Source organism: Flavobacterium hydrocarbonoxydans (assembly GCF_009789235.1).
GTDB lineage: Bacteria > Bacteroidota > Bacteroidia > Flavobacteriales > Flavobacteriaceae > Flavobacterium > Flavobacterium hydrocarbonoxydans.
In genome coordinates this window covers 173,014-254,388 of record NZ_WSTB01000008.1, presented here as the reverse complement: position 1 = coordinate 254,388, position 81,375 = coordinate 173,014, and the positions used below count along the sequence as shown (strand labels likewise).

Below are 81,375 nucleotides of genomic sequence, written 5' to 3'. Positions count from 1 at the left end.
TTGTGAACCCCAAATCTGACGTCTGGAACCCCGATGATGACGTCTGGAACCCCAATGTTGACGTCTGGAACCCCGAATTTGACGTCTCGAACCACAAAGATGGGGTCTGGAACCTCAAACATGGACCTCGGAACCCCATACATGGACCTCGGAACCCCAAACACGGACCTTTGAACCCCATAGATGGAGTCTGGAACCTCATAAACGGAGCTTGGAACGTCGTTCATGGAGTCTGGAACGTCAAACACGGACCTTTGGACCTCATACATGGAGTCTGGAACGTCAATTATGGAGGTTGGAACGGCAATAAGGAAGTTTTTGAATAGTATGATTGCGTTTTTTAAAACAAACGCTAATGTGTCGCCACAATTGTATCGTGAAACGGTAGGTTTCGGTAAGGGAGGAGCTTAGTTGTTATTCTTGGCTTCTATCCATTTCGCCATGTACTTCGTACTTTTTAGGGTGTGATGCTGCAACAGACTTCCCATAAAATTATGTAGCCGATGTGCTTCAGGATCTTTAATTAAGGAGTGTATCACGTCTAGTAGTTTGCCTGAAAAAGAATCTTTCTGGTAACAGTTCCGGATAATTTCAATTCCGTTTTGCTGGGCTTGTTTCCAGATTTTTTCGTCCTGATACAAGGCAATTGCCTTTTTGGAGAATTCCTGAACATCATCAGTAATAAATCCATTCCAATGCCAATCAGCGTGCATGGCTTCGGCTCCGGTTGTTGAGGTTACACTTGGCGTTCCGCATTGCATGGCTTCGAGTAATTTTCCTTTCAGGCCTGCGCCAAAGCGAATAGGTGCCAAAACTACCCTTGCATTCTTCACCACTTCAGTTGCGTCTGCGGCTCTTCCATTAATATAAAAACCATTTTTAGGCTGATGTAATTGCAATACTTTTTGCGAAGGATACGCACCATAGACGTCTAAAACTGCTTCAGGAAAATCTTTTCTGATTAAAGGCCAAATGGTTTCTTTTAAGTATTGAACCGTATTCCAATTAGGTTCATGAAGAAAATTTCCGATAAAAACAAAGTTGCTTCGTTCTTCAAATGAAGGTAGTTTTTCTAAGTCCTCTTCTGATATTTCATCCACAAGAAAAGGCAGGTAAAAAAGTAAAGCCGGATCGATTTTGAAAACCTCCTGTAGCAGATTCATCTCAAAACCAGAAATAATAAGTGACAAATCGCAACGTAAAATACTCGCGATTTCCCGTTTGGCTACTTCTTCTACTAACAAATCATGCAGTTGAAAAGTCCTGTTTTCTTTGAACGCTTTTTGACGTGCCGTTCGCAGACAATGCAAATCTTCGGTATCTAATAACCGAATGGCTCTTGGGCAATTTTCGGCAACACGCCAGCCAAATTGCTCCTCAATCATAAACCGATCAAATAAAACAACGTCCGGATCCAGGTCGATTATAAACGCATCAAAGCTGGAGCTGTTTAATGCTATAGCTGCTTTGGTTACACCATATTCGGCCAGATCAACCATGAAATCGCTATCCTGTGCAGGGCTTGCAAACGTTATGTCAAAACCATCTGCCTGTAAAAGCGAAATCAACTGCATCATACGGCCACCGGCAGCTGAGGATTGAGGCTCAGGCCAGACAAAACCAATTATTAAAAGCTTTTTGTGTGGATTCATTTCAGGGATTCAAAATATTATTTGCAGGTGCTACAAGTACTTATTTGCTATTTTATACTGCAAAATAAGACTATTTTGATGGCAATTGCATCATATAAACCCAATTTGGTGATAAAAAGACTAATTTTGCAGGGAACAAATTCTCAGGAAATCATGTTAGGATTAAAATTAGCTACCGACCCTCGTTGGGTAAACATAGTCGAATCGAATATCGAAGAAATTTTGACGGATCATGCGTGGTGCGAACAAAAAGCAGCTTCCAATGCGATTAGTCTCATTACGTATAATTCGGAATTAGAAGAATTGGTTACCGAGATGCTGGTCATTGCAAGAGAAGAGCTGGAGCATTTGCAAATGGTACATGATGTGATTAAAAAACGAGGACTCACATTAGGCCGCGAACGTAAGGACCATTATGTAAATGAGCTTTTTAAATTCATGAAAAAGGATGGCAGCCGTAAAGATGCGCTATGTGATCGTTTGCTGTTTTCGGCAATGATCGAAGCCAGGAGCTGTGAGCGTTTTAAAGTGCTTTCGGAGAATATTCAGGATCCGGAATTAGCTAAATTCTATCGTGATTTAATGATTTCAGAAGCAGGACATTATACTACTTTCCTGGGTTTTGCCCGCAAATATGCAGATAATGTTGATGTTGATAAGCGCTGGAAAGAATGGATCGAGTTTGAAGGTTCGATCATCACCAATTACGGAAAAAACGAAACCGTACACGGATAATAAAACCAAAGCCTGACAGGTTTTTATAAGCTGTCAGGCTGTTATTTTACGATCATAAACTCCGAGCGTCTGTTAAGTGCATTTTCAGCTTCGGTACAATGGTCTCCGCAAGCTACTTTAGGCTCTGATTCTCCAAGACCTTTTGAGGATACCCTTTCCGGATGTATTCCTTTAGAAATAATATACGCTACTGTGGCAGTTGCTCTTCTGTCGGATAATTTCAAATTGTATTCGGCATCAGCCTGGGAATCCGTATGCGATTTTACCAATATCTTCAGTTCCTGGTTTTGCGACATGATATAAACCAGCTTATCCAGTTCCGAAGCTGCCTGTTGGGTAATAATGCTTTTATTCAAATCAAAATATATCGGATTTAGCACAATTTCGGTTTCGGTTACTTTTACATCTAGTGGCGTTAAAGCTACTGATAAGGCGCTTTTGCTATTCGTAAGAGGAAGTGTCTGGGTGATAAATCCGTCTTTATAAATCTGAATATTATATGTTTTCTGGCATTCGCCGATGTATAAAATCTCGCCTTCATCATTAGAGAACAAGGTCGTTACTACAGCATCATTCTGATCTAAAATAACCACTTTGGCATTAGAGATCACTGTTCCAGCTTTAGCATCTTTTACAACAGTAGTAAGCTGTTCTTCACAAACCGGAAGCAAACTGAAAATATCATCTGATCCTAAACGGTTGCTGGAAACAAAGCCCAGTTTATTATCTTCATAAAAAGAAAAGGCAAAGTCATCCTTTTCAGAATTCACTGGTTTACCTACATTTACCGGAACTGCATTTGTATTTAAATTAGCAGAGAAAATATCATAACCACCAAAACCAATTAAGGTATTCGAAGCAAAATAAAGAATGCCGCTATCCGTAATAAAAGGGAAGTTTTCATCTCCTACAGTATTAATCTGAGTTCCTAAGTTTTCAGGATTACCAAAAGTACCATCAGCATTCAGATTCACTTTCCAGATATCAGCGCCTCCTACAGAACCCGGCATATCTGATGAAAAGTACAAGGTCTTTCCATCAGCAGCAATGGATGGATTTCCAACAGAATAACTTTTGCTGTTAATGGCTAATGGTGTTTTGTGACTCCATTTTCCATCTTCATGAGTGGCTTTGTACAAAATAACCTGACCTAGTTTTAATCGTTTGGTTTTGTCTTTATCGAATAGTTTTTCATTAAAACTTTCACTCGAAAAATAGAGGACGGTACCGTCTTTACTAATTGTCGCAGGTCCTTCATGATAAATAGTATTGAGTTCGGTGATGGCTGCTGGTTCAGAAAAAGTTCCGCCAGCCTGATATTCCGAAGTATATAAATCTAAATAAGGTTCGTTGTTCCAGCCGTATAGTTTACTTTTTTCGTTTCGAGCACTTGTAAAATAAAGTGTCTTGTCATGTAGAACAGCTCCAAAATCTGATCGGTTGGAGTTGATGGTTAATGGCGTTATTTCAAATTGTTTCTTGATCGAATTAAGTTTTGAAATATAATCAGGATGCTCTAAAAACAATTGGGTTCTGGGATCATTTGGCATCAAATCGGCAAAGGTTTTGAGTTGCCTATTGGCTTCTTCATACTTCCCGTTTTCTTTCAAGACCTGAGCATATTTATAATAGGTTTCCGCTTCCTGTTTAGATTTTATGGCTTCTGCATACCATTTTTCCGCCTCCACAGTATTTTCAGTATAACCATAAGATTCAGCCAGTTGTTTATATACATAACCATCTGCTTTGGACTGATCAGCCAGTTTTTGGTATTCTTTAATAGCAGCCACATATTCATGTCTGATAAAAAGTTTATCGGCAGTTTTGGTGTTTTTGTTTTGTGCCAAAAGTGTAAAATTCAATAACACAAAAAACAATAAAAGGCTATATTTTTTCATTTAACGGTCTTATTAAATTTAGAAAAATCTTGGAGAACGTGAAACCTGTTTCTTCGTAAACAAATCATACAGGATGATAATTTCATGCGATGATGGCGCAGTAACCTTTAAATCTGAAATGGTATGGTCGTAAGCATATCCAATTCGAAGTTCAGGTGTAACAGCAAAATTAATCATGGCTCCAAAACTATCTTCTAATCGGTAGGTAGCACCTAATTCTATTATTTCCCTATATAAAAAATTGGCTGACAGATCTAAAGAAGGCGATACATTAAATGCCGATTTAAGCATAAATGAAGGTTTAAATTTTAATTCGTAATTCAGATCAAAAACATAACCAGCAGTCAGGAAATAATGCGAAACATCTGAACCGTATTCTCTTCCGTTGAAATCCAGATGTGCAGACTGCATGATATTTGGAACCGAAAATGCCACATAATAATGATCTGTATAATAAAAAGCACCCGCACCAAAATTCAATGAAGCATCACTAATATCCTGTCCAAAAATACCTTCGCTCGGATCTGGCAATGTCGAAGCAATATCACGTAGTCCGACCCTATGAAAAGAAGCTCCGGCTTTTAATCCTAAAGCCAGTCTGGCCGTTTCGTTGATATGAAGCGTATAAGAGAAATCCCCGTACACATTTTGTTCTTCGACAGGCCCAATTTTATCTGAAATAAACGACAATCCGACACCTACATTTTTGCCTACAGGCGTACTTCCTGAAAAGGTAAGTGTTCGCGGTGCGTCCTGAATATTAACCCATTGTTTTCTGTACAGCATTCCCAATGACAGACTTTCTTTAGATCCGGCATAGGCTGGATTAATGATATTCATATTATACATATATTGTGTATAATGCGGATCCTGCTGCGCTGTGGCATCGGCGAAAGCCATAAGAATTAATAAAAGGATGAGATATATTTTGTTCATGCGAATGTGTATTTTGTTTGTTTCCTGAAGAGATACTGTTTTAAAATCAACTTCAAAAATTAATTATTGCCTCTAATCAGGTAAATCCAGCCAGTTTTGCTTTCACCGCTTTCCAACTGAATTACGTAATAATAAGTTGCTGTTGGCAGTGATTCTCCTTTATCAGATTGTCCTCTCCACTGATCGCTATAATTAGACTGGTGATAGACCTGAATTCCGTATCGGTCAAAGACTTCTAAATTTTTTACCCCCATATTTCTTAAATCAAAAAAGCTGTTGGCGGCATTTCCGTCAGGAGAGATTCCTTTTTGAATGTTACAAAAAGCAGATGTTACTACAATAGTATTAGTAGCGCTACAGCTTGCAGCATCCGGTGTTACAGTCAGTGAAAACTGCAATGGATATACGGCATTAGAATTATTAATTTCCGAAATATTTAAGGTATTCGAATTAGATCCTACTACAGTACCTGACTGATCTTTCCATTGGTAGGAAACCGTGTCCGGATCATAAGATCCAGCTAATGGATTCGCCGTTAGAATATAAGATGTTCCGTCGCAATCGCCTTTAATTTCAAACTGAATTTCTCCGGGTACAGCATTAATTGTAAAAGGATTTCCTGTTGAAACACATTCGGTACTTGTTTTAAAACGAACGCTTAAGGTATAATTGCCGGGAGCTAAATTGCTGAATTCCGGACTGTCCTGATAAGCTTGTCCGATACTGTATTCTACATCGCTTTGTGGCGTAATCGAGACACTACCCGTTGATACACTACAATTAGGCTGATTGATTTGTGCCAAAGTGGGAACGGCAGGCAATGACGGAATAGGCTGAATGATTACATCTGTACTTCCTAGTGTTTCGCAAGTGTTATCTGTAGCATTTCTGATAAATAAAGAATAAGTATTTGGAACTAAATTCGGAAAAACATTAGAAGTCTGATACGTAATACCGTCTAAACTGTATTCAACACTATTTTGAATGGCAATAGTTATCGTACCTGAAGGAACTAAACAGGTAGGCTGAATTACACTTTCAGCTGTTGGATTTAGCGGTAAAGGAGGAACAGTTTCTATTGTTTCAGGAAGTGCCGATGCTGTTAAGCAAGTTTGATCAATACTGTTTCGGATATACAAAGTATAATCTCCCGGATTTAATCCTGAAAAACTGTTTGATGCCTGAAAAGTAATACCGTCCAGACTATATTCAGCATCCGTTTGTGGCAGGATAACAATTGCTCCTGACGGAATAGCACAGCTAGGCTGTGTAATATTTTCAACTACCGGAATAAGTGGTGGTGTTGGAACAGGATTGATTGTAATGGAGGAGACTGAAATGCTTGAGCAGCTTGTGTCAGTAGTGTTTCTGACATATAAATTGTAGGCACCGGAAATTACATTTGAAAACGTATTAGAAGCCTGAAATGTGATTCCATCCAGACTATATTCTACTCCTGTTTGTGCTGTAATAACAATCGTTCCTGACGGAGCAGCGCATGTAGGCTGTGTAGTAGCGCTAGCAACCGGAATTGCGGGAGGAGCAGGAATGTTATTTATTGTAGCAGTTGCTGTTACCGTACTTTGACAAGACGAGTCCAGCATATTTCGAATATAGAGGGTGTAATTGCCAGGCGCTAATCCAGAGAAACTATTAGAGGTTTGGTAATTAATACCGTCAATGCTATATTCCATGTCGGTTTGGGCGACAACAGTAATTGTTCCTGAAGGAGTTCCGCAAGTTGGCTGTACAGTGTTTTCTATAACGGGAGAGGCGGGCGTAGTAGGCGCTGCTTTAATTTCAACTGTTGAAGCTGATGCAATATCGCAGGTGGTGTCAGCAATATTACGCACATAAAGAGAATAAAAACCGGCTGTTAATCCAGAAAAGATATTAGAAGCCTGATAGTTGATTCCGTCAATACTGTATTCTACATTGCTTTGAGCTACAATTCCGATGGTTGCTGTTGGATCCGTACAAGTGATGGGTATGATGCCAATTAATCGTGGAGAATCAGGTGTTGAAGGAATCGGATTTATGGTAACCGCTATTGTGGAGGCAGAGGCACAAGCCGTATCAACTGCATTCCGAATATATAAAGTATAATTACCAGGATCTAAAAAATTAAAAACATTTGAGGTTTGATAGGTAATACCATCTAAACTATATTCCATTCCACTTTGTGGGCTAATAGTAATAGTTCCTACTGTTATAGCACAGGTTGGTTGCGTTACAGACGCTGTTGAGGGCAGTACAGGAGTAGCCGGAATAGGATTTATAACAGCTTGTAAAGTTATGGTCGTGCAGCCGCCAGTGTTGGAAACAGTAAAAGTATACGTTGTATCAGGTGTCAGATTGGTAAATTCATACGAACTAGTATTGCCTGTAACAGTCGTTCCTATTGAAGGAGTGATGGTCCAGGCTCCAACAAGTCCTGAAATTAAAACACTTCCGGTTGGGTTAGTACAGCTTGGCTGTTTAATGGTTTCAACAACAGGGTTTCCAATATCATTATAATTGACGGTGATATCTGCAGTACTGGGCGGACAGGAACCGTTAGAAACAGACCAGGTAAAAACATAGGTTCCGGACTGGCTGACAGTTGCTGTAGCTGATCCGCTTGATGGAGTGCTAAAGGTAACAGTAGCTCCTGTAGGGCCTGATTTTAAAGACCAGTTGCCGGTACCAATTGCTGGAGTGTTTCCTCCTAACGGATCACTTGTTAAACTACAAGTTGCCTGATCAGGACCAGTACTCGCCGTAGAAGGTGGGGGACTAATATTCATAATCATATTAAAATCCGAATAACAAGGTATCAATGCAGACGAAGCAATGATAATAGGGTTTGGATCCTGCAAATTATAATCTACTGCAGCAGTGCCGTAATCTATGGTGTTCGTAAGTTCAGGACTTACAAACGAATTGGTAACGCTATAATCGGTTTCGCTGGTATCGTGCATGGTAAACCCAAAGAGTTTGATGTCTCCGGTAAAATATCCCAGAAGCATTTTTGGTACTACAATTTCAAATCCTCTGTTGTAATCTGTAATTCCGCTATTTAATGTATTTACAGCAAAGGATGCACTTGGCACTAAATGCATAGCGGTTCCTAACGGAAAACGGGTAGATTGCCCGGTTTTTAATTCGATTAAATCAGCTGAAAAAGTCGTTCCGCTGGCATCACTACTAACAGACAAACAATAGTCCGGTAAAAAATAAGAGTCAAAAGTGCTGGGATTGTTGTTAAAATAATTAAAGCCTCTTAGTACTGGACTATCAAGATCATCTCCGTAATTTGAAGCCGAAAATCCTCCGGTTTTTGTATCTAAAAATAACAATAAGCTTTTATTAGCCGTTAATTTTCCAGAAATTCCAAAAACTAAATCATTTTCTGCGGGACTAATTTTAATTGAATTGATATAAGCTCCGGCTGCATTGGCTGATAATATGGCACTTTCTTTATTGTCTTCTATATTAGCACCATAAGCAAGATCTGAAATGTTTCCGTTGAGAATAGTTTCATATCTGGTTCGAAGTCTTACCATTTGTCCATTGGTCAAAGTGCTGCTGGTAAAAACGCGATTTGATGACATGGCTTGCTGTACAACGCCATCTACTGAAAATTCAAATAAATTCCCTCCTCTTAGTGCGGTAAATGTTACTGGAGTTCCTTCGCAAATGGGTATTGCGGGATCATTTGCAGGAACCGATGTCATGGTAACATTGGGTGCTTTTCTGTAAACCGAAGCGACAACAGGAATTCGGATGCTTACATCTGTTCCTTGTTTGCTTTGTACATAGTACGTGGTGGTGGTGTTAATATTTGGTGAGAAAAAATTGCCAATATATACAGGAACTGTTGCGGTTTGACTACTGTACCATTCGATTGTTTGGCTCATAGTGCTGCCTACAGCAAACAGATTCACCTGGTTAATAGTAGTGCCAGTTGTACAAGTACTTCCGGGCGTTACTGTTGGGGGAGGCAGAACGATTGCAAATTTTGTTGTCTTTGCTGTTTTAGACGTTTTAACCGTTTTTTTGTTTTTTTTAATGGTATCCAGCAAAGTGTAATTTGCTGCTGAGCCATACGCATTCGGAGTTTTGATATATTTTGCAGAAGCAAATAAAGTACTTCCGCTTAGAAATTGAAATAATAAAAAAAGAAGTATTTTTTGTTTCATAAAATTGCATTTTTGATGATACAAATAGTCAGGAATCCGATATAAATCATCATTAGAATGTCTTTACAAAGGTAAGGTTTAATCCTTAGAATAGATTTAGAAATAAATTTCAAAAAACTGAAAGAAAAATGAACTGTCTAACAGAAATAAATCATCAAAAATAAGGATTTGGAATACTTAATTTTAGGCGTTTTTTAATTACTTTTGAATAGTCATATTTCAACAGAAATATACAACAATTTCTTTATATTATTTCTTTAAAAAAGTTGTGATTTTTCTACTATTAAATTCAGTTGTATTTTCCAAAACTTAATGCTTTTCATGATGTCAAAAAGTAAATTCAAATCCATTTTATTTAAAACAGCAAAATACATCGGAATCACTTTTGCAGTTGTATTGGCATTATTATTTCTTACCCCCATTGTTTTTTCAGATAAAATAAAAGAACAGATAAAAAAGACCGCGAACGAAAAACTGAATGCTGAACTCAATTACTCGGATGTTTCGGTTTCGTTTTTTCAGCATTTTCCTTCTCTGACGCTTACTCTAAATGATTTAAGTTTAAACGGATCGGCTCCTTATCAAAACGAAAAATTTATTACCGCCAAAGAAGTTTCTTTTGGAATAAATGTATCAAGTTTGATTTTTAGCGAAACCGTAAAAATCGATCAGATCTATTTATCAAATTCTTTTATTAATGTAAAAGTCAATCAAAAAGGAGAAGCAAATTACAATGTTTATAAATCTTCTGTACAACAGGAAAAAGTAAAAGACAGTTCGGATTCTGCTTTAAAACTAGAGAAAATAGAAATCATAAACAGTAAAATCGTTTATGATGATTTATCGGCTAAAGTTCATTTTGATGCTTTTGGTTTTAACTATTTAGGAAAGGGAGATTTGAACGAAGCAATATTCGATTTATATTCAAAAGCTAAAATAGAGAAACTGAATATCGTTTATGAAAACGAGCCGTATTTAATGAACAAAAAAGTAGATGCAGATTTAATTACCAAAGTAAATATCAATTCATTGTCGTTCTTTTTTCAGCAGAACAACTTAAAAATCAATGATCTTTTGGTCGATTTTATTGGAAAATTTGATATTTTGAAAGAAGGCTACAATATGGATTTTGTTATAAAATCAAACAACAGCGACCTGCATGATGTTTTTACCGCTTTCCCTCCAAAATATATTACCTGGCTTTCTAAAACCGAGATAAAAGGAAATACTAATCTGCAGTTTACCTTAAAAGGAAAATATATAGTTTCGCAAAATCTGGCTCCGGATCTTAATTTAGACCTCAAAATAAACAACGGATTTGTCAATTATAATAAAAGTGCTTTTCCGGTTTCAAACTTAAATTTAGATCTTACCACAAAAGTATTATCACTAAATCCTGAACTTTTGGTAGTGGATGCCCGAAATTTATCCTTGAATATCAATCAGGATTATTTGAAATCCAGTTTTTATATGGAGGGAATGACAACTCCTGAAATAAAAGCTGATTTTAAAGCCAAAATTAACCTTGAAAAACTAGATAAAGCACTCGGGATTCCAGATTTAGAATTAAAAGGTTTTTTGATTGGGGATGTAAAAGCAAACGGAAAGTTTGATCAGAAAAACAAGCTTTTACCTGTAATAAAAGGGCAGGTTGACTTAGAGAACGGTTATGTGAAAACTAAATATTACCCAAACGCCATTACAAACATTACGGTAAAATCGAAAATCGAAAATAAAAAAGGAACTTTTGACGACTTAAAAGTAAGTCTGAAACCCACGCAGTTTACCTTTGAAGGAAAACCAGTTTTCGTAACGGCTGATTTAAGCAATTTTGATGATTTGAATTATGATATTACGGCAAAAGGCGAATTGGATATCAGCAGGATTTATAAAGTTTTCTCCCAAAAAGGACTGGATTTAGATGGTTCTATAAAAGCCGATTTAGTTTTAAAAGGCAAGCAAAGCGATGCCGAAAAAGGCAATTACAGTAAGTTGTACAATAAAGGAACGCTGGAGCTTAGAAATATTGGTATAGCCTCAGAATATTTGCCTAAAAAATTCATCATCAAAGAAGGAATTTTCAAAATTAATCAGGACAAGATGTCGTTTAACAACTTTTTGGCGGCCTACGGACAATCTGATTTTAAAATGAATGGTTATTTGCAAAATGTATTTAATTATGTAACGACAAAGACAGGAGTTTTAAAAGGAGCTTTTAAAGTATCGGCAAAATATATTAATGTTGATGAATTCATGTCGAGTACACCGCCAAATACTACTGTGACCAAAACCGAAACTAAAGAAACGTCTTCGTCTGCCGCAAAAGAAAAAGGTGTAATTATTATCCCTACAAACCTGAATCTGCACTTAATGGCTACGGCACAAAAAGTAAATTTTGATAAATTATTGCTTCAGAATGCAACAGGTGATTTGAAGATGAATAAAGGTCTTTTAAGTATGAAAAATACTGGTTTCAACCTGATTGGCTGTACCGTGTCTATGAATGCAAATTATCAGGCTGTCACGCCTAAAAAAGCAAATTTTGATTATGGTATAAAAGCTACCGATTTTGATATTAAAAGGGCTTACAACGAAATTGAAGTGTTTAGAAAAATGGCCAGTGCGGCTGAAAAAGCACAGGGAATTGTTGCTTTGGACTATCAGCTGAAGGGAAGACTGAATGCCAACATGGATCCGGTTTATCCTTCGCTCGTAGGAGGAGGAACGCTTTCTGTAAAAGACGTAAAAGTGAGAGGATTAAAAATGTTTAATGCTGTAAGTAAGGAGACCAGTTCTGAGGCTATGAAAAATCCGGATCTTTCTAAAGTAGAAATCAAAAGCACGGTCAAAAATAACATCATGACGATAGAGCGTTTTAAATTTAAGTTTGCCGGTTTCAGACCCAGAATCGAAGGAACCACAAGTCTTGATGGAAAACTTAACCTGAAAATGCGTTTAGGATTACCTCCGTTAGGTATTTTCGGAATTCCGCTAACGGTTACCGGAACTCAGGATAAGCCTAAAGTAAAAGTGGGGCGCAAAACCGAAGGTTTAGAGGAAACCGAGGATACTGAGGAATAGAAGGGTTAAATCCCAAATTTTTAAAACTCCAAATTCCAATTGTCTTCAAAACTTGTCATTCCGTAGGAATCTCTAAATTATGTGTTTACCATGCTGGGATTCCTGCGGAATGACAAACTAATCTTATTTGGTTAACTTTTGTGATTTACTGCTTATGTTTACTATCGTTCGTGTCCAAATTCCAATTTCTGACGAAAGTAAACCACGCTACAACTGTATAGAAACTCATTTATCTTTGTCGAGCTACTCGCAGAGATTGCTTCGCCAGTTCGCTATCGCTCGTGTCCTCGTTCCGAAATGACAAACTAGCAGAAAACTTTCTTTTGAAAACGGATGCCCTAGCCCCGATAGAAGTGGAAATCCTTTTGTTTTTTTCTTTAAAAAACAAAAGATTGCAACGAATAGCGGGATTAGCTCCTAAAAAAGATTTGGTTTTATCATAGAAATCGGAGGACAAAAAATAAGCATAACCTTTTATGAACTAAACCACAAAACCTGAGTAAACTTAAATTCTCTTATATAACTTATATGGTTAAAAGCCATAAAAACAAAAAACCCGCTCTTTTCAGAACGGGTTTTGTAATAAGTAGTCTAATGATTATGCTTCGAATGGAAGGATAGATACATAAGATTTGTTATCTCTTTTCTTTTGGAACTTAACAACTCCAGCTACTCTTGCGTGTAGTGTGTGATCTTTACTGATGTAAACATTTTCACCTGGGTTATGTTTTGAACCTCTTTGTCTAACGATGATGTTCCCAGCAATAGCAGCTTGACCACCAAAAATCTTAACGCCTAAACGTTTTGATTCTGATTCTCTACCATTCTTCGAACTACCGACACCTTTCTTGTGAGCCATGACGTATGAGTTTAAATATTGTTATTATTCTTTAGTAGCTTCTTTTTTTGCTTTTGGAGCTGCTGCTTTTTTTGCTTTTGGAGCTGCTTCAACTTCAGTTGCCGGAGCATCTTCTGCTACAACCGCTTTTTTAGCTGCTGCTTTTTTAGCTCCACCTGCTGCAGTAATACCTTCAATTACAATTTGAGTAAGATATTGTCTGTGACCATTTCTCTTTTTGTAACCTTTTCTTCTTTTCTTTTTGAAAACGATTACTTTATCTCCTTTTAAGTGTTGTAACACTTTAGCTTCTACTGAAGCACCTTCTATAGCTGGGGCGCCTAAAGTTACGTTTCCGTTATCGTCTAATAAAAGAACTTTGTCAAAAGAAACTTTTGAACCTTCTTCGTTAGCCAAACGGTGAACATAAACCTTTAAGTCTTTGCTTACTTTAAATTGTTGCCCTGCTATCTCTACGATTGCATACATACCAAATTGATTTATTGATTTTTAAGGTTGCAAATATACAATTAATAATTTACTATGCAATCCCTTATTTCAAATTTATTTTTTTCTGCTTAAAGGCTCTTTTTCAAAGTGTTTTAAAGAGATTTTGGTTTTTATTAGCTGTATAATAGTGTTAAAATATTTGCTAAATACGTCATCTGTCTCAAATACTAATTAAAAAAAGGTATTTTTGATGTAACGATATTCAACTCTTGGATACCTATTTATTAAGGTAACTAAAATTATTAATCTTTTATGAAAAATTCTATAATGATATTAAGTGCTGCACTCATGCTCGGCGGAGTAGCTCATGCTCAAAAAGTAGCTTTCGAGGAATACAATTTAGATAACGGCCTGCATGTTATTTTGCATAACGATCCATCTGCTCCGGTTGTAATTACTTCTGTAATGTATCATGTGGGGGCAAAAGATGAGCGTCCGGACAGAACAGGATTTGCACATTTCTTCGAACATTTGTTATTTGAAGGTACTCAAAACATCAAACGTGGCGAATGGATGAAGATTGTTACGGCCAATGGAGGTGTAAACAATGCCAATACAAATGATGACCGGACTTATTATTACGAAGTTTTTCCTTCTAATAGTTTAGAGCTGGGTTTATGGATGGAATCGGAGCGATTGCTGCATCCTGTAATTAATAAAATTGGTGTTGATACACAAAATGAAGTAGTTAAGGAAGAAAAAAGAATGCGTTACGACAATCAGCCTTACGGAAATATTTTGCCTGAGGTTAAAAAAAACATGTTCAAAAACCATCCGTATCGCTGGACGACTATTGGTTCTATGAAAGATTTGGATGCCGCTACTCTTGAAGAATTTCAGGCATTCAATAAAAAATTCTATACGCCTAATAATGCCGTTTTAGTAGTTGCCGGTGATTTTGATAAAGCGAAAGCTAAAGAATGGATTCAGAAATATTTTGGAGTAATTCCGAAAGGAGAGGAAGTTAAAAAACAAACTTTTGTTGAAGAACCGATTAACCAAACAATAAAAGCAACTTACGAAGACCCGAATATCCAAATTCCGATGGTGGTGGCGACCTATAGAACGCCATCGATGAAAACACGTGATGCCAGGGTTTTAGATTTGATTTCGTCTTATTTAAGCGATGGAAAAAGTTCTAAATTGTATAAAAAAATCGTTGATGATAAAAAAATGGCGCTTCAGATTGGGGCGGTAGGTTTTAGTCAGGAAGACTACGGAATGTATATTTTGTACGGATTGCCAATGGAAAAATATACCACAGCTGATATCTTAAAAGAAATGGATGAAGAAATTGTAAAAATCCAAACCGATTTGATTTCTGAAAAAGATTACGAAAAGTTGCAAAATAAATTTGATAACAATTTTGTAAACGCAAATTCAAGCGTAGAAGGAATTGCCGAAAATTTAGCCTCGTATTATTTGCTTTACGGTGATGTAAACTTAATTAATACCGAGATTGACCTTTATCATTCTATTACAAGGGAAGAAATCAGGGAGGTGGCTAAAAAGTATCTGAATCCTAATCAGCGTTTAATTTTAGATTATGTTCCTTCAAAAAAAGTTCAAAACTAAGCGTACCGAATCATGAAAAAAATACATACAATTTTAATCCTTTTATTCGTAACTGGAATTATGCAAGCACAAGACCGTCCACAACCTAAACCAGGAAATGCTCCCGTAGTCAATATCAAAAAACCGCAAACATTTGTTTTGGCAAACGGCATGAAAGTTTTGGTAGTTGAAAATCATAAATTACCAAGAGTTAGTTTTACGCTTACTTTAGACAATCCTCCTTTTACCGAAGGAAACAAAAAAGGCGTTGATGAACTAACCAGCAGCCTGATTGGAAATGGTACTCAAAAAACAACCAAAGAAGCTTTTAACGAAGAAATTGATTTTTACGGAGCTAGTATCAACTTTACGTCTTCCGGAGCTTATGGAAGCTCGCTTTCAAAATATTCCGGACGTGTTTTAGAGCTTTTGGCCGAAGGTGCTTTACAGCCCAATTTTACACAAACTGAATTTGATAAAGAAAAAGCCAAACTCATTGAAGGTCTGAAAGCTGATGAAAAAAGTGTTCCTGCCATTGCCGGTCGTGTAGTTGATGTTCTGGCTTTTGGAAAAAATCATCCTTCTGGAGAATTTGTTTCTGAAGAAACTTTAAAAAACGTTAGCCTTGCTGATGTTGAGGCGAATTACAGAAGTCACTTTGTCCCGGAAAATGCCTATTTAGTCATCATTGGAGATATTAAATTTAAAGAAACTAAAGCAGCTGTAGAAAAACTTTTTAGTGGCTGGAAAAAACAAAGTACTCCTAAAAGCACGTATCCGGATCCTGTGAATGTTTCAAAACTTCAAATTGATTTTGTAGATGTTCCAAATGCGGTTCAGTCCGAAATTTCATTAGTAAATACAGTAAATTTAAAAATGAGTGACCCTGATTTTTTTCCTGCTGTAATTGCAAACCAAATTTTAGGAGGAGATTTTAATAGTTATTTAAATATGAATCTTCGTGAGCAGCACGCCTGGACGTATGGTGCAAGTTCTACTATCGGAAGTGGAAAATATGTAAACAAATTTAAAGCATCATCTGCCGTTAGAAATGCCGTGACGGATAGTGCTGTTGTAGAATTTGTAAAAGAAATTAAACGCATTAGAACCGAGAAAGTTTCGGAAGAAGTTTTGAAAAATGTAAAAGCCGGATATATAGGAAGGTTTGTCATGCAAGTCGAAAAACCACAAACCGTAGCTCGTTTTGCTCTGAATATTGAAACCGAAAAACTTCCAGCTGATTTTTACGAAAAATACATTCAGACCATAAACAATGTTACGGCAGATGATATCTATCGCGTAGCCAATAAATATTTCCTGCTGGATAATATGCGAATCGTAATCGCCGGAAAAGGTTCTGAGGTAATTTCTGCTTTAGAAAAAACACAAATTCCGATTTTCTATTTTGATAAATACGGTAATCCTATAGAAAAACCAGTTGCTAAAAAAGACATTCCTGCCAGCGTTACCGCTAAAAGTGTAATTGATAATTATATCAAAGCAATTGGAGGTGAAAAGGCTGTTTCGGCTGTTAAAACACTTTCGATGATAGGTTCTACAAATGTTCCTCAGGTACCATCGCCTTTGAGTTTTACATCAAAATTAGATTCTAAAGGAAAAATGATGGTTTCGCTTTCTATGGGAAGTATGGCTTTGATGAAACAAGTCGTGAACGAAAAAGGCGCTTATATCGAGCAGCAGGGCCAACGCAAAAATCTTGAAGGTAACGATCTTGCCGATATGAAAGCTAGCGCAACTCCTTTTGAAGAATTGCAATTAAGCAAAAGAACCGATTTGAAAGCGGATAGAATCGAAGCTATAAATGGCAGCGATGCTTATGTTATTAAAGAGGGTAAAACAACTTATTTCTATGATGTAAAATCAGGGCTAAAAGTTGCTGAAACAAAAGTAAGTGAGCAAGGCGGACAACCGATAACCCAAACAACAAACTTCAATGATTACAGAGAGGTAAAAGGCGTGAAAGTTCCTTTTAATATTGTACAAAATGTAGGTTTTGAATTGGATATTAAAATGTCTGACATTAAAATAAACGAAGGCGTTTCGGATGCTGATTTTCAGTAATACGAATCTTTAAGAATAAACAAAGGCTGTCATAATTGACAGCCTTTGTTGTTTAAAAAAAAGCAATAATTAAAACTAAAAAAGATTATAGTCCTACTGTATTCTCAACAGTAAGGCGCATTTCCTGAGCTGCAGCTACCATTTCTACCAATGCTTTTTTGGTTTCCTCCCAATGACGTGTTTTTAATCCACAATCAGGATTTACCCATAATTGGTCAACCGGAATTACTGCTGAAGCTTTTTCTAATAATTTCACCATTTCGTCGCTTGAAGGAACACGTGGCGAATGTATGTCATAAACTCCAGGGCCAATTTCGTTTGGATAATTAAAATCTGCGAAAGCATCTAACAGTTCCATTTGCGAACGCGAGCATTCAATTGTAATGACATCGGCATCCATATCAGCGATATTCTGAATGATATCATTAAATTCGCTGTAACACATGTGTGTGTGAATTTGCGTATCATCTTTTACACCTGAAGCCGAAATCCTAAAAGCTCGTACAGCCCAATCCAGATAAGCTGCCCATTCTTCTTTTCGCAACGGCAAACCTTCACGGATTGCCGGTTCATCAATCTGAATGATTTTGATTCCTGCTTTTTCCAGATCAACCACTTCGTCACGAATGGCCAATGCAATTTGCGTACAGGTTTCAGATCGGGGCTGATCATTACGCACAAATGACCATTGCAGAATCGTTACTGGACCTGTTAACATTCCTTTTACCCATTTAGAAGTAAGCGATTGAGCATATTTCGACCATTTTACAGTCATCGGAGTTGGTCTGGAAACATCACCGTAAATTACCGGAGGTTTTACACAACGACTGCCGTAGCTTTGTACCCATCCATTTTTGGTAAACGTAAAACCGGCCAGTTGTTCGCCAAAATATTCCACCATATCGTTACGCTCAAATTCGCCGTGAACCAGAACATCAATACCGGTTTCTTCCTGGAAACGAATCGTCGCTTCGGTTTCTTTTTCGATTAAATTATTATATTCTTCTACTGATAATTCTCCTTTTTTGAATTTGGCTCTCCAGCTTCTTACCTCTGCAGTTTGCGGGAAAGAACCAATGGTTGTGGTGGGGAATAAAGGAAGATTCAAAGCTTCAATCTGACTTTTTCTTCGGTTTGCAAAAGCACTTTTTCGTTGGTCATCAGTAGAAGTAATGCCTGAAACACGATTTTTTACATCATTATTATGAATCAGTTTTGATGTTTTACGGTTGTCATTGGCAATCGTATTTTGTTCAAATTCAGCAGCTGTTTTGATGTCAATTTCGCTGGATGCAAATTGTTTCAAAAGAACCACTTCATTTATTTTTTGTTTCGCAAAAGCCAGCCATTGTTTGATTTCCGGCGTCAGTGTTTCATCATTGCTCTCTAAATCCAAATCAACCGGACTGTGAATTAAAGAACAGGAAGGTGCTACTAAAATTCTGTTTTCTCCCAAAGCAGCAGTCGCTTTTTGGATTAGCGCCAATGAATTTCTGAAATCATTTTTCCAGATGTTTCTTCCATCTACAACTCCTAAAGAAAGATTAACAGTAGAGGATAATTGTGCTGATTCTAAAATATCATCCAATTGCGAAGGACAACGCACCAAATCGAGGTGTAAAGTATGAACTGGCAAAGCCAAAGCCGTTTCTAAATTCTCTCCGAAACAATCAAAATAATTGGCAAGAATGATTTTAATTTTTGGAAAACGGATGTTGATTTTGTTGTACACTTCCGTGAAAGTTTTCCTCTCTTTGTCGCTTAGGTTCAAAGCCAAAAACGGCTCGTCTAACTGAATATAGTCAGCGTTTTCGGCTTGTAATTTTTCGAAAATTTCAAAATAAACCGGAAGCAGTTTGTCGATAAGATCAATTCGGTGAAAACCTTCTTCTTTTTCTTTTCCTAAAAGCAAATAGGATATTGGCCCAATCAAAACGGGTTTTGTAGTAATTCCTAAAGTATTAGCTTCTTTAAATTCGGTAATTATTTTTTCTGAAAACAAAGCAAACTTTTGTTCTTTCGTAAACTCAGGAACGATGTAATGATAATTGGTATCAAACCATTTCGTCATTTCCATAGCAACAACATCCTGACCGTTTTTCTGAGCCCCTCTTGCCATTGCAAAATACAAATCTAGAGAAGAATTGGTTTTGGCAAATTCGTTATAACGTTCCGGAATGGCTCCTAAAGTCAAGGTTAAATCAAGAACCTGATCGTAAAAAGAAAAGTCATTAGACGGAATCAAATCTATTCCTGCCTCAGCTTGCAGTTGCCAATTATGACGTCGAATATCTTTTCCTGCCTGAATCAATTCTTCAGCTGAAATTTTCCCAGCCCAATACAATTCAGATGCTTTTTTTAATTCTCTGTTGCTTCCGATTCTTGGAAAGCCTAAGTTGTTTGTTTTCATATTTTATTCAGTATTTTTTACTGAACAAATTTATTTTATTAGATTTTAATACTTAAATTTGAACCATATTTAAGTAATTTAACTTTTAAATTAACCTTTTAAAAGTTTTTTGTACTGACAAAAGCTTTCAAAACGAATTTCAGCAGTAAAAAATACTATGGAAAATTTAGATAAAACCGATTTAGAGATTCTAAAACACCTTCAGGAGAACTCGAATATCAACACAAAAGACCTGGCAAGTAAATTATTTCTGACCGTTACGCCTGTTTATGAGCGCATCAAAAGACTGGAACGGGATGGTTATATTACTAAATATGTAGCGCTTTTAGATAAGAAAAAAATGAATCGCGGTATGACTGTTTTTTGCAATGTCCGACTAAAAGAGCACGCCAAAAATGTGGGAAGTAATTTTGTAAAAGATATTGTTGCCTTACCCGAAATCATAGAATGCTACAATATTGCTGGCGATTATGATTTTATGCTAAAAATTTTGGTTCGGGACATGGATAGTTATCAGGATTTTGTCATGAATAAATTATCCACCATTGAAAACATAGGGAACACGAATAGTATTTTTGTAATGGGCGAAATCAAACACAGCACGGCATTAGAGTTTTAATTAAAATATTTTGCCACAGATTACACAGATTATAATGATTTTTATATGCTCAATGTTTAAATTTTCGCCACGAATTCACGAATTTTTACAATTATTGCATTTAAAATAATTCGTGAATTCGTGGCGAATAAAACTTAAATCAAATTAATCTGTAACATTTTTATCCTAAAATAAAATGTATTTTTGATGCTTCTAAATCAAAAATCTAAATTCAACTCCCGATAGCTATCGGGACTACAATCTAAAATATCAAAATGAACTGGGAACAACTTCTATCACTTAAACGCCAAGGCGACACAAGTAAAAGATTACGTATTGAACAAGATGAAACGAGATTAGGTTTTGAGGTAGATTATGACCGAATTATTTTTTCGGCGGCTTTTAGAAGTTTGCAGGACAAAACACAGGTAATTCCGCTTTCGAAAACCGATTTTGTGCATACGAGATTGACGCACAGTTTAGAAGTTTCGGTAGTGGGACGTTCTCTTGGTCGTTTGGTTGGGAAAAAAATCATCGAAAAATATCCGTATTTAAAAGAAGTTCATGGGTATCACATGAATGATTTTGGTGCGATTGTCGCTGCGGCTTCATTGGCACATGACATCGGGAATCCTCCTTTTGGGCATTCTGGTGAAAAAGCCATTGGAGAATATTTTTCGATAGGAAAAGGACAACAATTCCGAAATCAGCTGACCGATAAGCAATGGCAGGATTTAATAGATTTTGAGGGAAATGCCAATGGATTTTCGGTGTTAACCGCTAGCCGTCCTGGTATCGAAGGCGGGCTTCGAATTTCTTACGCCACTTTGGGGGCTTTCATGAAATATCCTAAAGAAAGTTTGCCTAAAAAACCAACGCAGAATATCGCCGATAAAAAATATGGTTTTTTCCAGACCGATAAATTATTTTTTGAAGAAGTTGCCAAAGATATGGGTATGATTGCCAACAAATCTGGTGATGATATTGGTTTTGAGCGTCATCCGCTAGCCTATTTAGTAGAAGCTGCTGATGATATCTGCTATACGATTATCGATTTTGAAGACGGTATCAATCTGGGTTTAGTTTCTGAAGATTATGCTTTAGAATATTTAATCAAATTGGTTAAAGACAATATTGGTGTTTCGAAATACAAAACTTTAACGACCAAGGAAGACCGAATCAGTTATTTACGTGCTCTGGCCATTGGAACTTTAATCAATGATGCCGTCAGTGTTTTTATCGAAAATGAAGAAGCAATTATGGCCGGAAATTTCCCTTTTGCCTTAACAGACAAAAGCAAGTACAAAGCCCAAATGGACGATATCATCAATCTGAGCGTGAAAAAAATCTACCAAAGCCGAGAAGTGATTGAGAAAGAAATTGTGGGTTATGAAATTATTCAAACCTTATTGGATAAATTTATTACAGCTTTCAACAATAAATATGAAGGAAAAGCGTCTAATTACGACAAATTGATTTTGAAAATGCTGCCGGAAAAACATCATTTAGACAAAACCAATCTATACGAGCGTTTATTGCATATTTGTCATTACGTTTCGCTCTTAACAGACGGAAACGCATTAGAATTGTTCGAAACAATTAACGGTAGAAAAAAGAGTTAATTACTGAAAAGCATATACAACACCAACTCCAAGTACCTGTTTCAGCTGTAGTCTTGGGCCGTCATTAACCTGAGTGGTGGCTCCGGCAGCATCAACGACATCTTTCTTGGTTTTAATATCGTCGTCATAAACAAGATGTACGCCAATATTGGCTTTTACATACGCATTGACCACTAAATCCAGACGGGTGTCATAATCGACATCGACATTGCCAAATTTGTTTAAATAATCGGTATATAAACTCAGACGGTTTTCAAAAAAGATATTTTTAAAAATTTCGCTTTTGCTGTAACCGGTAATTAAAATACCAAACTCTGCTTTTACTTTTTCTCCATCCTCTACTAATATGGTATTGGCAGGATCATTAGGATCTGGTGCATAAACGGCTTTTTTAACACCAAACGCTCCCTGATTGGCTAAAGTCTGATCCAGTACTAAAGTTGTTTTGAGTGTGATAGGAGAGAAGTAAAACGTTCTGTTTTTTTTCTTATTAGAATTTTCAGCTCCTGCTCCCAGAAAGATATAAGCTGGTGCAAAAGGTCTTGATATAGCAATGTCTTTATTAGGATAATTGTATCCGTTCGTAAACTGGGTGTTGAAATTATATTTGGCTGAATAATACCAGTTTGAAGTGGTATCTTTTCTAAAACCATACGTCGAGTTCAGCAATACAGCATCGTCTGTTTTTCTAAGCTCTATACCGTCTTGTTTATTTAAACCGTACTTAACGATAAGCTCGTTGGCCCATTTATGATTTCCTTTTGCGTAAGTTCTGGCAAACTCTCCTTTAAAAAGTCCTGAAATGGAGCTGTTTCCCCCCGCACTCCAATTTAAAAAAGCAATCTCAGAAATATCAAACCCTAATTGATTTTTTTTCGACCAGTTTGAAGGCATCGGTGGCAATTGATTAGGATTTAATGTAGTTTGTATAATTTGGGCAAAATTACTTGTTGTACATAAAAGGAGTAATAATAAAAGGGTAGAGCGCAATAATTTCATTAGTCTGACTTTAATATTTTGGTTTTGCAAAATAAATCTTTTCAGTGGTTTGAAAAAAGATTTACCAAAGATTTAACGTCAATTTTGCACAATTGTTGCAGTTGCGCAACAGTTCCGTGCTCGATAAAAGTGTCGGGAACACCTAGTATGGTCACTTTGTTTGTAAAATTATTAACGGCAGCAAACTCTAAAACAGCGCTTCCAAAACCACCATTTATTACGCCATCTTCAATGGTAATGATGTGTTTGTAATCTGAAAAAATCTCCTTTAAAGTATGGGTGTCCAAAGGTTTTATGAATGGAAAATCATAATGGCCAACAGCATCACGATTTGCCAGTTCTGCAATAGCCTGTGTCACATTTTTTCCTATGGTTCCTGTTGATAAAACAGCAGTCTGGGTTCCTTTTTTCAAACATTTTGACTGGCCAATTTTAACAGTTTCATAATTTCCGAAATGCTCTGCCAGCCAGTTAGGTAAAACACCACGGCCACGCGGATATCGAATGGCAATTGGGTGATCAAGGCCTAATTGAGCCGTATATAAAATGTTTTGCAGTGCAATTTCGTTGAGGGGCGCATAGATAATCATATTCGGGATAGCACGTAAATAGGCAATATCAAAAACACCGTGATGAGTAGCGCCGTCTTCCCCGACTAAACCTGCACGATCCAGACAAAAAATAACCGGTAAGTTTTGCAAAGCCACATCATGAACCACCTGATCGTAAGCACGCTGCAAAAATGTCGAATAAATATTGCAATATACCAGCATTCCCTGAGTTGCCATTCCGGCAGCAAGCGTTACGGCGTGCTGTTCTGCAATTCCCACATCAAAAGCACGTTCCGGAATTTCGTCCATCATAAATTTTAAGGAACTTCCTGATGGCATTGCCGGTGTGATTCCGATGATTTTTTCGTTCTTTTTGGCTAAATCCAAAATAGTTAAACCAAATACATCCTGGTATTTTGGCGGTAAATTTTCATCCGATTTCAAATGAATTTCACCTGTCGAAGCGTCGAATTTTCCGGGAGCATGATACACTACCTGATTTTCTTCAGCTTGTTGTAGACCTTTTCCTTTAGTGGTTACAATGTGAAGGAATTTAGGGCCTTTTATCTTTTTTAAGCGATTTAATTCTTTGATTAATGTTGGAATATCATGCCCGTCAATCGGTCCCGAATAATCAAAATTCAATGATTTGATGATATTATTCTGCTTCGGGTTTTTTCCGTTTTTTACTGCTGTTAAATATTTTTTCAAAGCACCAACACTCGGGTCAATACCAATGGCGTTGTCGTTTAGAATTACCAAAATATTAGCATCCGTTACACCGGCGTGGTTCAGACCTTCAAAAGCCATTCCCGATGCAATTGAGGCATCGCCAATAACTGCTATATGTTGTTTACTGGTTTCGCCTTTTAGTTTAGATGCAATCGCCATCCCGAGTGCGGCCGAAATTGAAGTAGAAGAATGTCCTACACCAAAAGTATCATAAATACTTTCGCTTCTTTTTGGAAATCCGGAAATCCCTCCAATTTGTCTGTTGGTATGAAAATTTTCTCTTCTTTCGGTCAGGATTTTATGTCCGTAAGCCTGATGACCCACATCCCAAACCAATAAATCTTCGGGAGTATTAAAAACATAATGCAGAGCAATGGTAAGTTCTATAACTCCCAGACTAGCACCCAAATGCCCTTCTTTTACCGAAACAATATCAATAATAAACTGTCGCAGTTCCTGAGCAACCTGAGGGAGTTGCGCTTCATTGAGTTCGCGTAAATCTGCTGGATTGAATATATTTGAGAGTAAATTGCTTTTCATTGTAGAGTAAAAAGCAAATTTACGGTTTTAAATTTATTACCGAGATCTTATTCTAATGTAATTGGCATAGAATATTGCATTTTGATTTTTTTGCCATTCGATTCTCCAGGCTGCCATTTAGGCGATAATTTTAAAACTCTAATAATTTCTGTTTCTAATGTTTGGTCAATAGGTGTAATAGAGTTAATATAACTCAAAGAACCATCCCTTTCTACTGCAAAAGTGATTTTAATTTTGAGATTAGTTGTATTACTGTTTTCAGGTTTTTTAAATTCGTTAGCAAAAAAAGTATAGAATTGTTCGATGCCTCCCGGGAAAACTGGTGCTGCTTCAATTGAGGTATAGCCGTTGTAGATTTCATCTTCAACAAGTTTTTTTTCTTTGGATTCTTCGCATTTTACCACTGTCTCCGAATAAGAAGCTTTTTTTGTGTTGATTTTTTCTTTTGGCTTTATAAATTTAATAGCATCAACTTTTGGAGGAGGAGGAGGTGGAATGTGATCTGAACCCTTTAATGTTTTACCTACAACAATTTCTTGTTGCGGCTCATTCACAACTTCAACTTTATCTATCTTTTGTTTGTTTCCGTTTTGGTCCTGACAACTGAACAGAGTGGTTCCCATAGCAATAAAAAGGGCTAACAAAAACATTCTATTATAATGCGTTTGCGTATATAAAATGCGGCTCGGAATCTGAATGGTTATCGTTTCTAATTGAGAATTTTTGAATCTCCCGCAGATTTTGGTGTTTTGATTCTGAACAAAAAAATGCTTTACTTCATCGGGTAACATCTCTGTGAAGTCAATAACGGTTTTGGCACAACTCATACAAAAACGCCCGCTTTCGTTGGGCGTCATTTTGTCCCAGTTTTCAGTACAGGGTTCGGGGATTGTTATTTTGTAGTTTCTTTTCATTGTTGAAATTTCAGTTTTAAATGTAATAAAATCTTCTCATTAAAATTTAATTCTTTGATACAATCATAAATAAAGAACCTGAACGCCAAGTTTCACGTCTTTGATGTGAAATTTCACATCAATGACGTAAAGTTTCACGTCGCTGACGTGAAATTTCACGTTCTGGACGTGAACGTTTAGGTCCCGGACGTAAAATTTCACATCGCTGATGTAAAGTTTCACGTCGCCGACGTGAAATTTCACGTTCCGGACGTGAACGTTTAGGTCCCGGACGTAAAATTTCACATCGCTGATGTAAAGTTTCACGTCGCCGACGTGAAATTTCACGTTCCGGATGTGAAATTTTACGTTTTTGTTAAAGATGAGGAGTAGTCATTAGTTTGTGTAAACTCAAAAAGAAGGATATTCTACACATCGTCTATTCGATCATTAATCAGGTTTAATTGGATTAAAATTATAAATGGAAAAGGGCTATTTTGAATCCGGTATGGCTTTTTCTATATTTTTCTTTCTATTCGTTTTTGTATATTGTAATCGTTATATATTTTTACTTAAATTGATTTATATGTTTTTAACTGGTTTTGAATTGTTTTGGATATTGTAGTAGATATTTAGTAAAAATTATTTTTTAATACAACTGTTGATTTAGTATTTATATGGCCGAAAACACTAAGAATTTATCTATTTGGGAAAATGATTTATTCATTGAATTATCGCATCTCATTGAAGAAAGTAAAAAACAAGTAGTACTTCAAGCTAATAGTGCGCTTACTATTTTATTCTGGCAAGTTGGTAATCGTATTAATCAGGATGTATTACAGAACAAACGTGCTGAATATTCAAAACAAATTGTGTTGACACTATCGACACAATTGGAAAACAAGTATGGGAGAAACTTTGAAGAAAAAAACCTTCGGAGAATGATGCAATTTGCTGATCAGTTTTCAGATAAAGAAATTGTCGTTACACTGTCACGACAATTGAGCTGGTCTCATTTTTTAACGATATTGCCAATCAAGAATCCAGAGGCAAAGTTATTCTATGCACACCAAGTAAGTAGTCATTTAATGAGTGTTAGAGATTTAAGAAAACAAATTGCAACCAAAACTTTTGAACGTACAGCCATAGCAAACACCCAAACAGTTCAAATAGAAAACAGCTTACCAAACACTTTCAAGGATCCTTATTTATTAGATTTTCTTAATTTAGGAAATGCTTATTTAGAAAAGGATTTAGAACAAGCAATTTTATACGAATTAGAAAAATTTATTCTCGAACTAGGCAAAGGATTTACCTTTGTAGAGCGCCAGAAACGAATGATTATTGATGAAGAAGATTTTAATTTAGATTTACTTTTCTACCATCGAAAACTAAAAAGGTTAGTAGCCATTGAGTTAAAGTTAGGTAAATTCCAGGCCAAGTACAAAGGACAAATGGAGTTGTATCTCAAATGGCTGGATAAATATGAAAAACAAGAGGGAGAAAATCCACCAATAGGGTTGATACTTTGTGCTGAAAGTAGCCGCGAACAAATAGAACTTCTTGAAATGCACAAAGACGGAATAATGGTTGCCGAATATTGGACTGATTTGCCTCCTAAAAAGCAGTTTGAAGAAAAAATACATTTATTGGTGGCAGAAGCAAAAGAAAGAATAGAAAGAAAAAAACTGTTGTAAAATTGAAAAATAATATTTGGTTCCAAAAACTACAACTTATCGTATTTATTAGGAATACGAATAACAAGAGATAATTAAAAATAGCATTAGATACAATTGGGAAAGAAAAAATCCTTAATGATAGTAATAGTTCATTTTTAATTCAGTAAAAATTATTTCAAAAATGTATTTTTGCAGTTATGATAAATCCTTTCACCGACGAATACTTCATGAAAAAAGCTTTGCAGGAAGCTGAAATGGCTTTTGATAAAGGCGAAATTCCTGTAGGAGCCGTTATTGTCGTGGCCGATAAAGTGATTGCCAGAAGCCATAATCTTACCGAATTGCTCAATGATGTTACGGCACATGCCGAAATGCAGGCGATAACCGCAGCAGCAAATTTCCTGGGCGGGAAATACCTGAAAGATTGTACCTTATATGTCACTCTGGAACCTTGCCAGATGTGTGCGGGTGCTTTATACTGGAGTCAGATTTCGAAAATTGTTTTTGGTGCCCGCGATGAACAGCGTGGCTTTATGGCGATGGGAACCAAACTGCATCCTAAAACAACGGTTGTTTCCGGAATTATGGCTAACGAAGCTGCCGAATTGATGAAGCGTTTTTTTGTTGAGAGAAGAAAATAGTTTTCTAACAATAAAAAGTGTAATTTTAAGTCTCAGAATAATACTAGGTAGCTTAATCAAATTGCATTTATGGATAAAATTAAATCTTCAATAATAATTGGTGTTGCCATTATTATCACCGCTTGGATTTTGGGAAAATCATTCCAGAACAGAAACTCAAATCTCGATTCTATTTCGGTAATTGGTTTAGGTACAAAAGATTTTGTTTCGGATGAAATTCTTTGGTCTGGGAGTTTTACAACTAATAGTACAGATATAAAAGCGGCGTATAATAAGATTGTTTCGGATCAGAAAATTGTTAGAGATTTTTTTATTGCGAAAGGCTTTAAGGCGAATGAGTTTACTTTTGGAGCTGTAAATTTTCAGAAAAAGTTTAGAGAAATACGAAGCGAAAGTACCGAAAACAGTTTTCAAACTAAATATGAGCAAGTTTTTGATGGTTATCAGGCTACACAAACCATTTCGTTTTCGGCAAAAAAGAACCCAAATTTAATGAAACGTATTGAGGAAGTTTCTAGCAAAACTTCGGAACTTGTTAATTCAGGAATTGAATTAGCTTCAAATTCTATTCAATATACATACTCAAATTTACCGAGTTTAAAGCAAAGTTTGATTGAAAACGCAACTAAAGATGCTAACGAAAGAGCTTCTAAAATTGTAAAAACTGCCGATGGAAGTTTAGGAAAATTGAAAAATGCAAGTATGGGTGTTTTTCAAATAACGGGTCAGGGTTCTACGGAAGAGGATAGTTATGGCGGAATAAATGATACTTACAGTAAAAATAAAACGGCTAGAATCACGGTTCGTCTGGAATATGAATTGGATTAATTGTTTGAAAAGCTTCTTGTGAAAATGACTGCCCTAGCCCAGATAGTAGTGGAAATCCTTTTGTTTTTTTCTTTAAAAAACAAAAGATTGAAACGGATAGCTGGAAATTGCTCCTGAAAAATTTTCCGCCACGAATTCACGAATTTAAATTTATAATAATTCGTGAATTGCTTCGCCAGTTCGCTATCGCTCGTGTCATGGCGAAAAAAAACGCATAAAAAAACCGCCAATCTCCCGATAGTTATCGGGACGAGAGGCGGTTTTTGTTTTATTCTGAAATAACATTTCCTTTTTTATCATAGAAATGGTATTCTAAGTACGTGTAAGCGTCACGAGGTATGATTTTCACCCATTTCTTATGTTCAAAAAACCATTTTGAACGTAATGATGGAAAACCTTTACTGAGGTATGCAGCCACAAACGGATGTACATTAAGTACTACTTTCTTGTGGGTTTTTAGAATTCTGTCAAGATCAGATGCGATTTTATCAATGATTAAAATTGGCGCTTCAATTTCGCCATGTTCATTGTTTGGATCTTCTTCTCTTGTTTTGATATTAACTTCTGGTCTTACGCGTTGTCTGGTAATTTGAACCAGGCCAAATTTACTAGGTGGTAAGATTTTATGCTTTGCTTTATCGTCGCTCATTTCTTCTCGCAAGAAGTCGAACAAAACCTTCCTGTTTTCAGGATTAGACATATCGATAAAATCTACTACGATTATCCCGCCCATATCACGCAAACGTAGTTGTCTGGCAATTTCAGCAGCGGCAATCATATTTACTTCCATGGCGGTGTCTTCCTGATTAGTCGCCTTATTCGAACGATTTCCGCTGTTTACGTCTATAACGTGAAGAGCTTCAGTATGTTCGATAATAAGATAAGCGCCTTTGCTCATCGAAACCGTTCTTCCGAAAGAAGTTTTGATTTGTCTCTCTATATTGTATTTCTCAAAAATTGGAGTGTCGTTTGATTGATAAAACTTCACAATTGATTGTTTTGAAGGTGCAATTTCCTGCAGATATTCCTTCGTTTGATGGTACAACTCTTCGTCATCTATCTGGATACCGCTAAAGGTATCGTTGAATACGTCTCTTAATATCGAAGAAGCTCTGTTGAGTTCTCCTAATACTTTGGACGGATGCTGAGCAGTTGGTAATTTTTTACACATTGCAGTCCATCTGCCAAGCAGGTTCTGCAAATCTTTTTCTAATTCGGCTGTATTTTTGCCTTCGGCTACTGTGCGAACAATAACACCAAATCCTTTTGGTTTGATAGATAATACAAGTTTTTTTAGACGGTCCTTTTCTTTTTTGTCTTCTATTTTTTGAGAAGTAGAAACACGGTCAGAAAACGGAACGAGAACAATAAATCTTCCGGCCAATGAAAGCTCAGCGCTTATTCTTGGACCTTTGGTCGATATAGGTTCTTTTACAACTTGTACTAAAACAGATTGATTGGCACTTAAAATATCAGTAATGATGCCATCTTTGTCAATCTCTTTTTCAAACTGAAAGGTTTTTAGGGAGAAATCTTTTAATTTACCTGCGCTTACAAGTTTTATGAATTTCAGCTGAGAAGCTAAGTTAGGTCCTAAATCGTGATAATGTAAAAAAGCATCTTTTTCGAAGCCTACATTTACAAAAGCAGCATTAAGTCCAGCAACGGGTTTCCTGATTTTGGCAATAAAAATATCACCAACCTGAAAGTTGCTTTTCTCTTCTTCTTTGTGTAATTCAATTAGTTTTCCATCTTTTAATAAGGCAAAATCTACGGCTTCAGAACTAGATCTAATGATTAATTCTTTATTCACACTGTAAATTTTTATCTGTTTTTTCAGAAAATAGAATATAGAGAAAAGAATATAGACTTAAAAAAATCTACAATCTAAAATCTAAGATCTAAAATCTTATCTACAGATGGATTAAACAATATTTTTTAACAGGTATTGAACCCGGGAGGGAAAAGTTAAATCTCAATTTTTAAATTCCAAATTCCAATTTAAACCAATATTGATTTTTTATTTTTTGGATTTCGGCTTTTATTTTTTGGAATTTTTGAAATTTCCCAAATTTCAATGAACGTTTAAAAAGAAAAAAGTAGTTTAAAACTACTTTTTCTTCTTGTGACGGTTAGCTCTCGCTCTTTTTTTTCTTTTGTGAGTAGCTACCTTATGTCTCTTTCTTTTTTTACCACTTGGCATATCGTGTCGATTTTATGATTAATTAATAGTATTATTTTGCTTCGTTATTCGTTTTTACTCCTTCTACAAAAACTTTTGCAGGTTTAAACGCAGGAATGTTGTGTGCAGGAATTTTAATAGTTGTGTTTTTTGAAATGTTTCTTCCTGTTTTTTCAGCTCTTGTCTTTACGATGAAACTACCAAAACCTCTTAGGTAAACATTGTCTCCAGTTTCTAATGAAGTTTTAACTTCTTCCATAAAAGTTTCTACTGTTGCTTGAACATCTCCTTTTTCAAGACCTAGTTTCTCTGAAATTTTCGCTACGATATCTGCTTTCGTCATTTTCTTTCCTATTTTATTTTATAAATGGTGTACTATTTTTTTGAGTTTGCAAATATAGGAATTAAAAAAATAATTAATCAAGCTAAATCGTTAAATTTTAATTACATAAACATTTACTTTTGTATTCTAAGTATTTTGCAATGAATTTTCATAACCTACTGATAAATTGGTATTTACAAAACAAACGTGATTTGCCGTGGCGAAATACGACCAATTCTTACCATATTTGGCTCTCAGAAATTATGTTGCAACAGACTCGGGTTGCTCAGGGAATGCCTTATTTTTTCGCTTTTACAAAGGAATTTCCTACTGTCTTTGATTTGGCAAACGCTGATGAAGAGCAAGTTTTGAAACTTTGGCAGGGATTAGGATATTATTCTCGTGCCCGAAATTTGCATAAAACGGCTCAATTCGTCGCCAATGAGCTTAATGGAGTCTTTCCTCTTAGTTATAAGGAGTTATTAAAATTAAAAGGAGTTGGCGAATATACCGCTGCTGCAATCGCTTCTTTCTCCTATAATGAAGCTGTTCCGGTTGTGGATGGAAATGTATTTAGAGTGCTTTCGCGTTATTTTGATATCGAATCGGATATTGCTTTGCCGGCAACTAAAAAAGAATTTACGGCTTTAGCAAATGAATTAATGCCAAAAGACAATCCTGCCATCTTTAATCAGGCTATAATGGAGTTTGGTGCGCTGCAATGTGTGCCTAAAAATCCGGATTGTGCTGTTTGTGTTTTTAATAGTAGTTGTGCGGCATTGCAGAAAAAGAAAGTCAATCTTTTGCCTTTTAAATCCAAAAAACTAAAAGTTACGAATCGGTTTTTTAATTACTTAATAATAGAAGACGTTTTTGGGGATACTTTAATTCAGAAAAGAACGGCAAAAGGAATCTGGCATAATTTATACGAATTTCCACTTTTGGAAACCGCAGAAATTGCTGGTTTTGATTTTGTGTCTAATGCTGTTCAAAAAGATATTTTATCGCTTTATACTATTATAAGTATGGAAGATTGTAGGGAGTCCACAATTGTTCATAAGCTTTCACATCAGCATTTACACATTCAGTTTTGGAAAATAAAAATTAAAGAAAAATTGCAGAACGGAGTCAATCTTACTGATTTAAAGGTTTTTCCGTTTCCGATTGTGTTGTATAATTTTATAGAAAAGGAAGAAATTAATTCCCAAAAAAATGTATCTTTGAGATAAATACCACAGTTAATATGAACGGAACATTAAACAAAGTGATGCTAATTGGGCATTTAGGCGATGACGTAAAAATGCACTATTTTGAAGGAGGAAACTGTATTGGTCGTTTTCAATTGGCTACAAACGAAATCTACATTAATAAAACGACCAACGAAAAAATAAGCTCTACAGAATGGCATAATCTTGTTGTGCGTAATAAAGCAGCTGAAATTTGCGAAAAATATTTATCTAAAGGAGATAAAATATATGTAGAAGGGCGTATAAAATCACGTCAATGGCAGGCAGAAGACGGAACTACTAAATATACGACCGAAATTCAGGTGACAGAGTTTACTTTTTTGACAACCAAAAAAGAAACGGAACACCACAAGCAAAATCATACTCCTGAATCGCCAAAAAACGTTAACTTTGATGCAGCTAATGAAGGCTTGCCTATCAATGATTTGCCTTTTTGATTGTTTAACTAATCTTTTTTAATTTGGACCCAGAGCCCAGTTTACTTTTTACAACTTTAGACACCAATTTGATAATTGGCTTTGTCGGAATATTTATTTTATTGTTCTTGTCAGCAATTGTATCAGGAGCAGAAGTAGCTCTTTTCTCTTTATCGCAAAAAGACATTGAGGATACATTGCAGGAAAATAATTCAAAAGGAAAAATTATTTCCAGGTTACTGGAAAAACCTAAAAAACTACTGGCAACACTTCTGGTTGCTAATAATTTCACTAATATTGGCGTTGTAATTTTGTTCTCTTTTATAGGGAATGATCTTTTTATAAAAATTGATTCACCAGTTTTAAAGTTTATTCTCGAAGTAATTTTGGTTACGTTCTTGATTTTGTTATTTGGAGAAATTTTGCCTAAAGTGTATGCTAGCCGAAACAATAAGAAATTTGCCAAAAGAGTCATATATCCAATTGCTTTTTTAGATAAATTATTATCTCCTGTGAGTCTGCCTATGCGTTCGTTTACTATTTATCTTCAAAAAAAATTAGGCCGCCAAAAAAACAGTTTTTCAATTGATCAGCTGTCTCAGGCTCTTGAACTTACGGATTCGGAAGGAACATCATCCGAAGAGCAAAAAATATTAGAAGGGATTGTTTCTTTTGGAAATACCGATACCAAGCAGGTTATGAGTCCTAGAATTGATATTTTTGCACTTGAAATTACAGAAACATTTGCTGAAATTTACCCTAAAATCATAGAAAAAGGATTTTCAAGGATACCGGTTTATCGGGATAATATCGATCAGATTGAAGGTGTTTTATTCGTAAAAGATTTGTTGCCTCATATTGATAAAGAAGAATTTGACTGGACAACACTCATTAGAGAAGCATTTTTTGTACCCGAGAATAAAAAATTAGATAACTTACTGAAGGATTTCCAGGGGCTTAAAAGCCATTTGGCGATTGTGGTAGATGAATACGGAGGAACATCGGGTTTGGTTTCTCTTGAAGATGTTATCGAAGAAATAGTAGGGGATATTAGTGATGAATTTGATGATGAAAATTTGAATTATTCGCAGATTGACGACAAGAATTTTCTTTTTGAAGGAAAAATAAACATGAAAGATTTTTACAGAATCGTTGATGTTAAAGAAGATATTTTTGAATCTCATAAAGGAGAAGCCGAAACATTAGCGGGATTTATCCTTGAAATTCTGGGTAATTTCCCTAAAAAAGATCAAAAAATAGCTTTCGAAAATTGTGTTTTCACCATAGAAACAGTCGATAAAAAGCGTGTGAAACAAATAAAAGTAACGATAGAATAAACCTTTTCTGAAAAGTAGAGGAATTAATTAAATTAAGAATGTTAAATAAAATATTTTCGATCGCAGCTGTCTTGCTGGTTTTAACAGTTGTTAGCTGTAAAGATGAAGTGTTGCCTAAGCCTTCGGGTTTTTTGCGTTTGGATTATCCAGAGGCAAAATATGTCAATTTTGAGAACAATTGTCCTTTTGCTTTTCAGATAAATGAAGCTGCTGTTATAAAAGGAGAAAAAGATTGTGGTTTTGCGATTACATATCCAAAAATGAAAGCGACTATTTATCTGACTTACAAACCGGTAAATAATAATATAGAAAATTTGCTGAGAGATGCTCAAAAACTAACCTACGAGCATGTAATAAAAGCGGATGATATCTTAGAACAACCGTATTTAAACCCTCAAAAAAAGGTTTACGGAATGTTTTATCAGGTAAACGGAAATGCTGCTACCAATTCGCAGTTTTATGTGACTGATAGTACAAGACACTTCATAACGGGTTCGGTTTATTTTTATGCAAAACCAAATTTTGATTCGGTTATGCCGGCTGCAAGTTATATCAAAAACGATATGCAGCGACTCATGGAAACCCTGAAATGGAAATAATATGAAGCAAAAAAAGCGGATAATCAACTGATTATCCGCTTTTTTTGTAAACTAAACTATTCGATTACGATTTCATATCCGAAACTTTGTAAGTTTTTCCGTCCCCAGTTTCCTGAACTACTTTGGTCAAACTTTCCGGATTTTGAACCGTTTTGTCAAAAGTAACCGTTGCTGTTTTTTTCTCAAAATCAACTGCTGCTTTCTCTACACCATTCAAATTAGATAATTCTTGTTCGATAGTTTTGGCACATCCTTCAGGACAAGTCATTCCGTCGATGGTGAAGCTTGCCGTTTGAACATTTTCGGCAGCAATAGCTTTCTTTTCTTTTGGTATGCTTGTTTCAGTGGTAGCTTCTGTTAGTGTTTCAGTAGTGTTTTTTTTGCAACTTGCGAACACTAAGGCTGCAATGGCTAATGAAGCAATGATTTTTGTAAATTTCATTATATGTAAATTTTTAAGGGTTATTGTTGTTGATTACAAAATTAATAAAAAACAGGAGGTCAGTTCATAAATTTATTACAAATTTGCATCAAAATAGTATTTATGGATGCAAAACAATTAAAGTGGGTTTACCTTTTGGTACTTTCGCTTATCTGGGGAAGTTCTTTTATTTTGATCAAAAGAGGTTTGGTGGGGTTGTCTGCGGTTCAGGTAGGTTCGTTCCGAATCATTTTTGCGGCTATTTTTCTTTTAATTATTGGTTTTAATAGTTTAAAAAAGATTCCGCTTCATAAATGGAAGTTTATTGCTTTGACATCGCTGTTTGGAACGTTTATTCCGGCCTATTTTTTTGCCATTGCAGAAACCGAAGTAGATAGTTCGATTGTGGCTATTTTAAATGCACTTACACCATTAAATACTTTAATTTTGGGTGCTTTATTTTTCGGAATTCAATCGCAGAAACGCCAGTTTTTAGGCGTTACTATTGGGTTAATTGGTTGTTTACTATTGGTTTTTAATGGCGCAGTCAATCATCCGAATCAAAATTATTACTTTACAATTTTGGTGGTAATTGCGACGATTTGCTATGCGGTTAATGTAAATTTAATCAAAAGATATTTATCCGATTTAAGTTCGTTGAGTATTACTACGGGAAACTTTGCTGTTTTGCTTTTGCCGGCTTTAATCATTTTAAGTACGACCGATTTTCCTCAAAGAATTCATCTGGAAACCGCTCAGCATTCTATTTTGTTTGTAATGATTTTAGGGGTTTTAGGAACTGGAATTGCAAATGTTTTGTTTTTTAAACTGATCCAGATGTCGTCGCCTGTTTTTGCAACTTCAGTTACCTATTTAATTCCGATAGTTGCTTTTTTCTGGGGATTATTAGACAATGAAATGTTGACTCAGATACAATTTTTAGGAGCTTTGATAGTTCTGGTTGGGGTGTATTTATCGGCTAGGAAATAAAATTATTTTGAATTGAAATTAATTCTTCTAAAAACAAAAAGCACCCCAATTGGAGTGCTTTTCTGAAATTGAAACAATATTCCGGATTAGAAATTTTTTGAAATTCCTACAGAGAATGCCTGTCCAAAAGATAGGTCAAATGATTTTACATCACCTCCGCCATTATTATAACTTAAAGTGTTGTAGCCTAAACCACCAATGTTAAAGTTTAAACCAAAACCTTTATTAACATTGATATAAATAGCTGGAGTTACACCTACGTAAATTCCGTCAGCTTTTTCTCTTCCAACCATATTATTATTGTTGTAAGCAGTCCTTTTTAGATTTTGAAATCCTAAACCTAAATCAGTATAAAACGAAAAGGTTTGATTTAAAGGTTGTGTATAACGCACGAAACCTCCGAATGAAGAAGTATTTGTTTTTTGTTCGTCAAAATCAAAGTTTTCTTGTTTAATGGTACCAACAGAAGCTTCGATACCAGCAGTCCAGTTTTGGTGAAATTGATATCCTACTTTTGGAGAAAAAGTAAAAACATTTTGTTCAGAGTCACCACCAGCAAAAGAATAGGTTTGTGAACTGTAATTAATACTTCCCATAACTAAGACTGAACCTTTTTGTGCATTTGCAAAGCTAACCATAGCCAATGCAAGAATAACTAACATTTTTTTCATTTGTAATATTTTAAATTTAATACTCCTTTAACAACAACGATGCCGTAATTCTTACTTATTTGAGTTTTTAAATAGATTCTTTAAGAGGTAAAATTTAGCAATCAAAACTATTTCTGTTTACTTTTGCATCAAATAAAAAGTTATGTCGATAGAAGTAAACAGCATATCAAAAAGTTACGGAAACCAAAAAGCATTAGACGCCGTTTCTTTTTCAATTGAGAAAGGTGAAATTGTAGGTTTTCTAGGTCCAAACGGTGCTGGAAAATCGACTTTGATGAAAATTTTAACCACTTATTTGTTGTCAGATAGTGGTACTGCATTTGTCAGCGGTCACGATGTCATGACGGATAGTAAGGCAGTTCAGCTGTCGATTGGTTATTTGCCGGAGCATAATCCGTTGTATCTGGATTTGTATGTGCGTGAGTATTTGGCTTTTAATGCCGATGTTTATAAGGTGGCTAAATCAAGAATTGAAGAAGTCATACAACTGACAGGGCTGTCATCAGAAAGTCATAAAAAAATAGGGCAATTGTCTAAAGGATATCGTCAGCGTGTTGGCTTAGCCAATGCCTTATTGCACAATCCTGATGTTTTGATACTTGATGAGCCAACTACAGGATTAGATCCGAATCAGTTACTGGAAATTCGTAATGTGATTAAAAATGTGGGTAAAGATAAAACGGTTTTTCTGTCAACTCACATTATGCAGGAAGTAGAAGCAATTTGTGATCGTGTTATTATTATTGATAAAGGAAAAATTGTAGCCGATAAAAAATTAGAAAAATTAATATCAGAAGGAGCAGAGCAGGTTATCGAAGTAGAGTTTGATTATCAGGTTGAAGAGCAGTTAATCGCAAAATTAGAAAACCTTACTGCGTATAAAAATATCCATGATATGACCTGGGAACTTACTTTTGTCGCGGATAAAGATATGCGACCATCTATTTTTGATTTCGCCAATGCAAATGGTTTAAAAACATTACAATTAAATCAAAAGAATAAAGATTTAGAAGCTGTTTTCAGGGAAATTACAAAATAAGAGGTTTTCTTTTAGGAATAAAAAAGGCCGTTAGTTTTTTACACTAACGGCCTTCTTTATATATAATAAATCGATTATGCCAGCATAGTAACCGGGCTTTCGATAAATTGTTTTAAAGTCTGTAAAAACTGAGCTCCAGTTGCTCCGTCAATTGTTCTGTGGTCACACGCCAATGATAATACCATTGTGTTTCCTACTACAATCTGACCGTTTTTAACTACTGGTTTCTCGATAATAGCACCTACAGAAAGGATAGCTGAGTTAGGTTGGTTGATAATTGAATTGAAAGATTCAATACCAAACATTCCAAGGTTAGAAACTGTAAAAGTGCTTCCTTCCATTTCTTGTGGTCCTAATTTTTTGTTTTTAGCTCTTCCAGCCAAATCTCTAACTGCAGATCCAATTTGAGATAAACTCATAGCGTCTGTAAATTTCAATACAGGAACTACTAATCCGTCTTCAACAGCTACAGCAACACCAATATTTACGTGGTGGTTGATTGTGATAGCATCATCTTTCCACTGAGAGTTGATTTTTGGATGTTTTTTCAATGCTAAAGCACAAGCTTTAATTACCATATCGTTAAAAGATACTTTTGTATCCGGTACCGTATTGATAGTTGCTCTTGATTTCATAGCTTCATCCATAGAAACTTCTATAGTTAAGTTATAATGAGGAGCTGTAAACAATGATTCGGCCAAACGTTTTGCGATAATTTTACGCATTTGAGAGTTTTTAATCTCTTCTGTGAAAACTTCTCCGGCTGGAACAAATACTTTTGGTGCAGCAGCTGCAGTTTCCTGTGGTTTTGCATCAGATGATGCTGTGGCAGCAGGTTTTGCAGATGGAGTAAAGTTTTCGATATCGCTTTTTACGATACGTCCGTTTTCTCCTGAACCTTTAACTTGTGTTAATTGGATTCCTTTATCAGAAGCAATTTTCTTTGCTAGCGGCGAAGCTAAAATTCTTCCTCCGTTACTAGAAACTTCAGCGGTTGCTTCAGTTGCTTGTGCTGCAGGAGCGGCTTTCGTTTCTTCTTTTGCAGGAGTGCTTGCAGGTGCAGCACCTCCGGCAGTATAATTTTCGGCAATTCCGGAAATATCAGTTCCAGCTGGCCCGATGATAGCTAATAAGCTGTCAACAGGAGCAGTATTTCCTTCCTGAATACCGATGTGTAATAATGTTCCGGCATTGAAAGACTCAAACTCCATAGTGGCTTTGTCTGTTTCAATTTCAGCAAGGATGTCTCCTTCGGCAACAGTGTCCCCCACTTTTTTCAGCCATGAAGCTACAGTTCCTTCTGTCATGGTATCACTCAAACGTGGCATTGTAACAACAATAACACCTTTAGGTAATTCAGTTGCAGCTTTTGCAGGAGCAGCAGTTTCAGTTTTTGTTTCTGCAGCAGGAGCGGCATCTGCTTTTGGAGCTTCTGCAGCAGGGGCAGCACCACCAGCTAAAAGAGCAGAAATATCTTCTCCTTCGTTTCCGATGATCGCTAATAATGAATCTACTGGAGCAGTTTCTCCGGCAGGTATTCCGATATGTAAAAGAGTTCCTTCGTTGAAAGACTCAAATTCCATTGTTGCTTTATCTGTTTCAATTTCAGCTAAGATATCTCCTTCGCTAATTTTGTCGCCAACTTTTTTAAGCCAAGACGCTACCGTTCCTTCCGTCATTGTATCGCTCAAACGAGGCATTGTAATAATTGTTGCCATTGATTTATAGTTTATGAGGTGTAAATGGATAGTCTTCTTGTGCGTACACTACGTCGTATAATTGTTGTAAGTCTGGGTACGGAGATTCTTCAGCGAATTTCACACACTCTTCAACCAGGTCTTTTACTCTTTGGTCAATTACTTCAATTTCTTCTTCAGTAGCATATTTTTGATCCATAATTACATCTAAAACTTGTGTAATAGGGTCAATTTTTTTGTACTCTTCAACCTCTTCTTTAGAACGGTATAATTGTGCATCAGACATAGAGTGTCCTCTGTAACGGTACGTTTTCATTTCTAGGAAAGTTGGCCCATCGCCACGACGTGCTCTTTCGATAGCTTCGTGCATAGCTTCGGCAACTTTTACAGGATTCATTCCGTCAACTGGTCCGCAAGGCATTTCATATCCTAAACCAAGTTTCCAGATATCCGTGTGGTTTGCAGTTCTTTCTACAGAAGTTCCCATTGCATAACCGTTATTTTCAACGATAAATACTACTGGAAGTTTCCATAACATCGCCATATTAAAAGCTTCGTGTAAAGAACCTTGTCTGGCAGCTCCATCACCAAAATAGGTCATCGTAACACCACCAGTTTCAAAATATTTATCTGCAAAAGCCAATCCGGCTCCTACAGGGATTTGTCCTCCTACGATTCCGTGACCTCCGTAAAAACGGTGTTCTTTTGAGAAAATGTGCATAGAACCACCCATACCTTTAGAGGTTCCTGTTGCTTTTCCTAAAAGTTCAGCCATTACATTGCGAGGATCTACGCCCATACCAATTGGCTGAACGTGGTTTCTGTAGGCAGTAATCATTTTGTCTTTTGTCAGATCCATAGCGTGCAAAGCACCTGCTAATACAGCTTCCTGACCATTGTATAAGTGTAGAAAACCTCTAACTTTTTGTTGAATGTATAGTGCTGCAAGTTTGTCTTCAAACTTTCTCCAAAGTAGCATGTCTTCGTACCACTTTAAATATACTTCTTTTGTAACTTCTTTCATCTGAATTCTTTCTTTTGCTAAAGTTGTTTGTGTTATCAATTGTTGCCTATAACGCAAAATAGTTTCCTCCCACAAATTTGCGCCCGAAAGGTCGGGATGCAAAAATAAGACATTCCGTTTAAGAACTAAAATTTAAAAGGTACTTTTTGGCTTTTTTTACAAGAACTTTTTATCAAACATAAAAGGAAGTAGATTTTTTAGGGATGCTGACTGATAAATTGCGCCAATTTCTCCCATAAAATAAATTTCTATAGGGGTGTCCTGTCTGATTTCATATTCTGCAATTGATTGTCTGCAGGAACCGCATGGTGGAATAGGAGCAGTGGTTTGGTTGGTGTCTGAAGCTGCGGTGATTGCCATTTTCAAAATTTTGGCTTCCGGATAAACGGCACCGGCGTGAAAAATAGCTACTCGTTCTGCACACAATCCTGAAGGATAAGCTGCATTTTCCTGATTAGAACCCAACATTATTTTTCCGTTATCCAAAAGTAATGCAGCTCCAACTCTAAATTGGGAGTAAGGTGCGTATGCTTTTTTGCGGATTTCAACCGCTTGATTCATTAATTCCTGAACGTCTGTTGGTAATTCTTCAAAAGTATCGAAAACCAAAAATGACGATGTTACGCTAATCTCTTTCATTTGTTTGTATTGGAAAAAAAATCCAAATTTCATTTTCTTAAGATGAAATTTGGATTGCTATATTTTTATTTTTAATTGAATTAATATTCCTCGTATTTCTCACCAAAATTAAAGGTAAGAGAAAAACGAAGGGTATTTTCTAATGGATTGTTGACTTTTGATGTTGAGAATAAATACGAAACATCTACCTTAATAACATTGTATTTGAATCCTGCTCCTAAAGAGAAAAATCGAACTGCTCCTTTATCAGGACTTTGATGGTAATATCCTGCTCGCATCGAGAAAGAATCCTGATAGGTATATTCTCCCGCCAGACTATAAGTGATTTCTTTTAATTCCTCACTAAAGCCATCTGGAGCATCCCCAAACGATTGGAATATTCCCGGAACCCAGCCGATAGAATTATATTCGTTGTTGGCTTCCTGAACGCCATCGCTTGTTTCTCCAGGGTCGGTTGTGTCGCCATCGCCATTTATATCAGTGGCGGTAGGAACTGGAATTTGCGGAGTAGGAACTAATAATTTTGTGATTTCGGCACTCACCGCTACCTTATTATAATCATCTAATATAAAATCGAAACCTGCACCCAGTCTTAAATTGGCTGGAAGAAAATTTGATCCAGATCCATCGTCGATACCGCTTAAGTCGTAATTTATTTTTGGTCCCATATTCTGGAAGTTAAAACCCGCTCTCCATCTTCCGTTGAAATCCTGATAAGCAATTTCTTCAGATTGGTAAAAACCGGCAACATCAAAAGCAAAAGATTTTGCAGCTTCTAAACTTTGTCCTTCAGTAGTGATAGCTAAATTAGAGCTAATAAAACGGGCGCCAACTGCCATAGAGAAAACCGGGCTTAATTGTAGAGAATACGAACCATCAATAGCAAATTCAGATGGTTTTACAACGTTTGGCTGGCTATCTAAATCGGTTCTCAGTTCAATATCACCAATACTAAAATAACGAATACTTCCTGCAAAGGCACTACGTTCGTCTATTTTATTGTAATAGGTTAATTGGCTTAATGAGATATCATTTACTAAAGAGGTAAGATACGGAGTGTAACTTACAGACAGGCCTTGCTGGTCGATAGAAAAGGCATATTTTGCGGGATTCCATTGTTGCGAAAAAACATCTGCTGATGTTGCAACACCCTGGTCGGCTAAACCTGCTGCTCTGGCATCAGCAGCTACTAGTAAAAAAGGAACTCCTGTTGTTATTACCCTATCTTGTGCCTTAACAAGAGAAATGGTAAACAGGAAAATGAATAAGAGTGATATTTTTTTCATTTATAAAAGAGTAGTTTTTATTGCAAATATATTAGAATATTAGAGTATAACAAGTTTTTCGTATTTTTCTGCCTTTTTATTCGTTAAACTGGATTTTACAGTTAGTTTGTATATATAGACACCTTTTCCAATTCGGTCGCCAAAATCATCTTTTCCGTCCCAGGTGATTTCTCTTGATAAAAATCCATCCGTTGTAATGGTTTGGTTTTTAGTCCAGACCACTTTACCTGTAATAGTCATCACCTGAACCTGAGCTTCCAGAGGTTCATAAGGTTTGTTGTGCGAAAACCAAAATTCGGTATAACTGGTAAAAGGATTTGGATAATTAAGAACGTGTGATAATGTCAGCGATTCGTCTCCCACTACAATAAATTGAATTTCACTGGTTACGGGATTGTTGTAAACATCCCAGGCAGTGAAGGTGATTGTGTGCAAACCAGGCGATAAATTTCGTAATGGAAATCTTAAATTACCATTTGTATAATCGTCTAATGCTGTTTGATAATAATCATTAAGAACATAAGGATTACTTACATCTCCATCTAATATTGCTACAATGTCATGTCCTATTCCGCTGGCAGTGTTTATGCCGTTCTCATCTTCAAGTAATGCTAATAAAAAAGGGGATTCATTTGTAATGCCACCAGATACAAATGTTTCATCGTTCATATATAACTTCACTTTTGGACTATTATTGTCTTGGGGTGCATTTTCGTTTATTCCTCCAATTTTGATTATGTCATTGTATCCAGATTGGTTTTCCAATTGTTGATTTTTCTTCGAATAAAAACTAATTCGGCCAAAGTCAACTGGAATCCTGATGTCTCTCGGAACGATAAAGCTAAATTCGAATTGGCCATTGGTTACTGAGGCATTTCCTCTGAAAATGGTTTCTCCCAGCTTTTTAAACTGAATAGGAGCGCTGTTTCCGTCGTTATTAAGTGTACTGGCATTGATTAATTTGTCAAAAATGGCTGTCGAAAGCTCTCCGTTATAATTGTTTAGTACATTATTGTTTTCGTCGGTTATTTCTCCTGAAATTTTAATTTTTGCTAAGGATTTGAAATCCGGAATTGCATCTGAAATAACAATATCATTTACTTTTGTTAAAATAATTTTAGGTTTAGGTATTGCTAACATCAAAGCGGGATCACCAATGCAGAAAACAACATTGCTGGAGGAGTTGTGAGTGTCGTTCTTAGCGATACGAAGTGCTTCGGCAATCGAAGGATATTCGTTTGAGCCAAAAGCAAGTAGTGTTTCATAAAATGTATCATTAAAGGCTTCGGCAGTTACCTGAAAAATGGTTCTGATAGTGGTGACGAGCGAAATTGCACCGCCTTTTGGATTCCAATAGGTATATTCTCCAGCTGTTGGCCGGCTTGGGTTGTCAAAACGGGTAAACTCACAGGTAATAGTGGTAAATAAAGGGTATTTGTACTGATTGTTAACATTTTGTCCGTCTGCTTTTTCCCAGATTCGTTCTGCTGATAATCCGTCTTCACCACCATGACCGAGATAATTAAAAATCAAAGCTCCTTTTTCGAAAGCATTAAATAAGTCGGTTCGGGCTTTTGGATATCGGTTTCCTCCAGCAGAAGCTTCCTGAATATAAGAGTCTAAAAGTATTTTGTTTGGATTAAAAAAAGGCTTTTCGGCAGCAATAAGATCCGCTAATTTATTTTGTCTGAATTGCAGGGAAGCGTCACTTGGGTCATCAGAATCATCGCTTACAAACATAAAATTATTACGCCAGTTGCCGTATGATTTGATATCGTGGTATTCCAGTATTTTGTTCACCATTTCATCAGCTTGTCTGGTGTCGCTTACCAGCATTCGGCCCACAGCTATATCAATTCCTCCAAAATCACTAATGATGTTTCCTTCATCAGCATCCATTAGTCCAAAAAAATCATCGGACGCGAATGAACGTTCTCCGGCTGTATTGCTTTCCAGGGATTCATATATAGGTACAATGTTATTGTTGTTTGGTATTCGGTTTTTGTAATCAAAAGAGGCGTCTCCAAAAAGATTTAGATATCTAATTCGTTTTTCTGGCGAAGAAGCATTTTCATAAATATATTTAATACAGTTTCTAATGGCGGCAACATCCTGTTTGCCGGATGAAAATTCCTGATAAATGGCTTCTAAGGTTAGTACTTTGGTATTTAAATTGGAGTAAGTGCGATGAAAATTGGCTAGTTTTTCGGCCTGCGAAGCTAAAAATCCGGGTGTTATGATGACGTAGTCAATATCCTGAAAGTTATTCTGACTGTTTTTAAAAAGTGTTCCTTTTAGGTTTTGATTGGTTATTTTGGATCTGCTTTCTTTTAAAGGAGTATAGTAATCGGCAGGATCGATGGCAATATATTTTCGAATTTCACCCAAAGTTGCCTTAAAGCTGAAATTGCCAAGTGCTGTATTTTCAATTTTAGATACAGTATATAGGTCTGTAACGTCCCAAATTTGGGAAATTGCCGAAGCATTAGTAAAATTATAACTTACAATTCCGGCTGTTGCGCCAGCGGTATCGTACTGAAAATGAAACTGTTTTCCGTATCCCTGTAGTTTTCTTTTTGCAGTTAAATTAATGTAATCCAGATAGCCTTTAGATCCCGGAACGCCATTGTTGTTGTATGTGATTTTGATTTTTACATTTTCGGCACCCGTAAAAGAAGTATTGGCTGGAAATGATTGCTGTTGAAAAACAATATCAGAGTTGGGTGTCAGTCCGGTGAGATTTATGGTTCCAATGTTTTGAGTGTTTGAACTGATGGAAAAGGAAGTAGGAGTGTAAGCAGCAGCCGCTACGTTAGTTTGAATTTTCACTGGTACAGAGCTGTCTATGTTGGGGAAATTGAATTCGAATTCCTGTTCCTGATTGATTTCAAAAGATTCTCCAAACCATTGACGCCCAAGGTTTACAATGTTTACAAGGTCTTTTTCGTAAAATTGATGGTCATCGAATGTGCTTAAATTTAAAGTACTGTTGGCCGATGGCTGTGTCAAATCCTGAATTCGTTTTCCGTTATCTCCCTGTGTAGTTACGTAATAAAAGGATTTGGTGTCGTATAAATTAATATTGGTTTTGCTTTCGTTGTTCCAGTTGTCCACTCCTTCGGCATAAAATAAAATATAATCACTATCATCAAAAGTGCCATCATTTTCGCCTATTATTTGAATGGCATTTTCAGTTAAATCATCCGGATAATAAGTATTGTTTGCCAGTGGAAGCATTTTTCCTCCATTACCGAAAATTTTTATTTTTCTCGGATCAACTCTGGAAGCATCAAAACCTAAGCTTTGTAAAAACGATTTCGAAATTTTATATACACCAGATTTTTCTACATAAAAACGATACCAGTCTCCAGAACTTAAAACAGAATTGGTGATGATTTTTGCCTTTTGAGTAAGTTGCGAATTATTACTTTTTGAAGAAAGATTATTTATAATGTAAGAAAAAGATTTTATTTTTTTAAAGGTGTTTCCGTCTGATACAATGGGAGATAAAGAAATAAAAACATCTTTTTTTTCTCTTGACTGAGCAATTTTTAGCGTTTCATTTGGTTGGTTAGGGATGTTTTCTGTCGCTAAATTGCCTAATTCTGAAATAGAAATAGCTTCGTAAACGACATTTGTGAGTTGTACTGAGCTGTTGTTAGAAGGACTGGATTCGTCTAGTTTTACTAACAGTCTTATGTTTTTTTTTGTAGTATCAAACTTAAATGAGTTGCCTAAAAAGTACGGAATGGTAGTTTTATATCCGCCAAAATTCATTTCTTTTTTAGGTTGCCAATCGATCGTTAGCTGCCTATTTATCTGGGATAAAGCAATTAAGGGAAGGAAAAAAAAAGATAAGATTAAGGCTTGTTTCATTGTGTGATAAAACGTTATTAAAGTTAAAATATTTTAGTAAGTAAAAATATAGTATTTAGTGTTATAGTAAATAATAAAAAGTATATTTTTGCGTTCGTAATGAAAGGTTATTTTTCTGGTAAAAATCAGTTAAATAAAATTATTGAAACTGGTGTTGCATATTAAAGGTTAATTATTATATTGCAGCACCTAAATTTATCACCTACGAATGAGTATGAAAGTAAACAAAATTGTAGCCTTGCAATTAATGATGTCAATGGTATTGATGTTAGGCACGGCTAGCTGTAGCAAAAAATCGAGTTCAAATCACGCTTCTAGAGCAACTGGTTGGGACGTCGATAGTCAGAATGGAACGGCTGCTAGAAATGCAGGTAAAAAACAACAGGCTGGTCCTGGTTTGGTTTTTGTTGAAGGAGGTACTTTTACCATGGGTAAAGTACAAGATGATGTTATGCACGATTGGAATAACACGCCTACTCAGCAACACGTTCAGTCATTTTATATGGATGAAACCGAAGTTACCAATGGTATGTACTTAGAATACCTTGAGTGGTTGAAAAAAGTTTTCCCTCCAACAGAAGAAAATTACAAAAATATTTATGAAGGAGCTTCTCCTGATACTTTGGTATGGAGAAATCGTTTAGGATATAACGAAACGATGACCAATAACTATTTAAGACACCCTTCATACGCAAACTATCCTGTAGTAGGTGTAAATTGGATTCAGGCAGTTGAATTCAGTAAATGGAGAACAGATCGTGTAAACGAGGCTGTATTGGAGAAAAATGGTTACCTTAAAAAAGGAGCTAAAACTCAGGATGTTTCTGCTGAAAGCACTTTTAATACAGAAACCTATTTAGCAACTCCAACTACTACTTACGGTGGTAATGAAGAGCTTGTTTTAAAGAAAAATCCAAACGGAAAAAGACCAAAAGCAGGAAAAGACGGTGTAGTGCCTGATGAAAAAAATGTGTACGCACAACGTTCATCTGGAATTATTTTACCGGAATACAGACTTCCTACTGAAGCAGAATGGGAATATGCTGCGGCTGCAGATGTTGGACAAAGAGAATACAATATCTACAAAGGACAAAAGAAATACCCTTGGTCAGGTGATTATACGCGTTCTTCAAAACGTAAAAACAAAGGAGATCAATTGGCTAACTTTAAACAAGGAAACGGTGATTACGGTGGAATTGCAGGTTGGTCTGATGATGGAGCCGATATCACTAATGGTGTAAAAAGCTATGCTCCAAATGATTTTGGACTGTACGATATGGCAGGTAACGTTGCAGAATGGGTACAGGACGTTTACAGACCTATTATTGATAATGAAGCAAATGATTTCAACTACTTTAGAGGAAACCTTTATGCTAAAAACAAAATTGGTAAAGACGGTAAAATACAAGTAGTTACCAAAAATGATATCAGATATGATACCTTAAGTAACGGAAAAATTGTAGCAAGAAATCTTCCGGGAGAAATTGCACAAGAGCCAATTGGTGAGCAGGAAACGTACTTAAGACAAAACTTTGACACCAGCGACAATATCAATTACAGAGATGGTGACAAACAATCATCAAGATATTTTGATTTTGGAGATTCTGAGTCAACTGGTAAACCTGAGCAATCAATGTACAATTCGCCTAAGCATAATGTAACTACAGACAGTTTAGGTAAAATGATTAGAAAATACGATAAATCAAGCAAGAGAACAACACTTATAGACGATAATGTAAGAGTTTATAAAGGAGGTTCCTGGAGAGATAGAGCATATTGGTTAGATCCGGCTCAAAGAAGATATTTTCCACAGGATATGGCTACTGATTACATCGGATTTAGATGTGCGATGTCTAGAGTAGGTCCAAAAACTGAAAGAAAAAAATCACCAAGGAATTAAGATTTAGAAATTCCGTTTAAAAAAATTCCAAATTCCAAAAGCTGAATATTTCAGTATGGAATTTGGAATTTTTTTATTGTTTTTTTTCTACTTTTATGACCAATTAAATTTTTATAAATGAATATTCAAGAAATTCATAGTCTGTTTTTACAATGTAAATCAGTTTCAATAGACACGCGTAAAATTGAGAAAGATTCGATGTTTTGCGCTATTAAGGGAGAAAATTTTGACGCGAATACTTTTGCTGCTGAGGCGTTAGATAAAGGTGCAAAATATGTTATTATTGATAATGCCGAATATTTTATAGACGAAAGAACAATTCTGGTAGAAGATAGTTTAGAGGCTTTGCAGGCTTTGGCAAAATTTCACAGAACCTATTTAAAACTACCTATTGTTGCTCTTACCGGAAGCAATGGTAAAACAACAACTAAGGAATTGATCAATGTGGTCTTGGCTAAAAAATACAAAACCAAAGCTACTGTTGGAAATTTAAACAATCATATTGGAGTGCCATTAACTTTACTGTCTTTTACCTCAGAAACTGAGATAGGAATCGTAGAAATGGGTGCTAACCATAAAAAAGAAATTGAATTTTTATGCGAAATTGCTCAACCTGATTATGGCTATATCACCAATTTTGGGAAAGCACATCTGGAAGGTTTTGGAGGAGTAGAAGGTGTGATTATTGGTAAAAGCGAAATGTATCAATATCTTGTAAAGAATGATAAGATGGCTTTTATTAATTTAGAAGACCCTATTCAGATTGAAAAATCAAAAGCAATTAAATCTTTTACTTTTGGTATTAATAATAGTCACGCCAATGTGAATATTAATAAAGTAACCGCAAATCCTTTTGTAACGATTGATTACGGAAACTTTGAAGTTACATCTCATTTAATAGGACTTTACAATTCAAACAATATCAATGCTGCAGTTGCAATTGGTCAGTTTTTTGAAGTTGAAAACGAAGCTATAAAAGATGCAATTGAAGGGTATATTCCGGAAAATAACCGATCTCAATTACTGAAAAAAGGATCTAACGAAATCATTTTGGATGCCTATAATGCGAACCCGAGCAGTATGGCGGTTGCGATTACTAACTTTTTGCAATTAGACAATCAGAATAAAATAATGATTTTAGGAGATATGTTTGAGCTTGGTCAAGAGAGTCAGGCGGAACATAAAGTTATTGTTGATTCATTAGCTAACCAAAACAAATCAGTTTGTTATTTAATTGGAAAAGCCTTTTACGAAAACCGAATTTCGAACGAAAATCTCCAGTTTTTCGAAACATTTGATGCTTTTGCAATGTATCTTAAAACGTTTAAATTTAGCCATAATTCAATTCTGATAAAAGGTTCCAGAGGAATGGCCTTAGAACGCACATTAGAATATATTTCATAAACAAAAAGCCATCTTTACGATGGCTTTTTTAGTTTACTTTAGATACTCATTAAAAACCCGATTAAGTTTTCTTTTTTATTTAGGCCTAATTTTTTTCTTAGGCGATATCGGGCTAATTCTACACCTCCTGTTGAAATATTCATAATTTCTGCTATTTCTTTGGTTGACATATTCATTAATAGATAAGTTGACAAATCCAGTTCTCGGGGAGAAACAGTTGGGTATTTCTCTTTGAGTCGTTTTAAGAAATCAAAATGCACGTTTTTGATGTGTTTTTCCAGATCTTTCCAGCTTTTATCTGTATTGACTTCCTTAACAATGCTCTTGTGGAGTTTACCAAATTCAGATTTTGTTGTGTCATCTAATATATTGGTGTCAATCTCTTTTAGTTTTTTTATTATTCCGTTTAAGGTTTTATTTTTCTTTACAACCTGAAGAGAATTATTGACAAGCTCTTTGTCTTTTGCCAAAATTTTAATTTGAAGCTTATCATTTTTTAGTTTTTCAATTTCTTTTTCCAGCTCGTATTGTTCTTGTCTTATTTTGGATTCTTTTTCTAAATAAAGTCTTCTTTGTTCTATGGTTTCGTAATATTTATTTTTCCTTATTTTCATTTTTATTCGATTTGAAATAAAATAAATTGCAGCAATTATTAAAATAAAATAAAGCATGAAAGCTATAAAATGACGATACCATGGTGGGGAAACGGAGAAGTTAATAGTTGAAGGTTCAGACTGAATACCATAACTGTTCCTAACCTTTACATTCATTTTGTAGTCACCTTCTCTTAAATTAGTGTATTCTTTAAGAGAAATTGTGGACCAATTACTCCAATTTTCATCAAAAGGCTCTAGCTGATAGGAAAATTCTACATTTTCAAGATTTTCATAAGTAGGAGACGAAAAAGTAAAACGAACCTGATTGGAAGAATAAGGCACATCAATTTCTTCGATTTTGCTCTGATTGTTTCCTAAAACAATCGTGTCTCCAGGAAAAGAAAAACTTCTTATAAATGCTTTTGGTTTAGTAACAAAGTTGTTCAGAATTTCCGAATCATAGTGAGCCAGACCATCTGTAAGACCAATAAAGATGTTTTTAGAATCAATTGTGTTTACAGACAAGTAATTGTTTACTAAGTTTCCTGTGAGGTTAGAAAATGGCGCTACAACGTTTTTATATTCGTTGTTTTTTTGTTTCATTAGAACACCAAGCGACTCGTCGTAGGCATACCATAAATTAGATTGAGAATCTTCTTTAAGTGCTTTTATCGTAGGGATATTTTTGAAGAGGTTTGAGATTTTTTTGACTTCATAAAATAAATCTTGTTCATTAGAGTATTTAAAAAAGTGATTGTTGGTCTGAAAATAGATATTGTTGTCAATTTTTTGGATACTTCCGGTGTTTTTAAATTTTGGACTTAATTGATTAATTTTTTTGATCGAAATAAATCTGGTTAAATCGTTGCTAATCTGCATTCTATAAATCGATTCATCTTTTTTAAGCCATAAATAGGAATCGTCTAATTCGAAACTATTTGAAGATTTATCAAATCCGGCAAGTTGATTTTTATAGACCAATCCGTTTGCTGTTTTTAGGAAAATAGCAAACCCGTCATAATTTGAACCAATAAAATGATTAGGATGGTTAGGGATTCGTTTAAATCCAAAATATCCTTTGGAGTCAATAATATTGTTAACTTTTCCTCCTTTGATAGATAATGCACCACTGTTGTTTGAACAAATTAGTTCATTTTCAACAACTTGTACGTTCCATGATTGTGCAGTCGTTCCTTCAACAAGTTTAAAAACATCTTCTTTAAAACTACTGTTCCAGGCATGATAAAAAACACCTCTATTGGTTGCTACATATAAGTTTCCCTCATAAATAACAGAGGCATAAACAGTACTAATGTCATAACTAAATCCGAAATAAGTAAAAGGAGAGCTTTCGTTTAAAAATGCAATTCCATTATCTAGCCCTAGCCAAAGATTATTTTTATTGTCGATAAACGAAGTTAGAACAGTGTTGTTTTGCAGTCCTTTTTTGCGATTTATATGTTGAATTATTTTTCCGTTAATGTCACAAATGATGATGCCATCAAGTACTGAGTTCAAAACGATAAAGTTATTTTTTATCATTACCCCACCAAGTGAATTATTTTTTTTGACGTATGAATTTGCTTCGGTATTCCAGGGTTTTAAAGAATTGTTTTCGTAAATAAAAAGGCCTTTGTCAAGCGTTATGATTAGTGTTTTGCTTTTTCCAATCGAATACATTCCCCAGATTTCAGTTTGGTTTAAGCTGGTGGTGTTAGGTAGTGGGTGCAGTTTACCGTTTTTATATTCTAAAATTCCTTTTTCGATGTCCTGAAAGTAGAGCTTGTCATTTACTAAAAATGAAAACTGAAATCGTTTAGGAGCTTTTAGTATGGTAAGCTTTCCATTCTTAAGGATATACGTTCTGGCAAAAGACTGAAATATAATTTCATTATGATAAGAATGTATTTTCCATATAAAATCGATGATTTTGATTTTTTGTTTATCAATTTTTTTAGCTAACGAAGTGTATATAAGTCTCCCTTTTTCGTTAGGCTCAAAGTATCCAAATTCGTTATACCCCCCCACGAATATTTTCCCCGAATCATCAATTTTCAGACAACGTACCGATGTTGAATTTGGTAACGTGTATTTTCTCCACGAAGCACCATCAAATTGTAAAAGACCATTATTATTGGCAAAATATAAATTACCATTCTTGTCCTGATCAATATTCCAGTTTTGTGTGCCTCCTTTATATTCATTTCTCATGTAATTTCTGACATCTGGAAGACCAATATTCTTTACTTGACTAAAAACAGCTAATGAGAATAATGTAAAAAAAGTAATATAAAAATATGATTTTATCAGTTTCATGTTTTTTTGGGGGGATTTGTTATTTTTTGGTCTAATGGTCTTGTTTTTAAAGGAATAATGAGTTTTTTGGGTTACTATTTCGTTGTAGAAACCTTTCCATTTGATAAAAATAAGCATAATTGTAGAATTGTAGTGTTTATTTTTATAATTAACATTTTGATAACAGGCTGTTTTTAATTTTTAAAAATCTTTTAATCAATTAATTACAAAAAATATGATGTGTTTTTGTTACGTAAAAAAAAATATTTTGATGTGTTTTTGTAATGAGAGTAAATTATTGATAGCAAAAAAAATACTATAGTATTGCATAAAATTACTAATTAATTAACCAAAATTTTTAGAAAAATGAAATTAACAAAATTACTTGTTTTTTGTGTTTCGTCTTTATTATTCTCGGTAATTGCTGTGGCTCAGGATGTCACAGTAAGCGGAATGATAAATGATGAAAGTGGGATGCCCGTTCCAGGTGCATCTGTTTTATTAAAAGGTACAACTAAATCTACGGCATCAGATTTTGATGGTAAATTTCAGATGCAGGTTCCTTCAAATGGAATTTTAACAATTACCTTCATTGGATATACCACAGTAAATGAAGCTGTAAATGGAAGAACTAAAATATCAATTCAATTAAAACCAGAATCGCAATCTCTAAATGAGGTAGTAGTTGTAGGATATGGTACTCAAAAGAAATCAGTTGTTACCGGCGCAATTTCTAGTGTAAAAGCAGCAGATTTAGAAGATTTACCAATCACCAGAGTTGAGCAATCGCTACAAGGGCGTGTTTCGGGTCTTACAATTGCTGCAAACTCAGGACAACCAGGTTCTTCTGCCACAATTAGGGTTCGTGGTATTACTACTTTTGGCAACAACGAGCCGCTATGGGTTGTTGACGGAGTTGTAGTAGATGCAGGCGGAATTGGTTACTTAAATCAATCAGACATTGCTTCTATCGAGGTTTTAAAAGATGCTGCTTCTCAGGCAATTTATGGTGCCAGAGCTGCAACAGGTGTTATCCTTGTTACTACCAAAAAGGGGAAATCAGGAAAAATAAGCGTTAATTACAATGGTTATACAGGATTTTCTCAAGCGGCTAGAAAACTAGATTTGTTAAATGGTGAGCAATATGCTACTCTGATAAATGAGTCCCTTGTAGCCGGAGGTGGAAACGCCAGATTTGCAGATCCAAAAGCATTTGGTAAAGGAAGTGATTGGCAAGATGCTATTTTTAATGATAGTGCTAAAAGAATTGGTCATGAATTAAGTTTAAGCGGCGGAAATGAAGTTTCGACTTTTTATGCTTCTTTCGGACTTTTGGATCAGGAAGGTATTGTAACTACTGATATCTCTAATTATACAAGAAAGAACATCCGTTTAAACTCGACTCATAAAATTACAAAAGGAGTAACTTTAGGACAAACTTTAGGATATTCGAGAGAGAAAAATATTGGTTTAGGAAATACGAATAGTGAGTTTGGGGGACCATTGAGTTCTGCCATCAACTTAGATCCTGTTACTCCTATTGTAGAAACAGATCCTGCACGTGCAAATGGAGCTCCGTATAGTAATCAAAATGGAATTTTTAGAGATGAAAATGGTAATCCTTACGGAATTTCTCCTTGGGTTACGCAAGAAATGTCTAACCCATTGGCTTATACACAAGCTCGTTTAGGCAACTATGACTGGGCAGATAATATTGTTGGAAATGTTTATTTAGAAGTTGAGCCAATTACGGGATTGAAATTTAGAAGTACTCTAGGCGGTAAATTAGCTTATTGGGGTTATGAAAGTTTTACACCAGTTTCTTATCTGAATTCAACTTTTATTATCCAACAAAATAGCCTTTCCAGAGGTACGAATAAAGGTTTTGGTTGGAATATCGAAAATACGGTTTCTTATACTAAACAAATCAATGACCATAACTTTAGTATTTTGGTTGGTCAAGGTTCTTATGTAGATAATATTAATAGCGGAACAAATATTACTTACAAAAACTTACCAGTAAGTAGTTATAAAGATGCTTCTTTTAATTTTAATATTCCTTCAGAACAAATTATAGCATCTGCTTATACTGGAGCAGAACACGTAGTTACGTCTTTATTTTCTAGATTGAATTATGACTATAAAGAAAAATACCTTCTTACAGGTATTATTCGTAGAGACGGATCTTCACGTTTTGGATCAAATTATAAATACGGTACATTCCCTTCATTCTCTTTAGGATGGGTAGCTTCAAAAGAAAGTTTCTGGAAAGAGAATGATGTAGTTACACAATTAAAGTTTAGAGGAGGTTACGGAGTTACGGGTAATGATGCTATTGGAGATTTTAGATATTTAGCTACTGTAGGTGGCGGTAGAAATTACACAATTGGTAACTCAGGTTCTGTTACAATTGGTAACAGCCCTAATGCTCCATCAAATCCTGATTTGAAATGGGAAGAAACCAGTCAGACTAATATTGGTTTTGATGCGACTTTCTTTCATGATTTTAATTTTTCTATGGATTGGTACATCAAAAAAACTACTGGGATTTTGCAAGATGTTGTTCTGCCAGGATACATTGGTTCTACTGGAAACCCAGTTGGAAACGTTGCTGATATGGAAAACAGAGGTTTAGATTTTGAACTTGGTTACCGTAAAAAAGTAGGTGAATTGAATATTTCGGTAAATGCTAACCTTTCTTATTTAGAAAATGAAGTTACTTATTTAGGAAACGGTATTCAGTTTTTATCAGGAGGGCAAACAGTACAAGCAAGTTCGTACCCAATAACAAGAGTTCAAGTAGGTCAGGCTTACAATGCTTTTTATGGATTTAAAACGCAAGGAATTTTTCAGAATGATGCCGAAGTTGCAGCTTATAAAAATGCTGCTGGAGGTTTAATTCAACCTGGTGCTAAACCTGGAGATTTCCGTTGGCAGGATACAAATGGAGATGGAACAATTACGGCTGATGACAGAACATTTATTGGTTCACCAATTCCTAAATATACGTACGGACTTACAGTTAATTTAGACTATAAAAACTTCGATTTATTAGTTTTCGGACAAGGAGCTGCAGGAAATCAAATTTATCAGGGACTAAGAAGACTTGATATTGCAAATGCAAATTATCAAACTGAAGCTTTAGGACGTTGGACAGGAGAGGGAAGTTCGAATACTTATCCAAGATTAACAAGTAATGATACCAATAAAAACTTTAATAATCCTTCTGATTTTTATCTTGAAGATGGAGATTATTTCAGAATCAAGACTATTCAGTTTGGTTATAGTTTACCTACAGATGCTGTCAAAAAAGCAGGTTTGAGTAGAACAAGAATTTATTTAACAGGGGAGAACTTATTTACATTCACGAAATACACAGGATATGATCCAGAGATTGGTGGAAGTGTAATGGGTATTGACAGAGGATTTTATCCGCAAGCCAAAACATTTATGTTAGGGGTTAATTTACAATTTTAATATAAAAATAAGTATCATGAAAATAAAAAATATAAAATATTCACTTTTTGCATTTGGAGTGCTTTTGACAGCAGTATCATGTAGTGAAGACTTTTTAACAGTTGATCCAAAAGGTACAGAACTAGAGGGGAATTATTATAAAGATGAAGCTCAGGCTTATTCCGGACTTGTAGCAGTTTATGATGTTATAGGAAAACAATCAAAAGGATTTGAGAATATGGTTTGTATGCTTAACTCAGGATCTGATGATTTTTTTGCTGGAGGTGGTGGAGCTACTGATGGAATTGGAATTCATGCTTTTTCGGATTATACAATCAGTCAGGTAACCATTCCTGGAAGTTTTTGGAATGATTTCTATCAAGGAATTTTTAGAGCAAACGTTTTACTTCAAAAATTACCAAATGTTCCTATGGACGAAGGTAAAAAAGCAAGATTTACGGCTGAGACTAAAGCTTTGCGTGCCTATTATTATTTCGAATTGTTGCGTACGTTTAGAAACATCCCTTTAATATTAGAGCCGCTTTCAACAAGCGAATTTTATAATGTTTTGCAGGCAAAGCCAGAAGATGTTTATGCTCAAATAGAGAAAGATCTAAAAGAAGCAATTCCGAGTTTGCCAAATACAATTGTAGTTAGCACAGAAGGAGGACGTTTCTCAAAAGGGGCTGTAAAAGCATTATTAGGGAAAGTTTTATTGTATGAAGGGAAAAATAGTGAAGCTGCTACTCAATTAGCTGAAGTAAACGGAACTCCTGGAGGAACAAGTATTTATGGATATAAATTAGTAGCTAACTTCGCTGATTTATGGAAAATAAGCAACAAATTTAACTCAGAGTCAATTATCGAAATTGTGCACACAGATAAAAGTAATGCCGACTGGGGATTCTGGGGTGGCGGAAATGATGAAGGGAATTCTATCAACATTATGGTTGGACCTAGAGGTTATACAAGACCAACAAATTCGCCAGCTCCTGATTATGTTTCAGGATGGAGTTTTTGTACTGTATCGCAAGGTTTGTATGATGTTTTAAAAGGAGATCCTCGTTTTGCTTCTACTATCTTAGATATGAAAGCTCTTAAAGCAGCTGGTGAAGCTGATTGGGCACCAAGTTTTGGTGATACAGGTTATTTCCTGAAAAAATTTATGCCATTAAATTCTGATGCTTCTGAAGGTGGAGGAGCAACGGCTTTAAATTACAAACAAGATGTTTACGCCATACGTTTAGCAGATACTTATTTGATGGAAGCAGAAGCATTAGGAGGTACTGGAGCTAGAGCTCAGGCATTATTAGATGCTGTAAGAGATAGAGTTGGATTAGGGTCTGTGCCGGTTTCTCTTGATGCAATTGCACTAGAACGCAGAAAAGAATTAGCTGGAGAAGGACACCGTTGGTTCGATTTAGTAAGAACAGGTAAAGCCGCTACAGCTTTGGCTGGAAGAGGATTTACAGCTGGAAAAAATGAAATCTGGCCAATTCCTTTAAAAGAATTAGAGAACACTAAAATTGTTCAAAATCCAAATTATAATAACTAATTATTTAAACGTATGAACCTAAATATAACTTTAAAAAGAAGTGTTCTCTTAATGTTAACCTTATCATTAGGAACACTGGTAAGTTGCCAGCCAGACGAAGTTGGTAGTGGCAACGGAAATGGTTTGACCGCTACAAATGTTGATGCTTCATTTACAGTGACACCAGTTGAGGGTGAGGTTAACACTTATATTTTAACAGCTCAAACCAAAGGAGTTATTGTGTCTAAATGGAATATTGGTAATGGCGAATATACAGGAAAGTTTACTGAAAAAATTTCTTTGCCAGATGCAGGAACTTATACGATTTCGCATACTGCAATAGGAACCGGAGGTGCTGTAGGTACTGCTACAGAAGAAATTGTAGTAGCAACATCTGATCCTCTTAAAGGGAATTTAGTTCAGGGTGGTTCTTTCGCTACAGCAGAAGATCAGGCAAAATGGACTGTGTTAAACCTTAGCGCAACAGGAGCAGCTTTCTGGTCTTTTGAAAATAATAGTGCAACGATTCACTCTCCGGGTGGCTGGGCACAAGAAGGAATTTATCAGGCTATTGATGTTGTAAAAGATAAAGAATATACTATAAACATGCTTGTATCGAGTCTAAGCGGTTCTGATGAGACTTGGTTTGAAGTATATGCTGGGAAATCGGCTCCAGTTGCAGGTGTTGAGTACAAAGACAACAAAGTGATGGGGCTAAGTACTTGGGACGGTTGTGCCAAAGCAGGTTTTTCAGGAATGCTTGCAACCGTAGGATGCGTAAAAAATGACGCTACTGGAACCGTTAGTAATGTGGTGAAATTTGATACTACTGGAAAAATTTACTTACTAATTCGCAGTGGAGGAAATACTTTTACCAAAGACGGAATTACGGTAAGTAAGATTGAGTTAAGAGGAAAATAAAAAGTTTAAGTTAAGTTTAAGTTTGGTTGTAAATAGCCCATAATCATTATGAGTATGGGCTATTTTTTAAATCTGATGACACTTTTACAATGTTTGCAGGTTTTGCGACCTCATTTTAAAATCTAAATTGAAAAGAGAAGAATGAAAAATAATAGTTTTAAAATTCTGTGCTTTTTGTTTTCGTTGACAGCGTTAGCGCAGCAGCAAAATTCAAAAAAAGAATTTACAACCAATGGAAAAAAAATAACAGTTTATACTACCGCTGAAAAGTCTGATTTAAGATTGACCGCAACAGATAATTTAGTTTTTTCTGCTTCCCAACAGCCATTAGAAGTTGAAATTTCGGTGTTTGTTGAACCATCCAAAAGATTTCAAACCTTTATGGGGATTGGAGGGGCTATAACAGATGCGAGTGCTGAAGTTTTTGCTAAACTTTCAAAAGAAAAACAAACAGAATTCTTAAATGCCTACTACGATAAGCAAAAAGGAATTGGCTATTCATTGCTAAGAACAACGATACAAAGTTCTGATTTTAGCAGTGGAAGCTATTCTTATATCGAAGAAGGCGATAAAGATTTAAAAACGTTTTCTATTGATCATGATAAGCAATATCGCATTCCATTGATTAAACAAGCCATCAAAACGGCAGGAGGAAAATTAACCACTTATGTTGCGCCATGGTCTCCAAATGCTTTCATGAAGAGCAATAAAAACGTCCTTAAAGGCGGGACATTATTGCCAGAGTATTATCAAACATGGGCTGATTTTTATGTAAAATTTATAAAAGCCTACGAGAAAGAAGGAATTCCTATTTGGGGAACTTCAACTCAAAATGAGCCAATGGCGATACAAACCTGGGAATCCTGTATTTATACAGCTGAAGCAGAAAGAGATTTTATAAAAAACTTTCTGGGACCAACCCTCAAAAAAGAAAAATTAGGAGACAAAAAGATTATTGTCTGGGATCATAATCGTGATTTGATGAACCACAGAGCAAATGTAATTTATTCAGATCCGGAGGCTTCAAAATATGTTTGGGGAATGGGTTTTCATTGGTACGAAAACTGGTCTGGCGGAGCTTTGATGTTTGATAATGTTGCAAAAGTAAAAGAAGCTTACCCAGATAAAGAACTATTGTTTACGGAAGGATGTGTAGAAAAATTTGATGCCAAAAAATATCAATTTTGGGGTAACGGAGAAAGATATGGTACTTCGATGATTAATGATTTTAACAACGGAACTGCTGGCTGGACAGATTGGAATATTCTTTTAGACCAAAACGGAGGTCCTAATCATGTGGGTAATTTTTGCTTTTCACCTATTCATGCCGATACGACAACCGGAGAGCTAATTTATACACCGTCTTATTATTATATCGGACATTTTTCAAAATTTATTCGTTTGGATGCTGTTCGTGTCAGTTCGGCAGTAAGCAGAAGCGCATTATTAAGCACTTCTTTTTTGAATACCGACGGGACAATAGCAACTGTAGTTATGAACCATACCGACAATGAGATTATTTATAATTTGATAATAGCAAGCGAAAAAACGGCTGTTAAAATCCCTGCGCATGCCATACAAACATTAGTGTATTAATTTTTAATCGACTTATACTATTTAAAAAACTTTGAAAATACGATGAAATCAGTCAGTAACCTATTTATAGTTCCAATACTAATTTTGCAATTTAGTTGTTCTTCCTCAAAAAAAGGAGAGACGGCTAAATCTTTGGCGTTTCATCCCAATCCCAAAATCGAAGTTTATACCACTGCTGAAAATTCAGATTTAAGATTGTCATTGTCAAATGATTTGATTTTAAAATCCTCTACAGATCAAAAAAATAGTACTGCTATTACGGTTGATGAAATGAAAACCTATCAAAATTTTCTAGGAATAGGCGGAGCGATAACAGACGCAAGTGCCGAAGTCTTTGCAAAATTGTCTCCAGCAAAACAAAAAGAGTTTCTAAAAGCCTATTACGATAAAAAAACGGGCATTGGTTATTCTTTAGCCAGAACCAATATTCATAGCTGTGATTTCAGCAGCGAAAGTTATACTTATATTCAGGAAGGTGATAAAGAGCTGAAAACCTTCAGTATTGAACACGATCGAAAATATAGAATTCCATTACTTAAAAAAGCAATTGAAACTGCCGGCGGTAAATTAACCTTATTTGTCAGTCCTTGGAGTCCCCCAGCTTTTATGAAAGACAATAATGATATTTTACATGGCGGCGTTTTATTGCCTGAGTTTGCACAATCATGGGCTAATTATTATGCAAAATTTATAGAAGAATACGAAAAAGAAGGAATTCCAATTTGGGGATTGACGATTCAAAATGAGCCAATGGCCACTCAAAGCTGGGAATCGTGTATTTATACTCCTGAAGGCGAAAGGGATTTTTTGAAAAATTTTCTGGGACCCACTTTAGAAAATCAGGGACTTGGGAAGAAAAACATCATTATTTGGGATCATAACCGCGGTGAAATGCTCGAAAAGAGGGCAAATTTGGTTTTTTCTGATCCTGAAGTTGCCAAATACGCATGGGGAATCGGATTTCATTGGTACGAAACCTGGAATGGCGGACCACCAAAATTTGAGTCTGTTGCGAATGTACATAATGCTTTTCCAGATAAAAATTTATTATTTACAGAAGGTTGCAACGAAAGATTTGATGCCAAAAAATATCAGTTTTGGGGAAATGCCGAACGTTACGGAATCAATATGATTAATGATTTTAACAATGGAACTGTAGGCTGGACAGACTGGAATATTCTTTTGGATCAAAACGGAGGCCCCAATCACGTCGGGAATTTTTGCTTTGCTCCCATTCATGCCGATACTACAAAAGACGAATTGATTTATACGCCTATGTATTATTATATTGGACATTTTTCAAAATTTATTCGCCCAGATGCTAAACGAATTCAGGGAATTGTAAACGACAAAACCTTGTTGAGTACCTCATTTAAAAATCCTGATGGAAAAACAGCAACGATTGTCATGAATCCATCCGATAAAGAAGTGATTTATAGTTTAACAAACAGGACTTCTAAAACAAACATAACCATACCAGCTCATGCCATGCAAACCATTGTGTATTAGTTGGTCTATTAACTAAAAACTATAAAAAAATGAAACATAATTTAAAAAAAACAATCCAAGTCCTCTTTTTTGCACTTGCAATATTGACTCACGTAAAGTGTTCCTCTTCAAGTGATACTGTAGATCAGCCTCCTGTGGTTGTTCCTCCGGTTACACCACCGGTTACAGTAACAAATGATGTCGATTTTTGGCTGACAAAATCAGACCAAACCGTATTATTAACTAAGCAATCAGGTGTTTTAGGTTTTAGTACAGCAAGTAATTCATTAGTAAGTATCGAAGTAAATGAAGCTCAGAAATTCCAGACTGTTGATGGTTTTGGATATACGCTCACAGGAGGTAGTGCCGAAGTTATCAATCAATTAAGTGCTTCAAAAAAAGCGGCCCTTATGGAGGAATTATTTGGTTCTAAGGCGTCATCTATCGGCGTGAGTTATATCAGGATTAGTATCGGTGCTTCAGACTTGAATGCCGAACCTTTTAGTTATAACGACCTTCCAAAAGGAGATACCGATTTGGCTTTGGCAAAATTTAGTCTGGACAAAGATAAAAACGGAGTTATCGCTTTATTAAAAGAAATTTTAGCCATAAATCCGAAGATAAAAATTTTGGGAACACCTTGGTCGGCCCCAGTTTGGATGAAGGACAACGATAGTTTTAAAGGCGGCAGACTGCAAACACAATATTATGATGTGTATGCAAAATATTTTGTAAAATACATCCAGCAAATGAAAGCCGAAGGGATTACAATTGACGCCATTACACCTCAAAATGAGCCTTTGCACGCAGGAAATAATCCAAGTATGGAAATGTCTGCTTTGGAACAGACTAATTTCATAAAAAACAATTTAGGACCAGCATTCAAAGCTGCCAACATTACAACGAAAATTATTGCTTACGATCATAATTGTGACAACCCAAATTATCCAAAAGCAATTTTGGCTGATGCCGATGCAAACCCTTTTGTGGACGGGTCTGCTTTTCATCTTTATGCAGGAGATATTAATGCACTTTCTAATGTTTACAATGCTTACCCAAGTAAGAACATTTATTTTACAGAACAATATACTTCATCAACTTCAGATTTTGGAGGTGATTTAAAGTGGCATCTTCGTAATGTGATCATCGGATCGATGCGTAACTGGAGTAAAAACGCTTTAGAATGGAATCTTGCAAATAATGCTTCGTTTGGACCTTATACAAACGGGGGATGTACAGTTTGCAAAGGAGCATTAACCATTTCTGGAGAGAGTGTTGAGCGTAATGTAGCGTATTACATAATTGCACATGCTTCAAAATTTGTTCCTGCTGGTTCGATAAGAATTGCAAGTAATTCAAGTGGAAATTTACAGAATGTAGCTTTCGTTACCCCATCAGGGTCAAAAGTATTAATTGTTGAAAATGATGGAAATGTTACAGAAAATTTCAATATAAAATTCAATGGAAAATGGGTTACAACTTCTCTGGATGCTGGTTCGGTAGGGACCTATACCTGGAAGTAGTGATTTAATTTTCGCAAAATTTAAAATATATTTTTATGAAAAAAACAATTATAATAGTGCAGATTTTACTTTCTATTGCTTCTTTTGGTCAGGGTTTCTTGCATCGTGACGGACAGAAAATTGTAGATGGTCAGGGGCAAAATGTTCTTTTGAGAGGCTTAGGACTCGGTGGATGGATGGTTCAGGAAGGATACATGCTTCAGACACAATCTTTTGCAAGTCCGCAATATGCTATTAAACAAAAAATTCAGGAAGTTATAGGCGATGAAGGAACTAAGGAATTTTATGCAGCTTACAAAGCAAACGGAATTACCAAACGTGATATCGATTCGTTAGCAGCCTGGGGTTTTAATTCGGTTCGTTTGCCAATGCACTATAATTTATACACGCCAGCAATTGAAGAAGAAAAAAATGGTGAAATTACTTGGTTAGAAGAAGGTTTTACCATGACTGATAATTTATTAAAATGGTGTGCTGATAATAAAATGTACCTCATTCTGGATTTGCACGCAGCTCCTGGCGGACAAGGGAATGACGCTGCAATATCAGATTATGACACTACTAAACCATCGCTATGGCAAAGTGAAGCCAATCAGAAAAAAATGATTGCCTTATGGAAAAAACTGGCAGAACGCTACAAAGATAATACCTGGATGGGTGCTTATGATATTATTAATGAGCCGAATTGGAATTTTACAGGAACCAATAAAAATGGTTGCGACGAAACGTCAAATGCGCCTTTGAGAGCCTTAATGATCGAGGTCACAAAAGCAATTCGTGAAGTCGATAACAATCATTTAATTTTTATCGAAGGAAATTGCTGGGGAAATAATTATGAGGGAATTTTTCCTTTATGGGATGAAAATATGGCCTTGAGTTTTCATAAATATTGGAACTACAATACGACAGCTTCTATCCAGAAAATGCTGGATTACAGAACGCAATACAATGTTCCGATCTGGTTAGGAGAAAGTGGCGAAAATTCGAATGTTTGGTTCAAAGAAGCACTGTCACTTGTTGAAAAAAATAATATTGGCTGGGCATTTTGGCCAATGAAAAAAATCGAAAATATTGCGGGTGTAACTTCGGTAACGAAAATTCCGGAATACGATGTTTTATTAAAATATTGGAAAGATGGTGGTGAAAAACCATCAGCAGCTTTTGCAAAAAAAGCATTGATGACAATGGCGGATAATTACAAAATGGAAAACGTAACCGTAAAACCAGATGTTATTGATGCCATGTTTAGACAAGTACAAACCGACGATACTAAACCGTATAAAAAACATCTAATTCCGGGTAAGATTCAGGCAACACACTATGATTTAGGAACAAATGAAATTGCCTATTCTGATAAAGATTTTGTGAATTATCGAGTAGAAACTGGCAATTATGACCAATGGAATAAAGGAAATACAATGCGAAATGATGGTGTAGATATTTTGCCTAGCAAAGAAAAAGAATCCAACGGTTATCAGGTTTCTTTTATCGAAGATGGAGAATGGCTGCAATTTACAACTGAGGTGGCTAAGACCAAAAGCTATAAAGTGGCTATACGTTATTCGAGTGAAAAAACTACTGGAAAAATTCACTTGGAATTAGAAAATGGTAAAAAAACGCAAAGTATTGTTCTTCCGGCCACAGGAGGGAATGATAATTATAAAACGGCTACTTTGTCGGGTGTAAATTTAAATTCGGGTATCAATAAAATCAAAGTAGTTTTCGAAAATGGAGATTTTAATTTGGTTTATATTGATTTTAAAGGATAAGAAAAGTTTTTTTAGTAAGATAGTGATGTTAAAGTGGGGTCTATGAAAATAGGTAAAACCTGAAATTAATTACACTCAACGGTCTAAAGAAATAGAATAAAGCTTTGGTTTGTGTAAATCATTAAAAATCAAATGTTTGAAAATATTGATGATTTCATTTGCTAAATAATTAAAAAGCTAAGTTAAGTTTGGTTGTTAAATAGCTCATGCTCTTTGTGAGTATGAGCTATTTTTATATGATGTGTTTATGACTTATTCTGACATACGAAAAGTGCTTAAAAATGGTGTCTTAATAAAAAAGATGTATAGGTTTTGTTATTATTAAACTATTAAAATAACACTTCTAAAACTATACTATAAAAAATTAAGCTTGGTATAAAGGGGAGCTGTTTTGGTATTTTTTTGCAGTCTCATTTGCTTTTAAATTATGCAGTTTGTTTAGGCTTTGATTATTACTCATTTTAAAAATGAAAGATAAAAGCGACAAGTATTAGAAAAAAATAATTTTACGAATTTCATAATTTTCCTAGCCTATTTTTAGGGGTATTGTTTTAATATTCGACATTTTTTTTATATATCATAGTTGTATAAAATGATTTTTTCATCAAAATATCACTTAAAATGAGAATTATTAAATTTGATAGGCCGTAGTGTTGTAAATTTTTTGTTAACATTTGAATAACATTATATATAAAAATTTATGTAACTGAAAATCAATTTTTTAAATGTATTTTGATGTGTTTTTGTAGGGTGTTAATTTATGCTTTGATGTGTTTTTGTAATAAAATTTTAATTGTTTTTAGTAAAACTTTAACTTTATTATTGCATCAAATTACTAATTAATTAACCAAAATTCTTAGAAAAATGAAATTAACAAAATTACTTATTTTTTGTATTTCGTCTCTACTGTTTTCAGTTATCGCAATGGCACAAGACGTTACGATAAACGGAACCATTAATGACGAAAATGGATTACCCGTCCCAGGGGCGACAATTTTAGTTAAGGGCTCGAAGAAAGCAAGTGCTTCGGACTTTGATGGGAAATTTCAAATTAGTGCTCCATCTAATGGAACATTGGTAGTTAGTTTCGTAGGCTATAACACTGTTGAGCAAGCCATAAACGGAACAACTAAACTTAATATTCAATTAAAAACAGAATCTCAAGGATTAAATGAAGTTGTAGTTATCGGATACGGTACACAAAAGAAAGGTTTAATTACAGGAGCGGCTGCTAACTTTAAAGGAGAAGCACTTCAGGATCTGAATACTGGATCTGCAATGGAATCACTTCAGGGTATTGCACCCGGAGTTGCGGTTACCAGAAATAGTGGAGCGCCTGGTGCAGGAACTAAAGTAACTATTCGTGGTATGGGGACAAATGGTAATTCAAACCCTTTATACATTGTAGATGGTGTACCGGTTGGAAACATAGATTATTTAAGCCCTGCTGATATCGAATCTATTGATGTTTTGAAAGATGCAGCTTCTGCTGCTATCTATGGTTCCAGAGCGGCAAACGGTGTAGTTTTGGTTACCACTGTTAAAGGACGTAAAGGAAGACCAGCTAGAATTAGTTATGACTCTTACTTTGGTATCCAAAATATCTATAAAAACTTAGACCCTTTGAATGCACAGGAGTATATGTACATTATGGATGAAGGAAATCTTAATGATGGTAAGGCTCCACATGACTGGCATGCAATGTTAACGAATAACACTTGGTTGAATACGAATTATCCTGGTGCTGGTACACAATTAGGAGATGAAATCTGGAACAACCTGCAAAACGGTTGGAAAGGTACCAACTGGGTTAATGAAATGTCTAAAAAAGATGCACCTATTGTAAGTCACGCGCTTAATATTACAGGTGGTAGCGAAGATATTACATACTCTTTCGGTGCGTCGTATTTTGATCAGGATGGTATCATTGGCGGAAATCTGGTAGATGCTGGATTTAAAAGATTTACAGCTAGAATGAATACACAAATGGTGTTGAAAAAGAACGATCAACATGCTATCATTACTGTTGGAGAAAACTTAACCTATACCAATACACAAAACAGATCGGTTTCAAATGGTGACATCTATGGTAACGATTTGCACAATGCATTAGTTCAGAATCCTTTGATGCCTGCATATTGGCAACCTGCTATTGATAGAAATATCAGTCCATTAGGATTTACACCAACTTTAGATGGTATTCATAATACACAAACCAATCCATTGGCAGTAATGTATTACAGAAGTAATTTTAGCTACCCAAGAGATAGTAAAATCATTGGAAATGTATTTTTAGAAGTTGAACCTATTTTGAATTTAAAATTCAAAACAACTTACGGAATTGATTCTTGGTTTGGATACGGAAGATCTATGAATTCAACGTATCATTTAGGAGTGCTTTATAACGATGCTGTTGATGGAGCTTCTCAAAATCAGTATATTGGTATTAACTCAACATGGACCAATACTATTTCATACGAAAAAAGATTTGGAGATCATAAAGTTACTGCTGTTGCTGGTACTGAGTTAATTCAATATGATTTAAATAATTCAATAAGTGCTTCGAGAAATGGCTTATTGTTTGGTACTGATCCAAAATATGCATATTTAAACAATACAAAATCTCCTGCATCTATCAATGATATCAATGCTAATGGTATGGATAATGCTGCTGGAGGTGGAGGTGTCTGGTCTTACTTCGGAAGAGCGCAATATGACTATAAAGAAAAATACCTTTTATCTGGTACGATGCGTGTTGATGCTTCCTCAAATTTTGCAAAGGGAGAAAGAAGAAGTTATTTTCCATCAGTATCTGCAGGTTGGGTAATTACCAAAGAAGATTTTATGTCTGGTACGTCAGGTTTGCTTGATTATGCTAAATTAAGAGCAAGTTGGGGACAAAATGGAAATGAAAATGTACCTTATGCCTACTATTATAGTTCAAGTATTGCTTATGCATTTCCAGGATATTTTTTCGGAGACACTAAACCTGTTTCAGGAGCAACTGCTTACCCTAAAGTACTACCTAATCCTGTAATATCATGGGAAACATCAGAACAATTAGATTTTGGTCTTGATTTGGCTTTCTTCGATTCACGATTAGGAGCAACTATCGACTGGTACAAAAAATCAACTAAAGGCTGGTTAGTTATTGATGCTATTAGAGGAACAACTGGATTAGATGCTCCATTTGTTAATGGTGGGACAATTGTAAACTCAGGACTTGAATTTTCTGTAAACTGGAAAGATAAAATTGGAGATTTTAAATATGGTGCTACCGTAAGTGGTGCTTTCAACAAAAATGAAGTGACAGAAGTTAACAATGCTGATGGAATACTTCACGGGAAAGCTCATGTATTGTCTCAGGGAACTTCAGAAATTTCAAGAGCACAGGTAGGACAGCCTATTGGTTTCTTCTACGGTTACAAAACAGATGGTATTATCCAAAACCAACAAGAAGCGGATGCTTATGTAGGACCTACAGGTCAGCCTTATTTTGCTGACCAACGTCCGGGAGATGTGCGTTTTGTAGATCAAAACCAAGATGGTGTAATTGATGAAAAAGATAAAGGATATTTAGGAAAACCAAACCCGGATTTTGAGTTAGGGATTCAGTTGAATTTTGAATACAAAAATGTATATCTAAATACTACAATGGCTGGTAAATTTGGAAGACAGATTATGCAATCGTATCGATCTTTTTCTGATAGCCCTAAACAAAACTATACTTCAGATGTTTTTAATCGTTGGCATGGTGAAGGAACTTCAAACAAGATGCCGAGATTGTCTTCTGTATCAAATAGAAATACCAATGAAATTTCAGATATCTACATGCACGATGCTGATTACTTAAGAATAAACAACTTAACGTTAGGGTATAATTTTAATGAGATATTGGCTGACTTTAAGTTTATCTCTAACTTAAAATTCTATGTGGCAGTAAACAATTTATACACTTTTACAGAGTATGATGGTATGGATCCGGAGGTTCGTTTTGGAGGAGATGATACAAATATGCCTTGGGCTTCAGGAGTAGATCTTGGTTTATATCCGCAATCTAGAACAGTAATGTTTGGTTTAAGTGCAGATTTTTAATAAAAATACATTATAACAATGAAAAATATAAAATATTTAATAGCAATTTCAGCACTTTTTGTTGCCACAAGTTGTGAGGAGTACATCGATACAGAGAATATTTCCGAAAAAAGTTTGGATACTTTCTACAAAACGCCTACCGATATTGATGAAGCTATGGCGGGTGTTTACAATGCAATCTACACGGTAAATATTCATAGCGAGGAACAAATGGCTGCCAACCTGATGGATAACATGATGTTAGGTGGTGGTGGAGCAGATGATAAAACGGCCAAATGGGTAGATAATTTCGAAGATCCAACTGAAGATACATATCGCGATTTATGGACACAGTCATACAAAGGTATTGCAAGAGCCAATGCCATTATCGAAAGAACACCTGTGGCTAATTTTAATACTTACTTTACTACTCCGGCTGAAGCTGAAGCATTCAAAAAGCAAGCGATTGGTGAAGCTTTATTTATGAGAGCTTTTTTCTACTTCAGAATGGCTAAATTTTTTGGTGGAGTTCCTTTAATTACAACTTTTGAAGGAGACAGAAAGGTACCAAGATCTACTTATACAGAAACGTATGCGCAAATTGCCGCTGATTTAAAATTGGCTATTGAAACAATGCCGGCTACACCGGTAACAAGCATTCCAACTTCTAGCTATGGACATGCTAACAAATGGGTTGCAGAGGCATATTTGGCTCGTGTTTATTTGTATTATACGGGTTATATGACTAATATCGAAAAACAGGCTACGGAAACTTTGCCATTAGCTGGTGGAGGTTCTTTAAGCGCTACAGATGTTGCAGGGTATTTGAATGATTGTATAGCTAATAGCGGTCACGCTTTGGTTTCGGATTTCAGAAATCTTTGGCCTTATTCATATCTAAACATTGCTGCAGGCGAAACTGTTTTGCCTTGGGCTGACACTGAAAATTTATCATGGGCTGGACAAGATGGTTTAGCACCAACGTTTGGTACTGGTAATAAAGAATCAATGTTTGTACAAAGATTTTCTTTTGGAGACTGGGGATGGAGCAATGGTAATATTTATACTAATAGACTTGCTTTGTTTAATTCTATCCGTGGACAATCATTAGTTCCTTTTGGAGAAGGATGGGGATGGTGTACAGTGAATCCTAAATTATGGGGTAACTGGGCTGATGCTGACCCAAGAAAAAAAGGTTCTATACTTCAGGTTGGACAAGCTGACCAGAGAACTGATGGTTATGCTGCAGGAAAAGGAGATCATGAAACAGGGTTTTTTAATAAAAAATATACATCAGTACAATATCCAACAGCTGCAGGAGCAAACGTAGGTATGTTTGTACAATTATATGATTGGTCTAATACAGATATGCAATTGATGCATGCTCAGGATTTTATTTTAATGCGTTATGCTGATGTATTATTAATGCACTCAGAAATCACTAAAACTGCAACAGGAATGAATGCGGTAAGACAAAGAGCTGGTGGTTTACCACCTGTAGGTTACTCTCTTGCTGCTTTAAAAGAAGAGCGTTTACACGAACTTGCTTTCGAAGGTTTACACTGGTTCGACTTAGTACGTTGGGGAGATGTTGAGACAGCATTTAACGATCCTATTCCGGTAAACAATTCAGGTACTGCTGCAAATTATACTGCAAAATACAGAACAGAAACGAAAGGTTTAGTTCCAATTCCTGAAACAGAAATTAGATTGGCTAATGGAGATTATAATCAAAATCCAGGTTGGTAAAATTAATAACTATTAATAACTACGATATGAAAATTAATAAAATAATATATCTCATCCTTGCTTCGTGTATGCTTGTTTTTTCAGCATGCGACCCAATTGTGGATGAAGCACATTTAACGGATTCAACGGATGTTGCCGGAGTTCAATTAGTGGCTAAACAAAGTACGCCGGGAGGTAATAAAGTTACGATTAGTATGGTGTCTCCTGGAATTACAGGATATTGGGATTATAATTTAGGAACAGCACTTACTAATGAAGTAACGTTTGTTTATCCGATACCTGGTAAATCAACATTTACTTATGTAGGAAGTTTAGGTTCTCAGTTTTTTACTAAAACTATTGATGTACAAATAGATCAGCTTGATACCCGTTTGGATCAGGATTGGTATGATTTAGTTAGTGAAGATACAAGTGCAGGTAAAACTTGGGTTTTTGATCAGGCTGGAGCTGGATCATTATGGTGGTTTATGTCGCCTCCGGGAAGTGCAGACGGTGCTATGTCTGTATGGTGGAATGCTGGTGACTGTTGCGGACCAAGCGATGCTAATGGTAAAATGCACTTTGACTTAGATGGGGCTGCAAACTTTTATCACTACGAAACAGCAGCAGCTACACCTTCAAAAGGAAGTTTTGTATTAGATCCAACTAATAAAAAATTGATTGTAAAAGGAGCAGCTAAAATGTTAGGATCTGCTGCAGGTAATGCAAATGGTGAATATACAATTGTTACCCTTACAGAAGATAAATTGGTTCTTTATTTGACCAATAGCGAAACATACGCTACAGGTTGGACCTTTATTTTCAGACCAGAATAATATTTATTGAGTTAGTTTATTTCGAAAAGGGAAGCCTAAAAACTTCCTTTTCGATTCATTTAACTTTTTAAAAATAAAAATTAAGTAAGTTAAGTTTAAGTTTGGTTGTTAGAATAGCCCATATTCTTTTTGATTATGGGCTATTTTTTAATCATTTTTTAAAATAAAGATAAAAATTTAAAAAATTTAAGGTTTATAAAGCATATGCAATGAAAAAAAATAGGTTTATTATTACTTGTCTATGTTTTTCAATAGCTGTTTTTTCACAACAGAAAAATAAAAAGCAAACGCAAGAATTCACAACAAACAACAAAAAAATCACAGTATATACTACTGCCGATAATACAAAATTAAGGTTAACCCCTACAGATAATCTAACTTTTACTACCTCAGTACAGCCTGTAGAAACTGAAATATCAGTTTTTGTAGAGCCAGCCAAACAATTTCAGAATTTTATGGGAATTGGTGGTGCCATAACTGACTCAAGTGCCGAAATCTTCGCCCAATTATCAAAAGAAAAACAAACAGAATTCTTAAACGCTTACTACGATACACAAAAAGGTATAGGCTATTCATTGCTAAGAACAACAATTCAGAGTTCTGATTTTAGCAGTGGAAGCTATTCTTATATCGAAGAAGGGGATAAAGATTTAAAGACTTTTTCGATTGATCATGACCGAAAATATCGTATCCCACTGATAAAGGAAGCCATAAAAACAGCAGGCGGAAAGCTGCTTACTTACGCAGCTCCCTGGTCACCAAATGCCTTTATGAAAAGCAATAAAAATGTCCTGAAAGGAGGAAAATTATTGCCTGAATATTTTCAGCCCTGGGCCAATTTTTATGCAAAATTTATAAAAGCTTACAATAAAGAAGGAATTCCTATTTGGGGAACTTCTGTGCAAAACGAACCGATGGCTACACAAACCTGGGAATCTTGTTTGTACACTGCTGATGAAGAAAGAGATTTTCTGAAAAATCACCTTGGTCCCACACTTAAAAAAGAAGGTTTAGGTGATGTAAAAATTATTGCCTGGGATCATAATCGTGATTTAATGGTACAAAGAGCCAACGTTATTTACTCAGATCCTGAAGCATCAAAATATGTTTGGGGAATGGGATTTCACTGGTACGAAACCTGGACAGGTGCTCAGCCAATGTTCGACAATGTGGCAAGAGTAAACGAAGCATATCCGGACAAAAAACTAATGTTTACCGAGGGTTGTGTTGAAAAATTTGATGCTGCCAGATATCAGTTTTGGCCCAATGCCGAAAGATACGGTACTAATATGATTAACGATTTTAATAACGGAACCGTTGCCTGGACAGACTGGAATATTCTTCTAGATCAAAACGGAGGGCCTAATCATGTTGGGAATTTTTGTTTTGCACCCATCCATGCTGACACCACAACTGGTGAGTTAATTTATACACCGTCGTATTATTATATTGGGCATTTTTCAAAATTTATTCGACCTAATGCAGTACGCGTAAGTACTTCTGTAAGCAGAAGTTATTTGTTAAGTACTTCATTTTTGAACACCGATGGAAAAATGACAACGGTGGTAATGAACCATACCGATAATGAAATTGCATATAATTTAATTGTAGCCAATGAAAAAACAATTGTAAAAATTCCGGGACACGCCATACAAACGTTGGTGTATTAAAATGGATGTAAATCAGGTGCTAATGATAGGCAACTCTTGATTTATTTAATCAAACTCAATTTTTTTTGAAAATAAAATAAAATCAGTAAATAAAATTTTAATAGCATCTGTACTTTTATGGAATTAAGCTGTACTTCTTCCAAAACACTTGAAGGTTCAGAGCTTTGTATTAAAATTTTTATGTTATGAAAAAGATGAACACGTTACTTTCGATTATGATGCTGTTTTTTGTCAGCCTGTCAAATTATGGACAAAACCTTAAAATAATGAGTTATAATATCCGGTTAGATATTGCTTCAGATGGAGATAATGCCTGGCCAAACCGGAAAGATTTTTTTACATCACAAATACAGTTTTACAGTCCTGATATTTTTGGTGTTCAGGAAGCAACTCCCAATCAGGTGGTTGATATTGCTTCTAAATTAAATGCTTACGACAAATTTGGAATAGGCAGAGACGGAGAAGGAAAAGGAGAGGCGTGTACGATTTATTATAAAAAAGATCGTTTTAAAGTACAGCAGACGAATACATTTTGGCTTTCAGAAACACCAACGGTTATTTCAAAAGGCTGGGATGCAGATTACAATCGGGTTTGTACGTATGCTTTGTTTAAAGATTTAAAAACTAAAAAACAGTTTTGGGTGTTTAATACGCATCTTGACCATGTAGGTAATAAAGCAAGAATCAATGGAGTCAAATTGATTCTGGAAAAAATAGCAGCTGTGAATACCAAAAAAGATCCTGTATTTCTTATGGGCGATTTTAATTCGGAGCCAACGACGCCGCAAATTTTGGAAGTCAAAAAAGGAATGAACGATACCCGAGAGGTTTCAGTAGAAAAACCTTTTGGGCCATCAGGAACTTTTAATGCTTTCAAACATAATGAGCCGGTAAAATTATTGATAGATTATATTTTTATTTCAAAAGATAGCGGGTTAACCGTTCAAAAACATGCCGTTTTAAGTGATGCGATAGATCTAAAATATCCTTCGGATCACCTGCCGGTTTTTATCGAAATTAACTAAATTAAAAATGAAGAAAATAACAACACTTACCTTGTTGATGGTGTCCTTATTTGCAACCGCACAGCAAGCAACAATAGATCAGAAAGTGAATGATCTGTTGAAAAAAATGACGATTGAAGAAAAAATCGGTCAGCTTAATCAATACACAGGTGATAACTCCGCAACTGGTCCTATTACCATAAACCCGAACAAACAGGCAGAGATTAAAGCCGGTTTGGTAGGCTCGATGCTAAATATCATTGGCACAAAATATACCCGACAATATCAGGAACTGGCGATGCAGTCCCGTCTTAAAATACCCATGTTATTTGGGCAGGACGTTATTCACGGATACAAAACAACCTTTCCTATTCCGTTGGCCGAAGCGGCAAGCTGGGATTTGGCAGCCATAGAATTAGCAGCAAGAGTTGCCGCTACAGAAGCTGCTGCAAGCGGAATTCACTGGACGTTTGCACCAATGGTCGATATTGGCCGTGATCCTCGTTGGGGACGCGTGATGGAAGGTGCCGGTGAGGATACTTATCTGGGATCTAAAATTGCCTATGCAAGAGTAAAAGGTTTTCAGGGAAATAAATTAGGCGATTTAAACTCGGTTATGGCCTGTGTAAAACACTTCGCCGCTTATGGAGCTGCTACTGGCGGAAGAGATTACAACTCGGTTGATATGAGCGAAAGAATGTTATTCGAAACGTATTTGCCTCCTTTTAAAGCAGCCCTGGATGCAGGTGCTGCTACATTTATGAATTCATTTAATGATGTAAACGGAATTCCGGCTACCGGAAATGCACATTTGCAAAGAGATATTTTAAAAGGAAAATGGAACTTTCAGGGTTTTGTAGTTTCAGACTGGGGTTCTATTGGTGAAATGGTAGCGCACGGTTATTCTAAAAATCTTAAAGAAGCCGCTTATTCTGCTATTACTGCAGGAAGTGATATGGATATGGAAAGTAATGCCTATCGTTATAATCTTGCCGAATTGGTAAAAGAAAATAGAGTTTCTATCGATCTGATTGATGATGCTGTTAGAAGAATTCTGCGTAAAAAATTCGAGTTAGGTTTATTTGAAGATCCGTATAAATATTCAGACGAAAAAAGAGCTGAAAAAGTATTAAACAATCCGGAGAACAGAGTTGCTGCACGTGATGTTGCCAAAAAGAGTATTGTTTTATTGAAAAATGAAAACGAAACATTACCGCTTTCTAAAAACCTGAAAACAATTGCTTTTATTGGGCCAATGGTAAAAGAATACAAAGCCAATATGGGTTTTTGGGCCGTAGAATTGCCAGATGTTGATTATAGTAAATGGGTCGTTTCGCAATGGGATGGTCTGCAAAATAAAGTAGGAAAAAACACGAAGTTATTGTATGCCAAAGGTTGTGAAGTAACGGGTGATAACAAAGATGGTTTTGCCGAAGCGGTTGCAACGGCACAACAGGCTGATGTTGTTATTTTGAGCATTGGAGAAAGACACGACATGAGTGGCGAGGCAAAAAGCCGAAGCGATCTTCATTTGCCTGGAGTACAGGAAGAGTTAGTAAAAGCCATTCAGGCAACGGGTAAGCCTGTTGTGGTTCTGGTTAATGCAGGAAGACCGCTTATTTTCAACTGGACAGCTGATAATGTTCCGGCCATCGTTTACACCTGGTGGTTAGGTACTGAAGCGGGGAATGCTATTGCTGATGTTTTATTTGGCGATTATAATCCTTCAGGAAAATTGCCTATGACTTTCCCTAGAGAAATTGGGCAAATACCTATTTATTACAATCATTTCAGTACAGGAAGACCTGCTTTGGATGATAATGCCAAAGGGTATGTTTCATCGTATATCGATTTGAAAAATTCACCTAAATTTTCTTTTGGATATGGATTGAGTTATACTACTTTCAAATATGAGGGTCTGAAATTATCTTCAACAAAAATTAAAGCGAATGAAACTATCAAAGTATCGTTTCAATTGTCTAATACCGGAAAAGTAGCGGGCGAAGAAGTAGTACAATTGTATTTGCAGGATAAATTCGGTTCTGTGGTACGACCTGTTTTAGAACTGAAAGACTTTCAAAAAGTAAAATTAAATGCAGGAGAATCTAAAACAATCGAATTTACAATCGACAAAGAGAAGCTTTCTTTTTATAATGATAAATTAGAATTTAATGCCGAAGCTGGAGATTTTAAATTGATGATAGGCACTTCATCAGCGGATCTTAAACTTTCTTCAGATTTTGAATTAGTACAGTAACCACCACCTAATATTTTTTGATTGGCGTTATTGATTTTGTAAGTGTTCCAGAATTATTTCAGGACATTATTTACAAAATCGATAGCGCCAATTCCTTTATAAGAAGCATATAAGGCTTTATCAAAGGCCTCACGTTTTGCTTTTTTGGTTTTAATTTCAGTTTCAACAATCATCTGGTTGAAAATTTTTTCCTGCTCCTCACTATATTTCATCGAGGCTTCTAAAAGATGTGTCTTTGATATAAACCCGAATGAAGTAAGGATTTTATCCGTAATTTTTTGATTTATTCTTTTTGTAATATTGGTAATCATATCCCTTACATTTACTTTCTGGTACTTTTATATGTAAATAAAAACAAACTAATCATAATGTGTTATTATGACGCAATGTACTTATTTTTTTAATTCGAATTTAATTTTAAGTAAAAATTGTGATTCATCTGAGTCTGGATATTTAGAACAGAACTACTTGATTTAGACTTCATTTCTAAAAAAATGTTACAATTTTATAATAAATCAGTTAAATTGCGCCTTCAAAAGGAAACCCAAAAACGTATTTAAGAACTACTGAATGTTAAAAGAAATAATGGACAATAGCAAAAATTACCAGCCGGGACTCTCAATAGACTGTGTCATTTTTGGATTTCATGACAATCAGCTTAAAGTTTTACTGATTAAAACACCTTATGAAAATAAATGGTCTTTACCAGGTGGTTTCATTCCTCTTGATCAGGATATAGATACTGCTGCCGTTACGGTTTTGAACAAACGTACCGGAATGGAAGGTATTTTTTTAAGACAATTTGCCACTTTTGGAAAGGTAAAACGAAATGATGAGCACTTTGGGAAAGCCGTTTTAGAACACTTTAATATCCCCGAAGAAGCGGGTAAATGGTTCAGGCAAAGGTTTGTTACCATTGGTTATTATGCGCTGGTAGATTTTTTACAGGCGGTTCCTCAAAAAGGAAACCAGCAGGAAATCATCGAATGGATTGATCATAAAGAAGTACCGGAACTAATATTAGATCACGCAGCAATTCTGGACAAAGCTTTGGATACTCTTCGAACAGAACTCAATTTAATGCCGGTTGGGTATAATTTATTACCGGAGAAATTTACGATTCCGGAACTTCAGAAATTATACGAAACCATTTTGGACAGAAAACTGGATAGACGAAATTTTCTCCGAAAAATTACCAATATCGGAATACTAAATAAACTCGACGAAAAGAAAAGTAATGTCGCACATAAAGCGCCTAACTTATATACTTTTGATAAAGATAAATATGAAGAAGTCCTTAAAAGCGGACTTAATCAGGGTTGGTAAAATTATTTTAACGAAGGTCTGTTGGGTTTTTAAAACCAATCGGGTCTCAAAAATAAGTGTAATATGGTCGCAATTGAAGCTTTTAGAAAATTAGCCTTATCATTCGAAAATGTTACCGAAGAACCTCACTTCGAAAAAACATCGTTCCGGATAAATAAAAAGATATTTGCCACGCTTGATCATAAAAACGAGAGAGCAGTTCTGAAACTGAATGAAATTGATCAGTCTGTTTTTTGTGCTTCGGGCGAATTGGATTTTTATCCCATTCCGAACAAATGGGGAAAACAGGGCTGGACTATTGTCGAACTCTCCAAAGCAAGAACAGCAATGCTAGCAGATGCTTTATCGCGGTCGTATCAAAATGTAGCAGTTAAAAAGAAATAACAATAAGTCTTAAATTATGTACCATTAAGAGATTAAGAAAAATGAAGTGTAGCTCTGAAATTTCTTCATTTTAGGCTTTTCAGAGATTTTTTAAAAGAAATGACAATAAGTCTTTAATGTCTTAAATAGGTACAATAGCCTTTACTCTCTTAATCTCTTAATGGTTTAAAATTACTTTACAATTGTTCTGAAAGTTAGATTTACCCGGGGTTTCGAGGTCGTTTTAGTGGGCGGTAAACGATGTAACCAATTGGTTTGGGTGGTATCTTTCATAACCAATAAGCTTCCGTGTTCTAAAATTAAGGAAACGGTTTCTTTACTTTCTTTGTGTTTAAAAGCAAACTTGCGTTCAGCACCAAAACTTACCGAGGCAATCGCTCCGTTTTTCTTCAGATCTTTTTCGGCGTCACTGTGCCAGGCCATTCCTTCCTCGCCGGAATGGTAGAGGTTAAGCAAACAGGAATTAAAGGTCTCTCCGGTTTTCTCTTCGATAATTCTTTTTAAGGATAGCAATTCGTTTGTCCACGGGAGTGCTTTTTTGGTGGTATTCGAGTAAGTGTATTCAAAGGTAGTATCGCCGTACCAAGCCACTTTTCTTTTGGTAATAATTAATTTACCGAAGATAATGGCTTCATCGTTTCTCCATTCAATCGTATTCAACAGTGTGTCCAGATACTGATTGGCTTCGTCTCTCAAGAACAGTCTGCCATAATAGTTTACGGTTCCGTCTTTCGGTAACAGATTGGTTGTTTCGTTGATTTCGGGGTTAAATAAGTCCATCTTTCCAGTGTTGATAATCGGTTTTCATACAATGCCCACAGGGTCTGAAGCCGTTTTGCTTTGCTTCTTTTTCTGATGAAAAGAAAACCCGGTTTTCACGCTTCATCCTTTTGCCTGATTTACATTTCAGGGTGCCGTAAATTTTCAATTTTTGGTTTCCACCAAAGCAAATTTCTGCATTTTTAATCTTAATTCGTAAATCGCGATTGTTAATTTTAGTGTGTTCTGTCATATTTTTATAGAATGGTATCCTGAATTTATTCAGCAAAGGCACAAAGTTTTTTTAAGCCACAGATTAAAAGAATTAAAAAGATTAAAAAATCTGCTCAATCTGCAATATCTGCGGGAGAAAAAAACACGTTACTGCTAGATTTAAATTTTTTGTTTAAATTTTCCCTTCTAATTTTCCGTAGAGGCGCACAGCAGTGCGTCCTTAGGAGCGATGGTTTTGCCGCACAAGGGCTCTAAGTTTTTTTTCACGCAGATTTCGCAGATCTGAGCAGATTTAAATTAAATTATAATCTGCGGTATCTGCTTTAATCTTTTTTAAATCTGCGTGAAACAAAAATCTTTGCGTCTCTGCGACTTTGCGAGATTCAATTTTCCCTTCTAATTTTCCGTAGAGGCGCACAGCAGTGCGTCTTTAGGAGCGATGGTTTTGCCGCACATGGGCTCTAAGTTTTTTTTCACGCAGATTGAGCAGATTGAGCAGATTTAAATTAAATTATAATCTGCGATATCTGCTTTAATCTTTTTTAAATCTGCGTGAAACAAAAATCTTTGCGTCTCTGTGACTTTGCGAGATTCAATTTTCCCTTCTAATTTTCCGTAGAGGCGCACAGCAGTGCGTCTTTAGGAGCGATGGTTTTGCCGCAAAGGCACAAAGCCTCAAAGTTTTGTTAAACCACAGATTAAAAAAATAAAAAATCTGCTCAATCTGCGGGAGAAAAAAACACGCCTCTGTGTTTCTGTGAGATTCAAATTTTCTTTAAGAGGCCCACAGCAATGTATCTCCAAAAAAGATTATCGGCATTTTGTGTGAGAATACGTGTGGTTAGACGCACTGCTGTGCGTCTCTACAATGCTACTTTATGTTGAAACATTCTATGATAATGCATCATGAAAAATAATTCCTAATGTATGCCTTTCACCACTATGAATTTCGCTGACACCATGTTTCATAGCAACACGATAATAGCCTTTGGAACCCTTTACAGGTCTGAAATTAGTCGTAAAAACTAATAAATCACCTTTGTTAGGTTTCAGGACAATGGCCTTCGATTGTGCTCTGGGCGTTTGTTGGGTCAGTACAAATTCGCCTCCCGTAAAATCTTCCTCGGGTTGGTTCAGGAAAAGCACTGATTGAATCGGGAAATAGACATCTCCATACAAATCCTGATGCAGGGTGTTAAATCCACTTTTGCTATATTTTAAAATTAAAACTGTTGCTTTTACTTGATTATTGGCATGGCATTGTTTTAATAATTCCGGGTGTGTTTCAGGAAAACGGGTGTCGATGTTCAGGACTTTCATCCAGGCATTGGCAATTGGTGCCAGTTTGGGATATAATGCTGTACGAATGTTTTGAATTAAATCAGGCAACGGATATTGGAAGTATTTATACTCACCTAAACCAAAACGATAGCGTTCCATTACAACCGTTTTTCGATACAGTGATGGATTTGCATAATCGTTTTTTAGAGCTTCGCATTCTTCGTTAGTGAGTACGTTAGGAATGATTGCGAATCCTTTCTCGTGCATTTCTTCGGTAATGCCTTCCCAAGGGAGGTTATTTATTTTAGATGCTGTAGTGTGCATAAAAAGAGTTTGAAATAAGTTATTAATAGGGGGTCAGGCACTATGCCAAGGGCTTATTTATTTTAATGGATTGGTTTTAAACCAAAATGAAAGGGCTTTTCTTTATTAAAGTCCGTAACAGTGTTTCGTCATTGCTTGCTTGGGCTACTGTTTTTAGGTCTTGTCACGAAGTTTTTAGGTTGTATCACGAAGCTTTTCGGTTCTGAGACAAAGTTTTTCGGTTCTGAACCCAAACGTTTGGGTTCAGAACGTAAAATTTTGGCTTTTCAACCGAAAGTTTTGGGTTGCTGACGTAAAGTTTTAGGTTCGG

At 35.6% G+C, this 81,375-nt stretch carries 57 protein-coding genes; 33 read left to right on the top strand and 24 right to left on the bottom strand.

Annotated features, from left to right (window positions below; all coding sequences use genetic code 11):
• A partial coding sequence (locus GON26_RS21685) for a hypothetical protein (RefSeq protein ID WP_230407947.1) occupies positions 1-326 on the top strand: 326 nt, incomplete at its 5' end.
• Positions 327-407: 81 nt separating this feature from the next.
• On the opposite strand, the gene GON26_RS15335 is transcribed toward GON26_RS21685, so the two are convergent.
• A complete protein-coding gene (locus tag GON26_RS15335) occupies positions 408-1,652 on the bottom strand; it encodes a glycosyltransferase family 4 protein (RefSeq protein WP_160375651.1) in 1,245 nt (414 codons plus the stop codon).
• A 153-nt stretch (positions 1,653-1,805) separates the two neighbouring features.
• On the opposite strand from GON26_RS15335, the gene miaE reads away from it, so the two are divergent.
• On the top strand, positions 1,806-2,387 hold the full coding sequence (gene miaE / locus GON26_RS15330) for a tRNA-(ms[2]io[6]A)-hydroxylase (protein WP_160375659.1): 582 nt from the start codon (positions 1,806-1,808) through the stop codon (positions 2,385-2,387).
• A gap of 41 nt (positions 2,388-2,428) precedes the next feature.
• On the opposite strand, the gene GON26_RS15325 is transcribed toward miaE, so the two are convergent.
• From GON26_RS15325 to GON26_RS15315, 3 genes are read right to left on the bottom strand one after another with little or no spacing between them, the layout of a single operon-like run.
• Entirely contained in the window at positions 2,429-4,285 is a 1,857-nt protein-coding gene (locus GON26_RS15325; protein WP_160375650.1) for an OmpA family protein, read from the bottom strand.
• Between the two features lie 18 nt (positions 4,286-4,303).
• Positions 4,304-5,221: a PorP/SprF family type IX secretion system membrane protein gene (locus GON26_RS15320; RefSeq protein ID WP_160375649.1), complete on the bottom strand. Its 918-nt coding sequence runs from the start codon at positions 5,219-5,221 to the stop codon at positions 4,304-4,306.
• 59 nt (positions 5,222-5,280) lie between these two features.
• A complete protein-coding gene (locus GON26_RS15315; protein ID WP_160375648.1) occupies positions 5,281-9,402 on the bottom strand; it encodes a T9SS type B sorting domain-containing protein in 4,122 nt (1,373 codons plus the stop codon).
• Positions 9,403-9,723: 321 nt separating this feature from the next.
• On the opposite strand from GON26_RS15315, the gene GON26_RS15310 reads away from it, so the two are divergent.
• A complete protein-coding gene (locus GON26_RS15310) occupies positions 9,724-12,483 on the top strand; it encodes an AsmA-like C-terminal region-containing protein (RefSeq protein ID WP_230407946.1) in 2,760 nt (919 codons plus the stop codon).
• 598 nt (positions 12,484-13,081) lie between these two features.
• Here the strand turns inward: GON26_RS15310 and rpmA are convergent.
• Both rpmA and rplU read right to left on the bottom strand, forming a co-directional pair.
• A complete protein-coding gene (gene rpmA, locus GON26_RS15305; RefSeq protein ID WP_035685981.1) occupies positions 13,082-13,342 on the bottom strand; it encodes a 50S ribosomal protein L27 in 261 nt (86 codons plus the stop codon).
• A gap of 24 nt (positions 13,343-13,366) precedes the next feature.
• The gene (gene rplU / locus GON26_RS15300) at positions 13,367-13,810 is read right to left on the bottom strand and encodes a 50S ribosomal protein L21 (protein WP_160375647.1); all 444 of its coding nucleotides are present in this window, start codon (positions 13,808-13,810) and stop codon (positions 13,367-13,369) included.
• A 273-nt stretch (positions 13,811-14,083) separates the two neighbouring features.
• Between rplU and GON26_RS15295 the strand changes: the two genes are divergently transcribed.
• Both GON26_RS15295 and GON26_RS15290 read left to right on the top strand, forming a co-directional pair.
• The gene (locus GON26_RS15295) at positions 14,084-15,406 is read left to right on the top strand and encodes a M16 family metallopeptidase (protein WP_160375646.1); all 1,323 of its coding nucleotides are present in this window, start codon (positions 14,084-14,086) and stop codon (positions 15,404-15,406) included.
• 12 nt (positions 15,407-15,418) lie between these two features.
• Complete coding sequence (locus GON26_RS15290; RefSeq protein ID WP_230407945.1) at positions 15,419-17,467, top strand: insulinase family protein; 2,049 nt, start codon at positions 15,419-15,421, stop codon at positions 17,465-17,467.
• A gap of 85 nt (positions 17,468-17,552) precedes the next feature.
• Here GON26_RS15290 and metE read toward each other — a convergent pair whose 3' ends face one another.
• Positions 17,553-19,877, bottom strand: a complete 2,325-nt coding sequence (gene metE / locus GON26_RS15285) for a 5-methyltetrahydropteroyltriglutamate--homocysteine S-methyltransferase (protein WP_160375645.1) — start codon at positions 19,875-19,877, stop codon at positions 17,553-17,555.
• Between the two features lie 157 nt (positions 19,878-20,034).
• Between metE and GON26_RS15280 the strand changes: the two genes are divergently transcribed.
• Positions 20,035-20,496, top strand: coding sequence for an Lrp/AsnC family transcriptional regulator (locus tag GON26_RS15280; protein ID WP_160375644.1), 462 nt, complete (start codon positions 20,035-20,037; stop codon positions 20,494-20,496).
• A gap of 254 nt (positions 20,497-20,750) precedes the next feature.
• On the top strand, positions 20,751-22,097 hold the full coding sequence (locus tag GON26_RS15275) for a deoxyguanosinetriphosphate triphosphohydrolase (protein WP_160375643.1): 1,347 nt from the start codon (positions 20,751-20,753) through the stop codon (positions 22,095-22,097).
• On the opposite strand, the gene GON26_RS15270 is transcribed toward GON26_RS15275, so the two are convergent.
• From GON26_RS15270 to GON26_RS15260, 3 genes are read right to left on the bottom strand one after another with little or no spacing between them, the layout of a single operon-like run.
• The gene (locus tag GON26_RS15270; RefSeq protein WP_160375642.1) at positions 22,098-23,096 is read right to left on the bottom strand and encodes a DUF3078 domain-containing protein; all 999 of its coding nucleotides are present in this window, start codon (positions 23,094-23,096) and stop codon (positions 22,098-22,100) included.
• 41 nt (positions 23,097-23,137) lie between these two features.
• The gene (locus tag GON26_RS15265; protein ID WP_160375641.1) at positions 23,138-24,919 is read right to left on the bottom strand and encodes a 1-deoxy-D-xylulose-5-phosphate synthase; all 1,782 of its coding nucleotides are present in this window, start codon (positions 24,917-24,919) and stop codon (positions 23,138-23,140) included.
• A gap of 47 nt (positions 24,920-24,966) precedes the next feature.
• A complete protein-coding gene (locus tag GON26_RS15260) occupies positions 24,967-25,833 on the bottom strand; it encodes a hypothetical protein (RefSeq protein ID WP_160375640.1) in 867 nt (288 codons plus the stop codon).
• A 656-nt stretch (positions 25,834-26,489) separates the two neighbouring features.
• On the opposite strand from GON26_RS15260, the gene GON26_RS15255 reads away from it, so the two are divergent.
• From GON26_RS15255 to GON26_RS15245, 3 genes are all read left to right on the top strand, one after another.
• Positions 26,490-27,509 (top strand): PDDEXK nuclease domain-containing protein, encoded by a 1,020-nt coding sequence (locus GON26_RS15255; RefSeq protein ID WP_160375639.1) that lies wholly within the window; start codon positions 26,490-26,492, stop codon positions 27,507-27,509.
• Between the two features lie 179 nt (positions 27,510-27,688).
• Positions 27,689-28,132, top strand: a complete 444-nt coding sequence (locus GON26_RS15250) for a nucleoside deaminase (protein ID WP_160375638.1) — start codon at positions 27,689-27,691, stop codon at positions 28,130-28,132.
• 69 nt (positions 28,133-28,201) lie between these two features.
• The gene (locus GON26_RS15245) at positions 28,202-28,960 is read left to right on the top strand and encodes an SIMPL domain-containing protein (RefSeq protein WP_160375637.1); all 759 of its coding nucleotides are present in this window, start codon (positions 28,202-28,204) and stop codon (positions 28,958-28,960) included.
• Between the two features lie 268 nt (positions 28,961-29,228).
• Here GON26_RS15245 and GON26_RS15240 read toward each other — a convergent pair whose 3' ends face one another.
• Positions 29,229-30,773 carry an Rne/Rng family ribonuclease gene (locus GON26_RS15240; protein ID WP_160375636.1) on the bottom strand — a complete coding sequence of 515 codons (1,545 nt, stop codon included), beginning with the start codon at positions 30,771-30,773 and terminating at the stop codon, positions 29,229-29,231.
• Between the two features lie 421 nt (positions 30,774-31,194).
• Positions 31,195-31,485, bottom strand: a complete 291-nt coding sequence (locus tag GON26_RS15235) for an HU family DNA-binding protein (protein ID WP_007805026.1) — start codon at positions 31,483-31,485, stop codon at positions 31,195-31,197.
• 140 nt (positions 31,486-31,625) lie between these two features.
• Between GON26_RS15235 and mutY the strand changes: the two genes are divergently transcribed.
• Genes mutY through gldD form a run of 4 tightly spaced genes read left to right on the top strand, consistent with a single transcriptional unit; the run spans position 31,626 to position 35,063 of the window.
• Entirely contained in the window at positions 31,626-32,693 is a 1,068-nt protein-coding gene (mutY, locus tag GON26_RS15230; protein ID WP_160375635.1) for an A/G-specific adenine glycosylase, read from the top strand.
• 14 nt (positions 32,694-32,707) lie between these two features.
• Complete coding sequence (locus tag GON26_RS15225) at positions 32,708-33,148, top strand: single-stranded DNA-binding protein (RefSeq protein WP_160375634.1); 441 nt, start codon at positions 32,708-32,710, stop codon at positions 33,146-33,148.
• A gap of 23 nt (positions 33,149-33,171) precedes the next feature.
• Entirely contained in the window at positions 33,172-34,464 is a 1,293-nt protein-coding gene (locus GON26_RS15220) for a gliding motility-associated protein GldE (protein ID WP_160375633.1), read from the top strand.
• 38 nt (positions 34,465-34,502) lie between these two features.
• Entirely contained in the window at positions 34,503-35,063 is a 561-nt protein-coding gene (gene gldD, locus GON26_RS15215; protein WP_160375632.1) for a gliding motility lipoprotein GldD, read from the top strand.
• Between the two features lie 64 nt (positions 35,064-35,127).
• Here gldD and GON26_RS15210 read toward each other — a convergent pair whose 3' ends face one another.
• Positions 35,128-35,505, bottom strand: coding sequence for a heavy-metal-associated domain-containing protein (locus GON26_RS15210; RefSeq protein WP_160375631.1), 378 nt, complete (start codon positions 35,503-35,505; stop codon positions 35,128-35,130).
• A 102-nt stretch (positions 35,506-35,607) separates the two neighbouring features.
• On the opposite strand from GON26_RS15210, the gene GON26_RS15205 reads away from it, so the two are divergent.
• On the top strand, positions 35,608-36,474 hold the full coding sequence (locus GON26_RS15205; RefSeq protein WP_160375630.1) for a DMT family transporter: 867 nt from the start codon (positions 35,608-35,610) through the stop codon (positions 36,472-36,474).
• Positions 36,475-36,560: 86 nt separating this feature from the next.
• On the opposite strand, the gene GON26_RS15200 is transcribed toward GON26_RS15205, so the two are convergent.
• Positions 36,561-37,145 carry an outer membrane beta-barrel protein gene (locus tag GON26_RS15200; protein WP_202110883.1) on the bottom strand — a complete coding sequence of 195 codons (585 nt, stop codon included), beginning with the start codon at positions 37,143-37,145 and terminating at the stop codon, positions 36,561-36,563.
• A gap of 142 nt (positions 37,146-37,287) precedes the next feature.
• Here GON26_RS15200 and gldA point away from each other — a divergent pair, with 142 nt between their 5' ends.
• Entirely contained in the window at positions 37,288-38,184 is an 897-nt protein-coding gene (gldA, locus tag GON26_RS15195; RefSeq protein ID WP_160375629.1) for a gliding motility-associated ABC transporter ATP-binding subunit GldA, read from the top strand.
• Between the two features lie 74 nt (positions 38,185-38,258).
• On the opposite strand, the gene GON26_RS15190 is transcribed toward gldA, so the two are convergent.
• The 5 genes from GON26_RS15190 to porU form a co-directional block, all read right to left on the bottom strand.
• Entirely contained in the window at positions 38,259-39,902 is a 1,644-nt protein-coding gene (locus GON26_RS15190) for a pyruvate dehydrogenase complex dihydrolipoamide acetyltransferase (protein WP_160375628.1), read from the bottom strand.
• Between the two features lie 4 nt (positions 39,903-39,906).
• Entirely contained in the window at positions 39,907-40,905 is a 999-nt protein-coding gene (pdhA, locus tag GON26_RS15185) for a pyruvate dehydrogenase (acetyl-transferring) E1 component subunit alpha (RefSeq protein WP_160375655.1), read from the bottom strand.
• Between the two features lie 156 nt (positions 40,906-41,061).
• Positions 41,062-41,544, bottom strand: coding sequence for a cytidine deaminase (gene cdd / locus GON26_RS15180; RefSeq protein ID WP_160375627.1), 483 nt, complete (start codon positions 41,542-41,544; stop codon positions 41,062-41,064).
• An 80-nt stretch (positions 41,545-41,624) separates the two neighbouring features.
• Positions 41,625-42,830 carry a type IX secretion system outer membrane channel protein PorV gene (gene porV / locus GON26_RS15175; protein ID WP_160375626.1) on the bottom strand — a complete coding sequence of 402 codons (1,206 nt, stop codon included), beginning with the start codon at positions 42,828-42,830 and terminating at the stop codon, positions 41,625-41,627.
• 39 nt (positions 42,831-42,869) lie between these two features.
• Positions 42,870-46,706 carry a type IX secretion system sortase PorU gene (gene porU / locus GON26_RS15170; protein WP_160375625.1) on the bottom strand — a complete coding sequence of 1,279 codons (3,837 nt, stop codon included), beginning with the start codon at positions 46,704-46,706 and terminating at the stop codon, positions 42,870-42,872.
• A 214-nt stretch (positions 46,707-46,920) separates the two neighbouring features.
• On the opposite strand from porU, the gene gldJ reads away from it, so the two are divergent.
• Positions 46,921-48,606, top strand: a complete 1,686-nt coding sequence (gene gldJ / locus GON26_RS15165) for a gliding motility lipoprotein GldJ (protein ID WP_160375654.1) — start codon at positions 46,921-46,923, stop codon at positions 48,604-48,606.
• A gap of 117 nt (positions 48,607-48,723) precedes the next feature.
• On the top strand, positions 48,724-50,010 hold the full coding sequence (locus GON26_RS15160; protein WP_160375624.1) for a UDP-N-acetylmuramoyl-tripeptide--D-alanyl-D-alanine ligase: 1,287 nt from the start codon (positions 48,724-48,726) through the stop codon (positions 50,008-50,010).
• A 38-nt stretch (positions 50,011-50,048) separates the two neighbouring features.
• Here the strand turns inward: GON26_RS15160 and GON26_RS15155 are convergent, their stop codons facing one another.
• Positions 50,049-52,922, bottom strand: a complete 2,874-nt coding sequence (locus tag GON26_RS15155) for a triple tyrosine motif-containing protein (protein WP_160375623.1) — start codon at positions 52,920-52,922, stop codon at positions 50,049-50,051.
• 345 nt (positions 52,923-53,267) lie between these two features.
• Here GON26_RS15155 and GON26_RS15150 point away from each other — a divergent pair, with 345 nt between their 5' ends.
• The 13 genes from GON26_RS15150 (at position 53,268) to GON26_RS15090 (ending at position 76,757) form a co-directional block, all read left to right on the top strand.
• Positions 53,268-56,378, top strand: coding sequence for a SusC/RagA family TonB-linked outer membrane protein (locus GON26_RS15150; RefSeq protein WP_160375622.1), 3,111 nt, complete (start codon positions 53,268-53,270; stop codon positions 56,376-56,378).
• A 16-nt stretch (positions 56,379-56,394) separates the two neighbouring features.
• Positions 56,395-57,912 (top strand): RagB/SusD family nutrient uptake outer membrane protein, encoded by a 1,518-nt coding sequence (locus GON26_RS15145; protein WP_160375621.1) that lies wholly within the window; start codon positions 56,395-56,397, stop codon positions 57,910-57,912.
• Between the two features lie 12 nt (positions 57,913-57,924).
• Positions 57,925-58,812: a hypothetical protein gene (locus tag GON26_RS15140; protein WP_160375620.1), complete on the top strand. Its 888-nt coding sequence runs from the start codon at positions 57,925-57,927 to the stop codon at positions 58,810-58,812.
• Between the two features lie 141 nt (positions 58,813-58,953).
• Positions 58,954-60,408, top strand: coding sequence for a glycoside hydrolase family 30 protein (locus GON26_RS15135; protein ID WP_160375619.1), 1,455 nt, complete (start codon positions 58,954-58,956; stop codon positions 60,406-60,408).
• Between the two features lie 42 nt (positions 60,409-60,450).
• Entirely contained in the window at positions 60,451-61,917 is a 1,467-nt protein-coding gene (locus GON26_RS15130; protein WP_160375618.1) for a glycoside hydrolase family 30 protein, read from the top strand.
• Between the two features lie 29 nt (positions 61,918-61,946).
• Positions 61,947-63,419, top strand: coding sequence for a glycoside hydrolase family 30 protein (locus GON26_RS15125; RefSeq protein WP_160375617.1), 1,473 nt, complete (start codon positions 61,947-61,949; stop codon positions 63,417-63,419).
• Positions 63,420-63,454: 35 nt separating this feature from the next.
• Entirely contained in the window at positions 63,455-65,188 is a 1,734-nt protein-coding gene (locus GON26_RS15120) for a cellulase family glycosylhydrolase (protein WP_160375616.1), read from the top strand.
• A gap of 864 nt (positions 65,189-66,052) precedes the next feature.
• Positions 66,053-69,283 (top strand): SusC/RagA family TonB-linked outer membrane protein, encoded by a 3,231-nt coding sequence (locus tag GON26_RS15115; RefSeq protein WP_160375615.1) that lies wholly within the window; start codon positions 66,053-66,055, stop codon positions 69,281-69,283.
• Between the two features lie 18 nt (positions 69,284-69,301).
• Positions 69,302-71,011 carry a RagB/SusD family nutrient uptake outer membrane protein gene (locus tag GON26_RS15110; RefSeq protein ID WP_160375614.1) on the top strand — a complete coding sequence of 570 codons (1,710 nt, stop codon included), beginning with the start codon at positions 69,302-69,304 and terminating at the stop codon, positions 71,009-71,011.
• Positions 71,012-71,037: 26 nt separating this feature from the next.
• A complete protein-coding gene (locus tag GON26_RS15105; protein ID WP_160375613.1) occupies positions 71,038-71,826 on the top strand; it encodes a hypothetical protein in 789 nt (262 codons plus the stop codon).
• A 209-nt stretch (positions 71,827-72,035) separates the two neighbouring features.
• Complete coding sequence (locus tag GON26_RS15100) at positions 72,036-73,496, top strand: glycoside hydrolase family 30 protein (RefSeq protein WP_160375612.1); 1,461 nt, start codon at positions 72,036-72,038, stop codon at positions 73,494-73,496.
• 185 nt (positions 73,497-73,681) lie between these two features.
• Positions 73,682-74,521 carry an endonuclease/exonuclease/phosphatase family protein gene (locus GON26_RS15095; RefSeq protein ID WP_160375611.1) on the top strand — a complete coding sequence of 280 codons (840 nt, stop codon included), beginning with the start codon at positions 73,682-73,684 and terminating at the stop codon, positions 74,519-74,521.
• Positions 74,522-74,528: 7 nt separating this feature from the next.
• A complete protein-coding gene (locus GON26_RS15090; protein ID WP_160375610.1) occupies positions 74,529-76,757 on the top strand; it encodes a glycoside hydrolase family 3 N-terminal domain-containing protein in 2,229 nt (742 codons plus the stop codon).
• A 53-nt stretch (positions 76,758-76,810) separates the two neighbouring features.
• Here the strand turns inward: GON26_RS15090 and GON26_RS15085 are convergent, their stop codons facing one another.
• Positions 76,811-77,068, bottom strand: coding sequence for a hypothetical protein (locus GON26_RS15085; RefSeq protein WP_160375609.1), 258 nt, complete (start codon positions 77,066-77,068; stop codon positions 76,811-76,813).
• Positions 77,069-77,327: 259 nt separating this feature from the next.
• Here GON26_RS15085 and GON26_RS15080 point away from each other — a divergent pair, with 259 nt between their 5' ends.
• Positions 77,328-78,083 carry an NUDIX hydrolase gene (locus tag GON26_RS15080; protein WP_160375608.1) on the top strand — a complete coding sequence of 252 codons (756 nt, stop codon included), beginning with the start codon at positions 77,328-77,330 and terminating at the stop codon, positions 78,081-78,083.
• A 63-nt stretch (positions 78,084-78,146) separates the two neighbouring features.
• On the top strand, positions 78,147-78,467 hold the full coding sequence (locus GON26_RS15075; protein WP_160375607.1) for an MmcQ/YjbR family DNA-binding protein: 321 nt from the start codon (positions 78,147-78,149) through the stop codon (positions 78,465-78,467).
• 171 nt (positions 78,468-78,638) lie between these two features.
• On the opposite strand, the gene GON26_RS15070 is transcribed toward GON26_RS15075, so the two are convergent.
• From GON26_RS15070 to GON26_RS15060, 3 genes are all read right to left on the bottom strand, one after another.
• Positions 78,639-79,247, bottom strand: a complete 609-nt coding sequence (locus GON26_RS15070) for an alpha-ketoglutarate-dependent dioxygenase AlkB family protein (protein ID WP_160375606.1) — start codon at positions 79,245-79,247, stop codon at positions 78,639-78,641.
• Positions 79,234-79,479: an Ada metal-binding domain-containing protein gene (locus GON26_RS15065; RefSeq protein WP_160375653.1), complete on the bottom strand. Its 246-nt coding sequence runs from the start codon at positions 79,477-79,479 to the stop codon at positions 79,234-79,236. Before GON26_RS15065 ends, GON26_RS15070 begins: the two co-directional genes overlap by 14 nt.
• Before the next feature lie 872 nt (positions 79,480-80,351).
• Positions 80,352-81,065 (bottom strand): 2OG-Fe(II) oxygenase, encoded by a 714-nt coding sequence (locus tag GON26_RS15060; protein ID WP_160375605.1) that lies wholly within the window; start codon positions 81,063-81,065, stop codon positions 80,352-80,354.
• Positions 81,066-81,375: the final 310 nt, after the last annotated feature.

Excerpts from the sequence above, each read along its gene's own strand:
- GON26_RS15335 (WP_160375651.1), bottom strand. The coding sequence starts at position 1,652 with ATGAATCCACACAAAAAGCTTTTAATAATTGGTTTTGTCTGGCCTGAG.
- miaE (WP_160375659.1), top strand. The coding sequence starts at position 1,806 with ATGTTAGGATTAAAATTAGCTACCGACCCTCGTTGGGTAAACATAGTC.
- GON26_RS15325 (WP_160375650.1), bottom strand. The coding sequence starts at position 4,285 with ATGAAAAAATATAGCCTTTTATTGTTTTTTGTGTTATTGAATTTTACA.
- GON26_RS15320 (WP_160375649.1), bottom strand. The coding sequence starts at position 5,221 with ATGAACAAAATATATCTCATCCTTTTATTAATTCTTATGGCTTTCGCC.
- GON26_RS15315 (WP_160375648.1), bottom strand. The coding sequence starts at position 9,402 with ATGAAACAAAAAATACTTCTTTTTTTATTATTTCAATTTCTAAGCGGA.
- GON26_RS15310 (WP_230407946.1), top strand. The coding sequence starts at position 9,724 with ATGATGTCAAAAAGTAAATTCAAATCCATTTTATTTAAAACAGCAAAA.
- rpmA (WP_035685981.1), bottom strand. The coding sequence starts at position 13,342 with ATGGCTCACAAGAAAGGTGTCGGTAGTTCGAAGAATGGTAGAGAATCA.
- rplU (WP_160375647.1), bottom strand. The coding sequence starts at position 13,810 with ATGTATGCAATCGTAGAGATAGCAGGGCAACAATTTAAAGTAAGCAAA.
- GON26_RS15295 (WP_160375646.1), top strand. The coding sequence starts at position 14,084 with ATGAAAAATTCTATAATGATATTAAGTGCTGCACTCATGCTCGGCGGA.
- GON26_RS15290 (WP_230407945.1), top strand. The coding sequence starts at position 15,419 with ATGAAAAAAATACATACAATTTTAATCCTTTTATTCGTAACTGGAATT.
- metE (WP_160375645.1), bottom strand. The coding sequence starts at position 19,877 with ATGAAAACAAACAACTTAGGCTTTCCAAGAATCGGAAGCAACAGAGAA.
- GON26_RS15280 (WP_160375644.1), top strand. The coding sequence starts at position 20,035 with ATGGAAAATTTAGATAAAACCGATTTAGAGATTCTAAAACACCTTCAG.
- GON26_RS15275 (WP_160375643.1), top strand. The coding sequence starts at position 20,751 with ATGAACTGGGAACAACTTCTATCACTTAAACGCCAAGGCGACACAAGT.
- GON26_RS15270 (WP_160375642.1), bottom strand. The coding sequence starts at position 23,096 with ATGAAATTATTGCGCTCTACCCTTTTATTATTACTCCTTTTATGTACA.
- GON26_RS15265 (WP_160375641.1), bottom strand. The coding sequence starts at position 24,919 with ATGAAAAGCAATTTACTCTCAAATATATTCAATCCAGCAGATTTACGC.
- GON26_RS15260 (WP_160375640.1), bottom strand. The coding sequence starts at position 25,833 with ATGAAAAGAAACTACAAAATAACAATCCCCGAACCCTGTACTGAAAAC.
- GON26_RS15255 (WP_160375639.1), top strand. The coding sequence starts at position 26,490 with ATGGCCGAAAACACTAAGAATTTATCTATTTGGGAAAATGATTTATTC.
- GON26_RS15250 (WP_160375638.1), top strand. The coding sequence starts at position 27,689 with ATGATAAATCCTTTCACCGACGAATACTTCATGAAAAAAGCTTTGCAG.
- GON26_RS15245 (WP_160375637.1), top strand. The coding sequence starts at position 28,202 with ATGGATAAAATTAAATCTTCAATAATAATTGGTGTTGCCATTATTATC.
- GON26_RS15235 (WP_007805026.1), bottom strand. The coding sequence starts at position 31,485 with ATGACGAAAGCAGATATCGTAGCGAAAATTTCAGAGAAACTAGGTCTT.
- mutY (WP_160375635.1), top strand. The coding sequence starts at position 31,626 with ATGAATTTTCATAACCTACTGATAAATTGGTATTTACAAAACAAACGT.
- GON26_RS15225 (WP_160375634.1), top strand. The coding sequence starts at position 32,708 with ATGAACGGAACATTAAACAAAGTGATGCTAATTGGGCATTTAGGCGAT.
- gldD (WP_160375632.1), top strand. The coding sequence starts at position 34,503 with ATGTTAAATAAAATATTTTCGATCGCAGCTGTCTTGCTGGTTTTAACA.
- GON26_RS15210 (WP_160375631.1), bottom strand. The coding sequence starts at position 35,505 with ATGAAATTTACAAAAATCATTGCTTCATTAGCCATTGCAGCCTTAGTG.
- GON26_RS15205 (WP_160375630.1), top strand. The coding sequence starts at position 35,608 with ATGGATGCAAAACAATTAAAGTGGGTTTACCTTTTGGTACTTTCGCTT.
- GON26_RS15200 (WP_202110883.1), bottom strand. The coding sequence starts at position 37,145 with ATGAAAAAAATGTTAGTTATTCTTGCATTGGCTATGGTTAGCTTTGCA.
- gldA (WP_160375629.1), top strand. The coding sequence starts at position 37,288 with ATGTCGATAGAAGTAAACAGCATATCAAAAAGTTACGGAAACCAAAAA.
- GON26_RS15190 (WP_160375628.1), bottom strand. The coding sequence starts at position 39,902 with ATGGCAACAATTATTACAATGCCTCGTTTGAGCGATACAATGACGGAA.
- pdhA (WP_160375655.1), bottom strand. The coding sequence starts at position 40,905 with ATGAAAGAAGTTACAAAAGAAGTATATTTAAAGTGGTACGAAGACATG.
- cdd (WP_160375627.1), bottom strand. The coding sequence starts at position 41,544 with ATGAAAGAGATTAGCGTAACATCGTCATTTTTGGTTTTCGATACTTTT.
- porV (WP_160375626.1), bottom strand. The coding sequence starts at position 42,830 with ATGAAAAAAATATCACTCTTATTCATTTTCCTGTTTACCATTTCTCTT.
- porU (WP_160375625.1), bottom strand. The coding sequence starts at position 46,706 with ATGAAACAAGCCTTAATCTTATCTTTTTTTTTCCTTCCCTTAATTGCT.
- gldJ (WP_160375654.1), top strand. The coding sequence starts at position 46,921 with ATGAAAGTAAACAAAATTGTAGCCTTGCAATTAATGATGTCAATGGTA.
- GON26_RS15160 (WP_160375624.1), top strand. The coding sequence starts at position 48,724 with ATGAATATTCAAGAAATTCATAGTCTGTTTTTACAATGTAAATCAGTT.
- GON26_RS15155 (WP_160375623.1), bottom strand. The coding sequence starts at position 52,922 with ATGAAACTGATAAAATCATATTTTTATATTACTTTTTTTACATTATTC.
- GON26_RS15150 (WP_160375622.1), top strand. The coding sequence starts at position 53,268 with ATGAAATTAACAAAATTACTTGTTTTTTGTGTTTCGTCTTTATTATTC.
- GON26_RS15145 (WP_160375621.1), top strand. The coding sequence starts at position 56,395 with ATGAAAATAAAAAATATAAAATATTCACTTTTTGCATTTGGAGTGCTT.
- GON26_RS15140 (WP_160375620.1), top strand. The coding sequence starts at position 57,925 with ATGAACCTAAATATAACTTTAAAAAGAAGTGTTCTCTTAATGTTAACC.
- GON26_RS15135 (WP_160375619.1), top strand. The coding sequence starts at position 58,954 with ATGAAAAATAATAGTTTTAAAATTCTGTGCTTTTTGTTTTCGTTGACA.
- GON26_RS15130 (WP_160375618.1), top strand. The coding sequence starts at position 60,451 with ATGAAATCAGTCAGTAACCTATTTATAGTTCCAATACTAATTTTGCAA.
- GON26_RS15125 (WP_160375617.1), top strand. The coding sequence starts at position 61,947 with ATGAAACATAATTTAAAAAAAACAATCCAAGTCCTCTTTTTTGCACTT.
- GON26_RS15120 (WP_160375616.1), top strand. The coding sequence starts at position 63,455 with ATGAAAAAAACAATTATAATAGTGCAGATTTTACTTTCTATTGCTTCT.
- GON26_RS15115 (WP_160375615.1), top strand. The coding sequence starts at position 66,053 with ATGAAATTAACAAAATTACTTATTTTTTGTATTTCGTCTCTACTGTTT.
- GON26_RS15110 (WP_160375614.1), top strand. The coding sequence starts at position 69,302 with ATGAAAAATATAAAATATTTAATAGCAATTTCAGCACTTTTTGTTGCC.
- GON26_RS15105 (WP_160375613.1), top strand. The coding sequence starts at position 71,038 with ATGAAAATTAATAAAATAATATATCTCATCCTTGCTTCGTGTATGCTT.
- GON26_RS15100 (WP_160375612.1), top strand. The coding sequence starts at position 72,036 with ATGAAAAAAAATAGGTTTATTATTACTTGTCTATGTTTTTCAATAGCT.
- GON26_RS15095 (WP_160375611.1), top strand. The coding sequence starts at position 73,682 with ATGAAAAAGATGAACACGTTACTTTCGATTATGATGCTGTTTTTTGTC.
- GON26_RS15090 (WP_160375610.1), top strand. The coding sequence starts at position 74,529 with ATGAAGAAAATAACAACACTTACCTTGTTGATGGTGTCCTTATTTGCA.
- GON26_RS15085 (WP_160375609.1), bottom strand. The coding sequence starts at position 77,068 with ATGATTACCAATATTACAAAAAGAATAAATCAAAAAATTACGGATAAA.
- GON26_RS15080 (WP_160375608.1), top strand. The coding sequence starts at position 77,328 with ATGTTAAAAGAAATAATGGACAATAGCAAAAATTACCAGCCGGGACTC.
- GON26_RS15075 (WP_160375607.1), top strand. The coding sequence starts at position 78,147 with ATGGTCGCAATTGAAGCTTTTAGAAAATTAGCCTTATCATTCGAAAAT.
- GON26_RS15070 (WP_160375606.1), bottom strand. The coding sequence starts at position 79,247 with ATGGACTTATTTAACCCCGAAATCAACGAAACAACCAATCTGTTACCG.
- GON26_RS15065 (WP_160375653.1), bottom strand. The coding sequence starts at position 79,479 with ATGACAGAACACACTAAAATTAACAATCGCGATTTACGAATTAAGATT.
- GON26_RS15060 (WP_160375605.1), bottom strand. The coding sequence starts at position 81,065 with ATGCACACTACAGCATCTAAAATAAATAACCTCCCTTGGGAAGGCATT.